The following is a 115343-nucleotide window of genomic DNA, read 5'->3' on the forward strand; positions in this document are numbered from 1 at the left end:
GCCTCGGCCGCCGTCAAGCGCGTGTAGCACAACGGGGTGCGAAACGTCGGATCTTGTTGGGACTGTGAGTCCACCAACTTCCACAACAGCGCCGCCGCCTCCGGATGCTTGTCCTCCCACAACGGTTGGCCACAGCACAACTCCTGCGCCCCCAGGCATTCGATTTCTGTGCGCTGTTCATGCAGGCCCAGTTCGACCGTCCGGCGCCCCCAACCGAACACGCGTTCGGCTTGCCGAGCCCGACCAGCGCAGTATTTCAGCGTCATCTCGGCTTGAAACGCCCGACGCTTGGCCCCCGTTAGCTTGGAACTGGCCAGCTGTAAATCTTCGATGTGCGTGGCGGTCAACGCCGGCATGCTCGGTTCGGTCAGACTCGGCATCGGGAGTCCCTCATGTGTGTCAGATCAGCCGCCTACAGCTTAGCTCAACAGGTAAACTTTTATTCGGAAATCGCCTTATACTCCCAAGCACTGTTCCTGGCTCAATCAGGTCGAGATCTGGTTCGGTATTCTCACCCGTCGGTTGCTCAAGCGCGCGCGCTTCGCCTCCACTGATGAACTCAAGCAACGCCTCCTTGAGTTCATCGATTTCTTCAACCAGACCCTCGCCAAGCCGTTTCGCTGGACCTATATCGGCAAGCCGCTGATGGCATGAAATTGTCCAGTCAATTTAGGGTGCGAGGTACTAGGCCAGGGTACGCCAGTGCCTCATCGTTCGCTAGACCATCAAGGAAAATGAGGGACACTACCAAAATCCGCTCAGGACAAGAATGCGTGTCTGCACAGCGGTCAGTGGGGTCACGCTCTGCAAACCCGTGTTGTCCAGGGCGCCGATGATCAGGCAGATTTCTGTAAAGGTGGCGAGGACCATCTCGGTGTTCAGGCGAGCGTTGGCGCGCTTGGGGTTGCCCGGATAGAGGTGATTGAGCGTTTCGCCTTGAGCGCGCAAGGCTTCGCGGACCGTGAATTCGAAAAGGCACAAAGGCACCTCATAACCCGGTGCTCTCGATACGTTCCCGGTAGCGCGCGAATTGGTCACTGGTCAGGAGCCCCTGAATGGAAACGCCCCCCGTCCAGCCGTTGGGCTGGCTATAGATGCCATCGGCCCTGGGCATGATCACCAGATCGTTCAGGATGGCGTTGACCAGCCCGCGCGGACGAATGTAACCCTCGACCAGGGCCTCAACGTAATAATTCATGATTTGCCGATCGATCTCCCAAGACCAGCCGAAGAGATTCGTGAGCACCTGGTCCACGATCGACCCGGCCGTGTAGACGTCGAGTGGCCCAGCGCCCCAGCCCATCAAATTGCTTAGATAGTGCTGTAGCCCCTCACCCATGGGTTTCCAGGCGCTGCCGTTGTTGTCCCGCAGCACAGTACCCCACCTGCTCAGCTCGTCGGATGTAGCCGATCGCCCGAAGGTGCCGTAGAAGTAGGCGTTCACCTTGCGGTAGTAGTGCTCGGCCTGGTATTGGCCGCCACCCGTACCCGTGAGGTAAAGGCTGTTCGAGGCGGCCAGACCATTGTTGCTCTCGTTGCCCTCGGAGACGTCGCTGTTCTTGTCGGCATAGGCGCCCAGATAGTAGTTACCCGTGGTCAGGGTGTCGGGGAGTGGGAGATCCCCGTGACAGGTGAAGCTCGCCTCCGGCGCCAGCGACGAGACCTCACAGCCCCAGTAAAGATAGGTATCACTGGCGGTGATGGTGCGGTCGGTAGAGAGGTAATAGACGAACAGAAAGTCTCCCGCCGTGGTATAGCCCTGGTTCACAACCGTGGCCGAAGTTGCGATACGACCGCCGGCCATGCCCGTCGCCGGACTGCTGACGGTGCTGACGACCAGATCGGGTCCGCGGCTCACGACGGCCGTGAAGCCGGCCATGACGCTCTTGTGGGCGTTCATGGTGACCTGACAGCTTCCCGTACCACTGCATGCCCCGCCCCAACCGGTAAAGCTGTAGCCAAGGCTCGGTACGGCCGTCAGCGTGACGGTCTGGTTGCTGGTGAAGCTCGCCGAACAGGTCGAACCACAGTCAATCCCAGCGGGTGAGCTGATCACGGTGCCGCTGCCGGACTTGGAGACGCTCAGGGCGTGGCTACCTCCAACGCCCGTGATATAGATGGTATTCGAGGTGGCCAGAGCATTGTTGTTTTCGTTGCTCTCGGATACCTGGCCCTTCTTGTCGGCGTAGGCGCCCAGATAGTAGGTGCCCGTCGCCAGCGTCGCGGGTATTTCGACTTCTCCGGAACAATTGTGGCTCGCGCCGAGCGCCAGTAAGTCGACGTCGCAGCCCCAGTTGGTATCGATATCGCTGGTGGTGATGGTGCGGTCGGTCGAGAGGTAATAGCCGAGGCGGAAGGCTCCGGCCGCCACCGTACCCTGATTCCTGACCGTCGACGAGGCTGTGATACGGCTACCCGCCGTGCCGCTCGTCGGGCTACTGATGGCACTGACGATCAGATCGGGCTTCAAGGTTCCGCCGCCGCCACCGCAGTCGATGGTGCTGGTGAGCCGCCGGACGGCGGCGGCGACATCGATACGCGGCTTGGTGATGCCGTTGCGCGAGTCGGTCACGGATTGACCGCTGTTCTGGAGTGCCGAAAGGATGTCGCTGGACGTGGCGGGTGAGCAGGCGCTCTTGAGCGCCGCAGCGGCGCCGGCGACATGAGGCGACGCCTGAGATGTGCCGCCCTGCTGCAGGCCGGCGGCATCGATGAGCGCGCCTGGAGCAAGAAGGCTCAGAAAACTGGCCGAATTGGAAAAACAGGTGACCTTGTCGGCGGCCGTGAAACTGTCGGTACAACTACGCCAGGAGATCGAACCGACATTGGAATCGTAGACGGCCCCCACGGAGACGGCCCCCGGAACACAGGCCGGACTCGTGATTCCATTCGTGTAACTCTCATTGCCCGAGGCCACGGCGATGAAGATGCCGGCCGAACGCAGGCTGGAAAAAGCCGTGTCATAGCTCCCGCCCCCGCAGGAACCGGTATAGCGCTGTCCGTCACCCAGACTGAGATTGACGGCGACGATATTGTAGGTACTGCGGTTGGCGACCGACCAGTTGAGCGCCGCGATGATGTCGCTATCCGAGGCACGCCCATCCGCCCTGAAGACATCCAGCGCCGCGATCCTCGCCTGGGGCGCCACGCCCAGCACGATGCCGGCGACATTGGTGCCATGTCCATCGTCGTCCCGACTGCCGTCGTCGGCCGGGAAGTCCCGGGCATAGACCACCTTGCAGGAACCGCCCGGCGTGCTGCAGGAGCCGAAGGCGGACCGGCTGTAGTCCACGCCGGTATCGAGCACCGCCACCGTGGTGCCACTGCCGGTGGCACCCAGTCCATAGGCGGCGGGCTGATCGATCAGCGGCAGACTCTGGTTGAGCTGGAGAGACTTGAAGCCGACTTCGTGCACGGACTTGACGCGGGGATCGTGGCGCAGAGCCTCGATGGCCTCGAGCGAACGGACCCGCAGCACATTCATGGGCATGTGGCTGTAGTCCTGGACCTCTTCGACATCGAAGACCTGCATCTCATGGAGGACATCCGCTTTGTTGAGACGCTGGCCACGACGAATCGTCGTGGCGTCGGCGTTGGCCGGCAGGTTCGGCGAGACGTATTCGACGATCAGCTCGATGTCGCGACCGGCACGCAGTCGCTCCAGTGTCGCTGGATGCAGACCCACGCCGGGCGCCGTGAAGGTGTCGACCCGACCGGGTTCCTTGATCGGGCGCTGGTCCGGCCATGAGGGCTCGTCCCAATCCCTGTCCTGATCGCTCGCTCCGCCCTCCCAAGTGCCCGGTGGCTCCACGAACGGCGATTCCTGATTGGTGGTACTGACGAATGTTCCGGTCGCCGGCACGACCAACGGCCAACCGAGGACGAGTAGCAGCACGACGCCCCAATACCATGGACGCCGGCAGGATCGCGTTAGAAATGCGAAATTGGAGATATTCAAAAGACTGACTCTTTTCCGTTGACGCCTGCACGACACGCCAGTGCCGGATGAGGCTCCGGAGCCTGGAGAGCCCGTGCGGGCGGAACACGGAAGCTGGACGAGCGATGCGTCCAACTCCATGAATCAGTCTAGATCATAATCCCGCTTGAGCCTGAGGATCCGGTCACAAGCGCTCTGGTGCCACTCCAGAAGCAGCACGAGGGCGAAGACCAGTCGCTCGCTCGGAAATCCGCGCGTTCGCTCGTCGTCGAGCCTCTGGACGAGCGTCGCTCTGCACAGCCCCGGCAGTTCGCGGCCATCGAGATAGCTCGACAGACTGGGATACGGGTCGAACCATTGACCCAGCCACTGGCGCATGGGCAGCACGAACCCCTGCTTGCGGCGTTCGAGGATCTCGGGCGGCAGCCAGCGACGCGCGACGCGGCGTAGCGCGACCTTGCTCTCGGCGCCGGTCTGGCGCCGGCGGGCGGGCAGATGGAGCGCCGCGTCGACGAGCGCCGGGGCGAGGAAGGGCGCCCGACCTTCAAGACTATGGGCCATGGACATGCGGTCGAACTTGACCAGCAGGTCGTCCGGCAGCCAGGTCGCCAGATCGGCGGCGGTTGCACGCTGGAGCGGATCCCGGGCCGTTTCCAGCCAGACCAGGAACTCTGACTCCCAATCGTCCAGGGCCTGATCCCGGAACTCGGGTTCCAGGAGTGCCCGACGTCCCGCCATGTCGGTCAGCAGCGGAAATCCGGACGGCGTAGCCGGATAGGGATTGCGGACGAGCCGCTCCGGATCCGAGCGCTGGGTGCGGCGCGACAGGAGACGGCGCAGGGTTCCACCGAACCCAGGTTCGGGAGCGAAGGGTTGGTAGTAACCATAGCCGGCGAAGATCTCATCGGCGCCCTCGCCCGCCAGCACCACGCTGACATGACCGGCCGCCTCGCGGCAGAGCCAGTAGAGCGGCAGCAGAGCCTGATCGCCGACGGGTTCGTCGAGCGCACACGCGACCTGGGGCAGTAGCTCGATGAAGTCGTCGCCGCGAAACTCGAAGTGATGGTGTCTGGAGCCGACATGCTCGGCCACCGCATGTGCAAAGGGACTCTCGTCGTGCCGGGCGCTGGTGAAGCCCATCGAGAAGGTGTCGATGGCCGGCTTGGCGCGTGCGGCGACGGCGGCGACGATCGAGCTGTCGAGTCCACCCGAGAGGAAGACACCGACCGGGACGTCAGCGACCAGACGGCTGGTCACGGCCTGTTCAATGAATTCAGCCAGGGCCTCGTCCGTGACGCTGTGCGACGGTCCGAGCGGCTGGACGAAATAACGTCGACGTTCGAGGATGGCCGGAGCGTCGAGCCGGATGCGCAACAGCTCACCGGGCAGAACGCGCTCGATGGCACTGAAGATCGTTCGCCGGCCAGGCGTGAAATGCAGGGCCAGATAGCGCTCCAGCGCCAGCGGATCCAGGGTCTGATCCTGTCCGGGCAGGGCGGCCAGTGTGAGCAGGTCGGAACTGTAGGCGAAGACGGCGCCGATCTGAGTGAAGAAGAGCGGTTTCTCGCCGAAGCGGTCGCGCGCCAGGATCAGCTCGCGCCGATCGCGGTCGAGGATCGCGATGGCATACATGCCGTCGAGACGTGCGAGCAGTCCGTCGAGTCCCCAGTGCGCATAGCCATGCGCCAGCACCTCGGTGTCGCTGGCCGTCTCGAAGTGCGCACCCATGGCCTGGAGTTCGCGCCTGAGTTCGCGATGATTGTAGATCTCACCATTCTGGAAACAGACCACCTGTCCGTCTCGGGCCTTGAGCGGCTGCCAGCCATGCTCGAGATCGATGATGGAGAGCCGGCGCATGCCGAGGGCGATGCCTGGTTCGAGATGACGCCCCTCGCCATGCGGCCCGCGTGGACGCATGTAGGTGCCGATGACGTCGAGGAGGCGCCCGGCGCGGGTGTCTGGATAGCCGATCAGGCCGTAGATACCGCACATTTCAACCTCTTTTAAATTCGGAAAAATGCAGAACGCCCCTATCACAGCGGCTTACTACTTTTCTGACAGCTCAGCGGCTTCTACGAACAAACGCGCATAAGCGGCGACCATTTCGTCGAACTGGGTCAGCGAGCGCAGCACCAGAGGCGCATTGCGCCGGTAACGCGCCAGACGTTCGGGTTCGTGCATCAGCGCCTGGAGACGCTCGGCCAGGACGCTCGGCTGTCCGGCCGGATAGAAATCAGCGTTGATGCCCTCGCGCACCTGTTCGACGACACCATAGGTCGGGGCCGAGATGATCGGCAGCTCGAAGGCCATGGCTTCGAGGATGACACGCGGGTAGCTCTCGATGCGTGAGGTACAGACGAAACAATCGGCAGCGGCATAATAGACTGCGGGCTGGCCGACCTCAGAGACGATATGGATGCGCTCGCGCAACGCTGGCGCCAGCGCCTCACGGGCGCGATGCAGTCTGAGACTGTAGTCGCTCGGCCGGTCGCCGACGATGAACACCCGCAACCGTGATCCGGATTCGGGTGGCAGATGGGCGCAGGCCTGGACCAGATCGAGCTGGCCCTTGCGCTCGCAGACCGTGCCAAGCAGCAGAACAACGAAGTCCTGGTCGGAAACCTCAAGCTGACGACGCGCCTCCTGTCTTGATCCCTCCTGGAGAACACCCTGGAAGCGCGTCATGTTGAGTCCGTTGTGGATCACCGAGAAGTTGTTGCGGCTGTTGAGCGGCTCGAATTGGTGTCGCGTGGTCTCGGCGACGAAGATGATCCGATAGGGATCAGTGAAGCATTCGAGCGCCTTGACGGCGATCGGCGGCGCGAGGAAATCGAAATAGGTCTGCCAGGGTTCGCTTTCGCGCACGTTCCAGAGGCAGGGCTTGCCCAGACGCCGGGCGGCGGCGATGGCATAAAAGGTCTGGAGCGTGTTGGCATAGATGAGATCGACCCCAAGCGAGTCGGCCAGCTCGGCGAAGCGGTCGATGGCCGCTTCATAGGCCTGGAGATCGAAGACGCCCAGCAGCGGATGAGGTGCGACCCGGACCTGGATTCCAGCCTGCTCGTAGAGCGCGCGCAGCGGTCCCTCGTAAGGCGAGTAGACGATCGGATCCAGGATGCCCGCGTCCTTGAGTGCACATGTGAGTTCGTATTGACTGTAGGGCGCGCCCTCGTGGTTGAGCGTGAAGGCACACATGAGCGCACGGATTGGTCGACGTAACGACCCACGCGGCAGGCGGCGCGAGGCGATCTGGAAGCCCTCGTCATCGAACGACAGATGCGGGTTGTAATAGGGATCACGATAGTCGCGATAGCGGGCGCGAAAATTCAGCACCTCGGCGGGGTCGTCCAGACCCAGTCCGCGCGAGTAGCCTTCGTGATGATAGAGCTCGGCGCCGGGCGCATAGACGCAGCGATAGCCGGCGGCGATCAGCCGATAGCCATAATCCACGTCGTTGTAGGCCACGGCAAACTGTGACTCGTCGAAGCCGCCAAGCTGCTCGAAGAGCACGCGCGGCGTGAGTAGACAGGCTGCAGTCACAGCCGAGTAGTTGCGACCGACCATGGCATAGGAGAGATAGCCGTGATGCCAGCGCGGTTGCCCCTTGAAGGCTGGTCCCGCCAGGCCGTCATAGTAACCATGAACGACACCGGCATGCTGAAGCGTCTCGTTGGGAAAGAGCAGACGCGCGCCGACCGCCCCGACGCCTTCCAGACGGGCATAGCCTAGCATCTGACTGAGCCAGTAGGGCGCGATCACCTCGGTGTCGTCGTTGAGGAACAACACATAATCGCTCGTGACCTGGTGCACGGCGCGATTATTGATGGCTGCAAAGCTGAAGCCCTCAGGACCGTTCGGGATCGAAATCACGCGCTGGTCGAGTTCGGCGAGATAGCGCTGGGTCTCGGGGTCGTCGCTCGCGTTATCGATGATCAGGATCTGATAGTTGCGGTAGCTGGTACGCGCGAGTGAGTCTATACAACGCTTGAGGATGCGCCAGTTGTTGCGGCTGGGAATGAGGACGGCGACGCTGGGGCCATCGTCTGGAAAACGATGCCAGTAGATCCCCAAACCGCCACGCTTCGCCCAGAGCGGACGATAGGCCTCGGCCGTGACTCCGCGCCGACTGAAGGCCTCGTTGAGCGCGCGCTCGCCGGCATCGAAACTGGCCGGCTTGGCATTGCCGCTGGTGGCGGTGGAGCCGGGCAGCGCGCGCCAATGATAAAGGATGCGCGGGATGTGGCGCACCGCACGGGCCTGCTCGCTGGCGCGCAGCGCAAGATCATAGTCCTGAGCACCCTCGAACCCGACACGCAGTCCACCGAGTGAAGCGAAGAGTTCGCGACGGATGACGAAGAGGTGGCTGAAGTACATGTAGGAGAGCAGCAGCTCGGGACTCCAGTCCGGCTTGAACTGCGGATCGTAGCGCCGGCCCTCGACGTCGATCTTGTCGTCGTCTGAATAAAGCAGATCAGTGTCGGGCTGGTCGAGCAGCGCGAGCGCGACCTCCATGAGTGCCTCGGGCGCGAGCAGGTCGTCCTGATCGAGCAGACAGAGGTGCGAGCCGCTTGCCAGTTCGGTCGCGCTGTTGGTGCAGCGGCTGATGTGACCATTGGTGGGTCTCAGCACGACCCGGATGCGCGGATCGTCCGCCGCCAGCTCGAGCAGGCGCTCGCGCACCCAGGGCTGGGGGCTGGCGTCGTCGGCGATGCACAGCTCCCAATGCGGATAGATCTGGGTCCGCACCGAGTCGACAGCGGCTTCGAACAGCTCGCGCGGCGGGTCGTAGACGGGCATGACCACGGATAGCCGTGGCCAGTGTGAGTCGGCGTGCTCGGTGAACTCGCTCATCGCGCGCTGGTAGCCTGCCCGGTCGGCTTCGGTGAGCCGGTTGACCTGGATCCAGGCCAGATAGGGGTCGACAGTGGACGGAAGACTGAAACCGGCGGGCGGTGCGAGATCCTGAGCACTTGAACGCTGCTGAGCGTGCACATTGAGCGCGAGCCGGATCAGTTGCGGCAGTTCGGCTGGATGCGGAAGGCGCCGATGATTGCGGTACCAGGTCCGCGCAGCACTCAAGGCAAAACCGAGGAAACTCGCGACCCGGTGCAGATTCGGCATAAGCGAGGACTTGACGCCGAGATCAGGCAGGATGCGCAGGATTCGCATCGACTCGACTGATTCGGTGCGGCCATTGGTTAACGCAGCCGAGACGCGCAGTCGATAGCGGCCAGGCTTCAATCTGGCATTGGCGCAGAAGCCGCTATTCAAGCCATGTTCGATATGGGCGTGGACGTCGTGCACGTCCGGGCGTGCATGTCCATATTCACAGGGAAGCGTGCAGCCATCGACTTCGAGTTGAAGTGACTCGATTTCATACTGTGGATGCAGACACCAGCCGGACAGGCGTATGGAACCGGCAAAGCCGAGCCCATGACGCGGGGTTTCGAGGAAGAAGCGCAAGCGGGCCGGTATCGACTCAGACAGTGCAACGACCTGCTGGCGAGCGGACTCGAGCTCCTGATTTAAGTGCTGATGCGATTCTCTAGCCGCGGCGAGTTGCTCTACGAGGTCGTCAATAGTGTGTCGAGCTGTTTCGATCTCCTGACCGCGCTGTTCCAGTCCTACGCGCAGACGATCCGCATCGTGCTCAACCAGGGCGAGCAGGCGCGGCAGATCCTGGCTTCGATCCAGGGCGAGCTGACGCGCGATCTTCGGCAGATATTCGGACAGCCGGGCGAGTCCATCCGGCGCACACAACTCCCGATAGAGTTCGGTCACGAAGGCCGGCCTGTCATGATGGGCCTCAGGTATGCGAGCGTCGAGATCACCAGCGCGCGACAGGCTCGGATCGATCACAGCGCTCGACTTTAAGTCGACCTGGATGTCATCAATCCATCCTTGAGACCTGAGCCAGGCAATCAGGCGACCAGACTCCTGATCTGGAGCGGTGATGAGATCCTCATAGTGCACCAGAATAGATTTAGCTGGATCAATGGCGCCAAGCGCTTCGAACAGATGCAGACCCCACAGCCACAGTGACTTGAGTGGCGCGAAACCATCGCGACGCGCCAGCGAGTCGGCACAGGCAAGCGGATCGCGCACCATGACCAGATAGCCGACGCGATAGCCGGCCTCCTGAAGCAACGTCCGCCAGACCGGCAGCAGCTGGCACAGACGCGGATCCTTGATCGCAATCGCGTCGGCTGTACCAAACACCTGCGACACGAGCGTCTGAACATCGGGGCGTGCGCGCTCGATCAGCGCCCCGGTTGCAGGCAGATCGTGAAACAGGGTATGCCAGTGCGCAGCTCCGCTGGCCAGCAGTGCGTCATTCAGGCGGATGACAGCCTGCGACTCAAAGTAACCATGCGGATTCCAGGCATTGGCGGCGAGCAGATCCTGACCAAAGTCGAAGCCGTGTTCTTGCAGCAGCTCGGCAACGGCACTGGTGCCTGTGCGGTGCATACCAATCACAAATAGACAGGATTTCTTTTTTTCATTCGAGGGCGTCATCTTTTTCATCAAAGCGTCTGAATCGGTCATAGAACGTCCGCAAAGCCACCGCGTGTGAACTGAAACCACCAATGACCGAGCCAGAAAATGACGAGCGCAACACCGCAATAGAGTAGCCAGCCGGTGATATCAGGCAGCAGACCGAGCACGAGCAATTTACGACTCTCCTCGATCATGAACGAGAGTGGATTGAGCGTCATCCAGAATTGAAACACCGCTGGAAGTCGCGAAATCGGATAGAAAACAGGCGACAGAAACAGCAGAATTGTAGTCAAAACACCGATGGCTTGACCGACGTCTCTGACAAAGGTGCCGATGGAGGCCAGTATCAGAGACAACCCGGCGGTCAAGAGCACGAACGGCAAAACGACGATCGGCAGCAGAAGGGCCGTTGCGGGCAGTGAACCCTTGAGCAACAGTTGCACGAGCAGCAAGGCGATCACACTGATCAGCGCATGAAAGACGGCCGCCAGAACGATGATCCAGGGCAGAATTTCGAGTGGAAAGATGACCTTCTTGACGTAATTGGGATTGTGAAGAATGACGTTCGGTGCACGATTGAGGCATTCGGCAAAAAAGCCGTGAACGATCATACCAACGAAGAGCATGATCGCGAAATCGGCGCGCGACTCGTTCGGTAGTCCCCAACGTGATTCGAAGACATAGGAGAAGACGAAGGTATAAACCATCAGCATCAACAAGGGGTGCAGCAACGACCAGGCGATTCCCATGAACGAACCTCGATAACGCCCGAGCACTTCACGCTGGGTCATCTCGATGATCAGTTGACGATGCGTCACGAGCGGAGAGAAACAGGCTGACAGCGAGTTGAGCAGACGAACTAAGCTTGAGGTCATTCGTGAATGGCCTTGGTTGGATTTAAGACTGGCGCCGATACAACGCGCCGAGTTGACGGAGCGCGAGTCTGAAATAGCCGGGTTGATAAAAGCGTCTGCTCATCCTGTCGGCGAGCAGGCGCGCACCCTGCTGCACGAGCGCGGAGTGCGCACGACGCTCGGCGATGAAGGCTGGAAGCTCGCGATAGGCATCGCGATAGACGCGATACACGATGCTTGGATGCCCGGCTAGCAAATGGCGCCCGCTAGCCAATACATGTGCGAGCAGCAGCCAGCCGGCCTGGCGCAGCAGCAGGCGAGCGGAAAACCATTTGGTGTGCATCCAAATGACATTCCGCAGCCCATGATAGGCGATGAAGGGATTATACCCTTTCCCTGTGCTGCCCTGCCCTTGGTGCAGGGCTACCAGCTCATCGACATAGACCGGTCGATAGCCTTTGAGCGTGGCGCGCACGGCCAGGTCGGTATCCTCGCCGTAACAGAAGAATCTGGGGTCCAGCACATAGCCGAAGGACGTTTGCATGTCGCGAATAAAAGTGCGTTCGAGCAGGCAGCAGCCCCCGGTCGGCCCCAGAAAAGGCTCCTGGACATCGAGCCGGTTTGCGGGCATCAGACTGGCATGAAGCGCAATACCCAAAGTATCGACTTTGTGTGAATTCTGTAGCTCATGCATACGTCCACCTAGCATGCCAGCCTCAGGTGAGGCGGCAAGCGCGCTAAGCAGCGCACGCATCAGTGGGGGCAAAGCAATGGTGTCGTTGTTCAGGAGCAGGATGGCACTGCACGACTCGTCTTCGAGCAGGAAATCAATGGCAAAATTACAGCCGGCGGCAAAGCCCAGATTGACGCTGGAAACACAGAGACGCAGTGAGGTGCGCTGAAGATGCTCAAGGGTGTCGGAGCCGATGATCGGCTCCTGATCCTCGGGCGCATTGTCCAGCACGACAATCCAGGATGGGGCCGGATCCAAAACACCCAACGACTCGATACAGCGCCGGGTCGACAGTGGTGTCCGATAATTGATGAGGACAACCCCCACACCGGAATCACTGCCACACGGCGCCTGCCAGACGAAATGTTCCTCAACCGCCGCCAGCGCTGAACCGAACGATCGACTCATTCCTCGCGGAAGGCCTGGGACACGCGGTCGGTGAGCGGGCGCACGAGATAGTCGAAAAAGGTCCGCTCGCCGGTCTTGATCATGGCCTCGACCGGCATGCCGGCCTGGAGCGTAAGGCCTTTGAGCTTGGCCTGGCCCTTGGGCGTGACCTCGATGCGGGCGAGATAATAGGGCAGGTTGGTTGCCTGATCGACGAGCCGATCGGCCGAGACCGTCAATACCCGCCCCTCGATGACCGGCGTGGTACGCGTGTTGAAAGCACTCATGCGCAGGTCGGCCTCCATGCCGGGCGAGACACGGTCGATGTCGATCGGCTGGACGCGGGCCTCGATGATGAGCGATTCGCCCTCGGGTACGATGTCGAGGATGTGATCGCCCGGGCGGATAACACCGCCGACCGTGTGCACACTGGAGCCGACCACGGCACCGGCGGCCGGCGAGCGCACGACCGTGCGTTCGAGCTGATTGCTGAGCGCGCGCATGCGCTCGCGCAGGTCGGCGAGATTGGTTTCGACATCACGCAATTCGGTGACGACCTCGCTGGTAAACTTGCGCTTGAGCTGGGCGATCTGGATCTCGGTCTCGCCGATCTGGATGCGCGCGGCGGCGATGTCGGACTTGTGCTGGGCGCGCTCGCCTTCCAGCTCGGCGGCCAGGCGCTCGTATTCACGCAAGGTACGCTTATCGCCGAGTCCCTTGTCAAAGAGCGTGTGCAGACCGTCGATTTCTTCCTGGTAGAGACCAATACGCTTGGTTTTGGTCAGAATCAGTGCTTCGAGGCCGCGAATCTGCTCCTGGAGCTGGTCGCGACGCTGTTCGAGCACCTGCCGCTCGCCATTCAAAGATTTGCGGCGAGCCTGGAAGACGCGCTGCTCGCCGATGATGGCCTCGGCGATACGCGGGTCATCCTCGGCGGCGAGGAGTTCCTCGGCAAAGGCGATCTCGGCAAGATCGTCACGCTCGGCGATCAGGCGGGCTTCCTGGGCGCGTAGTGACAGGAACTGGCCGCGGGCGATCTCAAGCTGGGCGCTGGCCTCGGTGTCGTCGAGCCGCACCAGGACGTCGCCCTCGGCCACGCGATCGCCCTCGCGCACCAGGATCTCGCTGACGATGCCGCCTTCGAGATGACGCACGGTCTTGCGCGCCGATTCGACGGCGACCACGCCGGGAGCCACGGCGGCACCGTCGATGGGCGCGAGCAGTGCCCAGGCCGTGAAGCCGCCGAGTGCAATCAGCAGGATGAGCAGGCCGACGAGGCGCTCGGGCTTGTCGCTGGTTGGGATGGGAGCTGGCGCATCGCCGCTGCCGACCTGATTGGGAGTGACAGTAATATCCATTGATGTATCAACCAGCGGCCTGGGCGGCAGGGAGCGTGCCCGTGGTGGGACGCGGAACAGCGGTCGGACGGGCAAACTGGGCCAGTACCTGATCGCGCGGGCCGAACATCTCGACCTGGCCCTCGCGCATCACCAGAATCTTGTCGACCGAGCCGAGGATGCTGGGGCGATGAGTGATGATGACAACAGTCGTACCCTCGGCCTTGAGCTGGGCAATGGCTCTGACCAGCGCGGATTCGCCCTGGTCATCGAGATTGGAGTTGGGTTCGTCGAGCACGACCAGGACCGGATCGCCGTACATGGCGCGCGCCAGACCGATACGCTGGCGCTGGCCGCCCGAGAGCACGGCACCGGCATCGCCGATGGGCGTGTCATAGCCTTTGGGCAGGCGCAGGATCATTTCATGGACCTGGGCGCGCTGAGCGGCAGCCACGACGCGCTCGGGGTCGATCTCGCCGAAGCGGGCGATGTTCTCGCTCACCGTACCGTCGAAGAGTTCAATGTCCTGGGGCAGATAGCCGATATGGGGTCCGAGTTCGTCGCGGTTCCAATGATTGATATCGGCGCCGCTGAGACGCACCTTGCCGGCGGCCACGGGCCAGACACCGAGCAGGACGCGGGCGAGACTCGATTTACCGGCGGCGCTCGGTCCGATGACGCCGACGATTTCGCCGGGGGCGATCTCGAATTGCACGCCGCGCAGCACCGGCAGATTCGATCCGGGCGGGGCGGCCAGCACGCCTTCGAGCGTGATCCGGCCATCGGGCGCGGGCAGACTCATGTAACGCGGGCGTTCCGGGATGGAAAGCAGCAGATCGTGCAGACGCTTGTAGGCCGAACGCGCAGCAAGAAAGCCTTTCCAACCGCCGATGAGCTGGTCGATCGGTGCCAGGGCGCGTCCCATGATGATAGAGCCGGCGATCATGGTGCCGGCGGTGAACTGCTGCTGGATGACCAGATAGGCGCCCAGGCCCAGGATCAGCGACTGAAGCGTAATGCGCAGCACCTTACTGGCGTTGGACAGAAAGGCGGCACGGTCGCTGGCCAGGGCCTGGAGCCGGAGCACCTCGCGATGGCGCTCGAACCAGCGCTGGTGCACGCGCGGCAGCATCCCCATAGCCTCCAGGGCCTCGGCGTTGCGCAGGTTGCCGCTGAGATAACCGCGCGCGCCGATGGCCAGGCCATTGGCCTTGCCGAGCGGCTGACGTGTAATCAGTTCGTTGGCGAGCGCGAGCGCGAAGAGGATGATGGCACCGACGATGGCGAACCAGCCGAGCCAGGGGTGCATGAAAAAGAGCACGGCGATGTAGACCGGCATCCAGGGCACATCGAAGAAGGCAAAGAGTCCGTTTCCGGTCAGGAACTGACGCAGATTGGTGAGATCCTCGATCGGCTGGGCGCCGGCGCCGCGTCCGTCGCGCAGCTTGGCGTCGAACATGGCCCCGAACAGACGCGGATTGAGTTGCAGATCCAGACGCGCGCTGGTGCGCACCAGGATGCGCGAGCGCATGACTTCCAGCAGGCCCATGACCGCAAACAGTCCGATCACGAGGAGCGTCAACATGATCAGGGTCGACTCACTGCTGCTGGCCAGCACGCGGTCATAGACCTGGAGCATGTAGATGGCCGGCGTTAGCATCAACAGGTTAATGAAAAGACTGAAGAAGCCGGCAAAGAGAAAGGAATCGCGATTGGCCTTGAGGGCCGAACGCAATTCGTCGTCGGGGCGATGGTTGGGTTTCACGGGTGGCCTGCCGGTGTGATCAGTGGTCAGTACCAGGCGATGTGACGGGTTGGGCGGGGGCGGAGGGCCTAGCTTAAATCGTTGGAACCGCCCTCATCACGCGAACGTGTGCGTCTTTTGGTACCAGAGGAGGCCAGCGATTATAGCGCAGCGCGTGGTCGATATGCCAACGGCATACAGGAATTTCGGTCAAATCAACGGCTGTCCCAATCGAATTTCAGGACATCTTGATCCTCCAGTGAAAAGGGCGCCGATGCCTTGGAAGTGGTTCGACTGGTATTCGCTCTGAGATCGACCAAGCGACCCAGTAGGGTGATGTGCTGCATCGCGAGCAACTGGCAGTACGCCATGGGCAAAGCACCCGCACGGCGCAATTCAAGGAAGTGCTCATCGGACAACTGATTGAGCGCGGCCTCGTCGATTCTGGACAGTCCCTCAATCTGGCGTTCTTTCTCCCCCGTCTTGAGCTGGATCGGCCAGGGTTGGATCAGATCCAGTCGCGCCAGCGCGTCGCAGACCAGCGCGGTCTGTTCACGGTTGCGCTCGACCTGCTGCAGAAAGTCCAGTACCTGTTTCAGTCCCTCGGCCGGCTCGCCCGAATCGGCGAAGAAGGGTTCGCCCTGCCCCGCCTCGGTCAGCAGACCACTATCCTCGTCCATGCACAGCACCCTGTTTTCGCCCTCGGTCCTGGCCAACATGAAGGGATGGCCGCGCAGGGCTGATGGGATGTAGGCGCCCAACCAGCGGCCATCGGGTGCGACGAAGAGGTTGCTGGTCGGCTCGATGCCGAGGACGGCTACCGGGATGTAGCGCTCATCCTGCTGGACGAAGGCGATCGGCAGCGACATGGCGGCCTTGGGCAGTTCAGCGCCGACGAGCGGCACCAGCGCGGTGCGCGCGGCGAAGGCATAGGAGTCGAAGCGTTTCCAGCCTTTGTCAGCATGACGTTCACGGGAAATGGGCACGAAGTTTGGCATGGTGTCGATCGCTACTGTTGGGTTCGAGTTTTGAAGAATTGGCGCCTATCAGCGCATTCTCGCACCAGAGGCGTGAGGACGACGGCCATCGTTTAGGGTGGCGTCTTGGGTCGATGATGGGACATGATGACCGGGGTATTCTACGCGCAAATTTCAAGCAAAACAGCATGGTATGCACTCATGCCGCATGCCGCCTGACTGAACTGTTGGATGTGGACAGTTGGCGGGATCATAGCCGCCGAGGCACGGTCCCTCATCGCCGACGCGCCTGAGACTTGCCTGCTCTGGAGGCATTGAGCCGCGGCCCGGCGATCGGCGCGCGCCGCCCTTCAGGCACCCCGCCGGTCCCCGGCGGCTGAAAGCTCGGCACCAGATGGCGCTTGCCGTTGCCGATCAGATCGGCGCGGCCCAGGTCTTTCAGCGCCTGACGCAGCAGCGGCCAGTTTTCGGGATCGTGATAGCGCAGAAAGGCTTTCTGCAGCCGGCGCTGACGCATCCCGCGCACCACGGGTACCGACTCGCACTGGCGCGTCACCCGCTTCAGCGGATTGCGCCCGGTGTGATACATGGCGGTGGCGATCGCCAGCGGCGTGGGCAGGAACGACTGGACCTGATCGAGCCGCAATTTATGGCGCTTGAGCCAGACGGCCAGATTGAGCATGTCGACGTCGGTCGTCCCCGGATGGCCGGCGATGAAATAGGGGATCAGATACTGCTCTTTTCCGGCTTCGCGCGAATAGCGGTCGAAGAGTTCCTTGAAGCGGTCGAAGATGCCGATGCCGGGCTTCATCATCTTACTGAGCGGCCCGGACTCGGTGTGCTCGGGCGCGATCTTGAGATAGCCGCCGACATGGTGCGTGACCAGCTCGCGGATATAGGCCGGCGAGCGCATCGCCAGGTCGTAGCGCAGTCCCGAGGCGATGAGTACGCGCTTGATGCCGGGCACGGCGCGCGCCTTGCGATAGAGCTGGATCAGCGGGCCGTGATCGGTGTTGAGATTGCGGCAGATCTCGGGATAGACGCAGGAGAGCTTGCGACAGGCCGCCTCGATGTGCGGATCGCGACAACCCAGACGCCACATGTTGGCGGAAGGCCCCCCGAGATCCGAGATGGTGCCGGTGAAACCGGGCGCCCGGTCGCGGACCTCCTCGATCTCGCGCAGGATCGAGTCCTCGGAGCGGTTCTGGATGATGCGTCCCTCGTGCTCGGTGATCGAGCAGAAGGTACAGCCGCCGAAACAGCCGCGCAGGATGATCACCGAGTGACGGATCATCTCCCAGGCCGGCAGCCGCGCTTCGCCATAGCTCGAATGCGGGCGGCGGGTGAAGGGCAGCTCGTGCAGCCGGTCGAGTTCCGAGCTGGTGAGCGGGATCGGCGGCGGATTGAGCCAGACGGCGCGCTGGCCATGGGCCTGGACCAGCGCGCGCGCGTTGCCGGGATTGGTCTCCAGATGGAAGACGCGCGAGGCATGCGCATAGAGCACCGGGTCGTCGCGCACCTGCTCGAAGGACGGCAACCGGATCACGGTTTTATCACGCTCAGCGCGCGGCGTCGGCGCGACCACGGGCACGCCCTCGGCACGGTTCTCGCAGCGCGGATCATCTTCGTAGGGATCGTTGTGGACCTTGAGCGGTCCGGGGGTGTCGAGCTGGGTCGAGTCGAGCACCGTCCAGCCGTCTGGCCAGTCGCGACGCATGAAGGCGGTGCCGCGCAGATCGCGGATGGTCTCGATCGGCTCGCCGCGCGCCAGACGGTGCGACAGTTCCACCAGCGCCCGCTCGGCATTACCATAGATGAGCAGGTCCGCCTTGGCATCGACCAGCACCGAGCGACGCACCGTCTCCGACCAGTAATCGAAGTGCGCGATGCGGCGCAGACTGGCCTCGATCCCGCCAATGACGATCGGCACGCCCTTGTAGGCTTCGCGTGTGCGCTGTGCATAGACGGTCACCGAGCGATCCGGGCGACGTCCAGGGGCGGCATCCGGGGTATAGGCGTCGTCGGAGCGCGCGCGCCGGTCGGCGGTGTAGCGGTTGACCATGGAGTCCATGTTGCCGGCCGTGATGCCGAAGAACAGATTTGGCTGACCCAGACGCTGGAAATCAGCCGCCGAGGTCCAGTCCGGCTGCACGATGAGTCCGACCCGAAAGCCCTGTGCCTCCAGCAGACGCCCGATGATGGCCATGCCAAACGAGGGATGGTCGACATAGGCGTCACCCGTGACGATGACGATGTCGCAACTGTCCCAGCCGAGCAGATCCATCTCGGCGCGCGACATCGGCAGCTCGGGGGCGGTGCCGAATTTGTGGGCCCAGTGCCGGCGGTAGGAAAAGAGATCGGGGGCGGATTGCATCATGGTCGGGGCCGTCGAACGGAGATCGGAAGCGCATTGTAGCGCCAAGACAACGGCTGGACCCGTCGGGCGCAATCATCGAGAATGCGCCGTTCGGATGTTTCATTCAGCGCGTCGGACGATCCGGCCATCGTTGTAATCGAGGGTAATGACGTGGATTTGGCAACCCTATTGGGATTCATTGGCGCCATTGGCGTCATGATCGGCGCCGTTGTGCTCGGTGGTGATATCAGCACCTTCATCGACGTCCCATCGATCGTGATCGTCTTTGCCGGCACCACGTTCGTGGTGCTCTTTCGCACCACATTGAGCCAGTTCCTGGCCAGTTTCAAGGTCGCTATGGGCGCCTTCTTCGCTAAGCCCATCCCGCCGCAGTCGCTGATCGAAGAGGCCGTGGCCCTGGCCAACATCGCACGCCGCGAGGGCCTGCTGGCTCTTGAGGGTAAGGAAATCTCGCACCCCTTTCTCCAAACCGGGATCGGTTTGTGCATCGACGGTCATCCGCCCGAGGTCGTCCAGAAAGTGCTAAGCAAGGACATCAATCTAGCCATTCAGCGTCAAGAAGCCGGTTATGGCGTCTTCAAGGCCACGGGCGAGGTCGCGCCGGCCATGGGCATGATCGGGACGCTGATTGGTCTGGTGCAGATGCTGGCCAACATGTCAGACCCCAAGAGTATCGGTCCGGCCATGGCCGTGGCACTCCTGACCACGCTCTATGGCGCCTTTCTCGCCAACGCCGTGGCCATCCCGATCGCCGAGAAACTCAAGCTGCGCGCCAACGAGGAGAAGCTCAACAAGAGCCTGATTCTGGAATCGATCTCGGGCATTCAGGAAGGGCTGAATCCGCGCGTGCTCGAACAGTTGCTCATGACCTATCTTCCGGAAAACAAGCGTCAGAGCAGCGGTAAGGACTGATGATTCATACGCCAGCCAAGGGGGGATGACGCCGTGGAAGAGTGCGAATGCGACGAGCAGGAATGTCCACCAGCCGGTGCGCCCGAATGGATGGCCACCTTCGCCGACCTCATGTCTCTGATGATGTGCTTCTTCGTGCTGCTGCTGTCGTTCTCGGAGATGGACGTCATCAAGTACAAGCAGGTCGCCGGTTCGATGAAGGCGGCCTTTGGCGTGCAGCGCGACATCCCGGCCACGGAAGACCCCATGGGTACCAGCATCATCATGCAGGAGTTCTCGCCGGCCCAGCCGCAGCCGACCGTGATCAACGAGGTCCGGCAGCAGACCACCGATGAGATGAAGCGTATCCTGGAGATCCTCGACCCGGCCGTCGAGGACGCCCAGGACAAGGCCGAGGATCTCAAGCAGGAACTCAAGACCGAGATCGAAGCCGGTCTGATCGAGATCAATACCATCGATGATCAGGTCATCATCCGGATCCGCGAAAAGGGCTCCTTCCCCTCGGCCTCGGCGCGGATCGATGCGCCCTTCAAGGCGGTGCTGATGAAGATTGCCGATGCGCTCAATCAGGTCGAGGGTCGCATCCTGATCGCCGGACACACCGACGATGTTCCGATCGAGACGCTCGAATTCCCCTCGAACTGGGTGCTATCGGCGGCGCGCGCGGCCTCCGTGGCCCATACCATGACCCAGGTGGGCGGCATTGCACCGGAGCGCGTCGAGATCCGTGCCTATGGCGATAACCGCCCACTGGAGTCCAATGAGACTCCCGAGGGTCGGGCCGACAACAGGCGAGTGGAGATCATCGTACTCGGTGAGCGCAGCGCCAAGACCCTGCTCGAGAATATCGACGACACCGGCGACGGTGAACGTCCCTAGGTGGAGAGAGCGATGACGAAAGATCAACCCATCCAGCCGAGCACGCTGGACGAACAGAATGAGCGTGATCGTCGGCGCTATTTTCGCATTGAGGATCGCGTAGGGCTGCTGATCGTTCAGCTCGACGCAGCGGCGGAGGCGCGTTTGGTCGAGAGTCTGGAGACCCCGAGTTCGCGCGAGGGTCTGCTGAACGATCTGCACGCCATCCGTGAACTCCATTTACCCGAGCGGCGCGCACTGGAATACAAGTTCCCGACCGTCGCCACCTATATCAAGGTGATCGAGAGTCAGATCGAGGCGCTGGCCCAGGCGATCGGTGATGGCGAGAACTTTCCGAACTCGGCCGACACCTCAGCCTGCCTCAGCGCCCAGGGACTGGCGCTGGATTGGCCGGAGGCCCTGGCCCTCGATAGCCGGGTCGAGCTACGTCTGACGCTCTTTCCTGATCGAGTGCATATCCGTTCGCTGGCACGGGTGGTGCGGTGCGACAAAGCCGATGACCAGCCGGGCTATCGGATCGCGGTCGACTTCGTGCATCTGCGTGAGGCCGACCGCGAGGCCGTCATCCGGCATGTCTACCGCTTGCAGCGTCTCCAGCTCCAGGCGCATGCCGAGGAAGCGTTCGAAGCGAGATACGCCGCGAAGACCCTCCCTGACAAGCCCAAGCCTAAGGCATGAGACGCTGCGGCGCCGTTAACCAACCTTGTCGGCCCTGAGTTCAGACTCGGCCCGACGCATCCGCCCACGGATCAGCACGAAAAACAGCGGTACGAACAACACCCCGATCAGGGTGGCGGCGACCACGCCACCGAGCACCCCGGTGCCGATGGCGTTCTGTCCACCGGAACCGGCGCCCGTGCCGAGCGCCAGCGGCAGCACACCGAAGCCGAAGGCCAGCGAGGTCATAACGATCGGCCGGATACGCATCCGCGCCGCCTCCAGCGCCGCGCTCATGGCATCGCGCCCTTCTTCCTGGAGCGTCTTGGCGAACTCGACGATGAGGATGGCGTTTTTGGCCGAAAGTCCGATCGTCGCCAGCAAGCCGACCTGGAAATAGATGTCGCTCGGCAGTCCGCGTCCGAGTGCAGCGACCACCGCGCCGAGCACGCCGATCGGCACCACCAGCATGACCGCGAAGGGCACCGACCAGCTCTCGTAGAGCGCGGCCAGCGCCAGGAAGACCACCAGCGCCGAGAGTGCATAGAGCGCCGGGGCCTGAGCGCCGGCGGCGCGTTCCTCGTAGGAGAGACCGGTCCATTCCAGACCGATACCGGGCGGCAGTGTTCGGGCCAGCTCCTCGACGGCGAGCATGGCCTCGCCGGTGCTCAGACCGGGCGCAGCCTGCCCCAGGATCTCAGCGGAGGGAAGACCGTTGTAGCGCTCCAGACGCGGTGAACCATAGGTCCATTCACCTGTGGCGAAGGCCGAAAAGGGCACCATGTCGCCACCGGCGTTGCGCACATACCAGGCATCCAGATCCTCCGGGAGCATTCGATAGGGCGCGTCGGCCTGGACATAGACCTTCTTCACCCGCCCTTCATGGACGAAGTCGTCGATATAGGCGCTGCCCCAGGCCATCGAGAGCGTGCGGTTGATGTCGGCCAGCGACAGCCCGAGCGCGCCGGCCTTGGTGCGATCGACCTCGACCTGATACTGCGCCTCGTCCTCGCGTCCATTGGGACGCACAGCGATGAAGCGTGGATCCTGCATCGCCATACCGAGGAACTGACCGCGCGCAGCGGCCAGTGCCTCGCGTCCGACGCCAGCCTTGTCCTGCAACTGCACGTCCCAGCCCGAGGCCGTGCCCAGCTCGATGACCGCCGGCGGCGGAAAGGCGAACACGCGCGCGTCGCGGATGCGTGAAAAGGCCATCATGGCGCGCCCGGCCACTGCCTTTACATGCAGATCGGGCCGCTGACGCTCGGACCAGTCACGCAGCTTGACGAAGCCGAGCGCCATGTTCTGGCCCTGACCGGCAAAGCTGAAGCCTGAAACTGTGATGAGCTCCTTGACCGCCTCCTTCTCGTTTTCAAGAAAATGTGTCTCGATCTGCTTGAGTACCTCGCGCGTGCGTTCGAGCGTGGCGCCGGAGGGCAGCGTGGCCTGCATGATGAGGATGCCCTGGTCTTCGTCGGGCAGAAAAGCCGTCGTCATGCGTTCGTGCAGCACGACCAGCGCACCGACCAGTCCCAGATAGACCGCCAGAAAGAGCCAGCGCCGGCGGGTGATCGCCGAGACGCTGTTGCCGTAGAGATCGACACTGCGCTCGAAGGTGCGGTTGAACCAGCCGAAGAAGCCGCGTCGCGGTCCGTGCGGCATCGGCTTGAGCAGCGAAGCGGCCAGGGCCGGACTCAGCGTGAGCGCCACCACCACCGACAGCAGCATGGCCGAGACGATCGTGATCGAGAACTGACGATAGATGACCCCGGTCGAGCCGCCGAAAAAGGCCATGGGTACGAACACGGCCGAGAGCACCAGGGCGATGCCGACGAGCGCGCTGGTGATCTGATCCATGGACTTGCGTGTCGCCTCCTTGGGCGGCAGGCCGTCCTCGTGCATCACGCGCTCGACGTTCTCGACCACCACGATGGCGTCGTCGACCAGCAAGCCGATTGCCAGCACCATGGCGAACAGCGTCAAGGTATTGATGGTGAAACCGAAGGCCGCGAGGATCCCGAAGGTGCCGAGCAGCACCACGGGCACGGCAATGGTCGGGATGAGCGTGGCGCGGAAGTTCTGCAAAAACAGATACATGACCACGAACACCAGGATCACGGCCTCGAAGATGGTCTTGACCACCTCGCCGATGGAGATGCGCACGAAGGGCGTGGTGTCATAGGGGTAGACCGCTTCCATCCCCGGCGGGAAGAAGGCCGAGAGTTCGGTGATCTTGGCCTTGACCGCATCGGAGGTTTCCAGCGCATTGGCCCCTGTGGCCAGCCGGATCGCCATGCCAGCGGCGGGACTGCCGTTGTGACGCGCCATCTTGCCGTAGCTCTCGCTGCCCAACTCGATGCGGGCCACATCGCGCAGATGCACGGTCGAGCCGTCGGCCTGGGTGCGCAACCGGATGGCCCCGAACTCGTCCGGGGTGTTGAGCCGGCTCTGGACATTAACGGTGACGTTGAGTTGCTGACCGGCAGGCGACGGGATGGCGCCCAACTGACCGGCTGAGACCTGAGCGTTCTCAGCCTCGATCGCCGCGACCACATCGGCCGGACTCAGGCTGTATTGGTTGAGCCGGTTGGGATCGAGCCAGATACGCATCGCGTACTGGGACTCGAACAGCGTGATTTCGCCGACGCCCGCGACACGGCTGATCGGATCCTTGACCAGACTGGCGGCATAGTCGCCCAGATCGGCATTGTTCAGACGCCCGTCGCGCGAGACGAAGGCCACCACCAGCAAAAAGTTACGCACCGACTTGGCGACCTGGATGCCCTGACGAACCACCGCCTCGGGCAGGAGCGCGTTGGCCAGTTGCAGCTTGTTCTGCACCTGCATCTGAGCCACGTCGGGATCGACGCCGTTCTCGAAGGTCAGGGTGAGGGTCGAGAGTCCGTTCGACTCGCTGGTCGAGGACATGTACCGCAGACCATCGAGACCGTTCATCTGCTGCTCGATGACCTGGGTCACCGAGTCCTCGACCGTCTTGGCCGAGGCACCCGGATAGCTGGCGCTGATGGCAATTGCCGGCGGGGCGATGCCCGGATACTGCGAGACCGGCAGGAGGCGGATCGACAGCACCCCGGCCAGCATGATGACGATGGCGATGACCCAGGCGAAGACGGGTCGGTCGATGAAGAAACGGGCCATGGTTGGGTGCTCGGAGTGATCGGTTAATGAGTCGTGCCGGAACCGGACGCGGCCTCGGGCGGCTGATCATCGAGCACCACGGGCTGGGCCTTGTCGCCCGGACGGACCTTCTGCAGACCGTCGATGATGAGCCGGTCGCCGGGCGCCAGTCCGTCATCGATCAGCCAGTCGCTGCCCAGCGTGCGGTCGGTCTTGAGCATCCGCTGCTCGACCACGCCCTCGGCATTCAGCACCAGGGCATAGGGCTGACCACGCCGGTCGCGCTGCACGCCGCGCTGGGGCGCGAGGACCGCTTCGGGGCGCGTGCCCTCCTCCACCCGGGCGCGCACGAACATACCAGGCAGCAGGACGTGATCGGGATTGGGGAAGGTCGCGCGCAGCGTGACCGCGCCGGTCCCCGGATCGACGCTGACTTCTGAGAACTCCAGCCGTCCGGCGAGCGGATAGTCACTGCCATCTTCCAGCACCAGGGTCACGCGCGGCTGATCGCCGTCCGGACGCTGGAGACGTCCATCCTCCAGCGCACGGCGCAGACCCAGCATCTGGGCACTCGACTGGGTGAGATCGACATAGATGGGATCGAGCTGCTGGAGGGTGGCCAGGGCCAGTTCCTGATTGGCCGTGACCAGCGCGCCCTGGGTCACGACCGAGCGGCCGATGCGCCCGCCGATCGGCGCCGTCACCCGTGTGTATTCCAGATCGATGCGCGCGCGCGCCAGCTCGGCCTCATCGACCGCGACGCTGGCGGCGGCTTCCTTGAGCGCGGCCTCGGCGTCGTCGAAGTCCTCCTGACTGACCGCCTTGGCCTTGACCAGATTGGCATAGCGCTCGGCCTTGAGCCGGGCGCGCTCGAAGGTCGCGCGCGAGCGATTGAGCGCCGCCTGAGCACTGTCATAGGTCGACTGATAGACCGCCGGATCGATCTGATAGAGCACCTGACCGGAGCGGATCAGCGCGCCTTCCTTGAACAGCCGCTCCTTGATGAGGCCGCCGACCTGGGGCCGCACCTCGGCGACCCGGTAGGAGGTCGTGCGCCCCGGAAGCTCGGTGGTCAGGGCCGCTTCGCGTGTCTGGAGCGTGATCACCCCGACCTCAGGCGGCGGTCCACCATGACCACCAGGTCCGCCCGCTCCGCCACCCGGCGGAGTCGAGCGCTCACAGCCGACGACAGCGAATGCCGCCATGAGCACACCTAGCCAGGCACCGGCCCACGGCCAACGGATCAGGGGGTTCATGTGTACCTCAGAGAAAAACTAGGATATATAGAACGTTCGTTCTAGAATGAGCGTTCAATCTAGGCATTCGGGGCAGCTTCGTCAAGTACGAATGCACCACTCCACTTCAGAACAACGAGGAGCGACCACCCCATGGCCCTGTCGACCCGACCCGAACGAGAACAGCCACGCGGCCAGGCACGCCGGTGCCAGATCCTGGACGCCGCCGCCATCTGTTTCGCACGCGAGGGCTTTCACGGCACCAGCATCGCCGCCCTTTCCAAGGCGGCCGGGATGAGTCCGGGGCACATCTATCACTTCTTCGAGAACAAGGAGGCCATCATCGCGGCCTTGGTCGAGCGCAAGCTGGAGCAGTCACTGGAAATGGTGCGGCAGTTCGAAAACGCCGAGGACGTCTTCCAGGCGCTGATCGACCGTGTCGACCTTGGCCTGAACGAGAAGACGGATCTGGACAACGCCGCCCTGGAGCTGGAGATCCTGGCCGAAGCGGCGCGCAATCCCAGGGTCGCGGCCAGCGTGCGCGAAGCCGATCGCATCAAGCGTGAGCGCTTGATGGGTGTGCTACGAAGCGCACGGCGCGCACGCGGGCTGACACACGACAGCGATGGCGCCGCCGTGACCGAGATTCTGATGGCGCTGTTCGATGGACTCGCAGCCCGGGTCATCAATCATCCAGACCTGGACCGGGCAGCCCTGGTGCCCCTGCTCCGCACCGCACTGCGAACTTTCATCGAGGGTGATTAGACCACCGGCCGGCCGGACTCAGTCGTTCCAATAGAAGGATTGCTCGATGGCGCCCGTAGCCGGCACCGTGATCTCGCGCGTCTGGACCTGACCGGCATTATCGACGTGCAGGATATAGCGCCCCGGAACCAGACTGGCATAAAACCACGGGCCTTGCGAGACGGCTTCGAGCAACGTCGGGCCGACGGCATCGTCGATACGCACCCGAACATCGGCCAGATAGGAACCAGAGCCGGCGACAGCAAAGAGCAGACGCAGATTGAATTTGGATTTGACTTCGAGCATCTCCTCGCGACCCGAGACGCCGATACCGCCGCTGAGATAGGGCACGCCGCTGACGACATCGGCGCGCGGTGCCGGGGTTGGTGCTGGCGTCGGGATCTGAGCCGGAGCCGGTGGCGCCTGAACCTGAGCCGCCGGCTCAGCGGGCAGAATAGCTCCGCCCGGCAGCACGGTTCCGGGCGGCAGCAACATCCCCTCCTGGAGCACCGTTCCCTCTGGAAGCTGGACCGCCGCGGGTGGTTGCCCGCCCTCGGGCGCGATGACCCATTCGGTTCTCAGTTCCTGCTCGATGGGCGCGGGCGGTGCCGGCTCGTCCTGAGCCAGGACAATGCCAGTCGCTAGTGTCAAAGCCAGCAACAGCCCAACCCCAGAGATCGTATCGATTCGTGTCATAAAGCACCTCAGATTCAACGCCGATGATTTGCAACCGTGCATCAGGGATCCGGTCTTTGTCTTCACTCGACCCCCAAGGTCCGACCACTCCAGCGGCTCGGGAACTGGCTCTCGATGACGCCCGAGCGGTGCAGGATGGCGATGCCGAGCACATGGCCCTGATAGCTCACGATGACCTGCCCCGGCGGATTGGCCGCCAGTTGCTCGGGCGTGGGTGCAAAGATCTCGCGACGCAGATAGGCATCACGCTGCTCGCGGCTGAGTTCGAGCCGGAAGCGCGTCACGTCCGGCCCGATGAGCAGCGCCCCGCTGGTCGTCGGCTTGGGCGGGCGGACGTTGGTGCGATGAAAAAAGATCCCGCGCCCTTCAGCCGGCGGCACGGCCGGCGGTGCGTGATCGGCGGCCAGCAGATGCAGACCGCGCTTGGTCTGACGGTTGATGCGGTAGCGACTCCAGTAGTCCGCAGGCAGGCCGTATTTGGACAGCAGACCGTCGAGCCATTCGTCGTGCTCGCTTTCGACCAGAATCGCGCGTTCGGGTTCCGGCTCAGCGGGCAGACTCGCCTCATTCTCGATCAGCGCCATAAAGAAGCCGCCCGTATCGTTGCGATGGGGCCAGAAACGACGGCACCGCGCCAGCTCGGACGGCAGCGTGCGGCCCTCCCACTCGGTCACGCCGGGCGCAGTATTGAAGCCCGGGATGTCGATGGTCCGCAGCCGGATTCGGCCCTCGCATTCGGCCAGGATGTCGGCCACTACCAGCTCGTTTTCCTCGGGCGCGAAGGTGCAGGTCGAATAGAGGATCAGACCGCCCGGACGGCAGCGCTGCACGGCCTTGCGCAACAGGGCGCGCTGGCGCGGCCCGAGCCGCTCGGCGCTGACCGGATCATGCCGCTGCAACAGCGACGGATTGCGCCGGATCGTGCCCTCGCTCGAACAGGGCGCGTCGAGCAGGATGCGGTCGAACTGACCGCCGGCGGTCGGCCAGTTGCTGGCGTCGCTCTGGGTGGTGGTCACATTGAGCACGCCGAGCCGGTCCAGGTTGCCCTGGAGCGCCTTGATGCGACCATAGGAAATGTCGTTGGCGATGACCGTGCCCCGGTTGTCGAGCGCAAAGGCGATCTGGGCGGTCTTGCCACCGGGCGCGGCGCACATGTCGAGCACGCGCTGACCGGGCTTGAGATCCATAAGCGTCACCGGCACTTGCGAGACGACCTCCTGCGCATGGGCCAGCCCCACGCAGTACCACCATTGCTGACCGGCCCGGAACTCGGGCGGCAGGCTCAGAGCATTGGGCAGCCCCTGAATCGGCTGCGGCGACAGTCCCTGCTCGACGAGCAGCTCGGCCAACGCGGCGACCGAAAGCCGTGCCGGATTGGCCCAGAGCGCGACCGGCAGCGGTCGACCCAGCGCGGCCGCGAAGGACTCCCAGTCGTCGACTAGATCACGATAGCGTGCGAGCCAGGAGTCGGCGATCTGGTCCGGCGTGGGGAGCGAGGCCGCACGGGTGCGGGCGGTGCGTTGGTTCATCTGAAGCGTTCCTGAAACATCGAGCCTGTCTATTTGTCCGCTTTGGCCGTGCGCCGCCGGTCGAGCCGCTGGACGAATTCAGCAATCACCCGTGCATAGAGTGCATCACCGAGCACCTGATCCTCGACTCCGGCATCCAGACTGGGATTGTCATTGACCTCGATGACCACCGGACCTGCGGGCGTCTCTTTGAGATCGACGCCATACAGCCCATCGCCGATCAAATCAGCCGCCTTGAGCGCGATGCGGATGACGGCGGGCGGAACGTCGGCAACGGCAAAGGTCTCATAGCCGCCCTCGACGTGACGCCCGTCGCTCTCGTGCTTGACGATCTGCCAGTGATCGCGGCTCATCAGATACTTGCAGGCATAGAAGGGCTGGCGCCCGAGAATGCCGATGCGCCAATCGAAGGGGGTATAGAGAAATTCCTGGGCCAGGATCAGATCGGACTCCTTGAACAGTCGAGCGGCGATGCGGGTCAGACTCGCTCGGTCCTCGGCCTTGTGGACACCGCGCGAGAAGGAACCCTCGGGGATCTTGAGGACCACCGGATAGCCGATCCGCTCCTCGGCCTCCAACAGATTCTCTTTGCGTAGCACCAGGGTCTTGGGTCGCGGGATGCGATGCGCGGCCAGGAGTTCGGCCAGATAGACCTTGTTGGTGCAGCGCAGGATGGAATCCGGGTCATCGATCACCACCATGCCCTCGCTATCGGCCTTCTTGGCGAAGCGGAAGGTGTGGTGCCCGATACGGGTGGTCTCGCGGATGAAGAGGGCGTCGTATTCGGCCAGGCGGCTGTAATCCTTGCGCTGGATCAGCTCGACATTCACGCCCTGGCTCTTGCCGGCCTTGACGAAGCGGGTGAGTGCCTTGGCGTCCGAGGGCGGCAGCTCCTCAGCCGGATCGTGCAGGATCGCCAGATCATAGCGATAGGACAGCCGCGCGCGCGGCTGACGCCAGCGCTTGGAGAGATAGCCTTCGAGTGCCGTGAACAGCGGACTCTCGGTGTCGCCTGCGATGGCCGTGATCGGCAACGCCTTGATCGCGCCGATGCGCCAGGTGCCGTGTAACCGTAACTCGACCTTGAGAATGGGACAGCGGAAGGTCTCGAAAATGAGACGCGCGAGCGGCTGCAACTCTTTCACGTCGCACTGACCGAAGCAGATGGTCAGCTCATAGGCGGTCGGGATGAGCGCGCTGGTCTTGCGTCGCCCGAGCAGACGCTGCGCCAGAATGTTGAGTTCCTCGGTCGCCAGATCGTAGATCTCGCGGCTGGACAGCTCCTGGATGGTGCGCACCGTCGGGATGACCTTATGACCACGCGCCTCGGCCAGCAGCGAGCAGTAATAGCCGAGCGAGAGATAGCGATAACTGCGACAGAGATTGATGACGCGCAGATCGCGTTTGGCCGCCAGCTCGCCGCCGGCCAGATAGTCGCGCGCCGTAACCACCGGCAGACGCGGGAAACCGGGCTTCCAGTCGCCCGGCTGCTCCACCAACAGGAGATGTTCAGCCATATGGATCGCGTTCGTTCAGGGGCTGGAGACGAGCACGACGGCTTGCAGCCCGACGCGGCCATAGCGGGCCATGCGGGTGAATTCATCGCGCTGGATGGGCATGTCGATGGAATCGAGCGTGCTTTCGCCGTTGGCGTAGTCGACATAGGGGTCGTGGACATAGACGAAGTGCTCGTCGAAGCCGGTGATCACGACCCAGTGCGGAAACTTCTCGCCATAGATCCGGTAGGAGCTGATGAGCACCAGAGGCACGGCACCCGCGTCCCAGCGCAGCTGGATGTCCTGGATGCCGAGCGTCTGGTAGTGGATCGGGATGCCACGCTGTTCGGCCTCGGCGAGCATGTCCTCCTGGACCAGACGCATGACCTCTTTCTTCTCGGGACTGCGCACCGAATCGACCAGCAGCACGCCGGTGTCGTTGACATGGACCTCGACGACGAAGCCACGCGCATGGGCGGCGAGCGCCAGACCAAGCGGGCCACAGCCGCCGTGTCCTGAGGTCATGAAGATGGTGGTCGACTCGCGCCAGATGCGCAGTTCCAGGGTGCGGTTCAGCTCCAGACTCGGACGCAGCGCCTGCATGGCCATCATCAGCGACGAGGGGCCGCAGGTGAAGTCCAGTGTCTGTTCGTAGAAGGGCACGCGCTTGAGTTCGGGCTTGAGACCGGGCGCCATCGCTTTTTCGTAGCGCAGCGCCTCCATGTGGTCTTCATAATAGTCGGAGAGTATGCCGAAACGCCGGTAGCCGGCACGCTCGAAGAGCTGTTGCGAGGCCAGGTTGTCGCGCCGGATCTCCAGACGCATATAGGCGCGATCCTGCGCCCAGGCGGCCTGCTCGGCGGCCGCTACCAGCGCGCGCCCGATCCCGCGTCCGCGCGCCCGTGCATCGATGGCGATGGAATAGAGCCGGGCGACCGAGGTGGCGCGACTGAAGAGCACCAGCACATAGCCCAGTAAGTCGCCGCCGTCTTCCGCCACCAGGGTACTGGCGCGACCGCGCGTGAGCAGATAGCGGAACTGGCGCCGGCTGATGCGGTCGCTCTCGAAACAGGCGTTCTCCAGACGCAGCAGGGCGCTCAGATCGCTGAGGACAGCGGGGCGGATGGCGAAGGACTGGGTGTCGGAGGACGTTGACACGAGAGATGCGCTTGGGCGATTTCCGTGAAGCTGGGCAGGGACGACAATCTACAGTGCCGTCCGGAAAACGCAAGATCGTTCGCTATTGCAGTCGGGCTTAACCTTGGGGCGCGAGCGGCTTGCCATGCTACCGCCGGTTGTTGAGAGGACTCGAATTTCAATCATCCTTCAGGTTCGAAGAAAGCTCGGCCTCGAGATCCTCGATACTCGGCAAGCTACTCGCCAATGTCGCCGGCAGCGCCCGAGTCAGCTCATAGTCCGCCACACCGATCGGCTTGTTGATGTCGCGCAAGGCATATTCGGCGAGGATGCGATCCTTCGTCTGGCACAGGATGAGGCCGATGGTCGGCGCATCCTGCGGATGGCGGAGCTGGTCGTCGACGACCGAGCAGTAGAAATTCATCTTGCCGGCATATTCGGGCTTGAAGTCGCCGATCTTGAGATCGACCACGACGAAACAGCGCAGATGGAGATGGTAGAACAACAGGTCGAGGTAGAAATCGCGGTCGCTGACCGCCAGCCGATACTGGCGCCCGACGAAGGCGAAGCCGCGCCCCAGCTCGATCAGAAACCGCTGGAGGTGCTCAAGCAGTCCGGTTTCGAGTTCGCGCTCGCGGAAGGGCTCGTCCAGCGTCAGGAAGTCGAAGACATAGGGATCTTTCAGCAGTCCCTGAGCCAACGCGGCGTGGGCCTCCGGCAGTGTGGTCGAGAAATTCGTGACGGCGCTGCCCTGACGTTCATGAACGCGGTTCTTGATTTGCACCGCAAGCGTGTCCCGGCTCCAGCCCTGTTCGAGCACCTGCTGTGCATACCAAAGGCGGGTTGGCAGATCCTTGATTTTTTCAATCAGTATGATGTGATGAAACCAGGGGATGCCAAAGGCGAGTGCGGCAGACATGGTGCCAGCGTCCCCGGATGCCAATTGTGCCGCCGGCTGCGGCACAATTACGGGTGCTTGCTGTTCGAGCGTCTGCGAAAGCTCCACAGGCGGCATCGGCTCGGCAGCAGGAGGCTGCAATCTGGGGTACTCGCGAAAAAATCGCAGCATCCGCTTGATGTTGCGTTCGGAGAATCCCTTCTGTTCAGGCAGTTCATTCCTCAGATCCAGCGCCAGTCGTGGAATGACGCCCGCGCCCCAACCTTCCCGCTCCTGCCGCGCCGCGATCAGACGACCGATGTCCCAGTAGAGACGGATCAGCTCAGCGTTGGCGGACAACGCCGCACGGTGCTGGGCCTGGCGGACACGAGTCTTGATGTCGCCGAGTAGGTCGCGATAGGCGATGAGTTCCGCTGTCTTCATCCGTCGTCCAAAGCTCCGCTTCGTTGAGGGATGGTCCATTAGAATGGATACAATCGCGTTGGGGCAAGGTTCGGTCGCGATGAAACCAGCGTAACCCGTTTGCCTGGACCGACGATCCGGTTATCCAAGCACCATCGTCCCCATATTCACTGCCGCCAACCACCGCAGAGAGCTTCCAAACCATGACCATCCAGGCCCCACCGCTCAAAACCATGCTCGAAGGGTTGATCGGCACGCTCTCGGTGAGCAGCGTCACGCCCGCTTTCGATCACAGCAACGAACCTCTGGTCATGCTGCTGGCCGGCTGGCTGGAGAGCGCCGGATTTCGCGCCGAGATCCTCCCGATCCCCGGACATCCGGGCAAGTTCAACCTGCTCGGCACGCTCGGTTCCGGCCCCGGCGGTCTGGTGCTGTCGGGCCATACGGATACCGTCCCCTTCGACGCCCCACTCTGGACCCATGACCCGCTCAAGCTGACCGAGGTCGATGGGCGTTATTACGGGCTGGGCACATCGGACATGAAGTCCTTCTTCGCGCTGGCACTGGAGGCGGCGCGCTCATTCCGCGCATCGGATCTCAAGTGCCCGCTGATGATCCTGGCCACCGCTGACGAGGAATCGGCCATGCACGGTGCGCGCGCCCTGGTCGAGGCCGGACGACCACTCGGACGTCACGCCGTCATCGGCGAACCGACCAATCTGCGGCCGGTGCGTCTGCACAAGGGGGTGATGGGCGAAGCGGTGCGGCTGATCGGGCGCAGCGGCCATGCCAGTGATCCGAGCCTGGGCAACAATGCGCTCGATGGGATGCACGAGGTCATGTCGGTCATCCTCGACTGGCGCGCCGAGTTACAGCTCGCGCATCGGCATCCGGCCTTCCCGGTGCCCTACCCCACCGTCAACCTGGGCCATATCCACGGCGGCGACAATCCCAACCGCATCTGCGGCGAGTGCGAGCTGCATCTGGATCTGCGCGTCCTGCCCGGCATGGATCCGGCGGATCTGCGCGCCGCGCTGGCGGAGCGCGTCGCCGGGGTTGGGCAGCGACGCGGACTTCAGTGGTCGGTTGAACCGCTGTTTGCGCCGATTCCGCCCGCCGAGACGCCGGCGACCGCCGCCATCGTGCGAGCCTGCGAATCACTCACCGGACACGCCGCCGAGGCGGTCAGCTTCGGCACCGAGATGCCGTTCTTGAACCAGCTCGGGATGGAGACGCTGATTCTTGGACCGGGCGATATCGCCCAGGCCCATCAGCCCGATGAGTTCTTAGCCCTCGATCGCATCCCGCCGACGCTGGAGCTACTGCGCGCCCTCATTCAGCGTTTCTGCGTTGAGGGCCAGGACGCGGCGAGCTGAATCGCGCCTCAAGCACGCTCACGACGCTGCCAGCAACGACTCCAGAGCCGTCACCAGGACGGCGTTCTCTTCAGGCGCACCAACGGTCAGGCGCAGACAGTCCTTAAGCAGCGAATGCGCGCCATCGAGATTCTTGATCAGGATGCCCGCCTGCCTGAGTCCATCGAAGAGCGCCCCGGCACGCCCCTCGGGGACGCGCGTGAGGATGAAGTTGGCCTCGCTCGGATAGGGATGCAGACCCGAAATCCGGCTCAGCGCCTCCTGGAGCCGGGCGCGTTCAGCGCGGATAGTCCGCGTCTGTGCATCGAACACCGCTTTGTGCTTGAGCGCGAAAGCGGCCGAAACCTGGGTCAGTACATTGACGTTGTAGGGCAACCGGACCTTGTCGATCTCAGCGAGCCAGTCGGGCGGTCCGACCAGATACCCGAGCCGCAGCCCAGCCAATCCCATCTTGGAGACGGTGCGCATCACCAGCAGATTGTCCCAGTCGCCGACCAATCCCATGAAGCTCGAATCGGTGAAGGGCGCATAGGCCTCGTCGACGATGACCAGACCGGGCACGGCTTCGATGAGGCGCACCATGTCGTCGGCGTCAAAGCGGTTGCCAGTCGGATTGTTGGGATAGGCCAGATAGACCAGCGCCGGCTGCTCGCGTTCAATGGCCTCCAGCACCGCCGGCAGATCAATCGAGAAGTCTTCGGCCTGGAGCGGCACCCCGACATACTCCATGCCGGCGAACAGTCCGATCAGGCGGTACATGACGAACCCAGGCTCGATCGAAAGGATCTTGCGTCCAGGCGCGGCGACCGTGAGCGCCAGCATCTGGATCAGCTCATCGGAGCCATTGCCGAGCAGCAACCCCATGTCCTCGGGGATCTCCATCGCCTCGCGCAAGGCGGCCTGGAGCGCAAGTCCCTGTGGATCGGGATAGCGGTTGAGTTCCAGACCGCGCAGTGTCTCCAGCCATTCGGCCTGGAGCGATTCCGGCCAGGTGTAGGGATTCTCCATGGCATCCAGCTTGATCAGTCCACTCGACTCAGGGACATGATACGCCTTGAGTGCGCGGATCTCGGGGCGCACCAGAGTCTCGATACGCGCACTCATGCCTCGAAATCTCCGCGATACTCCGCCGAACGGGCATGAGCGGTCAGTCCCTCGCCACGCGCCAGCACCGAGGCGGTGCGGGCCAACTGGGCTGAGCCTTCCGCCGAGGCCATGATCAGACTGGAGCGTTTCTGGAAGTCATAGACCCCGAGCGGCGAGGAAAAACGCGCCGTGCGCGAGGTCGGCAGGACGTGATTGGGTCCGGCGCAGTAGTCGCCGAGCGCTTCGGCGGTATAGCGGCCCATGAAGATGGCGCCAGCGTGCCGGATGCGCCCGACGATCGACTCGGGATCGGCGACCGAGAGTTCCAGATGCTCGGGCGCAATGTGGTTGGCGACCGCAATGGCGTCGTCCAGATCGCGTACCAGGATCAGTGCTCCACGCGCCCGGAGCGCGGACTCGATGATCGGCGCGCGCTCCATGGTCGGCAGCAGCCGATCAATGCTCGCGGCGACACGATCGAGGAATTCCGCATCCCAGCTCACCAGGATCGATTGCGCATCCTCGTCGTGCTCGGCCTGCGAGAACAGGTCCATGGCGATCCAGTCCGGATCCGTGCCGCCATCGCAGATGACCAGAATCTCGGATGGACCCGCGACCATGTCGATACCGACCTGACCAAAGACGGCGCGCTTGGCGGTGGCGACATAGATGTTGCCCGGACCGACGATCTTGTCGACGCCGGGGATGGTCTCGGTACCATAAGCGAGCGCGGCCACCGCCTGTGCTCCGCCAACGGCAAAGGCGCGGTCGACGCCGGCGACATGGGCGGCGGCCAGCACCAGCTCGTTCAATTCACCGTCCGGCGTCGGTACCACCATGATGAGTTCGGAGACGCCCGCGACCTTGGCCGGGATGGCGTTCATCAGCACTGAGGACGGATAGGCCGCTTTGCCGCCGGGGACATAGAGCCCGGCGCGATCGAGCGGCGTGACCTGCTGACCGAGCAAAGTGCCGTCCGGATCGCGATAGCGAAAGCCGCTGAGCTTCTGATGCTCGGCATAGGCGCGGATACGCTCGGCTGAGACTTCGAGTGCCTGACGCTGCTCGGCGGGGATGCTGTTCCAGGCCTGTTCCAGACGCGCGCGCGGCAGTTCCAGGTCAGCGGGCTGAGCCGGCGTCCAGCGGTCGAAGCGGGTGGTGTATTCGAGCAGGGCCGCATCGCCCCGCGCCCGGATCTCGCGGAGGATCTCGGCGACGATCTGCTGGACTCGATCATCGGAGACCGACTCCCAGGCCAGCAGCCCATCGAGACGGGTGTCGAAATCGGGGTCCAAGGTGGAAAGACGTTGGATGTCGGTCACGGCGGTATGATCCTAACTCTAGTAAAAAGCGCTTGGAGCCAGCGCGAACAGACCTGGCTGATAGGCATCGCGGGCGAGCGCGCTCAGCGGCTGGTTACGGCCTCACGCAGCAACGCCAGCAACGCCGTCACGGCCTCGTGCTTCATCTTCCAGGCGGCCTTGTTGACCACCAGGCGCGAGCTGATGTCGGCGATATGTTCCAGCGGCACCAGACCATTGGCCTTGAGCGTGTTGCCGCTTTCGACCAGGTCGACGATGAGATCGGCTAGCCCGACCAGCGGCGCCAGTTCCATCGAGCCATAGAGCTTGATGATCTCGACCTGCTGGCCCTTGGCGGCGAAATAGCGCTCGGCTGAGTGGACGTACTTGGTGGCGATGCGCAGTCGGCGCGTGCCGGGTTCCGGGGTCGCGGGCCGGCCGGCGACCATCAGACGACAGCGGGCGATCCCCAGATCCAGCGGCTCATAGAGTCCCTCTCCGCCATGCTCCAGGAGCACATCCTTGCCCGCTACGCCCAGATCCGCCGCGCCGTACTGGACATAGGTGGGGACGTCGCTGGCGCGGATGATGACGAATTTCACCAGCGGGTTGGAGGTCTCCAGAATCAGCTTGCGGCTGGTCTCCGGATCGTCGAGCGGTTCGATGCCGGCATGGGCCAGCAGCGGCAGGGTTTGATCGAAGATGCGGCCCTTGGAGAGCGCGATGGTCAGGGGAGCAGTGAGATTCATAGCGATGGTGTAATCCTGTCAGCCCCGGCGATGCGCTGGATGTTGGCGCCCAGGGTCGAGAGTTTGGTTTCCATGGTCTCATAGCCGCGATCCAGGTGATAGATGCGGTCGACCAGAGTCTCGCCGCGCGCGACCAGTCCGGCCAGCACCAGTCCGGCCGAGGCACGCAGGTCTGTGGCCATCACCGGCGCGGCCGTCAGACACTCAACACCGTGACAGACGGCGACATGACCGTCGATGCGGATGTCGGCGCCCATGCGCTGGAGTTCCGGCACATGCATGAAACGGTTCTCGAAGATGGTCTCGGCCACCGTGCCCACGCCCTCGGCGATGGCGTTGAGCGCGCAGAACTGAGCCTGCATGTCGGTCGGAAAGGCCGGGTGCGGCGCGGTGTGGATGTCGACTGACTGCGGACGCCGTCCGCCCATGTCAACGTCGATCCAGTCCAGCCCGGTGCTGACCTCGGCACCGGCCTCGCGCAGCTTCTGAATCACGGCGTCGAGACAGTCGGGCCGGGTGTCCGTGACCCGCACCCGACCGCCGGTCATGGCCGCGCCGACCAGGAAGGTGCCGGTCTCGATGCGGTCGGGCATAACGCGGTAGTCACCACCGCCGAGTCGCTCGACGCCCTGGACGCGGATCAGATCCGTACCTGCGCCCTCGATGCGCGCACCGAGCGCGTTGAGGAACTCGGCCAGATCGACGACTTCCGGCTCGCGCGCCGCATTCTCGATCAGGGTTTCGCCGGAGGCTAAGGCGGCGGCCATCATCAGGTTCTCGGTGCCCGTGACCGAGACCAGTTCCATGACGATGCGTGCCCCGCGCAGGCGCTGGGCGCGGGCGCGGATATAGCCGCCCTCGACCGTGACCTCGGCACCCATGGCACGCAGTCCGTCGATGTGCAGATTGACCGGTCGCGCGCCGATGGCGCAGCCGCCGGGGAGCGAGACATCGGCCTGGCCATAGCGCGCGACCAGTGGCCCGAGCACCAGGATCGAGGCGCGCATGGTCTTCACCAGTTCATAGGGCGCGACGCAGCTGGTCAGCTCGGCAGGCTCGACGCGAATGCCGTCGGCGGCGTCCTGGGTCAGACGCGCGCCCATCCGCCCCAGCAGATCGAGCGTGGTGCGGATATCGCGCAGACGCGGCACATTGGTCAGATGTACCGGACCCTCGGCGAGCAGGGTCGCCGCCAGGATCGGGAGCGCCGCGTTCTTGGCGCCGGAAGCACGCACCTCGCCATGCAAGGGAGTTCCGCCGGTGATGAGGAGTTTGTCCATGGGAAAAATCGAGTTCGAAGGCTTAACAGCACGGAGGCGCGCAAGACCGGGGGATACAGGAATCCTGGAGACGTTCGACCGGGCTGAATGCCGATCGACGGATCATCTCGCGCGCACCGCGTGCCTGACGGTTGGGATTGTTCAGGTTCGTGGTTCGGGCGACGTCAGCAGATCACCCAGGTTCGAGACCGCCGCGAGCCGGGTGAGCGATTCAGGCAGGCCGGCATAGCTCAGGTGCAATCCACGCGCACGCGCCATCTCCAGCCATTCCAGCAGCAACGCCAGCCCGGCGCTGTTGGCCCGCTCGACCGCGCTGAGATCGAGCATCAGCCGCTCCTGGCCGCGCGCGGCCGCGGCACGCAGCAGCACATCGCCCTCGACGGCAAGCCGACCGACGGTGTCGAAGTCGAGCACGCCGGCGAGGAGCAGACGCTCCGGGTCCGGGGCGGTCAGACGGGCGGGCGGGTTCACTCCTGGCCCTTGGTATTCATATCGCCGAGCCGGGCGATGAGTCCATCGATGCCGCTCTGACGGATCTCGGTGGCGAAGCTGCTGCGATAGTTGCCGACCAGGCTGGCGTTGTTGATGACCACGTCATAGACCTTCCAGCCGGCGCCGGCATTATGCATCCGATACTCGACCGGAATGGGGGTCGATCCAGACTCACGGACTTCGGTCGAGACTGTCACCATCGTCGGACGGTTGCCCGGCTTGAGCGGCAGATAGCGGATATCCTGTCCCGAATAACTCAGGAGCGAGCGCGCATAGGTGCGGATGAGCACCTGCTTGAAACCATCGATCAGTTGACGCTGCTGGGCCGGTGTCGCCTGACGCCAGTACTGACCGACCGCGCCCTGAGTGATGCGCACGAAGTCGAAGTGCGGCAGGACGGTCGACTCGACCAGGGCATAGATCATGGCCGGATTGCGCTCGATCTCGGCACGGCGCGCTTCGAGCGTGTTGAGCATGCGCTCGGTCGTGCGCTTGACCAGCGCGGTTGCCTCGTCCTGGGCGGCCAGCAGCGAACCGCTCCACACCAGCGATACCAGCACCAGGAGTCGAAGTAGAAAATGACGTCGTTGAAGCATTAGCCGCTCTCACCTGCTTTCTGGAAAAGAAACTGTCCGATCATCTGTTCGAGTACCAGCGCCGATTGCGTATGGACGATCTCGTCGCCATCGCGCAGCATCTCGGTGCTGCCGCCGGGTTCCAGACCGATGTACTGCTCGCCGAGCAGACCGGACGTGAAGATGTTGGCGAAGGTATCGTCCGGGATCGAATCGATCGTCGCGTCGATCCGTAGCGAGACCACCGCCTCGTAGGTGTCCTTGTCGAACCGTACCGAGTCGACGCGCCCGATGCGCACCCCGGCCATGGTCACGGGCGCGCGCACCTTGAGACTACCGACATTGGCAAAGCGCGCCTGAAGCAGATAGCCTTCACCAGACGTGTTCAGGCTGAGATTGCTCACATGCATGGCCAGAAAAAAAAGCGCGACCAAGCCCAGCGCCACGAAGGTGCCGACCATCAGTTCGAGGTTACGTCGTTTAGCCATCCTTTAATCTCCGAACATCAGCGCCGTCAAGACGAAATCCAGCCCCAGCACCACCAGTGCCGCCTGCACCACCGAGCGCGTGGTCGAGCGGCTCACGCCCTCGGAGGTCGGCACCGTATCATAGCCCTGGAAGAGCGCGATCCAGGTCACGACCACACCGAAAGCCAGGCTCTTGAGCATGCCGTTGACCAGATCCTCGTCGAAATCGATCTTGGCCTGCATCTGGCTCCAGTACGCGCCTTCGTCGACGCCGAGCAGGCCCACGCCGACAAAATAGCCGCCCAGCACGCCGACGGCGCTGAAGATGGCCGCCAGCAGGGGCATGGACAGCACCCCGCCGAGAAAACGCGGCACCAGGATACGTCGCACCGGATCGACCGCCATCATCTCCAGCCCCGAGAGCTGTTCTGTGGCCTTCATGAGTCCGATCTCAGCGGTGAGCGCCGAACCGGCACGTCCGGCCACCAGCAGCGCCGTGACCACGGGTCCAAGTTCGCGCACCAGCGAGGCGGTGACCATGACCCCCAGACTCTCGGCAGCGCCGAACTGCGACAGCACATAATAGCCCTGAAGTGCCAGTACCATGCCGACGAACAGACCTGAGACGCCGACGATCAGCAGCGAGAGCACGCCGATATTGAACATCTGCTCCCAGAGCAGACGCGGACGACGCAGCACCTCGCCCAGACCGAGCAGGATCGCCAGCAGCAGCAGATGCCCGCGCCCGAGACGCTCCAGGGCTTCGAGCACACGGCGACCGAGCCGCGCCAGAGGGTCCAGCATCAGCGCGCCCTCCGTGTCAGCAGATCCTCGGCCAGAGCAGGCGCCGGATAGTGAAAATGTACAGGTCCGTCCGGCAGACCGTCCATGAACTGACGCACCCACGCGGACTGATCGGCGGCCAGTGCGTCCGGCGTACCCCGGGCCACCACGCGGCCTTCGAAGATCACATAGAGATAATCGGCGATGCTCGCTGTTTCGCGCACATCGTGCGAGACCAGGATACTGGTCAGACCCGAGGCGTCGTTGAGCTGGCGGATGAGCGCCATCAGCATCCCCATCGAGATCGGATCCTGGCCGGTGAAGGGTTCATCATAGAGGATCATCATGGGATCGAGCGCGATCGCCCGCGCCAGGGCCACCCGGCGCGCCATGCCACCGGATAGCTCAGCCGGCATCAGATCGCGCGCTCCGCGCAGACCGACGGCTTCGAGCTTGAGCAGCACCAGCTTGCGCACCATCGACGCACTGAGATTGGTGTGCTCACGCAGTGGATAAGCGACATTGTCGAAGACGCTCAGATCGGTCAGGAGCGCGCCCGACTGAAAGAGCATCCCCATGCGCTGGCGCAGCCGGAAGAGTGCGGCCGTGTTGAGCCGCGTTACTTCCTGACCCGCGACGCGGATGGTTCCGGCGTCCGGGTGCAACTGCCCGGTGATGAGCTTGAGCAGGGTCGTCTTGCCGGTCCCGCTCGGCCCCATCACCGCCGTCACTGTGCCACGCCGGATGTCGAGATCGAGATCCTCGAAGATGACGCGCTCGCCACGGCGAAAACACAGACCACGGATCTCGACGAGCACCTCCGGGCGTGCGTCGACGGCATCGCTCGACACCGGCCGGCGCTCCAAGACGCGATCTGACTCAAGTCCTTGTCCGGCCATGGTCTCCAGCGTTTTGATTTAAAAAATCAATTTTCATCTCCTAAGGAGGCAGGCGTCAAGAAATGTCGACGAGATCCGCCGCCATCAAATGAGAGCGGCGGCCTTCAGATTTGCCCGATGTCCTCGGCAATCCTGTTAATCTTGACGCCTCCTGTCGATGCGTGCGGCGTCTTGAAACTGCGCAATCGGCGCTCGCCCGTTAGACACCAAGTCACACTGAACCCAGCTGGATACCGCTCCGCATGACTGAACGACGACAACTCGGCACGTCTCCGCCCGCGCTCACACCCGAGCAGGCCGCTCAGATCAAGCAACTCGGGCGTGCTGTGATCGAGACCGAGGCGAACGCGGTCGCGGCACTCGCGGCGCGGATGGATGAGACCTTCGTGGCCGCCTGTCGCTACATGCTCGCCTGCGACGGGCGCATCGTGGTGCTCGGCATGGGCAAGTCCGGTCATATCGGCGGCAAGATCGCCGCCACCCTGGCCAGCACCGGCAGCCCGGCGTTCTTCGTCCATCCGGGCGAGGCCAGCCACGGTGATCTGGGCATGATCACCCCGCGCGACGTGGTGCTGGCCATTTCGAACTCGGGCGAGACCGATGAGCTGCTGACCATCCTGCCGCTCATCAAGCGCCTCGGCGTGCCCCTGATCGCCATGACCGGCCGGCGCGGTTCCACATTGGCGCGCGAGGCCGATGTCGATCTCGACATCAGCGTCGCCATGGAAGCCTGTCCACTGGGTCTGGCACCGACCTCCAGCACCACGGCGGCGCTGGCCATGGGCGATGCGCTGGCCATCGCGCTGCTCGAAAGTCGCGGCTTCACTGCCGAGGACTTCGCCCGCTCCCATCCGGCCGGCAGTCTCGGACGGCGTCTGTTGCTGCATGTCGACGACGTGATGCACCAGGGTGTCCGCCTGCCCTGGGTCGCGCTCGGCACCTCGCTGCTCGATACGCTGGAGGAGATCTCGCGCAAGGGGCTGGGCATGAGTGCCGTGGTAAACCCGGATGGCACCCTGGCCGGGGTCTTCACCGATGGCGATCTGCGCCGCACCCTCGATCGCGGCATCGATGTCCACCAGACCCTGGTCGACACGGTCATGACGCGCCAGTGCGCGACCATCGAATCAGGCGCTCTGGCTGTCGAGGCGGTGCGGCTCATGGAGTCGCGCGCCATCAATGGACTGCTGGTGGTCGATGCCAAGAGGCGTCTGATCGGGGCGCTCAACATGCACGACCTGCTGCGCGCCGGGGTCGTCTGAGACCGTGCGCGGGGTCGAATGTACACCGACGGCGAGCGCGCGTGTATTGACCAGGCTCCCCGAAGCGGCTACAAGGGCACGCATTTCAACCCAGGACGCGATTCAATGACAGAGATTCGAGAACGCGCCTCGCGCATCCGGCTGGTCATCTTCGACGTCGATGGCGTACTCACCGACGGCAGTCTGTTCCTCGGCGACGACGGCCAGGAATACAAGGCGTTCAACTCACGCGACGGTCACGGCATGGTCCTGCTCCAGGAGAGTGGGATACGACTGGCCGTGATTACCGGACGCACCTCCAATGTCGTACAGATGCGCATGGAGAGCCTGGGCGTCTCGGACATTTTCCAAGGCTATCGTCACAAGCTCCCGGCCTATGAACAGCTCAAACAGCGCCATGGATTCGACGACGCGCAGGTCGCCTATGTCGGCGACGATGTCATCGACCTGCCGGTGATGCGTCAGGTCGGACTGGCGATCGCGGTCGCCGACGCCGATCCCAGGGTGCGCGAGCTGGCCCACTGGCGCACCACGGCGCCCGGCGGACGTGGCGCGGCACGCGAGGTCTGTGAACTCATCCTCGACGCCCAGGGACATCTCGAACCGCTGCTGGCCGCATATTCATGACCCGTTTCGCCGAGCGTCAGGACGGAGCGCGCCGTCAATGGCTGCTCGGGATCGGCTTTGCGCTCGTCGGTCTCGGCGCCTGGTGGCAGCTGCACAGGCTCCCTGACGACGAGGCCGTTCAAGCGCCCCGCGAGCGACGGCCCGATTATATCGTCCAAGGACTGTCGGCCCTGGAAACCGACGCCACCGGCGAACCGAGTCGTCGCCTGAAGGCCGAGCGATTGCGTCACTATGCCGACGAGGATCTCTCCGAACTCGACGAGCCGCGCCTGGTACTCTATCGCCCTGACGGCCCGCCGTGGTTCGCGCAGGCGCGGCTCGGGACGGTACAGGCCGAAGGCGATCAGGTGCAACTGAGCGGCGCCGTGCGGCTCGATCGCGAGGCTGACGCCAGCAACCGCCCGATGCACCTGGAAACCGAGCGCCTGGACATCTGGCGTCAGACGGGACTGGCCGAGACCGATCTGCCGGTGCGTATCGACAGTGACGGTGACTGGGTGACCGCCAATGGGATGCGACTGTGGTATCTGCAGGATGCCGCGCGCACCAGTTTTTACGGACGCGCCCGTATCCGCATTTCACCCGAACACGAACGCACTCCCGACCGATGAGGCGTCCCATGCTTTCAAGTGCATCCAAGCGGCGACGCGGCTGGACCGGTTCGGCGCAATGGTCGATCCTCGGTCTCCTGCTCAGCCTTGGCGCCGGTTTCGGCGCGAGCGTCTGGGCGCTCGAAGAAGACGCCCGGCAGCCGATCTATATCGAGGCCGATGAGGTCGAGGTGCGCGAGTCTGACAGCACCAGCATCTATGTCGGCAACGTCCAGGTCGACCAGGGCAGCATGCAACTGCTCGCCGAGCATGTGACCGTCTATCATCGCCAGGACCGCCAGCCACGTCTGATCATCGCGCTCGGCCAGCCGGCCAGCTACAAGCAGTTGCTCGATGACGATCAGGGCGAGGTCCAAGCTTTCGCCAAGCGCATGGAATACGATGCCGACAAGGACGAACTGGTGCTGATCGGCGAGGGGCTGCTGATCCAGGGCGAGGATCGACTCACGGGCGAGCGCATTCTCTATGATCGCGCGAAGGCCCGCTTTCGCGCCGGCGGTGCGGGCCGGGTCAAGATCAGCATCACCCCGGACTCACAATGAGCGGTCTGCGTGCCGAACACTTGATGAAGCACTACGGCAGCCGCCAGGTACTCCAGGACGTCAGCGTTCAGGTCGAGCCGGGCGAGGTCGTGGGCCTGCTCGGACCCAATGGTGCGGGCAAGACGACCTGCTTTTATCTGATCGTCGGTCTGATCCATGCCGATCAGGGCCGCATCCTGCTCGACGAGCGCGATCTCACGCGCCTGCCCATGCATGCTCGGGCGCGCGCCGGGCTGAGCTATCTGGCCCAGGAGCCGTCAGTCTTCCGCAAGCTGAGCGCGCGTGAGAACATTCTGGCCATCCTGGAGACGCGACGCGATCTCAAACGCGGTGAGCGCGAAGCGCGCAGTGAGCGCCTGCTGGAGGAACTGGGCATCGCGCATGTCGCCGATTCACTCGCGCTCAGTCTCTCGGGCGGTGAGCGCCGGCGGCTGGAGATCGCACGCGCCCTGGCGGTCGAGCCAAGCGTGATGCTGCTCGATGAGCCATTCGCCGGTGTCGACCCAATCGCCGTCGGCGATATCAAAGCCATCGTCACGCATCTGCGCGACCGCTCCATCGGCGTACTCATCACTGACCATAATGTGCGCGAAACGCTCGATATCTGCGACCGCGGCTACATTCTCGGCGCCGGCACCGTGATCGCTGCCGGCGCGCCGGCTGAGCTGCTGGCCAACCAGCGGGTGCGCGATGTCTATCTAGGCGCCGATTTTTCCATGTAGACTAGACTCAGTAGACAGGCACCCTTATTGCTAAATCACGCTAAACGGACCACGATCAGACGCCCACTCGATCCATGAAGCCATCCATTCAGCTTCGTCTCAGTCAGCAACTCACCATGACGCCCCAGTTGCAGCAAGCCATCAAGCTGCTGCAACTGTCGACGCTTGAGTTGCAACATGAGATCCAGGAGGCGCTCGAAAGCAACCTCATGCTGGAGGACGGCGAGGAATCCGAACGCTTCAAGTCCAGCGAAACCGAGGAGACTCGCCTGTCGCAACGTGATGGCGAGGACCAGCGCGCGCCTGAGTCCGAAGCGAGCGTTGATCGCGAGGTGCGGGCCGAATCCAACGACATGCCCGATGAACTGCCGGTCGACACCCAATGGAGTGACGTCTTCGACAGCTATCTGCCGCCCTCGTCGCACGGCGCGGACGACGGCTCGGACTATGATCCGCTGCTCCACCGCTCGCGTCCGCAGACGCTGTGGGACCATCTGACCTGGCAGTTGAACCTCAGCCGGCTGAGCGAGCGCGATTTCATGATCGCCCAGACCGTCATCGATGCCATCGACGCCGATGGCTATCTGCGCGCGGATACTGAAGAATTGCTGGCCACCATCGATAATCCCACGATCGACATCGATGAGATCGAGGCCCAGATCCATCGCGTCCAGTCGCTCGATCCGGCCGGCGTCGGCGCACGCGACCTGCGCGAGTGTCTGCTGATCCAGTTGCGCCAGCTACCCGCCGGAACACCCTGGCGCGATCTGGCCATCGCTGTCTGCGATCAGGGCTTCGAGCACCTGCCGCGCGGCGACCTCAACGCCCTCTCGCGCTTGCTCAAGGACTCCGAGCGCGATCTGGGCGGCGCGCTCGATCTCATCCGCAGTCTCAATCCGAAGCCGGGACGCTTGATCGAGGAGGCCCCATCGGAGTACGTTGTACCCGACATCTTCGTGCGCAAGACAGAGGGCCGCTGGCAGGTCGAGTTGAACCCCGATATCACACCCAGACTCAGGGTCAATGCCGACTATGCGCGCCTGATCCGCCGCGCCGATCAGAGCGCCGACGGTCAGACGCTCAAAAGTCATCTCCAGGAGGCGCGCTGGTTCATCAAGAGCCTGGCGAGCCGCAACGACACGGTACTGCGCGTGGGAGCCAAGATCGTCGAGATGCAACAGGATTTTCTCGAACATGGCGACGAGGGGATGCGCCCCATGGTGCTGCGCGACATCGCCGAGGCCCTGGAGCTGCATGAGTCGACCATCTCGCGCGTGACCACGCAGAAGTACATGCATACGCCACGAGGCACCTTCGAACTCAAATATTTCTTTTCATCCCACGTCAACACCACCTCTGGCGGCGAATGCTCGTCGACGGCGATTCGCGCCCTGATCCGCAAGCTGATCGCGGGAGAATCCCCGCGCAAGCCACTCAGCGACAACAAAATTGCCGAGGAACTGGCGGACCAGGGCATCAACGTCGCGCGCCGAACAGTCGCCAAATACCGCGAGGCTATGGGTATCCCAGCCTCGAGTGAGCGCAAACGCCTGGCTTGACAGGCCGTTTGAACCTTATGAAGGAGTCCAATGATGCAAATCAACCTGACGGGTCACCACATCGACGTCACCGATGCGCTGAAGTCCTATGTCGACAGCAAATTCGAGCGTCTTGCACGCCATTTCGACCACGTCATCAATGCCCATGTCGTCCTAACCGTGGAGAAGCTCCAGCAAAAGGCCGAGGCCACGCTCCATGTCAATGGCGGCAAGGTGTTCGCCGACTCCGTCCACGAGGACATGTATGCCGCCATCGATGGTCTGATCGACAAGCTCGATCGTCAGGTCATCCGCTATAAGGAAAAGCGCAGTAGCCATCGCGGTGGCGCCGTCAAGATCACTGAGCCTGAGGCCGAGTGAGATCAGCCGGTTCATCGCCCTGAAAGCGGCGTATCCTTGTAGCTAGGGCACAGGCCACACCTCGGACGCATGCGTCGCTGACGTCCGGGGTGTTTTTCATTCTGAGGACCAAACACCCATGACCAGCATCGAATGCCGGCGCTATCCTGGCTGGATCAGTCATCGACCCCTGAGCGCCCGCCGGCGCTTCAGTGGCTAGCGGGAGCTGGAGCCATGTTAGGCCCTGACCTGATCAACGAAGCCCGTATCGGATGCGGCCTCGAGATTGCCAGCAAGAAACGGCTACTCGAGACACTGGCCGAGCTGCTCGCCAGCGATCATCCCCGGCTTCAGACCGAAGCCATCTTCGAGCGCCTGCTCGAACGCGAACGCCTTGGCAGCACCGGACTCGGTCACGGCATCGCCCTGCCCCACGCACGGGTGAAGGATGTCGGCGCAGTGATCGGCGCCTTCGTGCAGACCGTTCAGGGCGTCGATTACGATGCCGCCGACGGCGAACCCGTCGACCTGGCGTTCGCGCTGCTCGTGCCCGAGGAGGCCAATGAGGAACATCTGCGCCTGCTCGCGCATCTGGCCAGTCTGTTCAGCGACCCGAACGTGCGAGCCGGTTTGCGCGAGTCCAGCACTCGGGACGAGATCCTGCGAATTCTACGCGCCGTCTAGGCCAGCCAGTTCGCCTCTATGATCGACAGCCTCCAGAGCGTCGTCGCCCAAGCCGGCTCTCAGCTCAAGCTGCACTGGCTGACTCCGGAACCCGAGACACTGCGCCCCGTGCTCGGGGAGGATCCCGGGCAGTCGCTCATCGGCTCGCTGAACCTCATCCATCCCAATCGCCTGCAGGTCGTCGGCCTGCCCGAACAGCGCTATCTCGCGGGGCTTGGCGCGACCGCCTACGGCGAGACACTCGACACGCTCTTCGCCGACCAGCCAGCGGCGGTGATCTTCAGCAACGGCCTCACTCCGCCACCCGACTTCCGGGAACGCGCCTGCGCGACCCGGACCCCGCTCCTGGGGTCTGCGCTCAGCGATCAGGAACTGATCAATCATCTGCGCTATTTTTTCACGCAGGCACTGGCCGAACGCCAGACCATCCACGGCGTCTTCATCGAGGTGCTGGGCATGGGCGTACTCCTGACCGGAGCGCCAGCCGTCGGCAAGAGCGAGCTGGCGCTCGATCTCATCACGCGCGGCCATCGGCTCATCGCCGACGACGCACCGCGTTTCGCGCGCATCGCGCCCGAAGTCATCGAGGGTCGCTGTCCGGAGATGCTCAGAGACTTCCTGGAAGTGCGCGGTCTCGGCATCCTCAATATCCGGGCCATGTTCGGCGAGAGCGCGGTACTGCGCGACAAGACGCTCAATCTCGTCATCGACTTGCAACCCCTGGCTCGACCTCAGCTCGAATGCATCGACCGGCTCGCCGGCAGTCTGTCGACGCTGAATGTGCTGGGAGTGGCGATTCCCAGGATCATCATGCCGGTGGCGCCCGGCCGCAATCTGGCGATCCTGGTGGAGGCGGCCGTCAGACAGCAGATTTTGCGCTTTCGCGGCTATGACGCCGGCCTGGACTTCATCAACCGCCAGGCGTGCGCCATCAGTCAGGATCAACCCGATCCGCCAAGCACCGGAGACTGATCCCATGTCAACAGCGCCAGAGGAGACCTAATTCCATGCAGCTGATTATCCTCAGTGGCTTGTCCGGAGCCGGCAAGAGCATCGCGCTCCATACGCTTGAAGACATGGGGTTCTACTGTATCGACAACCTGCCCTTCTTCCTGCTCCAGGATCTGGTGCTCGGGCTGCACGAGACGCTCGACGAGGCCTTTGGCAAGACGGCGGTCGGCATCGACGCCCGCGGCAACCCCGAAGCCCTGCGACGCCTGCCCGACCTGGCCCTTGCCGCTCAGGAACGCGGGATCGACTGTCGCGTGCTCTTTCTGGAGACCCAGCTTGAGACCCTGATTCGACGCTATAGCGAAACACGCCGCCGTCATCCGCTCACCCAGGCCGACCGCTCGCTGCGCGAAGCCATCCAGCTCGAACAGGAGTTTCTGGAGCCGGTCCGCAAACGCGCCGATCTGGTGATCGACACCACCCAGACCAATGTGCATGAGCTGCGCGATCGGGTGCGCGGCTGGCTGCTGGGTGGCGAGTCGCCCAAGATCTCGATTCTGCTCAAATCCTTCGGCTTCAAGCACGGCGTTCCACCTGACGTCGATTTCGTGCTCGATGTACGCTGTCTGCCCAATCCGCATTGGGAAGCCGAACTGCGCATGCTCACCGGACGTGATCCCGAGGTCGCCCGCTTCCTGGAATCCAGCGCCGAGGTGACGCGCATGCGCGAGGATATTCTCGCCTTCTTCGAGCGCTGGATCCCTCGCTTCGAGACCGACGGGCGCAGCTATCTGACCATCGCCATCGGCTGCACCGGCGGCCAGCATCGCTCGGTCTACATGACCGAGCGCCTCGGCGAGCGTTTCGAGTCACTCGGTCACACAGTCATCGTGCGCCACCGGGAACTGTCGTGAGCGTCGGTGTCCTGCTCGTCACCCATCGACCGCTGGCCGGTGATCTGTTGCGCATCGCCACCGATATCCTCGGCCGGTCGCCGCTCGGCGTCGCCTGCTGCGAGGTGATCAACGACACACCGATCGATGAAATCCTCACGCGCTGCACGCATCTGGCCGCAACCATCGACCAGGGCGAGGGCGTGCTGGTGCTGACCGATCTCTATGGGGCCACACCGGCCAATGTCGCGCGGGCGTTCGCCGATTCATGCGCGCGGGCGCGGGTGGTCAGCGGACTGAACCTGCCGATGCTGCTGCGGACCCTGAACTACGCGACCCTGGATCTGGACAGCCTGGCCGAGAAGGCGCTCAGCGGCGGTCGCGATGGCGTCCGCCAGGACACCTGAAGCCCGTCAGCGGCACGCCGCCCGCACGGATTCGATCCAAACGCGATTTAGGTACTACCCTTACCGAGAAGGACCAAGCCCGGATGATTCGCCAAGAACTCGAGATTTGTAACAAGCTCGGCCTGCACGCACGGGCGGCCGCCAAGCTGGTGCAATGCGCCAACCGCTTCGAGAGCGAGATCACAGTCGAGCGGCGCGGCCAGAGCGTCAATGGCAAGAGCATCATGGGCGTCATGATGCTGGCCGCCAGCCAAGGCACCACGGTCATGGTGGAAGCGGCAGGCGCCGATGAGCAGGAGGCCATGGCGGCCATCGAACAACTCATACAGGACCGCTTCGGAGAACCAGAGTGACTCTCGCCTTCCAGGGCATCGGAATCGGTTCGTCGAACGCGATTGCACTGGGTCCGGCCTTCGTCGACATCCGTGGACAGGGGGGCGTGACTCACGCGCCGATCGATGTCGACGACATTCAACGGGAAATTGAGCGTTTCGACCTCGCAGTCGAGGCCGCGCGTCAGGCGCTCAAACAGGTGCGCGCCCAGATCCCGCGCGAGACGCCGGTCGCAATCGCCGAGTTCATCGACGCCCATCTCTTGATGCTGGAAGACACGGCACTCATCGACGGTGTGCGTCAGATCGTCGCCGATCAACTCTGCTCGGCCGAATGGGCGCTGCAACGTCATCGCGATGCCCTGATCGCGGTCTTCGAACAGATGGATGATCCCTATCTGCGCACGCGCCGCGATGACATCGAGCATGTCGTGGGACAGATTCAGGGGTTTCTGCGCGGCGAGGCGCACAGATCGACCTTGACCGAACGGGATCTCGCCGGCTATGTGGTGGTCGCCCGCGATCTGGCGCCGGCCGATGCCATCCTGCTGCGTCATCGCGGCGCCGTGGCCTTTGTGACCGAGTATGGCGGACCCATGTCGCATACCGCGATCCTGGCACGCAGCCTCGGGGTGCCGGCGGTCATGGGTCTGCACGACATCACCCGCTATCTGCGCGCCGAAGAGCTGCTGATCGTCGATGGTGCGAGCGGGACGGTCATCGCCAACGCCGACGCGCGACTCGTCGATGACTATCGCCAGCGACTGCGAGCCATCCAGGCGCGTCAGACGGGTTTACGCGCCCTGGCCGGACGCCCGGCCCGCACCCGCGATGGGATCGAGATCCGTCTTCAGGCCAATCTGGAACTGCCCGAGGACATCGAGCTGGCCAAGGCCAATGGCGCACTTGGAGTCGGTCTCTATCGCACCGAGTTCCTCTACATGAACCGCGCCGATCTGCCGGACGAAGAGGAACACCTGGCCAACTACAGCGCCATGCTGGCCGATCTCGACGGGCGTCCCATCACCATTCGCACGCTCGACCTGGGGGTCGACAAACACAGCGAGGCCCTGGCCACAGCCCACTCGAACGTGAGCAATCCAGCGCTCGGACTGCGCGCGATCAGACTGTGTCTGAAGGAGCCGGCGCTCTTCGAGCCGCAACTGCGCGCCATCCTGCGCGCCTCGGCACTCGGGCCGGTCCGGCTGATGCTGCCGCTCGTGACCAGCGTCCACGAACTCGACCGCGCCCTGGCGATCATCGCCGATCTCAAGCGCCAGCTCGACCGCGAGGGACTCGACTACGACGACGACCTGCCGATTGGTGCCATGATCGAGGTACCGGCCGCCGCGCTGACTGCGCGCGCCATCGCGCAACGGATGGATTTTCTCTCCATCGGCACCAATGACCTCATCCAATACACCCTGGCCATCGACCGGCTCGACGATGCGGTCAACGATCTCTTCGATCCGGCGCATCCGGCCATTCTGCGCCTGATCCGGCTCACCATCGAGGCCGGGCGCGCCTTCGATATCCCGGTCGGGATGTGCGGTGAGATGGCCGGCGATCCGCGCTTCACCCGGCTGCTGCTCGGGATGGGACTGCGCGAATTCAGCATGCAGCCCGGCGCTCTGCTCGACATCAAAGAAATTCTGCTGGAATCCGATGCCGGCGAACTCGCACGCCATGTCGACCAGCTCTTCGATCAACTCGACGTGGCCAACCCCAACGCGCTGCTTGAAGTGCTGAACGCTGTGCCATCCTCCCTTCCGGCCCGCTAACTGGTAGCATAACCGGTTCACGGCTCGCGCTCGATCGTTCGCCACGGTGTGGGCCGTCAATTCCAGCGACAGCCAACTCCCTTGACTCAGCGACCGAGCCAGCAGGTGACCATGAGCCTTCCCGCGACTCTCAACTCCGACAGCACGCGCCTCGAGGATCTGCGCCGCGTCCTCGAACAGGGCGCCGTCCGGCAAGCGGCGCGCATGCTCAACGCCCTGCAGCCGGCTGAGATCGCGCATCTGCTCGAATCGCTCCCGCACAAGGAGCGCGAGCTGTTGTGGAACCTGGTCGATGCCGAGTACGACGGCGAGGTGCTGACCTATCTGCACGACGACGTGCGCGAGCAGCTCATCGCGCTGATGGATGCCGGCGAGCTGGTGGCGGCGATCGGCACACTCGACACCGACGACCTGGCTGATCTCATCCAGGATCTACCGCTCGCCATCACGCACGAGGTGGTCAAGTCGCTCGATCAGCAGCGGCGCGACCGGCTCGAAAAGGCGCTGTCCTACCCCGAGGACACGGCCGGCGGTCTCATGAACAGCGACACCGTAACCGTGCGTCCCGAGATGACGCTCGATGTGGTGATGCGCTATCTGCGCCGGCTCAAGGACGGGCTGCCGGACATCACTGACAATCTGATCGTGGTCGACCGCAAGGGGCGCTATCTGGGCGTGCTCTATCTGACCGATCTGCTGACCCATGACCCGGAGGACTCAGTCGCCGAGGCCATGACGCTCGACGTGCAGGCCATCCCGGCGACCTGGAGTGCGCGCGAGGTGTCGACCCGCTTTGAGCAGCATGATCTGGTCACGGCGCCTGTGGTCGACGAGGACGGTAATCTGCTCGGACGCATCACGGTCGACGATGTCATGGATGTCATCCGCGAGGAGGCCGATCATCAGTTTCTCGGCCAAGCCGGCCTGTCGGAAACCGAGGACATGTTCGCGCCCGTGCTGCTGAGTGCGCGTCGGCGCGCGCTGTGGCTCGGGATCAATCTGCTGACGGCCTTTCTCGCCGCCTGGGTCATCGGACGCTTCGAGGACACCATCCAGCAGATCGTGGCGCTGGCGGTGCTGATGCCGGTGGTCGCCAGCATGGGCGGCATCGCCGGCACCCAGACGCTCACGCTTGCCATCCGCGGGCTGGCGCTCGGTCAGCTCACCTCCAACAACAGCCGCTGGCTACTGATGAAAGAAATGGCCGTAGCGGCCATCAACAGCGTCATCTGGGCGCTGGTGGTGGCCCTGATCGCCTGGATCTGGTTCCGCGACCCCGAGATCGCGCTGGTCATCGGCGTGGCGATCAGTATCAATCTGCTGGCGGCGGCACTGGCCGGCGCGCTGCTGCCGCTGGCCCTGGAACGCTTCGGCATCGACCCCGCCCTGGCCGGCGGGGTCATCCTGACGACGGTCACCGATGTGGTCGGCTTCCTGGCCTTCCTGGGGCTGGCGACCGTCTTTTTGCTCTGAGTCGCGCGTTTACTCGCACCCGACCGGTGCCGACTGGTGCCAGTGCGTCACATGCTGATAGCGGTGCGCGACATTGAGCAGACGTGCTTCCTCAAAGTAGTTGCCGATGATCTGGAGCCCCACCGGCAGGCCGTCGACCGGCGCGACCGGGATCGACATCCCCGGCAGTCCGGCGAGATTGGTGGCGATGGTGTAGATGTCGTTGAGATACATGGACACCGGATCGTCCATCTTCGAGCCAAGCGCAAACGCCGTGCCCGGACTGGTCGGCCCCATGATGACATCGACCTGCTCGAAGGCACGCTTGAAGTCGTCAGCGATCAGCTGCCGGATCTTCTGCGCCTTGAGATAGTAGGCGTCGTAATAGCCCGCCGAGAGCACATAGGTGCCGATCATGATCCGGCGCTGGACCTCGGGACCGAAGCCCTCGGCACGGCTGCGCTCATAGAGGTCTTGCAGATCCTGCGGGTTCTCGCAGCGATGCCCGTAGCGTACCCCATCGAAGCGCGCCAGATTGGACGAGCACTCAGCCGGGGCGACCACATAGTAGACCGGCACCGAGAGCGGACTGTTGGGTAGACTGATCTCGACGATCTCGGCACCGAGCGCCTCGTATTCCTTGATCGCGGCCATGACGGCCTCGCCGATGCGTGCATCGAGTCCGGCCCCAAAGTATTCCTTGGGCAGTCCGATGCGCAGACCATGCAGATCATCGTCGAGCGCGTCGACATAGTCTGGAACCTGGACATCAGCGCTGGTCGAGTCGCGCGTATCGAAGCCGGCCATCTCATCGAGAATGAAGGCTGCGTCGGCGGCCGAGCGGGCCATGACCCCGGCCTGATCGAGCGAGGACGCAAAGGCGATCATGCCCCAGCGCGAGCAGCGCCCATAGGTCGGCTTGAGGCCGGTGATGCCGCACAGCGCCGCCGGCTGGCGGATCGAGCCGCCGGTGTCGCTGGCGGTCGCGGCCGCGCACAACCGCGCGGCGACAGCGGCCGCTGAGCCGCCGGACGAGCCGCCCGGAACGCGCGTCTTGTCCCAGGGATTCTTGACCGGGCCATACCAGCTCGTCTCGTTGCTCGACCCCATGGCGAACTCGTCCATGTTGGTCTTGCCCAACACCACGGCGCCGGCCGCGGCGAGCCGCTCGACGATGGTGGCATCATAGGGGGCGACGAAATTATCGAGCATGCGCGAGCCGCAGCTGGTCTTGATCCCCTGGGTGCAGAAGATGTCCTTGTGGGCGATGGGAATGCCGGTGAGCGGCCCGGCCTCGCCCGATTTGAGCGCCTGATCGGCGCGCTCAGCCGCCGCGAGCGCCGGCTCGGCGGCGACCGTGATGAAGCTGTTCAGGTGCGGATCGAGCCGTTCGATGCGCTCCAGATAGTGCCGCGTCAGCTCGACGCTGGAATAGGTGCGCAGCCGCAGATCAGCGGCCATTTGAGCGATCGATTTGTTCTGCATTATTCGATGACCTTCGGAACCAGATAGAGTCCGCCCTCGGTCAGGGGGGCGATGGACTGGAAGTGTTCGCGCTGGTTCGGCTCAGCGGGGATGTCCGGGCGCAGACGCTGCGCCATGTGCAGCGGATGGGCCATGGGTTCGACGCCCGAGGTGTCGATCGCGTCCATCTGGGCGACCAGATCGAGGATATTGCTGAGATCCGTGGCATAGCGCGCGCGCTGCTCAGGAGCGACGGCCAGCCGCGCCAGATGCGCGATCTTGTCGATGTCGGAGGAATCCAGTGACATGTTGAATCAGCCGTTAGCGGTAAAATGGGCGAAAATAGCACAAATGGCCGTCCGGGCGGATGGTTCGAGCGCGCCCGTACCTTGCCGATCCAGGCCCGCATTGCTAGATTAGCGCCCCAATCATCCAGGGATCCCGTATCGGAACCGAGACCCGGGCCACTTCTCTTCTGCGACGCCTCGTCCATCATGGCGTTCCTTACCACCCGGAAGGTATCTTTACCGATGTTCTTCAGAAACATTCGCGGAATGTTCTCCAATGATCTCTCGATTGATCTGGGGACCGCCAATACGCTGATTTATGCGCGCGGACGCGGCATCGTGCTTAACGAACCCTCGGTCGTCGCCATCAGGCACGAGCGTCAGGGCGGTACCAAAACGGTGGTCGCCGTCGGCGAGGAGGCCAAGCAGATGCTCGGGCGCACGCCGCAGAACGTCACCGCGATCCGGCCGATGAAGGATGGCGTCATCGCTGACTTCACAGTCACCGAAAAGATGCTTCAATATTTCATCCATAAGGTGCATGAATCGAGCATGCTGCGACCCAGCCCGCGCGTGCTCATCTGCGTGCCCTGTGGATCGACCCAGGTCGAGCGGCGCGCCATCAAGGAGTCGGCGGCCGGTGCCGGCGCGCGCGAGGTCTACTTGATCGAGGAGCCGATTTCAGCGGCCATCGGTGCGGGTCTGTCCGTCCATGAGCCGCGCGGCTGCATGGTCATCGACATCGGCGGCGGAACGGCTGAGGTGGCCGTGATCTCGCTCAGCGGCATCGTCTATGCTGAATCAGTACGGGTTGGTGGCGACACCTTCGACGATGCCATCATCAACTATGTGCGCCGCAACTACGGCACCCAGATCGGCGAGGCCACGGCTGAGCGCATCAAGCACAGCATCGGCTCGGCCTTTCCCGGCAACGAGGTGCTGGAGATCGACGTCAAGGGCCGCAGTCTGGCCGAGGGCGTGCCGCGCAGCTTCACGCTCAACAGCAACGAGATCCTGGAGGCGCTCCAGGAGCCGCTGTCGATGGTGGTGCAGGCCGTCAAGATGGCGCTCGAAAAGACCCCGCCCGAACTGGGTGCCGATGTCGCCGAACGCGGCATCGTGCTGACCGGCGGCGGTTCGCTGCTGCGCGGCTTCGATCGTCTGATCGAGGAAGAGACCGGATTGCCGGTGATCGTGGCCGAGGATCCACTGACCTGTGTCGCCCGCGGCGGCGGGACGGTGCTGGAAATGCTCGATACGCAGGAGAGCGCTTTGTTTGCAACCGAGTAACAGGATTCAGGAGACCGCCTACGGGATCTCTCGCCGAGGACTGCCGTTATCAAACCTCTGTTCAACCCAGGCCCATCGCCCAATGTTCGCGTCATCCTGGCCGTGCTGATGGCGCTCGGGTTGCTCGTGGCCGATCACCATCAGCATCACCTGGAGCTGCTGCGCACGGCACTCTCGCTCGTCACCTATCCGCTGCAACTGGCCGCCGACCGGCCCAGCCAGCTCTTCCGCGAGGCGCGTGAACGGCTCGCCGGACAGGATGTGCTGCGCGATGAGAACACCGGACTGCATCGCGAGAACCTGCTGCTCAAGGCGCGACTCCAGCAATTCGAGTCGATGGAAGCTGAAAACGCGCGTCTGCGCGACCTGCTCGGCTCCTCGCTCGACGTCGGCGAGCGGGTGCTGATCGCCGAGATCATGGCCGTCGAACTCGCGCCCTATCGTCAACAGGTGATGCTCAACAAGGGCACCAATGCCGGGGTCTTCGTCGGTCAGCCGGTGCTCGATGCCAACGCCGTGATGGGCCAGATCATTCGCGCCAATCCGTTCTCATCGGTCGTACTCCTGATCACCGACTCCGATCATGCGCTGCCGGTCGAGGTCAACCGCAATGGTCTGCGCACCATCGCCGCCGGCACCGGGCCGAATCATGATCTCGAACTGCTCTACATCCCCAAAAACGCCGACATTCAGGTCGGCGACCTGCTCGTAACCTCGGGCATGGATGGACGCTTTCCCTCTGGCTATCCGGTAGCGCGCGTCAAGACCGTGCGCCAGGACCCGGACAACCCCTTCACCACCGTCATCGCTGAACCCACGGCGCGGCTCGACCGCAGTCGCGAAGTGCTGCTGGTCTGGAACCTGAACGAGACCTCGCGCTTGCAGGCCCTGACCGCCGAGGCTGCCAAGCCCAGGGACATGCCGCAGTGAAGACGGCCAAGAAGCGCGCGGCCAAGCCGTCCTACAAGCCCCGGCAGCCATTCTGGCCGGTCGCGCTGACGCTCACAGCGGCGATGTATCTGACCATCCTGCCGATGTCGGACTGGCCCTGGGACTACCGTCCGCCCTGGACTGTGCTCGCGCTGCTCTTCTGGTGCTTCGCCACTCCGCGCCGGGTCGGCATCTTCACCGGTTTCGTCGTCGGTCTGATGCTCGACGTGCTCACGGGCGCCCTGCTCGGACAGCATGCGCTGGCGCTCTCGGTCACAGCCTATCTGGCGCTCGTACTGCGTCCGCGCATTCGCATCTTTCCGCAGTGGCAGCAGACCTTCTTCGTGGCCCTGATCCTGCTCGCCGAACGCTTGCTGACACTTTGGATCATCGGCGCGACCGGGCAGCCGATGCCGGCTCTGACCTACTGGGTCTCAGCACTGGTCGGTCTGGCCTTCTGGCCGCTCATGGCCTGGCTGCTGGTTCCGTTCGAGCGGCGCGTCGGGGCAGGTTGAACACCATGCTCGAAAGCAGCCTGGAGGATCGCCAGCGCGAACAGCGCCTGGTCAGAACACGCGCCATTGTCGCCATCGTGTTCGTGATCCTGGGGTTGGGCGTGATTCTGGCGCGTCTGTACCATCTGCAACTGGAGCGTCACGACCACTTCACGGTCCTCTCGACTGAAAATCGAGTCAAGGTCCAGCCGGTGCCGCCCAACCGCGGGCTGATCTTCGATACCAAGGGCGTGCTGCTTGCTGAGAATCATCCGTCTTTTTCGCTGGTGATCACGATCGAGAAGGTTTCGAACCTGAGCGAAACCATCGCCGAGCTCAAGCATCTGGTCCCGATCGAGGAAAACGATCTGGCCCGTTTCGAGCGACTCAAGCGCCAGCGCATGCGTTTTCAGCCCGTCCCGATTCGTTTGAATCTGACGCCCGAGGAAGTGGCGCGCTTCGCCGTCGATGGCTACCGCTTTCCAGGCGTCGAGGTCCATGCCGAGCTGATTCGCACCTATCCCAAGCGCGAGCTCACCGCCCATGTGCTCGGCTATGTCGGACGCATCAACGAAAAAGAACTGACACGCATCGACAAGGGCAACTATGCCGGAACCAATTTCATCGGCAAGGGCGGAGTCGAGATGGCCCACGAGGACGTGCTGCATGGCAAGGTGGGCTACCAGCAGGTCGAGGTGAATGCACGCGGGCGCATCCTGCGCACCCTGGAGAGTACCCCGCCCGCTCCCGGACAGGATCTCTATCTCTATCTCGACATCGCCCTCCAGCAGGCCGCGACCGAGGCACTCGGCGACTATCGCGGCTCGATCGTGGCCATCGATCCGCGCAACGGCGGCGTGCTGGCCATGGTGAGCAATCCGAGCTTCGATCCCAACCTGTTCGTCGAAGGCATCAGCCAGGCCAACTACGACGCCCTGCTCCACTCGCCCGACAAGCCGCTCTACAACCGCTCCATCCGCGGTCAGTATCCGCCCGGCTCGACGATCAAACCCTTCGTCGGACTCGCCGGACTGTCGCTGGGCTTCGTCACGCCGCGCAAGACGACCTATTGTCCGGGCTTCTTCTCGCTGCCTGGGCAAAAGCACCGCTTCCGCTGCTGGCGGCGCGGTGGCCATGGCACCGTTGATCTGGAGCTGGGCATCGTGCAATCCTGCGACGTCTATTTCTACTGGCTCGCCAATCAGATGGGCGTCGATAAGATGCACGGCTTTCTCTCGAAGTTCGGCTTCGGCGAGAAAACCGGGGTCGATGTCTCGGGTGAGTTGAGCGGGCTGCTGCCCTCGCGTGAATGGAAGGAGCGTGCGCGCAAACAGCCCTGGTATCCAGGCGAGACGCTGATCATGGGCATCGGTCAGGGCTATTTTCTGGCGACACCCATCCAGTTAGCCGCCGCCACGGCCGCCCTGGCCAACAAGGGACGCTTCATTCAGCCGCGGCTCGCCCATGCACGGCGCGTCCCAGGCGCGGATACAGCGACGGTCTTCCCCATGGTCAGCCATCAGATCGAGATCAGTAATCCGAGCGACTGGGACATCGCCATCGAGGACATGGCCAAGGTCGTCGAGAGCCAGCGCGGAACGGCTCGGCGTATCCAGTCCAACGACTACCGGATCGCCGGCAAGACCGGAACCTCGCAGGTCTTCAGCATCGGTCAGAAAGAGCGCTATGACGCCTCCAAGATCGCCAAGCGTCTGCACGACCACGCACTCTTCGTCGCGTTCGCGCCGGTGGAGGATCCGCGTATCGCCGTAGCCGTGCTGGTGGAGAATGGCGGTTCCGGCGGTGGAGTCGCCGCTCCGATCGCGCGCCGCGTCATCGACGCCTATCTCGGCGGGACGCCACTACCGATACCGGAAGACGCGGAGACGAGCGGTGGCGATTGATCCTCTGTCCTCGCGGGTGAATTGGGAGGTCGATGCGCCGGACGACGGCTGGTTGCGCCGTCTGCGCATCGACGCTCCGCTCATGACCGGGCTGCTGGCGTTGTGCGGATTCGGACTCGTGGTGCTCTACAGCGCCGGCGACCAGGAGCTGGCGACCATCGAGCGCCAGCTCGTCCGGCTGGGTCTGGCCTTTACGTTCATGCTGGCCATCGCGCAGGTGCCGTCGAGCCAGTTCAAGCGCTGGTCACTGGGACTCTATACCCTGGGCGTGCTGATGCTGGTGGCCGTGCTGCTGGTCGGCGACGTCGGCAAGGGCGCACAGCGCTGGCTCGATTTCGGCGTGGTCCGCTTCCAGCCCTCGGAGCTGCTCAAGCTCGCCGTCCCCATGACCGTGGCCTGGGTGCTGGCCTTGCGCCCGCTACCGCCGCGTCTGCCGGGTGTGCTGCTGGCGGCCATTCTGACCATGATTCCGGTCGGTCTGATCGCCAAGCAACCCGACCTGGGCACCTCGCTGCTGGTGGTCAGTTCCGGCATCATGGTGCTGTTCATCGCCGGACTGAGCTGGCGGATGATCACTGGACTGATCGCCATCGCCGCGGCCGTGGCGCCGCTGGTCTGGATGCACATGCGCGAGTATCAGCGCGAGCGCGTCATGACGCTGCTCGACCCGCAGTCCGACCCGCTAGGCAGCGGCTACCACATCATTCAGTCGCAGATCGCCATCGGTTCGGGTGGTCTCTCGGGTAAGGGCTGGCTCAACGGCACTCAGTCGCACCTGGAGTTCCTGCCCGAGCGTCATACCGATTTCATCTTCGCCGTGATCGGCGAGGAGTTCGGCTTCACCGGCATCATCGCCCTGCTGGCCCTCTATCTGTTCATCATCGGGCGCGGACTCATGATCGCCGCGCGCGCCCAGGACAACTATGACCGCCTGCTCGCCGGCGGGTTGACGCTGGTGTTCTTTATCTATCTGTTCGTCAATACCGGCATGGTGAGCGGCTTGCTGCCGGTGGTGGGCGTACCACTGCCCTTGGTCAGCTATGGCGGGACCTCCATGGTGACGCTCATGGCCGGTTTCGGGATACTGATGTCGATCGAGACGCACCGTGCCAAGAAATGAGGTGAATCATGCGCGATACAGCTCTACGACCGTTCATCGTCACCGTTGTACTACTCGTGCTCGCCGGCTGTGCCAGCCATGGCGAACTCGACGATGAGGCGATTGCCCGTATCCCGGATGCCGTGCCCAAGATCGAGCCGCTGGCCAAATCCGGCAATCCCAAATCCTATGTGGTCTTCGGCCAGCGCTATTACACCAAGAAGTCGGCGCGCGGCCATATCGAGCGCGGCCGCGCCTCCTGGTATGGTCGTCCGTTCCACGGGCGTCAGACCAGCTCGGGTGAGGTCTATGACATGTACGCCATGAGCGCCGCGCACAAGACGCTGCCGCTGCCGACCTATGCACGGGTCACCAATATCGAGAACGGTCGTAGCGTCGTGGTGCGCATCAACGATCGCGGTCCCTTTCACGAGGATCGCGTCATCGATCTGTCCTATACCGCGGCCGTCAAGCTTGGAATGAAGCGCCAGGGTACGGCCAGGGTCGAGGTGCGGGCGATCGAACCCAAGCGTCGTTTCTGGGGATTGCTGCCCACCCTGTCCGATCACTCCGGGCACAATGCCGCCCGCCGCGCGACCCAGGCTTCGGCTTCGCTACAAAACTGAAACACTGTGCCATTTTTGCGATTTGAGGGGTAAAATGCACCACAATATCTCTCCCGCTACCCCCGAGTTTCCGGACCATCCATGAAATCAGCCATCAAGCGCGTGCTCCCGTGGTTTCTGCTGCTGCTCCCGCTCGGCCTGCCCGTCAGCGCGCAAACGACGACGCCTGCGCCACCCGAACTGGATGCCAAAGGCTATCTGCTAGTCGACTTCCATACGGGCAAGACCCTGGCCGAACTCAATGCCGACGAGCGACTGGAGCCGGCAAGCCTGACCAAGATCATGACCGCCTATGTGGTGTTTCGTGAACTGGCCTCAGAGCGCATCAAGCTCACCGATCAGGTGCTCGTCAGCGAGAAGGCCTGGCGCACCGGCGGCTCGAAAATGTTCATCGAGGTCGGCAAGCAGGTCAGTCTGGAGGATCTGCTCAAGGGCATGATCATCCAGTCGGGCAATGATGCCAGCGTGGCTCTGGCCGAGTATGTCTCGGGCAATGTCGAGTCTTTTGCCAATCTCATGAATGCCCATGCCAAGCGGCTCGGCATGACCAACAGCCATTTCACCAACCCCAATGGCCTGCCTGATCCCGAGCTCTATACTACGGCGCGCGACATGGCGCGGGTCGCCGAGGCCCTGATCCGCGAGTTTCCCGAATACTACACCTGGTACTCCAACCTGGAGTTCACCTACAACGGCATCACTCAAAAAAATCGCAATCCACTGCTCAAGCGCGATCCCTCGGCCGATGGCATCAAGACCGGCTACACCAAAGCCGCCGGCTATTGTCTGGTCGGCTCGGCCAAGCGCGACGACATGCGCCTGATCTCGGTCGTCATGGGGTCATCGACACCCAGGGCGCGCGCCGAAGCCAGTCTGGCGCTGCTCAACTATGGTTTCCGTTCCTACGAGAGCCACATGCTCTATCCCGCCGGACAGCCGATCGAGATGCTGCGCGTCTGGCATGGCGAACAGGAGACACTGCCGGCCGGTCCGGAGCGTGACGTGGTCGCCACCATTCCGCGCGGCCAGTACGACAAACTCAGTGCGCGGCTGGAGAAGACCTCGGATCTGAATGCACCCATCGCCCAGGGTCAGCAACTCGGCGACGTGGTGGTCTCGATGGGCGACGAGGAGGTCACGCGCGTTCCACTGGTTGCGCTCCAGGATCTGCCCAAGGGCGGTCTCTGGCGTCAGACCAAGGACAGCGTGTTGCGGATGTTCTAACCGGCGAACGCGCATGACTGAACTCTATCTCAACGGCGCCTTCGTGCCGCCCGAGTCCGCGCACATCCCGGTCATGGACCGGGGCTTTCTCTTCGGCGATGGCGTCTATGAAGTCATCCCGAGCTATGGCGGATATTTCCTGGGCCTGGAGCCGCACCTCGATCGGCTGGAGGCGAGCCTCACAGCCATGCGTCTGGACAATCCGCTCACGCGCGATGAATGGCGCGCGGTGCTACAGCGGCTGATCGGCGAACCGCCGGCGCCGGATCAGTCTGTCTATCTCCAGGTGACGCGCGGCGTGGCGCCCGAGCGCGATCATCTCTGTCCCGAGGGCGTGCGACCGACCGTGCTGGCTTTTGCCAAGCCGATCAAGCCGCGTGCCGCCGCCATCGCCGAGCAGGGCGTCGCCTGCATCACCCGCCCCGACATCCGCTGGCTGCGCGGCGAGATCAAATCGATCTCGCTGGCCGCCGCCGTCCTGATGCGCCGCGAGGCCGCCGATGAAGACGCGCTGGAGACCATCATGCACCGCGATGGCTGGGTGACCGAGGGCGCGGTCTCCAACGTGTTCGTCGTCGCCGCTGAGGCACTCATGACGCCACCCAAGAGCCAGCTGCTGCTCTCAGGCATCACGCGCGAGCTGGCGTTGATCCTGGCACGCGAGCACGGGCTGGACTTCGTGGAGCAGCCGGTCGCGCTCGACACCCTGCGTGCCGCCGATGAAATCTGGCTCAGCAGTTCGACGCGCGAGGTGCTGCCGGTGACGCAGCTCGACGGCGCGCCGGTGGGCGATGGGCATCCGGGGCCGCTCTGGCAGCGGATGAATGCGATCTATCAGGACTACAAGGCGCGTGTGCGCGAAGGCCATGTCTGAACACCCGGAGACCCTGCTGACCTTTCCCTGCCGCTTCCCGATCAAGGTCATGGGACCGGCCGGACGCGGGCTGGAGTCGGTCGTGGTCGAGATCGTCAGCCGTCATGTCGCGGATGTCGACGAGACGGCGGTCTCGGTACGCGAGAGCCGGGGCGGCAAATGGATCGCCGTCACCCTGACCATCGAGGCCCAGAGCAAGCCGCAGCTCGACGCCATCTATCAGGAACTCAGCGCCCACGAGCTGGTCGCCTGGGCGCTGTGAGCGCGTCGCCTCCCCCGCTGCGCCTCACACATCTGGACGGACTCCAGGACTATACAGCGACCTGGGCGGCGATGCGCACCTTCACCGACGCGCGTGAGGCCTCCACGCCCGATGAGCTCTGGCTGCTCGAACATCCGCCGGTCTTCACGCTCGGTCAGGCCGGGCGTCCCGAACATCTGCTTGCCCCCGGCACCATTCCGGTGATCCAGACCGATCGCGGCGGCCAGGTTACCTATCACGGCCCCGGTCAGCTCATCGCCTATCTCCTGCTCGATCTGCGTCGCGCCGGCATCGGGGTCAAACGCCTGGTTGAGCGGCTGGAACAGTCGGTCATCGACCTGCTGGCCGAACAGGGCGTCGAGGCCGAGCGGCGCGCCGACGCGCCCGGCGTCTATGTCGCCGGGGCCAAGATCGCCTCGCTCGGTCTGCGCGTGCGCAACGGGTGCAGCTATCACGGTCTGGCGCTCAATGTCGACATGGACCTGGAGCCGTTCAGCCGTATCAATCCCTGTGGCTATGCCGGGCTGGCCGTCACCCAGCTCGTCGATCACGTCCCTGGAATCAGGCTCGCCGAGACGCGCCAGGCGCTGGCTGGAATCCTGACGAAGCACCTGAGCCGGCAGGCGTGAGAGTGACTCAGCAGCACTCGTCTTCGATCTGGTCGAGCAGATCCAGGCCGGCGCGATGTCCGTGGTGCTCGAACAGCTCGCGGATGTAGTTGACCTGACTGCCGACGAAGAACAGCTCGTCCTGTCCCATCCGCGCGATCTCGACGAGCTTGCGCTCAAAGTAGGACGTCCAGGATGAAGACGGCCCATCCTGGGGCGCTTCGGTGCAGTCGCGGATACAGTGCAGGACACGCTGAGCCTGCTCATCGCACTCGATGCCCTCGAAACTGATATAGCGATCGGTCTTCTCGGCGGCCTGGGACACGGTTTTCGACACCTCGTTGTCTTGATTGCGACAAGACGGCACCGGATCCGAGCGTTGGTCCGGCGGTCTAGGTCATTGATGTGTGGTTCGTTGCGCGGATTGGCCGCAACGGATCACGCTGGGTAGCGACGTTGCAAATACAAAAAGCGTGCCATCAATGACTCAGACCACCGGCAACCGCGATCAGGGCACCCGCGCTACCGGCCGCATCTCTTTGTCGCAGACGCCACCGACGCTCACCGAGCGCTTCGAACCCGACCCTTTGCAGGTCTCACCGCGATCAGCGATCCGGCAATGGATTTCAACCGGGTCACCGGCGCTCAGCCAACTCGGCACCTTGCGATAGCGCCCGGTTCCAGCCGAACGGCAGCCGCCCGGGATGCCATAGGCGGGACAGGAGCCAGGCCGCTTCAGCGAGACCTTGCGCGCATCGACCAGGAAGCCCGGATAGGTGTCGCGAATCTTGATGACATCCCGATCCGGTTCCTGGGTGACCAGAAATTGCTTGAAGGCATAGCCGGAACCGGACTTGCTCCCGACCTCGATGCGGGTGTTGGCGATGAGCGCGAAGTCGCGGCCATTGCGCGCCACGGCACCGCTCATGTATTCGACCCGGTCGTGGTTGGGGAAGCACTGGCCCATGGCCGGGGCGTGATAGTAATGGCGTGTGGTGGTGAGATCGCTGAGACGGTTGTCGGGAAAGACCGCGCGCAGACCTGCATCACCGCCATAGAGAATCTGCTCGGCGTCCGGCACGGTCTGGGCATACATGGCCTGGAGCTTGGCGTAGTTGTCACGATCGGCCAGATCCGGGCGCAGATAGCAGGCGGTCAGGCCCGAGATCTGAGTGAGATACTCGTCCCAGATGTTGTACTGCGCCGGTGCCGAGGATACGCCCTGGAAGTCGCCGGGAAAGGTGCAGCCCTGTCCGCGCTGGCACTGACCCACGGCGCGGTTGCGGATCGAGAGCACCACGATATTGCGCTCGCAGGCGCCATAGGCGTTGCAGCCACGTCCCAGATGGCCCTCGTAGAGCGCGGTGCGCAGTGCGTAGTCGAGATGTTTAGCGCGCGCCAGCGTGGTCGGCGAGCCGAGATCCGAGCGTCGCGCGCTGAAGTCGTTCCAGGCGCGCTCCAGGGACTGGCGGCGGCGCGTCAGACGCGCATTGACCGCGGCGCACTCGCTGGAGTCGTGGAAGGCGCGCACGATGCGGTCGAGCTCGCTGGTGCCGCCCGCCGAGCCGCTGCGCCGGCCCGAGCGCGGTGGATCGAAAAAGGGCGCTTTCTCCAGCGCATAGAGTTCACGCACGTTGATGACGTTGCGCACGCTCGCCGGGCAGTGATGATTGCGTACCTGGAGTTCCTTGCGCTCGGCCACAGCGCGCTTGAAGACCTCGGTCGAGGCCTGGGTCGCCGAGCGCGGATCGACCACCACCTCGAAACCGACATAGGGCGTGCCCGAACCGTCGGTCAGCGGCTCGCCGTTGCGGATCACCAGACAGGGGATGACCGAGGTGCCCTGCACCAGCGTCCCGGCACGCCCGGCAGCGGTGCCGGCGCGGGCGAAGCGGTCGGCATCGTAATAGGGAACCTCCATTGGACCGTTGAACTTGTAGACCGTCATCACGGGCGTGGCCGGAATCGCGGCCAGGAGATCGAACGAGACGAGAAGCGCGAGCGCGCCGAACCAGATACGCATGAGACTGAACCTTCCTCGATGATGGGTGGACGAGTACGCGCTAGGCTAGGCCAAGCCGGATCGCGAATCCACTCCCATCGGCGCTCAACGTGCACAGCCCCGCGTGTAGAATGACGCTTCGATAGGCCGTAATGCCGGCTCGGATCCAGACTGGCTGTGAGGACCATATCACCATGTCAAACCTGCTCAAGCTGTTGGCCGGCTCGCTGCTGATCGTCGCGCACGGTCTCGCCATGGCCGACGAGGATCGTCTCCAGCGTATCCTCGCGACCCAGACGCTGCGGGTCTGTATCTGGCCGGATTACTACGGCATCTCGTTTCGCAATCCCAAGACGCTCCAGCTCTCGGGAATCGACATCGATCTGGCGCGCGAACTGGCCCGTGAACTCGGAGTCGAGGTCACCTTCGTCGACAGCGCCTTTGCCACGCTGATCGACGACGTGCTGAGCGACCGCTGCGACATCGCCATGTTCGCCATCGGCATCACCCCGAAACGCCGGCACTCTCTGCGCTTCACACAGCCGCATCTGGCCAGCGATATCTATGCCATCACCACCCGCGCCAATCGGCGCATCCGCGACTGGTCGGACATCGATCAGCCCGGCACCGTCGTCGCCGTGGCCAAGGGCACGTTGCACGAGCCGATCATGCGCGAGAAGCTCCAGCACGCCGAGCTGCGTGTGCTCGACACGTCCCATGCCCGCGAGCAGGAAGTCCAGTCGGGACGGGCCGATGTCTTCATGACTGACTATCCGTACAGCCGGCGCATGCTCAACAATCACGACTGGGCGCGTCTCATCTCGCCACGCGAGCGCTATCACGTCACCCCCTATGGCTGGGCGATGGCGCCGGGGAACGACGCCTTCCACGCGCGGGTCGAGCGTTTCATCCGCGCCGTCAAGACCGATGGCCGACTCCTGGACGCGGCCCGGCGTCACGGACTCGAACCCATCGTCGTGCACTAGACGACAGCACTCAGACCTCAATGCAGCACAGCGACTCACAGCGACGCGGCCTCCTCCTGGCCGCTCTGATCCTTTTGGCAAGCGGTTGGCTGGCGGCCTTCGGCATCACGCTCTGGCGTCTGCACGACAAGGCCGTACAGGATGGTTTCGCAGCGGCACGGATGCATGCGCGCCATTTCGAGGACTACCTGACCAAGACGCTCCAGGTCATCGACTTGAGCGTCGGCAACCTGCCGCCGGATCAGGATCTCCAGGACAGCCAGGCACTCACGGCCCATCTGACCGGATTGCTCCGTCCCTCGCCCTTTCTGCGTTCGCTGTCGATCCTGACCCTGGATGGACAGGTGATCGCCAGCTCGGACGCGCGCAATCTTGGTCTCAGGATCGATCTGGACGGCTTCTACCCGGAGGCCGGTCTGGGCGGCACAGCGCCACGCATCGGGCGTCCCTGGGTGGGACGGGATCTGGCGAGCGCGACCCCGAGCACGGGCGAGCCACCGCCGCCGCGCGCTTCGAGCTTCGTCCCGGTCATGCATGGCTTCACGCTCGACGGTGAGCGCTACTGGTGGCTGGCCGCGCTCAATCCGGACGACTTCATCGATCATTTCAGTCAATTGCTGCCGATCGAGGAGGGTCGCGTCCAGCTCCTGCGCTACGATGGCCTGCTGCTGCTCTCATCCAGTTCCGACGACATCCCTGGACGCCGCGATCAGGCGGGTAAGGTTCCCGCGTGGCTGGAGCGACAGGAGCTTGGTGAACTTACGCAGACACTGGTGGCGGCCCGCCGCGTCCTGACGGCCTATCGCGCCTCCAGCCGCTACCCGGTCGTGATCGCCGTCCATCTCGATCAGCGCCATATCCAGGGGCGATGGCTCGACGAAGTGCTCAGGCTGTCGATGATCGTCGTCCCAATCCTCGCCGCGCTCTCGGTCGCCATCCTCCTGCTGTGGTTGCGACGCCGCCGTCTCGAACAGCAACGCGCTGAACTGGAACGCCAGCGCCGGATGACCTCCAGCGTCTTCGAAGCCAGCAGCGACGCCATCATACTGACCACGCCCTCAGGGGAGATCCTGTCGACCAATCCGGCCTTCGAACGCATGACGGGTTACAGCCGTGCGGAGGCCCGGGGCCGCAATCCGCGTTTTCTGTCTTCCGGGCGGCATGGCCAGATCTTCTATCGCGAACTCTGGGACGCGGTCGTCACCCAGGGGCACTGGCGCGGCGAGATCGTCAACCGGCGTCAGGACGGCGAACTCTACACCGCGCTCCTGACCATCGATGCCGTGCGTGACGAGCACGGCGAGATCCAGCACTATGTCGGCGTCACCTCGGACATCACCGAGCGCAAGCGTCACGAGGCCGAACTGCTGGCCGCCAAGGAGCGCGCCGAAAGTGCCGCGCGCGCCAAGACGACCTTCCTCTCGACCATGAGTCATGAGCTGCGCACGCCCATGCACGGCATTCTGGGCATGACCCAACTGCTGCTGGAGTCCGATCTAAGCGAGCGCCAGCGCCGTCAGCTCGAGACCGTCAAGCGCTCGGCCGATGCCTTGCTCGCCATCCTGGCCGATATCCTGGACTACACGCGCATGGATGCTGAAGATATCCCGCTGCAAACGAGCCCCGTCGATCCGCTCCAGGTCGTGCGTGAGGTCGTGGCGTTGCTCAGGTCTCAGGCCGACAAAAAGGGTCTGCGGCTCGATCTGGAGTCCGAGGCGACGGCATTCGATCCGGTCCTCATCGATGCGCCGCACTTGCGCCAGCTTCTGACCAAGCTCACAGCCAACGCCATTAAGTTCACCCATGAGGGCGAGATCATCCTGTCGGTCCGGATCGAGCCTGAATCAACGGACGCACGGACACTGGTGATCGTGGTTGCGGATACGGGCATCGGCATTCCCGACGCGCTGCATGAACGCATCTTCGAGCCTTTCATCCAGGCCGATGGCTCGGATACGCGGCGCTATGGCGGCACCGGGCTGGGTCTGGCCATCGCGCGCCGTCTGGCCGAAGCCATGGGCGGGACGCTGACGGTGGAGAGTGCGCCCGATCAAGTCAGTCGTTTCACGCTGCGGATTCCGGTGCAGCCGCTCGCGAATCGTCTCGATCCGTCCTCTGAATCCCTGCCAGGCTGATTGATATGCCATCGTTCATCATGCGCTCGACCCGTCTGAACCGCTCGCTCTGGATCGGCTTCGGCGTCTTCGCCGTGCTGATCTGGGCGTTTCCGAACCTGGACCTGGCCGTCTCCAGGCTGTTTTTCACGCCTGGGGCCGGATTCACGCTCAAAGGTGAACCCTGGGAGCGCGCGCTCTATGAGTCGGTGCCGGTGCTGATGGTAGGGGTGAATCTGGCCCTGATCGCGCTCTGGTGGTTCAACCGGCGCACGGGGCGGCGCTGGCTGAACTTCGACGGACGCAAGCTGGCGTTCCTGCTCTGTCTGCTGCTCCTGATGCCGGGTCTGATCGTCAACCTGGGTCTCAAGGAGCATTGGGGACGGGCACGGCCGGTGACAGTGATTGAGTTCGGCGGCGACAAGACTTTCACGCCGGCCTTCGTGCTATCGGATCAGGAGGGCGGTTCATTCAGCTCGGGACATGCCGCCGCCGCCGCCTATGTGGTGGCGGCGGCGGCGATCCTGGCCGGGCGCGGCTCGCTCTGGGTGTGGCTGGCGCTGGTGTATGCGCTGGCGGTCGGACTGGCGCGCCTCGTTTCGGGCGGGCACTTTCTCAGCGACGTACTGACATCGCTGTTTCTGATGTGGATCGGCTATCGGCTGCTGAGCTGGGTGTTCTTTCCAGACACGCGAGCGACGCCGACCAGTGCTCGAACTCAGTCGAAGGACACATCCTCGTAGACAGCGTCCTGGTCGCAGGCGAACTCCAGGGATTCGAGCACGAGCGCCTCGTCTGGAGCCACGGGCCACAACAGCCAACCCTGGTCGCGACGACGGAAGACTTCGATCGAGCGGCGACGCGAATCGATCAGGACATATTCGCGCAGCGTCTCCAACTGACGGTAGTGGGCGAACTTGGCGCCGCGATCATAGGCTTCAGTCGACTCCGACAGGACTTCGATGATGAGGGTCGGCTCGCGCTTGAGCTGACGCTCGCTTGCGTCAGACGACGAGCAGGTGACGAAGACGTCGGGATAGAACACATTTTCGGCCGTCTGAGTCGCAACGTGCAACTTCATATCGGCCATATAGACCCGGCAGGGCGTGCCGCGCACATGGGAACGCAGCATCGCGAACACATTGCCAGAGATGGTGACATGCTCCTCGGTCGCACCGGCCATGGCAAAGACCTCGCCGGCGATGTATTCGTGCTTGACGTCGGCGATTTCCTCGCCAGCCAGATATTCTTCCAGACTCAGGCGCTGTAATTCGGCCAGGTTCGACATCATCGTCACTCCATCAATCGTGGTTGAATCCCGTCTAGGCTATCAGGATCGGCGTCGTTTGGCTGTCGCTGACCTCGACGTCGAGGCTCTCGGCATAGCGCGCCTTGATCTCCAGCACCTTGGGCAGAATCTCCAGGAAGGAGGGAATCAGCCGTGGATCGAAGTGCGAGCCAGCGCCATCGCGCAGCAGGGCGACGGCCTCCTCCACCGGCCAGGCTTTTTTGTAGGGACGCACCGAGGTCAGGGCGTCGAAGACGTCGGCAATGGCAACGATACGCCCCACGCGCGGGATGTCCTCGCCGACCAGGCCGTTGGGATAACCTGAGCCGTCCCATTTTTCGTGATGGGTCAGAGCAACGATACGCGCCATCTCCAGCAGATTCGAGTCACCCGCATCGCCGAGGATATCGGCGCCGATCTGGCTGTGGGTCTGCATGATGGTCCATTCCTCAGCGTCGAGCTTGCCGGGCTTCTGCAGGATGCGGTCAGGGATGCCGATCTTGCCGATGTCGTGCATGGGCGCCGCATTCAGCAACTGATCAGACTCCGACTCGCTCATGCCGATCGCCTCGCCGAGCAGACGCGAATAATGGCTCATGCGGATGACGTGCAGCCCGGTCTCGTTGTCCTTGTACTCGGCCGCCCGCCCGAGGCGCTGGATGATACGCAGGCGGGTCTCGTGCAACTGAGCCGTCTGCTTTTTGACACGGCGGTCGAGTTCTCGGTTCTGATCATAGAGCGCCAGATGGGTGTGCACGCGCGCCTGGACCACGGGTGGACTGATGGGCTTGGCGATGTAATCGACCGCGCCGAGATCCAGACCACGGATCTCATCCTCAATGCCGATCTTGGCGGTGATGAAGATCACTGGGATGTGACGGGTGGTGAAATCTTCCTTGAGCTGACGGCAGACCTCGAAGCCGTCCATGCCGGGCATCATGATGTCGAGCAGGATCATATCGGGCGGATCCCCCGAGCGCACGATCTGCAGGGCGCGTTCGCCACGGGTGGCAGCCTTGACGTTGTAGTCAGCCTTGAGCGTACTGACGAGCAGGTCGATATTGGCCGGTGCGTCGTCGACCACCAGGATCGTTTGTCTATGAGCCTCTATCATCTCAACCTCCATGATCTTGCTGCTCAACCGTTCAGGTCCGCCATCGAACGGTGGCGGCCCAAATGGACGTTGGCCTGAATTGGAGATTTAGCACAACAGCTGGATTCAGTCCTTTAACCAAGTCTCGTTTAGACAACAGGCCGCTCGGTGCGATGCGCCTCAACGCGATTGCGTCCGAGTTCCTTGGCGCGATAGAGCGCCTCGTCGGCGCGTCGGATCAGTGATTCGTGATCCAGATCCGAGGTACTGCCGGGTTCCTCAGCCACGCCGATGCTGATGGTCACGATGCCGCACGAGGAAGCCGGATGCCATATGCCAAGACCGGACACAGCCTCGCGAATCCGCTCGGCCACCCGGAGCGCGCCATCCAGGGTCGTGTTGGGCAAGACCACGACGAACTCCTCGCCGCCATAGCGGGCGCAGAAATCCGAGCCGCGTTGCAGGCTCTCGCGCAAGAGATCCGCCACCGCGCACAAACAGTGATCGCCGGCCTGATGACCAAAGGTGTCGTTGTAGCCTTTAAAGTTGTCGATGTCGCAGATCAGCAGCCCCAAGGGCACCTGCTCGCGCCGGCCGCGCCGCAGCTCGTGCACCAGATGTTCAATGAAGAAGCGCCGGTTGGGAATGCTGGTCAGGGCATCGAAGACGGCTTGACGGCGCAATCGCTCATACGCGCGCGCCAGCATCCAGCCCAGAACCAGGATGACCGCCGCGCCGGCCAGACCAACGAGTCCATGACTGATGACCAGACCCCGCCAGGGAATGGGCGCAAGCACCGGCAGGGTGATGCTGATGCCGCCGCGCACATCACCAAGCTCGTAGCCCTGCTCGGCATGACACTTGAGACAGGGCTTCTCCGCGATCAACGGCGCCATGTAGCGATAGCCTTGCTGATCTCCATGCTGGTAGGTCTCGGCCCATTCCTTGGCTCCTTGCTCGAAGGCCCGCAGTGCAGCGGCTTCCCAGGGATAGGCCAGATTCTGCGGACGAATGGGCTTGAGACTGGTGATGTGGAACTGTACGCCCGAGCGCTCGGCGGCCAGCTCGGACAGGGTGCGCGTCATATAGGCGGGATTGACCTTGGTCAGCGTCAGGGTGTCGGTGACCTGGATCTCGCGGCGCGGATCCTTGAGATAGGGGTTGGGCGGGGTCTGGGGTGTGGCCGGCACATAAACGCCCTCATGCCGGGCGTTCCAGCGACGCGTGATCAGCAGCAGATCGAAGAATGAACGCGCCGACTCACGGGCCAGCTCATCGCGATGACGTTCGGCCTGATGCAGATTCCAGCCGAGCGAAGCGGCGACGATCAGCAGCCAGAGCAGTACCACTGAGAACAGGTTGAAACGGGCGCGAACAGTGGCGTGAAAATGGCTGAACTGATTATAGGCGCTCGCCTTATCGGACGTGCCGGGCAGAGCCTCAAAGATGCGATTGGACATGCTCTGGCATCAGGCCGATTGTGATGGGTCGTGAGGGCCCATGAAACGTGCCTTTTTACTCCGAAAACGCATCGAAAGATTCGCCAGTTTGCGCAGCTCATCGCGTGGATGCTCGAACTCCAGCTCCAGGGTGACCAGATGCGGTCGGTCGCTGTCGCACTTATCATCGATGGATTGCGATTTGACTCGGGCGCGCAGACGCAGACCCGGAAAATCATCCGTGTGCTCAATCAGCAGCAACAGACTCTGGCCGACCCGATAGTCACCGAACGCACTGATGAACAGATATCCCTCAGCGACCTGGGACAACTTTTCGCGCATCTCCTCCTTGTCGTGAAGTACGAGTTCCAGCATGGGCCGGGTGGGCGTGGCTATCGCCTGTGCCGCTTGGTGTGCATTGGGCGAGAGCAATTCGATCAGTTTTTCGAGCCGCCGATCATCCTGATAACCGACCGTGGCGAATCGCACGCCTACCTGCTGAGATCCGGATTCCAGCGGCTGACAGCGTACAACGTCAGCTTCGATCAGAAAGCATTGCCCATTGGTCCAGGGAAAATGCAGGGTCAGTCGCTGACCGTCCTGAATGTCGAGATCGCTGGTGATGAAACTGGCCCCGCCCCAGGAAAGATCCTGATAGCGTGCTGTAATAGGCGTATCCGAACCGGGCCGGCTGACCCGGATGGGCACCTCGACACCGACCCGCCGCTGTAAGCGCTTTTCTTGCATGGCTGTATCGCTATGAATAGAAAATCACATGGACTTGATGCGCCTCGGCCAGACAGGCTATAACGACCTCGCACAGCGCATCCCCTGATCAGCGCCGCTCCATATCCAGACTCGATATCATGCAGAGACTCAAAAACGCGGCCTTGAACATGAAGCGCCTGCCGATCATCAGCCGCCTGTTGATACTGGCCGTGGTCATCGTCGTATCAATCGGCGTGTTGCTCCACTGGACGCGGGTTCAAGCGCCTGACTCCAGCCACGCACCACTGGAGTTGGCCGCACCGCCGACAGGCGGTGATTTTACACTGGATTCAGCGGCCGGCCCCGTGCGTTTGAGCGATCTGCGCGGACAGGTGGTGCTGATTTATTTTGGTTACACGTCCTGTCCCGACATCTGCCCGACCAATCTGGTCTATATCGCCAACGCCTTGCGTGCCTTGCAACCCGCCGAGCTGGAACGCACGCGCGTGCTCTTCATCAGTGTCGACCCGGAGCGTGACGATCCGTCGCGTCTGGCGAGCTATGTCGGTTATTTCCATCCCAATATCCTGGGACTCACCGGAACGCCCGCGCAGGTGGCCGAGGTCGCCAAACACTATGGCGCGGCCTATCGGCGCGTCGATGACACCGGCTCGGCCATGGTCTATCTGATCGATCATTCGGCCTTCACCTATGTGGTCGACCCCAGCGGGCGTCTGGTCCAGACACTCGGTCACGCCAGTCCGCCGGAGACGATCCTGGCCGCCATTCGCACGGCGTTCGGCGCCGAACCCTGATCCTCGACCGACGTCCGGATCGTTTCAACTATAGGAGAAATTCGAGCATGCACGCTATCCGCACCCTGTTCGCCGGCGCACTCTTGTCAAGCGCCAGTCTGACCCTCAGCGCCGCCGGACTGGACGTCGGCGACCCCTATGTCCGCGCCGTGCCGCCCGGACAGCCGAACAGCGCCGCCTTCATGTCGCTGCACAACGCCGGCGCCGAGGATCGCGCCCTGATCGGCGCTGAGAGTCCAGCCGCCGAGGTCGTCGAGCTGCACACCCATGTCGAGGAGGACGGAATGATGCGCATGCGCCGCATCGAACAGATCGCGGTGCCGGCCGGCGAAACCACGACGCTGGCCCCCGGCGGACTCCATATCATGCTGATCGGTCTCAAGTCCGATCTGCAACCGGGCCAGACCGTCGAGCTGACCCTGATCCAGGACGACGGCGAGCGCCTCGCGATTCAGGCGCCGGTGCGCCGTATCGAGCCAATGCACTCGTCCATGAACCATTGAGTCCCCGGCGAGCGTTCGATCCAAACGCCCTGCGGCTGAGATCGAACTCTCTGCGCCATCGGTGGTCTATCCGCACGCGCAATCCAGCCGTTCGCCCTCCTGAAGCGTCACGGATCCATGCATCCGGTTTGACCCGAGGGTCGAGCGTCTGATATACATTGCCGGATTTTCCCACCCCAAATCCACAAGTCGTCGGTCGCTGACTCGATGTGACCGCGAACACGAACAGAATTAGGCACTCGCATGAAGAAGACTTGGCTGACAACGGTTTCAGTGGCGGCAGTTTTGGCGAGCGGTCTGGCGCAGGCTGCTGAAGAACTCCAACCGGCGGATCCGGCGCGGGGCGAGACGAAGGCCAACACCATCTGCATGGCGTGCCATGGCCCGCAGGGCAACAGCGTCGTGCCGCTCTGGCCGAAGCTGGCCGGCCAGCATCCCGAGTACATCATGAAGCAGCTGATGGACTTCAAGGCCGGCAACCGCTACAACGTCCAGATGACGCCCATGGCGATGCCCTTGACCGAGCAGGAAGTGCTCGACGTGGCCGCCTATTTCTCGACCCAGACCCAGAGTGGCGGCCTGGCTGATCGTGAGCTGGCCGCAAAAGGCGAGGCGCTCTATCGCGCCGGCAACCCGGCGACCGGCGTGCCGGCGTGCAGCGCCTGCCACGGTCCGGCCGGCATGGGCCAGGGTCTGTCGAAGTTCCCGCGCATCTCCGGTCAGCATGCCGACTATGCCAAGCAAACGCTGGAGTACTTCCGCAAGGGTGAGCGCGCCAACGATCCCAATGGCATGATGCGCGGTATCGCCGCGCGCATGAGCGATCAGGAGATCGCGGCCGTGTCGCAGTACATCCAGGGTCTCTCGAATTAAGGGGGCGCTTCGCCCTCGACCGGATGGATCCAAAAGGCCGCGTATCGCGGCCTTTTTCACGAAGAGCCGGAGTGCATCCCCTCCGGCCTCCCGATCATAACCGCTCCAGGATTCGCCATGACCCTCGACCCCGCCGTGGTCAGTCGCTTCGTGCGTCTGCGCTGGACCATCTATGTCATTCTCGCCCTGGCCTATATGACGGCCTTCTTCCATCGCATGGCCCCGGGCGTGGTCTCGGCGGAACTGATGGCGGCTTTCCAGACCAGCGGCGTGGCGCTCGGCTCGCTGGCGGCGATGTATTACTACATCTATACCGCGATGCAGATCCCGGCCGGGGTGCTGGCCGATACCCTGGGTCCGCGCGTCGGGGTCACGCTCGGCTGTCTGGTGGCCGGGGCCGGTTCGGTACTGTTCGGACTGGCTGAGACCTTCGAGGCGGCCTCGGTCGGGCGACTGCTGGTCGGACTCGGAGTCTCAGTGATCTTTGTCGGACTGATGCGCTCCAATACCTTCTGGTTCAGCGAGCGTGTCTATGGCGCCATCAGCGGCCTGACGCTGCTGCTCGGCAATCTGGGGGCGATCCTGGCCGCCGGTCCGCTGGCGCTGGCGCTCCAGGCGACCTCCTGGCGCACTGTCTTCATCGGCATCGGGCTGTTCTCGGTGTTGATCGCACTCCTGACCCTGATCTTCGTGCGCAGCCGGCCCGAGGACGCGGGTCTGCCTTCGGTTCAGGAGCTGGATGGGTTGACGCCGCATCCGCCGCGCGAACGCCACTGGCTGCTCGATCTGCGCGGCGTGCTGACGACGGGCGCGGTCTGGCCGAGTTTCTTCGTCATGTTCGGCGTGACCGGCAGTCTGCTGGCCTTTGCCGGACTCTGGGGTGTGCCGCTGATGCGCGATGGCTTCGGACTGGATCGCACCACCGCTTCGCTCTATACCACGGTCGCCCTGAGCGGATTCGCGCTCGGCTGTCTGGCCATGGGCGCGCTCTCGGATCGTCTGGGACGGCGCAAGCCGGTCATCCTCGGCGCCAGCGCCTTGTCGCTGCTGCTGTGGCTGGCCTTGATCCTGCTGCCCTGGGGGCCGGGCTGGAGCGGGCTGCTGCTCTATGGTCTGCTCGGGTTGGTGGCGGGCGGCTTCGTCGTCGGCTATGCGGTGGCCAAGGAAGTCGTCGCGCCCGGTGTCGCCGGCATGGCGATCGCGCTGGTCAACACAGGGCTGTTTCTGGGCGCGGCCATCATGCAGCCGGCCTTTGGCTGGACCATGGATCTGACCTGGGATGGCACACTCGTCGATGGGGTGCGGGTCTATGCGTTTGCCGACTACCGCAACGGACTCTGGCTCTCGGCCGGATTTGCCGGCATCGGTCTGATCGCCGCGCTCTTCGTGCGTGAGACAGGCTGCCGGAACCTCACGCTGAGCGAGCGGCCCGCCTGAGTCACGTTCGGGGGTCTAAACGCTCATTCCGAGGCTTTCAGCCAATGTGCCGCCAGTTCATCAGGCATCAATGGACGGTCGTAGAGATAGCCCTGCCCCTCGACACAGCCCTCACGAAACAGAAAATCGGCCTGTTCGCGCACCTCGATGCCCTCGGCCAGCACCTCCAGCCCGAGTGTATGCGCCAGGGCAATGATGGCGCGTGCGATCGAGTCGTCGTTGACGTCCTGCGTCAGCCCCTCGACGAACGAGCGATCGATCTTGAGCCGGTTCAATGGCAGACGTTTCAAATACGACAGCGACGAGTAGCCGGTCCCGAAATCGTCGATCGCCAGCGTCACGCCCAGCGTACGCATCGCATTCAAAGCGAAGATGGCCATATCGGCCTGGCGCATGAGCTTGGACTCGGTGACTTCCAGTTCCAGTCGCTTGGGGTCCAGTCCGGTGCACGCCAGGATCTCAGCGATCTGACCGGGAAGCTCAGAGCGTTCGAGTTCACGAACCGATAAATTGATGGCCAGACGCGGGACATAAAGACCGGCGGCATCCCAGGTGGCCATCTGGCGACAGCCCAGTTCGAGCACCTTGAGCCCGAGTTCATCGATCAGACCCAGCTCCTCGGCCATGGGGATGAAGAGACTCGGCAGCAGCATCCCGAGTGTCGGATGCGGCCAGCGGCAGAGCGCCTCGACGCCCATGAGTGCGCCTGTGGTCAGATCGACCTGCGGCTGATAGTGCAGAATAAATTCATCGCGCTGTAAGGCCAGGCGCAGATCGTGCTCCAGATGCAGGCGCTCGATCGCGCCCTCTGACATGGCCGGCTCGAAGAAGCGAAAGCCGTTGCGGCCGGATTTCTTGGTCTGGTACATGGCGACGTCGGCGTGCTGAACCAGGGATTCGCGCTCGCGACCATCGCCTGGATAGAGGCTGATGCCGATACTCAGGGTAACGAAGAACTCACGCCCGGAGATTTCGAGCGGCTGGCTGAACTCACCCATGATCCGGTCGGCAAAGTGCGCGGCAAAATGCGGCGCTGGAATATCTTCCAGGATGATCACGAACTCATCCCCCCCGAGCCGGGCGATGGTATCGACCGTGCGAATCTGCGCCGACAGGATCTCAGCAACCCGGCACAGCAACGCATCCCCGACATGATGGCCCAGCGTGTCGTTGACCTCCTTGAACCGGTCCAGGTCCAGGAACAGTAGCGCAAACTGACGCCGATAGCGCCGGGCACGCTGTAGACACTGCTCCAGCCGCGTCTGGAAATACGCGCGATTGGGCAGGCCGGTGAGCGCGTCATGATGGGCCAGATAGTCGAGCCGCTCACTGGTCTCGCGCAGACGCTGACGCTGGCGGACCTCTTCGGTGCGGTCGAGGATAGCGCAGACATAGTGCTGGGTACCCTCGCTCAGACTCGGGATCGAGGCGATATGCAGATCGCCGATGAAATCCCCTTCCACTCTGGCGCGAAAATGCACTTCGGAGAGCACGATCGAGGCCTCCGGGCGCAAGTCGCCCCAGGCATCGATGACGCTCGCGCGATCGGACTCGTTGATGAGCCGGGCGAAGAAATGCTGATGGAAATGGGTGCCGCGCAGGTTGAACAGGCGTTGCGCGGCCAGATTGGCTTCCTGGATCAGACCCTGGCGATCGATCACCAGCTCGGCGATCGGCAGCGTATTGAAGAACGAGGTGAAGCGCGCCAGCGCGTCCTGCACCTGATGCTGACTCTGCACCAGTTCCTCGTTCTGGATCTCCAGCTCGGCCTGATAGATGCGCAGATTCTCGACCAGGGCCTCCAGGCCGGGCTCTTCGTTGCTCAGCAGTTCCTCAGCCAGGTCGAAACGCTGCGCACGCAAGGCCGCCAGCGCCCGGGCGCGCAGATCGGCCGATAAGCCGCCGAACCCGTTTTCGGGCCAGTCAACGCTCTTGATGACGCCGAGCCGAGCGCGCGGCTGGTCACTCATGCCGGCCCTCTGTCCAGTGCGTGATGTCGATATAGCTGACGACGACACCCGCGCGCGCATGCCGGATCGGTGCGACATACATCAGATAATGCGGCGTCTCGTCCCCCGGTTGGCTCGGATACTCCAGACAGAAGAACGGGCGCTCGCCGGTCATGACCTGCTTGATGCCCTCCAGTACTTCGCTTGCATGGGGCGCGCTCGCCAATTGGCCGCTCTCGCAGGCGGCGAGATAATCACCGCCGACCCCGGTCTCCTTGAGTTCGGGGTCGCCGTGCTCGCACGCGAAGTCGCGCCAGGCGCTGTTGACCATGGTCACGACGCCCTTGCTGTCGAGCACCGCGACATGCTCGGGCAGCGAGTCGAGCACGGCTTGCAAGTGCTCGATGTCGCGCAGGGTGGTCACATCGACGAAGGTCGCGACCGCTCCGCGCGGCTCGCTGGTGCGCACGGCATAGGGCAGGACACGCACCAGATATTGACGGTTATTGACCGCCTTGATTTCGTGTTCGAGCATCTCACCACGGACGATGGTCTGACGCAGATCCGTGATGAATTCGGGGTACTGGAGCAGATTGGTAAAGTCGTCGATCGGGCGGCCCAGGTCGCCATCGCGGATCTTGAACAGCGTCGTGGCCTCGGGCGTGAAACGGGTCAGGCGTAACTGTGCATCGACGAAAATAGTCGCGATCGAGGCGGCCTTGGCCATGCCGTCGAGATCGGCGTTGAGGCGGTTGAGGATTTCGATTTTTTCCTGGTTCTCGGCGTTGACCGTGTAAAGCTCTTCGTTGACCGATTGCAGCTCCTCGTTGGAGCTTTGCAGCTCCTCGTTGGAGGCCATGAGTTCTTCGTTGGTGGCCTGCAACTCTTCGTTGGCCGTCTCCAGCTCCTCGATGGTGGCCTGGAGACTCTCGCGGGTGGCGGCCAGTTCGCGCTCCAGGTTCTCGATGCGCTGGCTGGTCTCGCGATCCAGACTGATGGTCTCAATCGGTTTGGCGGTTTCGCCATCGATGATACGCAGTGTACCCAGCTCGGGCGGACTCACATCATCCGGGCTATAGCTGGTCACAGGCTCGAAGGACAGCAGCAGATGCAGCTCGCCGCCCGGCGGCTCAACCGGACGCGCCACCAGACGCAGGCGCTCGTTGCGATCGTCGGCAAGCGCCAGCCCGATGATGTCCGAGCGCAGCGGCACCCGGTCGCGCGCGGCCTTGTAGAGTAGCGCCTTGGCGACAGCGACCAGAGAGGCCGGGAGGAGTTTGGACAGATCCAGACTGACGCTGCCCTCGCCGATGCGCAGATAGGAGCCGACATCCCCGAAGACATGCAGCAGATCATGGCGCTGGTTGAGCAACAGACTGGTCGGCGCATAGCCGTGCAGCAGCAGCCCCTGGGCGGTGTCGATCGCGGCGGCGTCAGTCGCTACACCCCGCGTCCGCATCCCGGATCGCGGCGGCGAAGGAACGATCGGCGACTGGCGCGCGCGCGGCGTATTGGCCGCATCCAGCGGGAGACCGACATGGCGCAGGATGCGGTAGATCTTGTGCTTGGAGCTGACCGCTGTGAAATCGGTGTGCAGGTTGGCGATGGTTTCGCTCGGACCGAGGAACATGAAACCGCCGGGAGCCAGGGCGTATTGCAGCCGGCGCAGGGCGCGTTCCTGGGCCTCAGGTCGGAAATAGATCAGCAGATTGCGGCAGGAGACCAGATCCATGCGCGTGAAGGGCGGATCGTCGAGCAGATTGTGGCGCGCGAAGACGATGCTCTGACGGATCTCGGTTTTGACCACGAAGTGGTTGCCGCGCTTGATGAAGAACTGCTCCAGACGCTCGGGCGAGATCTCGGCAGTGATGGCCTCGGTGAAGACGCCGGCACCGGCGACCTCGATGTTCTGCGGCTCGACATCGGTGGCGAACAGCTTGAAGTTCGGCCAGCGACGCGCCGTCTCGAACGCCTCGGCGAAGAGAATGGCCAGCGAATAGGCCTCCTCGCCGGTGGCCACACCCGGCACCCAGACCCGGATCGGCTGGTTGCCGTTGTGATCGCTGACGATGGTACGCACGGCGGTCTCGGCCAGCACCTCGAAGGCATCCGGATCGCGGAAAAAGCTGGTCACCGGGATCAGCAGCTCGCGCCTGAGCGTGGCCAGCTCGCCGCGGTCGGCGCTCAGGAGGCGTACATAGTTGAGCAGGTCCGGGGTCTGGCGCACTTGCATCCGGCGCTCCATGCGCCGCATCACGGTGGCCGGTTTGTACTCGCGGAAGTCGATGCCGCCCGAGTGCTGCAACAGATGCATAACCTCTTCGTGCGCGCTGTCGCGGTCGATCTCCATCGACATCGAGGGCGGGCGCACCTTGGGCTGCGGGCGCTGATGGATATGATCGAGCAGACGCGGCCCGATCTCCTCGGGCGGCAGGATGGCATCGACCAGACTGGTGGCGATGACACTGCGCGGCATCCCGTCGAACTTGGCGGTCTCGGGATCCTGGGCGACCAGAAAACCACCAGCGTCGTTGATGGCCACCGCGCCTCGGGTGCCGTCCGAGCCAGTGCCGGAGAGGATGACGCCGATGGCGTGGTTGCCGAACCCCTTGGCCATCGAGCTGAAAAACAGATCGATCGGCAGGGTCAGGCCGCGTGGATTCTTCGGACTCAGACGCAGGGTGTTGCCACTGACGGTCATCAGGCTCGCCGGCGGGATCAGATGCACCCGGTTGGCCTCGATGCGCATGTCATGCTCGACGGTCACCACGGGCATGGGCGTGTGACGCGCGAGCAGGTTGGCCATCATGCTTTTGTGATCGGGCGAAAGATGCTGGACGACGACATAGGCCGCGCCCGTATTCGCCGGCAGTCCCTGGAAGAACCGCTCCAAGGCATCGAGACCACCGGCCGAGGCGCCGATGGCTACCACATAGGCATCGAAGCGACCAGGATTTGACGCCTGATCTACCTCTCCTGTCGCTTTCGGGTCACTGGACATACCACTAGGCTCCTCTCTGCTGTTCGTGTCGAACCGCGTTCACGATGACAGCATGGTTTCGAGAGCCTGCCAGTCCGACCATCGACTCCGGCAACTGTCTTCAGCAACGCGGTTTGAATATCGGATCCATTATATTCAAACCGCGCGCGGATCAGTTCCTGATCGTCGCCGGCCTGGCCGGCGTCCAACCATCGATCATCTGCATCGTACCCATGCCGACCAGACCGCCGATCAGCATCGCCAGATAGAGCACGGCAAAGGGCTGCTCGACCAGGGCGAATCCGAGCAGGGCCAGCCCGGCACCCAGCTCCAGGATGCCACTGCGCCAGATGGGTGTTCGCGCGCTCTTGCTGTCGCGTGCCTTAGGCGTGCGCACGAACTCGGTGCGATGCCCGAGCAGAGCCTCCAGACCACCGCGCGCGTTCGACAGCAGCAATCCGCTCGTCAACGCCAGGGCGCCCAGAATCTCGGTCGCCGTCAGACGCCAGCCCTCGCGGTGTCCGGCCATGGCCAGAAACCCGATGGGCGCGGCAAAACCCAGAAAGGACGTGATGAAGGCCACCCGGCTCAGCCCCTCGCCGGCGACCACGGCACCGGCCATGAAGGGCAGCCCCATGATGAGACAGGCCACGCCCACCACGAAGGCCAGCGGCTGGCCGATCTGGAAGCTGATCATGAGCTTCTGCCAGACGGGCAGGCGCCGACTGCGCCACACCATGGGCGTCAGCTTGATGAAGCACTGCACGAAGCCCTTGGTCCAGCGGAATTGCTGCACGCGCCAGGCACGCGCCGAGGTCGGCAGCGAGCCGGGCACGACCAGATCGCCCATGAAGCCCGAGCGCCAGCCGGCGAGATTGGCGCGCAGGCTCAGATCCAAGTCCTCGGTGAGGGTGTCGCCATCCCAACCGCCGGCCTCATAGATAGCGGCACGACGCCACAGTCCGCAGGTGCCGTTGAAGGGCAGCGGCAGACCCAGACGCCAGCGCGCCTCCTGTTCGACGCCGAAGTGCGAATCGAGCAGGCGGGCCTGGATGCGGGTGAGCAGGCTCTCGTCGCGATTGAGGTGGCCCCAACGGGTCTGAACATAGGCCAGATCGGGGTTGGCGACGAGCGCGCCGACCGTCCGCTGCAGAAAATCGGACGGCGGGATGAAATCGGCATCGAAAATGGCGACGAAGGGCGCCTCGGAGCGTTCGAGTCCGGCGGCCAGTGCTCCAGCCTTGAAGGCGGTGCGCTGGACGCGGTGCAGGAGTTCAACGCGCACGCCCTGTTGTTTGAGCGCCGCGACCGCGCGCTGACTGATGGCCAGCGAGCCATCGATGCTGTCGTCGAGCACCTGGATCTCCAGACGGTCGCGTGGCCAGTCGAGCGTCATGACTGCGTCCAGGATGCGCTCGACCAGCTCGCCTTCGTTGAAGAGCGGGAGCTGCACCAGGACGTGCGGACACTCCGCCGCGGTGAGCCTGGCCTGGGTGAGCGGCCGGCTGGGCAGAAAACGACGCGCGAGGGTCAGGGCGACCAGATTGAGAGAACAGAAGGCTAGGATGACGAGGCCGAGTATCAGGTAGTACTCGACCGAAGTTTCAGCCGCAAGCATGGCTTGAATTCCGCTGGGTGAGGGATGGACTGAAGACAGAACGCGCACCGGATTCAAACCGACTGTGTGGCGTCGAGAGGCTGACGCCTCTATCCGATGTCTCTCGAATCATCGACGGAGGTCAGAACGCGCCCCCCTGGACATGAAGAAACAGGTTGCTGTAATCAAGGGTGATACAGCATAGGTCCGCCGAATGCAGACAGCAAGCCCGGCACCCAAGAAATTACAACATGATGCGGTCAATACGACGCACGGCCACCCACATGCAAACGCCCTCACGGCGGAGGGCGTTTCCAGGTGCGATCCTGACCGCCGTCAGACTCAGCCTTCCCCGGTGATGCGCTCGTACTTGGCGCGCAGCTCGTCCTCGCTCTCTTCGTGACTGGGATCCTTGATGATGCAGTCGACCGGGCAGACCTCGACGCACTGCGAGGTCTCGTAGTGCCCGACACACTCGGTGCAAAGCGCTGGATCGATCACATAGGTCTCGTCACCCTGCGAGATGGCGCCGTTGGGGCACTCAGGCTCGCACACATCGCAATTGATACACTCATCGGTAATCATCAGGGCCATCGGAATACTCCTTCTGCTTCGTTCGAAATCAGGTTGGGTGGTGTGTCGGGCGGATCTTATCCAAACCGCGCGCGCAATGCAGCCTGTACCGTCGGGGTGACGAAGGTCGAGACGTCGCCCTTGAGCCGGGCGATCTCACGCACCAGCGACGAGGAGATATAGGCGTACTGCTCGGCCGGGGTCAGAAAGAGCGTCTCGATGTCGGGCGCCATGCGCCGGTTCATCCCCGCCAACTGGAACTCGTACTCGAAGTCCGAGACGGCACGCAGCCCGCGCATGATGACCGAGACCCCGAAATCGCGCGCGAAATTCACGAGCAGACCCTCGAAGGGCAGGATCTCGACATTGGCATGATCGGCGATGCTGCTGCGTACCAGCTCCACGCGCTCCTCGGTCGAGAACAGCGGCGTCTTGCCGGTATCAGCGGCCACCGCCACCACCACCCGGTCGAACAGACGTGCTGCACGATGGATGAGATCCACGTGTCCGTTGGTGATGGGATCGAAGGTTCCTGGATAGACCACGGTGCGCAAGCATTGGCTCCTCTTTGGCGTGCCCGACGGGCGGCGGTTCGACTCGGTGGTCCGCCGCGCCACGGCCAAGACCGCCGACCAGACCACCGGCGCGCAACATAGCACAAACCGCGCGGGCTTACCGACACGCTGGATTGACGCTGGCCAAGCCATAGCGCACCTGGCCTGCTGTCTTGTCACGGATCAGCTCCCAGGACTCAGGCAGCGGCGGAAAGCCGACGTGAACCGGCGCTTCCAGATAGACCCGCGACTCGGGCACCAGCCAGCCATGACGGTCGAGCCGCTCAATGGCCGGCGCCAGCAGATCCTCGGCGAACGGCGGGTCGAGAAACACTAGATCGAAGGGTGTGCCCGGTGTTGTCTCCAGCCAGGCCAGGGCATCGGCCTGATGGACCTGGAGATTGGCGGCGCCGAGCAGCTCGGCATTGAGGCGCAACTGTCGGGCGACGGCGGCGGCACGTTCGATCAGCACCACGTCGCCCGCACCGCGCGAGAGTGCCTCGAAGCCCAGCGCCCCGCTCCCGGCAAAGAGATCCAGACAGCGCGCGCCCTCGATCAGCGGTGCCACCCAGTTGAACAGCGTCTCACGCACCCGATCCGGGGTCGGGCGCAATCCCGGCTGATCGGGAAAGCTCAGACGACGGCCACGATGGCGGCCGCCGATGAGACGCAACTGATTGGCTGGACGCGCTCTAGGGTGTGCCACGGACCGCCGGCCCCTGTTCAGAGGCTGCCGCTGATGCAGCCGCTGAAGTGTCGGACGGCGCGCCGACCGTGACGATGGCCAGCCGCTCCGGATGGACGCGCCGCGCGAAGGCGTCACGAATCTGCTCGGTCGTGACGACCTCGATACGCGCGCGGAAGCGGTCGAGATAGTCGAGCGGCAGATCATAGAAGCCGATCACGGCCAGATACTGCACGATGTTGCTGTTACTGGCGATCTTGAGCGGAAAGCCGCCGGTGATGTTTTTCTTGGCCGCCGTCAGTTCCGCCTCAGTCGGGCCCTGGTTGATGAAGCGCTTGAGTGTGTCGAGCAAGACCGCGAGTGCCTGCTTGGCCTGATCGTTGCGCGTCTGGAGCGACATGAGGAAGGGGCCGGGCTGGGCGAGCGGCAGGAAATAGCTGTAGGTGCTGTAGGACAGACCGCGCTTCTCACGGATCTCGTCCATCAGGATCGAGACCAGACCACTGCCACCCAGAATGTGGTTGCCGACATAGAGCGTGAAATAGTCCGGATCACCGCGACGCATTCCCGGCTGTCCGGCCAGCACCGTGGTCTGGCTCGACGGAAACGCGATCGTCTCCAGATTTTCGTGTGCCAGCGCCGGCACCTCGGGCAGTGGCCCGGCCGGCTCGCCGCTCGGCAGGCCGGCGACGAGTCGCTTGGCCAGGGCCTCAGCGCCGGCACGGTCGAGATCGCCGACCAGGGCCAGCACCGCGTTGGCGCCGACATAATGACGCGCGTGGAAGTCGACCAGCGCCTCGCGCGGCAGGGTCGCGATCGACTCAGGCGTGCCGGATGGATCTGTGGCATAGGGATGGGCGCCGAAGACGGCGCGATAGAGTGCTTTTTGCGCCACGCTGCGCGGTGACTCCTCGTCCTGACGCAGGGCGATGAGCCGGTTCTGGCGCACGCGCTCCAGTGCATCCGGGGCGAAGGTCGGTCGTGCGATCAGGGTCGCAAAGGTGTCGACAGCGGTGTCGAAGGCCGGCTGACGGGTCAGGGTCCGCAGCGAGATCATGGTCATGTCGCGATCGGCGCTGGCGCTCAGGATGGCGCCGACGCCATCGAGCCGATCAGCGATGACATCCGCGTTCCAATCGCCCGCGCCCTCGCTGAGCATGTCGGCGGTCATCGAGGCCAGACCTGGCTGCTGACCATCGCGGGCGCTGCCGGCCGCCAGCACCAGACGCGCATCGACCATCGGAATTTCAGGCGCGGCGACGAAGAGCACGCGCGTACCGTTCTCGGTGTTCCAGGTCTGGATATCGGGCGTGGCCTGCGCCAGCGGGCTGGCGATCAGCAGGGTTCCGGCAAGCCAGGCGCTCAGATGGCGCGTGGCGCGCTCGACCCGGTCGGACGGTCGTTCAATGCACATGGGTCTGTCCTCCGGCCTGGGGACGGGCGGCGGTTTGGGCGCTGGATTCCAGCGGTTGCGGGTCGAGGATGGCGACCGTCAGCCGCTCGGGGGTCAGATATTGGCGCGCCACGGCCTGGATCTGCTCGGGCGTGACCTTGGCGAGCTGGTCGACATAGGTGTCGGACAGACGCCAGTCGAGCCCGATGGTTTCGAGCAGCCCGATCTGCATCGCCTGATAGAAGAGCGAATCGCGCTCGAAGACCTTCGCGGCGATGACCTGATTGCGCACCCGCTCCAGCTCGGCGGCCTCGACCGGCTCGGACTGGACGCGCGCGATCTGTTCGCGCAGAGCGGCTTCGAGCGTCTCAGCGGTTTGACCCTTGGCCGGCACCCCCTCGAACAGGAACAGCCCCGGCAGACGCTCGAAGGCGCGATAACTGGCACCCGCCGAGGCAGCGATCTGACGTCCGCGCACCAGCTCGCGTGAGAGACGCGCGCTGTCGCCGCCATCGAGGATAGAGGACAACAGTTCCAGCGCATAGGGTTTCCAGGGTGCGTCGGCATCGGCCAGCGAGGGCGTCTTATAGCCCATCAGCACATAGGATTCCTTGGCCGGCGCTTTGACATGCAGACGCTTTTCGCCGAGCTGCTCCGGCTCCGCCTGGGTCTTGGGCGGGCGGACGGTCTCGGCGGCGAGCGGACCGAAGTGCTTCTCGGCCAGGGCGAAGACCTGATCCGGCTCGACATCGCCCGCAACCACCAGGATGGCATTGTTCGGCGCATACCAGAGTCGGTACCAGTCGCGCGCGTCCTCGAGACTGAGCTGCTCCAGATCACCCGGCCAGCCGATCACCGGATTGCGGTAGGGCGAGGCGTCATAGGCGGTGGCGCTGAAGCGTTCATAGGTCAGGGACTGCGGATCGTCGTCGGTGCGCATGCGCCGCTCCTCCTTGACCACTTCCAGCTCTTTCAGGAACTCCTTTTCGCTGAGCTTGAGATGACGCATCCGCTCCGCCTCCAGCTCGAAGGAGACCTCCAGCCGATCGCTGGCGAGATTCTGATAGTAGGCAGTGTAATCGCGCCCGGTGAAGGCGTTCTCCTCGCCACCGTTCTCGGCGACGATGCGCGAGAACTCGCCCGGCGCCAGATGCTCGGTGCCCTGGAACATCATGTGCTCCAGGACGTGCGAAACACCGGTGATGCCACCGTACTCATAGCTCGACCCGATGCGATACCAGACCTGTGAGGTCAGGATGGGCGCGCGATGATCGGGCTTGACCAGGATCTTGAGTCCGTTGTCGAGCTGGCGCTCGTGGACCTCGGTCGCAGCCAGGGCTGGGCCAAAAGTCAACAAAAGTAGCATGAACGCGACTAAGTGTTGCAAAATGGAAACTCCAAATATTGAACGCCATGAATTATATGAGTGTATATGGGCATCTGGGGCGAGCCTGAGTTCCCCGTACACAGCGCCTAGCCACACGCGAACAGGAGATATGATACCCGCCCAAGAGAGCCACGAGTCTGACTATGGTATCGAGTCAGTCGTTTATGAAGGCAAAAGTGTACAGGTTAGCCAGCCAGCCACTCACGCACCCACAAACCCTGAAGCCAGATCATGCATCAAGTCACTTTTTGTGCTTTCAAATGCATGGATTTCCCAGGTCACTAAAGTTGCAAGGCATGTCGCAGAATTTCGCTGCATTCCCGGATAGACTGTCAACATTGCTGCAACCTATGATGGAGCCATGTCTGCCGCCAATCACAGCCTTGGCTATACTTGAGCGTAAGATGGTTTCAGGGATTTAACTCCAATGCACAAATCGATTTCGCATCGTTGGTTTGCAATCTTTGCCACGCTACTCCTGTTGGCGCCTGGGCTATCCGCCATGCCGATCAACCTTGGTGATGCGGCTCAATTCAACGCCATCGTCCTCGGAGGCATGCGGGGCGTGCAGTCAGATGTTGAGGGGCGTCTTGCCGTTCAAGGCGATCTCTACATGCAGGATTTTTCGATCGGTCTACTGCTGGAAAATTCGTCAGGCAGCAGGAATGATCTGATCGTCGGTGGCAATGCGACGATTCGCAACACGCGCATTGAGCATGGCAATGCCGTGGTGGCCGGCGATGCAAATACTGACGAAACCGTTGGCTTTTACTCGGGGCATGATCCAAGCATTACAAATGGGGAATTACTCGAGGGCGACGCTCTTGATTTTGAAGCACTGACTGCTGACCTCTTGAATCGCTCCAGTATTTGGGGGAAGCTAGAGAGCACAGGCCAGACGCTAGAGAATCGTAACGATGAAAACGAACTCTATGATCTCCGCTTCATTGGCAATAATGATCTGAACATTTTCAATGTGAACGCCGATGCACTTTCCTCACCTGACAAGCGCATCACTTTCGACATCCCCGCTACATCTCTTGCATTGGTGAACGTCTTCGGCACAGACGTAAATCTATTCAACACAGGCTTCTTTCATACAGCATCCAGCAACGACACACAGTTGCCCGACAATGACCATAATTCTGGAATACGTCATGATGGCAGTCTAACCAATGGCATCCTGTTCAACTTCGTCGATGCAATAAACCTGAATATTCACAGCATCGGAATCAAGGGTAGTATTTTGGCTCCGCTGGCATCGACAACCTTCTACAACGGGCATATCGATGGTAACTTCATCGTCAAGGACTTGAACCAAAACACCCAAGACACGAGCCGGCTTACAGGTCAAATCAACAACTATTTCTTTAGAGGACAACCGACACCGGCTGCCGTTGATGAGCCGCCGATAGTGCTGCTTCTGCTGATAGCTATTGCATCGTTATCAAGCAGCAACTCAATTCGCAGAATGGCGATCAAGGGAAGCGCCTCGTAAGTCATGGAATCACAGTGATCCAGAACGCTTCGTAGCTACCAATGCACGAGTCCCTATTATACGAATGCTTCGTTTAGCCGCTTTTGTCATTGTCTGCGCACTCATTGCCCTAGCCGCCTTACCCGTCGACAACATTGCTCAAATCCAACTGTCCGTCGGTATCCTGCTGACACTGCTGTTGTTACGCCCACTGGCGTACCGTCGCCCGCCGTTCGATGACCTTGGTCGCTTTTTGCGCATCCTATTCATCGTGCTCGCCCTGCTGTTGAGCATCCGCTATTTCTGGTGGCGAACGTCCAGCACCCTACCGACACAGGACATAGCAAGCCTCTTGGCGGGTTTGCTGCTCTACGGCGCCGAGTTGTTCGCGTTCATCGTCATGGTGGTCGGTGCCTTCGTATCGATCCATCCGCTCAACCGTCCGATCCTGCCCATGCCTGATGACCGCTCGACCTGGCCGACGGTCGACGTCTTGGTGCCGACCTATAACGAATCCGACTCATTGCTGGAAACGACCCTACTCGGTGCACTGGGGATCGATTATCCAGCCAATAAAATCCGGATCTATCTACTCGACGACGGCTCGACTCGAGCCAAGCGAATCCAATCCGATCCAGAGCGTGCGCGTGAAGCACGCGAACGCCACAGACGGCTCAAAAAACTCTGCACAAAACTCGGCGTTCGCTATCTGACCCGTGAACGCAATGAATCGGCCAAAGCCGGAAATCTCAATCATGCTCTTGATTACATCCAGGGCGAATTCATCCTGATACTCGATGCAGATCATATTCCGACACGCGACATTCTGACCAATACCCTTGGGTGGCTGATCTGCGACCCAGGAATCTTCCTCGTCCAATCGCCACATTTCTTCGTCACGCCCGATCCCATCGAGAAAAACCTTAAAACCTTCCAGCAGATGCCAAGCGAACAGGAGATGTTCTACACCAACGTGCAGCGCGGCATGGACTTCTGGAATGCGTCATTCTTCTGTGGTGCCGCCGCCGTCTTGCGCCGCCGCCATCTCGATGAGATTGGTGGAATCAAGGGGCAAACCATCACCGAAGATGCCGAAACGGCGCTCGCGCTACATGCACGCGGTTATCGCAGTGCCTATATATGGAGGCCGATGATCGCCGGCTTACAGCCGGAGAACTTCATCAGCTTCGTCAAGCAGCGTACACGCTGGGCGCAAGGCATGACACAGATCCTGATCCTGAGCAATCCATTGCGTATCCCTGGATTGTCCTGGTGGCAGCGTCTGGCCTATCTCAATAGCATGCTGTTCTGGTTGTTTCCCTTTGCACGCATCGTTTTTCTTTGCGCACCCTTGGCGTATCTGTTTCTGGGACTGGGCATCTACAATGCTTCGATCAATGAAGTCCTGATTCTGGCGCTGCCACATGTGCTGTCAGTGGTCATGCTGTCCGATTATCTCTACGGCAATGCGCGCTGGGTCTTTGTCTCCGAGTTCTATGAACAACTGCTAGCGCTTTTTCTGATCAGGCCATTGATTCAGGTCTTACGTTCGCCACGGCATCCCCAGTTCGAGGTGACGGCCAAGGGCGAGATCCAGGATCAGGACCATATCTCACCCTTGATCCGCCCGCTCTATAGCATGATCGGACTCACGACGATCGGCCTGGCCATCGGCGTGTGGCGCTATTTCGAATCGCCCTGGGAACGCGACACGGTCATACTGACCATGACCTGGGCCTCGATCAATCTGATCATGCTGCTCGGCTCGCTAGGGGCCCTGGTCGAACGGCAACAGCGCCGGGTTGCGGTACGCATCCCCTGTCGTTATCCAGCACAGATTCAGGCAGCTGGGCGCCTCATCGAAGGCGAGACGGAGGATCTGTCAGTCACGGGTATCGGCTTGATCATCAAAGCGGAAGACGCCGAGTGGCTGCGCCGACACCCACCCGACTGGGTGCGTCTGCAAGGTACAAGCATCAAAACTGGTCGCATAGCGGTCAGACTCCAAAACATCCGCGCGCATGCCGAGACGGCGCAACTCGGATTGCTGCTGGTCGCACCCACGCTCGATGATTGCCAGGCGATCGTGTCGCTGGCCTATTCCGGCAGTGAACGCTGGCGCGACATGCTGCGTCAGCGTAATCGACGTGTTGGTGTACTCAAACCGCTCGTCTTTTTGTTTGCGCTTATGTTCCGTTATCTCGGTGACCACCTGCGCCTGAGATGGCAAGCAGTGCTGATCTGGATGCGGACACACTTCCCGTTTGGTTCGAGAGTCATTCGATGAAATATGCCAACTTCCACTCCAGGCGCGACCGCGCCCGGTCGATACCGAACCAACATGCATTTCTGAGCCTGTTACTGACGATGGTCTTGCTCACCCCGAGTCTTGGTATCGCTCAAGCCACCACCGAGGCCGTGCTCGACGAATCGACGACGGAGGCAGGCGACGGGACGAATGCCGCCAGTGCAGCAGGAACCCGTCGCATCGAGCGCTCACTGGCGAGCTTCACGGATGCCTTCAAGGATGCGCGACTGCTGGGCAGCCGCGCCCAGATCAACTTCGATATCCCATTGCCGGCACGCTGGGAACCCCGTGAACTCCGACTCGATCTGGTCTACCGCAATTCGGTGAACCTGTTGCAGGCGCACTCTCAACTGCGCGTCGAACTCAACGGCCTCATCATCGCCCAGCTGAGGTTGGATCCAGAGCGCCCGGAAGGGCGTGCCCAGATCCGTCTGCCGCTCGATTTGCTGCGAGTTGGCTACAATCAGCTCGTCTTTGCCGTCGCCCAGCATACGCTGGTCGAAGACTGCGAGGATCCGGGCGCACCCGAACTCTGGACGCAGATCGACACCCAGGGTTCACGCCTGCATCTGGACTATGAGCCTCGTTCGCTGAACACCAGCCTGTCGGCACTCGAAGAACTCTTCGATGCACGTCTCTGGAACAAGGAACCCTGGCGCATCCTGATGCCCCCGTCTCAGAATGCCGCCCTGGACGATGCACAGTTGACCTGGGGAGCCTTGGTCGCCCAAGCCATTGCGATCCATCTGGGCTTCGTGCCTCCAACCGTCGAATCCGCCCCCTTGACCCTGGGTACGGCTCAGGACGGATCTCAACGGCGTTTTGCCGCGCTGAACGCTTCCGATCTACTCGATCGTGATGCCATCCTGATCGGCACTCGCGATCAGCTGCGCCCCATATTGGGTGCCGAGTGGGCATCGAGCGTCACCGACGGTTATCTGGCGCTGTTTGCACAGCCTAACGACGACACGCGCGCCCTACTGATCGTCTCGGGACGCGATGCACAAGAGGTCGAGCGCGCCGCCACGACACTGGCATTTATGGAGACCCCATTTCCCGATCGAGCGCAGGTTTTGGTGAGCGATCTGATACCGCCGGACATCCCAGCCAACAGTGGACCCGGCCTCCTACCAGGCGGAGTCAAAGCACGTTTCATGGACTTGGGAGCATCGACCACAACGCTGGTCAGCCCGCTTGCGCCCGCGAGTTGGTTCACGGATCCCGGTTTCTCCGGCTCAGGCACTCAGGTCAGCGCTGTCCAGCGCCATCTTCGACTGGATTTTTGGATTCAACCGGACTTCCACATTATGGGTTCGGAGGACGCGATTCTCAGCCTGAACTTCAGCTATGGTGCGGCTTTCAGAGGCGACTCCGTGCTTAACCTGCTCGTCAATGGTGTCTTCGTTCGGGGCATTCCGCTCGATGATCCAGTCGGCGCGAGCCTCTACGACTACAGGCTACGCATTCCAAGCAGCCTGTTACGTGCCGGTCCAAATCGGCTCGAACTCGTCCCCATGCTGGTGCCGCTGAAGACGGATCGCTGCCAATTGCGCCAAGGCGAAAATTTGTTGATGACGGTCTATGGGGACTCGGCGCTCCAGCTTCCATTCATGACACAATTCAGTCGACTCCCCGACCTGGCGCTACTGGTACAGTCGGGTTTCCCCTGGATACGTGATCTACAAGGCCGTGACCTGGCCGTACAGGTCGTCAGTGGCTCTCGGGAGGCCGCTGGTGCGGCCTGGACGTTGCTGGCGCGACTCGCTCAGATCAATGGCGTGCCCCTGCATCGGGCGCGACTTGGAACCGCTCCCGATACCGAGGGTCGCGAATCGATCGTGGTCGGTGTATTGAACGATCTGGACCCAGTCTTGAGAGACGCCGCCCCCCTGTACTTGGGGGAGAAAACCAGCCGGATCGACTACACGACCTTACGGGTACTCACCGAACCCGAGACTGCGCTCGCCTGGTGGGAAAGCCCCCTGGCGATCCTACAGGGATGGTTCACAGCACGACCGGCTGAACCAAGGGAGTTCGAAAGCCATGTGACCTATGCGGGCCACCCCTTGGGGCGCCTGGGATTACTCATGGCCTTCGAGTCTCCGACCCAGACAGGACGCTCGGTACTCCTGTTATCGGCGACTGAACCGCAGCGGCTTCTGGAGCGGGCGACTCAGATCGTCCAACCCGAGTACTGGTTCAATGTGCGCGGATCACTCGTTCTATGGAATGACAAACCCGACGAGCTACGCTGGCAACCGGCACGCCAAACGTTCATTATCGGAGAGGGACCAACCGAAGCGCGATTGTCTTATCTGTTCGGCCACTATCCACAGGCTCTGCAGGCACTTCTGTTGGGTCTGGCCGCCTTACTGGCCTTGCTGTTGCTGATACTCATGCGTCGATTCAGACGCCGTCATCATCCACTGATCCATCATGAAGACAACTAATCGTCTCCTGACCGCCCTGATCATTCTGGTCTGCATGGCCACGACAGCCATGGCCGCGCCCGGTTGCCTCTGGCAATCGCGAGCAGACGACAACTGGCGTCTGTTCAAGGAGCGTTTCATCGAACCGGATGGCCGCGTCATCGATACGGGAAATGGCGGAATCACGCACTCTGAGGGTCAGGGATTCGGCCTGCGTCTGGCCGTTTACCATGACGATCGCGAGACATTCGAGCGTCTCTGGAGATGGACACGCCATCATCTCTATGTCCGTGGCGACTGGCTGGCGGCCTGGCGCTGGCGGCCGGGCGCCGAGCCACCGATCGAGGATCGCAACAACGCCACAGATGGCGATCTCTTCATCGCTTGGTCACTGAGCCTAGCCGCCGAACGCTGGAACGAGCCGAGCTATCGGGAGAGCGCCCAAGCCATTGCCACCGAGATTCGCTCCCAACTGCTGCGCGAGAGTTCCTTGGGTCCACTCCTCTTGCCTGGCGCGGTGGGCTTCGAGCGCGACGATGGCCTGATCCTGAACCCTTCCTATTGGGTGTTTCCCGCCCTGCAAGAGCTCGCGCGGCTCGAACCGGATCAACCCGTCTGGTCGAGGCTGATCGAGAGTGGCCGGAATCTACTGGATCAGGCCCGTTTCGGGCGTTGGGGTTTGCCGCCAGACTGGATCGCACTCAAGGACGACACCCTGACCTTCCCACAGGATTTCGCGCCCCGTTTTGGCTATGACGCGATTCGTGTGCCGCTGTATCTGGTCTGGGGTGGCCTGGATGACAACGAACGCCTCGCGCCCTTCATCCAGTATTGGCGGCACTTCGGTTATACATCCAAGCAGCCCGACTGGGTCGATCTCACCAATAATGCACCCAGTCCGCATGCTGCCCCTCAGGGTATCCGTTCGCTGATGGCATTGACTGAGTTCGTCGGTTCCGATGACGCCGCCCATGTGCTGCGCCTGCCCGACCTCCAGGGCGAGCACGACTACTATGGCGCCGTACTCGCGCTGCTGTTGGAGGTCGCGCTCGATACCTGGTGTCGAACCTCCGAATCCTGATCCTCGCCAAATGAGCGGTTCGATCCCATGCCAAACGCTGTCTCACCGATTCGCCTGATTCCACTAGGCGGGCTGTTGCTGGGGATTGCCTCGGTACAGGCCGCTCAGGAAACGCTGCTGGAGGATCAGCGTCAGACTCAGGGAGAGATCATCGAGAGCCAGAAACGCCCGGCGCAGGTGGTCCCTGAAACCTCGGTTCAACGAACGACGTCGTCACCCCAGCTCATTGATGCCCCGGAACCATCGGACTCCGACTCGCCGCCCATCGTCTGGCCGGCTGCCGAGAGGCTTCCACAAGAGCGGTTCTATTCAGCGGGCCGACGTGCGGAACCCTATCTGTGGGCACTGCTCAATGAAGCTCGCTACGCTGAACTGAATCGCGAGATCGAGCGCTTGCGTCGCGAAGATCCCGTCTGGGAGCCGCCGACCGATCTGCTGCACTGGCTGCGACATCATTTGCAACTCGCGGCCCGGCCGCAACCGTCACAGCGCACAGCGGCGCCCGTCTCCAAGCCTGCACTGACACCGCGACAACGCCGTACACTGGCCTATGAACGAGACGTCGCCGCGGCGGCCCGTCTGCAGCGCCAAGGCCGCAGTGAGTCCGCGCTAGAACGCCTGGCACCTTGGGAAGCGCGCATCCAGAAAACGCGCGATGTCGATCGCTTGATGCTACTGGCTTGGATTCGGCTCGGAGCCGGCCAAGTCGAGCAAGCACTTGCCGACTTCCGCCGATCCTCGACCTGGCGCCCAAATGCGGAGGCGGCGCGAGGAGAATTATTGGCCCTGGGACAGCTGGGGCGTGACGACGAACTGATAGCGATCGCTGCACCCCTGGTCGCGCGCTGGCCAAGTCTCCGCCAAACGGCGATGGATGTTCTGCGAGCGACCGCTGCGGATCGGCATGAACAGGGTGACTATGAAACCACCGGCCGTCTCCTGGACGTCGCGCTCGCTCTTGATGCGACCGATCGAGCCACCCAACAGTTGATGGCGTGGAACGACTTTAAGCGCGAGCACTGGCGCGAGGCGGCCAGTCGTTTCCAATCCCTGTATCGCGAGCAACGGGATGAAAACAACGCGCGCGGCCTGACCTTGAGTCTGGGACGATTAGGTGCTCAGTCTGAATTGGCGGACCTGGCCAAGCAGGATGACGGGCCTTTGAACCGGCTCTGGCGTCAAGGACGCGCGCGCGAAGACTATGATACCAAGCGCTTCGTCAATGCCTGGCATCAAGCCCCGGAATCCTTCACCGACCTGACCGGGATCGACAGTCATAGCTTGCTGACCGGCATGAGCCTGAGCTGGCGTTCGGGCGAATCCGGCATGGCGCGGCTGAGAGACTGGCGTTTGCCAATCCTGATCCAAGAGTATCGCCATGGCGCGGTCAGCGTTCAGGCTCGGATCGAGCGTGTGAATCTGGACGCCGGCACGCTGGCGCCCGGACGCCTTGTCGGTTCGCCCACAGCGGATCTAGCAGCGCCTTATCCGTTTGCACCCACGACGACACTAGATAACGGATTGAGACCGGAAATCCAGATAGGCCGCGAAGACCGACTCAGCTGGACGGCCGTGCTGGGCTTGACGCCGACTCAAGGCGAGCTGCCCCCTAGCCCCAATGGATCACTGACCCTATCCCAGGCCGGCAGAGGTGGCTCCTGGTCGGCCAAGCTCGAACAGAGTCCCGTGCGTGAAAGTCTGCTGTCCTACACTGGACTGCGCGATCCCTACACTGGAGACACTTGGGGCCAGGTCCATCGTCGCGGCGTCTCGCTCCAAGGCTGGCGTATCCTGACACCAACCTGGGTGATCGCCGGGTCGCTGCAAGCCCACGCCTACACTGGGCATGAAGTCGCCAACAACCATGGCTTCGCGAGCCGTGTCTCGCTCGGATACGACCTGGCGCAACCAGGTTTCGACTACATCAACCTGGGGCCTTTTATCGACTATCGTCACTTCGATCGTAACCTCAGCCACTTCACCTATGGTCATGGCGGTTACTACAGTCCACAGCGCGATATAGGGGTTGGATTGTCGTTGAACTTTCAGACCGAGGAAGCGCGTCCTTGGCTACTTAGAGGCACCCTGCACACTGGTTGGCGCCGCCAAGAGCAGGACTCCAGCCCCTGGTTCCCACTCTCTCCGGATGGGCGATACTACCCGAGCCAAGATAACAGCGGCCTGGCCGCTGGGTTCGTACTCGAGGGCGCCTGGCGCCTGAGTCCACACTGGCAGTTGAGCGGGAGCGCTTTCATCGATCATAGCCCCGATTTCGAACAAGGCGGAATCATGCTCTTATTGCGTTATCAGTTCGAGCCGCGCCGAGCCTTGTTCAGCGACGATCTGCGCGCATCTGTGTCCTTCGATTGATCCTGCTCGATCAAGGCTGATCCGACAGCGATCCGGGGGGTGATCTGTTAGCATTACCGCTCCCGATCACCCTCAATCGCGAAAACCTGCCTTATGTTCGGTTTCGGAAAGAAACACCAACCCACAGCCCCTTCCGAACCTCGTTCGATCGACAACCGCGAACCGTCGATGCCGCCGGCCGATCCGAGCGAAAGCACGGCACAACAGCCGGATTCCAGTAGTGCTGAAGCCCCCAAGAAGCCCTGGTTCGGCAAGCTCTTTCGCTCGAACAAGCCGGCAGTCGCTGAGCCTGAGCCGGCATCGGCCTCTGTCGCAGCCGAACCCGCGCGCGAACCGTCGCCGCCGAAGACTCGACCGGCATCGTCTGAGCCTGTGGCGGCCAAGGAACCTGCCCAGACTCCCGAGCCGGTTGCGCCGTCGACCGTCGTCAGTCCCCCACCCAAGGTCGAGTCCAGCCCCGAAGCGGAGATCGCCTCCAAACGCAGCGCACTTGCACGTCTGCGCGATCGCCTCGCCAAATCGCGCACCCAGCTCGGCGGCGGACTCGGGAGCCTGCTGCGCGGGCGCCAGCGCATCGACGATGAGCTGCTCGAAGAACTCGAAACCCTGCTCATCACCGCCGACGTCGGTATCGAGACCAGCACGCGACTCATCGCGGACCTCACCGAGCGGGTGAAGCGCAAGAAACTCACCGACCCCGAAGCACTGCTCGCGGCACTCAAGGAGGATCTGCGTGAAATCCTGCGCGCTGTCGACGGGCCGGTCAGGCAACCTGCGCCCGGTAAGCCGCAGGTCGTCCTCATGGTCGGCGTCAACGGCGCCGGCAAGACCACCACCATCGGCAAGCTCGCCCGTCGCCTGCAAGACGAAGGCAACAGCGTCATGCTCGCCGCCGGCGACACCTTTCGCGCCGCGGCTGTCGAGCAACTGGAGACCTGGGGCGAGCGCAACGGCGTGCCGGTCGTCGCTCAGCACACGGGGGCGGACTCAGCCTCGGTGATCTTCGACGCCCTGCAAGCCGCCATGGCGCGCGGGGCTGATGTGCTGATCGCCGACACCGCCGGGCGCCTGCACACCAAGAGCAATCTCATGGATGAGCTGTCCAAGGTCGCGCGTGTGCTCAAGAAGCTCGACCCCGAAGCCCCGCACGAGGTGATGCTGGTGGTCGACGCCACCACGGGCCAGAACGCGCTCAATCAGGCCGAGCACTTCCATCGCGCCGTGGGCCTGACCGGCATCACGCTCACCAAGCTCGACGGTACGGCCAAGGGCGGTATCCTGTTCGCCATCGCCGAGCGGCTGCGCGTGCCGATCCGCTTCATCGGCGTGGGCGAGTCGATCGAGGATCTGCGGCCCTTCGACCCCGACGAGTTCGTCGAGGCCCTGCTCGGCTAGACGGGCGGTACGCGCCATCTCCGGCTTCAGCCGGGATCGGCGGCCAACCCTGCGAGGAGTTGTAAGCAACGGTGATCCGCTTTCAAAACGTCTTCAAGCGTTATCCCGAACGTGGCGACGCACTGTCCGCCATCGACTTCGAAATCCAAACCGGCGAGATGGTCTTTCTGACCGGACACTCGGGCGCCGGCAAGAGCACGCTGTTGCGCCTGATCGGTCTGCTCGAACGCCCCTCGCGCGGACAGGTGCTGGTCAACGGACGCAATCTCGGCACCCTGCCGCGCCGTGACATCCCGCATCATCGCCGTCAGGTCGGCATGATCTTCCAGGATCATCGCCTGCTGTCAGACCGCACCGTCTTCGACAATGTCGCCCTGCCGCTGGTCGTCACCGGCATCCACTCCAAGGAGATCGAGCGCCGGGTACGCGCGGCACTCGATCAGGTCGGACTGCTGGCGCGCGCGCGCGCCACACCGCTCGCCCTCTCGGGCGGTGAGCAGCAGCGTGTCGGCATTGCGCGCGCTCTGGTCGGGCGTCCGCCTGTGCTGCTGGCCGACGAACCGACCGGAAACCTCGACCCGGATCTCTCGCGCGAGATCTTTGAGCTGTTCGAGCGTTTCAAATATGTCGGCGTGACACTGCTGATCGCCACCCATGATTTCGAGCTGGTCAACAGCCGCCAACACCGCACGCTCACCCTGGACGCGGGGCGACTCGTCAGCGATACGGGAGCCTGGTAAGCATGAGTCGAAGACGCCTCCAACGTTCTGTTCGCGCGCCCCGCCCGCCGCGCGCCCGAGGCCCCAAGTTCCTTGAGCGCCCCGGAATCTGGTTCAACCAGCATCTACAGACACTCATCGAAACACTCGGTCGTCTGCGCGCCAACCCCCTGCCCTCCATCATGACCGTGGCCGTGATCGGCATCTCGCTCGCCCTGCCGGCCGCGCTCTATGTGCTGAGCGAGAATCTGCGCGCCATGGCCGGCGGCTGGGATCAGACGGCGGCGATTTCGCTCTTCCTCGACCTCAAGGTCGCCGACCAGCAGGCCACCAACCTGGCCGATCAGCTCAAAAGCTGGGAGGAGATTGCGAACATCAGTCTGATCACGCCCGATCAGGCACTGGCCGAGTTTCGCGATCTGGGCGGCTTCGAGGACGCGCTCGACCGGATCACCGAGAATCCGCTGCCGAACGTGCTGGCCATCTATCCCGTCCCCGAGTACGCCAGCCCGGATCATCTGCAAGCCTTGCAAGAGCGTCTGCTGGATCTGCCTGAGGCGGATTTCGCGCGCATGGATACGCTCTGGCTACAGCGCTTGCAGGCGATCCTGGATCTGGTGCAAATCATCGCGCTGCTGCTCGGGGCGCTGCTTGGCATCGGCGTCTTGCTGATCGTGGGCAACACGATCCGGCTCGAAATCCTCAACCGGCGCATCGAAATCGAAATCATGGAGCTGGTCGGCGCTACGGCGGCGTTCATCCGCCGCCCCTTTCTCTATACGGGCGCCTGGTACGGACTGCTGGGAGGACTGTCGGCCTGGCTGCTGGTGAGCCTGTCGATTCTGGTGCTCCAGGGTTCAGTTTCACGACTGGCTTCGCTGTATCACAGCGAATTCAGACTCTCGGGGCTGGGGTTTGCCGATACCGGCTCCATGCTCGGCGCCAGTATTCTGCTCGGATTCATCGGCAGCTGGCTGGCGGTCAATCATCATCTGCGCGGGGCCAAGCCCATTTGAGACCGCGCTAACGACTCGCCGCTGTGGCAGAGACCGGGGATTCGGCCAAGCACACGCCCTCGGGCAATTCGATGCACATGCTGATGGGCAGATGATCCGAGAGCGCATAGTCGACCACGCGCGCCGAGACGACGGTGATCGGGCTTGAGACCAGGATGTGGTCGAGATTGTGGCGCGGGCGCCAGCTCGGGAAGGTCTTGAGCTCGCAGTCCAGTCCGCTCATTCCGGAACGACTGACCATGTTGCGCAGTTGCCTGGAGTCACAGCCGCAGTTGAAGTCACCCATCAGCACCAGATAGGGATAGGTGTGCGCGAGCTGGCTCAGATAATCCAGTTGACGCCGGCGCGCATTCCAGCCGAGCGCCAGATGGACGATACCGATGGCCAGGACCTCGCCGTCATCGAGCACGAACTCCGCCACCACCACGCCACGCCCCGGCAGCCCCGGCAGACGATGCTCAGTGATACAGGTCGGGCGCGGACGCGCGAGCAGTCCGTTGCTGTGCTGAGCAAAGGGGGCCAGATTGCGGTTGATCTGGCGATACCAGTGCGGAAACGCGCCCTGAGCGGCCAGATACTGGGTCTGATCGATATAGGAACTGCGCAGACTGCCGGCATCGACCTCTTGCAGCCCGACGACATCGAACTGACGCAGCAATGGCGCGATGCGCGCCAGGTTGATCAGGCGCTCGGGATGGGGCAGCAGATGTTTCCAGCTATGGACGAAATAGTCGCTGTATTGACGCGACTCGATACCGGCCTGGACGTTATAGCTGAGCAGATTCAGTTGGCGCATGTCGGGGTTCCGACCGGCAGCGGTAGCAGGCGCGGGCGCTGGATACGCAGTCGCTTGTAGCGTGCCTGCTCGCCGCTCAGGATCTCGACCTTGGACAGCGAGACCCCGAAGGCATCGGCGATGAAGCGTCGCAGGGCCTGATTGCCCTTGCCCTCGACCGGCGGTGCCTTGAGCCGTACCCGGTAGTAGTCGCCGCCGGGGTCGGGTTCGAGGAAGGCGTCCTTGGGTGCGCGCGGCTGCACGCGCAGCCGCAGTTCCAGATCCTCGCCGTCCCAGCGGTACCAGCTCATCGTGACCGTCGACCGCTCAGAAAGGGCTGGCGACCAGCCATTTGAGCGGCGGGATCAGCAGCATGTTGAGCAGCACCAGACCCATCATGACCAGCATCGGCGAAAGATCGATACCACCGATGGGACGAATGACCCGCTGCGCCGGTCGCATCACGGGCGCGGTCAGTCGATCCAGCAGGGCGGTCGCCGGATTGTAGGGATCGGGATTGACCCAGCTCAGGATGACCCGGATCAGCACCGAGAACAGCAGGATGTTGATGAAGAGTTCGACCATGCTCGGAATGGCCCAGGCGAAGGCACCGAACAGCGAGCGATCCAGCCCCACGACCAGCGCCATCAGCCCCAGCTCGACCGCCGACAGCAGCCAGATCAGCACCAGCGCCGCCAGATCCAATCCGCCATAGCCGGGAATGACCCGACGCAGCGGACGCAGCACCGGCGTGGTGATCCGCACCACGAACTGCGAGAGCGGATTGTAGAAATCGGCCCGCACCCATTGCAGCAGAAAGCGGATCGCGACCACGGCGATATAGAGTCCGAACAGGGTCTGGATCAGAAAGACCAGCGGATCGAGCAGATAAGAACCGGTCATGGCGCCTCCGAGAGTGTTTTCGACAGCTCGACCGCTCGATCACGCGCGGCGCGCGCGGCCCGCTCGACCAGGGCGCGCAGATCGGCCTCGTCGAAGACGGCCAGCGCGCGTTCGGTGGTCCCACCGGGCGAGGTGACCTGCTCGCGCAGACGCGACGGCGGGGCGTCGCTCTCCATGGCCATCTTGGCCGCACCGAGCGCGGTCTGGATGGTCAGCAGGCGCGCCGTCTCGCCGTCGAGGCCCAGCTCGATCGCCGCCTGCTCCAGCGCCTCCATGAACAGGAAGAAATAGGCCGGCCCGCTGCCCGAGATAGCCGTGACCGCGTCGATCTGCGCTTCCTCATCGACCCAGCGCACCAGTCCAACCGCGCGCAGGATGGTCTCGGCGCGGTTGCGGCCTTCGGTGTCGACCTCGGGACTGGCGTGCAGTCCAATGGCACCGGTCTGCACCATCGCCGGGGTGTTGGGCATGGCGCGCACGATCGGCAGGGGCGCGCCGAGCCAGCGCTGAATGGTCTGCTCGGGCACGCCGGCCATCACTGAGACGATCAGCGGCCGGTGATTGGCCAGTAGCGGCGCAAGCTCGGCGCAGACCGCAGCGGCCAGTTGCGGCTTGATGCAGAGCACCAGGGTCTCGGCCTCGGCAAGCGCCTCGGCGTTACTGGCAAGCGCGCGCACGCCGAGACTGGCTTGCAGGGATTGACGCCGTTCGGGACTTGGGTCAGAAACCTGGATGGCGTGCGGCGCATAGCCATCGGCGATCAGACCGGCGATCAGACTGGTGGCCATGTTGCCGCCACCGATGAAGCGAATGTTGGCTGTAGTCATTGCAATCGCGATAGATTCAGTGTGACGAGCGATGGGGCATTGTACGGCAATTCTTGCCCCTCATCAGTTGGTGGGACGTGCGCCGAAGACCGCTGTGCCGATGCGCACCTGGGTCGCGCCTTCCAGGATCGCCGCTTCCAGGTCGTCGGACATGCCCATCGAAAGCACGTCGAGCGGACATTCAGGCGTCGCGAGCCGGTCGCGCCATTCGCGGAGTTCACGGAACGGTCGGCGCTGTTCGGCTTCGTCCTCGGACGGCGCGGGCAACGTCATGAGTCCGCGCACGCGCAGGCCCGGAAGCTCGGCGCACTGAGCGAGCAACGCACTGACGTCCTCGGGCGCGACACCGCCTTTACTCGACTCGCCGCTCAGATTGAGCTGAAGACAGACGTTCAGGGGCCGACGACTCGCCGGGCGCTGTTCGCTCAGACGCCGGGCATGGGTGGCATCGGCCAGACCATGCACCCAGTCGAAATGCGCCGCGATTTGGCGTGTCTTATTGGACTGGAGGCGGCCGATGAAATGCCACTCGATGTCGTCGAGATCCGCCAGCAGCGCCTGTTTGTCGAGCGCCTCCTGCAAATAGCTCTCACCGAAGGCGCGTTGACCGGCGGCATGAGCGGCGCGGATGGCCGCGGGCGGTTGTTTCTTGCTCACCGCGATCAGAGCGACTGAGCCTGCTGGCCGGCCCGCGCGCTCAGTCGCCGCCTGGATGCGTGCGAGCACCTGATGGCGATGCCGGGCGATCTGCTCAGGGATCATGATGCAAACATCTCCTGGACGCGTCGTAACGCCTGACCGCGATGACTGAGCTGATTCTTGGTGTCAGGGTCGAGCTCCGCTGAGCTGCATCCCTGGCTCGGAACCAGAAAGATTGGATCATAGCCGAAGCCATTGCTCCCGCGCGGCTCGAACAGGATACGCCCTTCCCAGGTGCCCTGACAGATCAGCGGCGTCGGATCCTCGGCATGGCGCAGATAGACCAGCACACATTGGAAGCGCGCCGTGCGCTCGGTCTCGGGCACGTCCGTGAGATCCACGAGCAGTTTGCGCAGATTGGCCGCGTCCGTGGCACCCGGACCGGCATAGCGTGCCGAGTAGATCCCAGGCGCGCCACGCAGTGCGTCGACTTCCAGCCCCGAGTCATCGGCGATGGCCGGCAAGCCGCTGTGATGCGCGGCATGGCGCGCTTTGAGGATAGCGTTCTCGACGAAGGTCAGGCCGGTCTCTTCGACCTCGGGGACGCCGTATTCGCTCTGAGGGCGAATATGGATTCGAGCCTCGGCCAGCACGCGTTCGATTTCGCGAACCTTGCCGGCGTTATTGCTGGCCAGGACGATGGTCGCATTGAGATGGGATTGCGTCATCGAAGTGCCTCAGGACTCCAGGGCGGCGCGTTGTGCGACCTGGATGGCGCCGATACCCGTCGCGCCCAGTTCCAGCAGCGCATCGAGTTCGGCGCGGGTGAAGGGATGCCCCTCGGCAGTGCCCTGGACCTCGATGAAACGCCCCTCGCCATCCATCACCAGATTCATATCGGTCTCAGCGACTGAATCCTCGGCATAGTCGAGATCGAGCACAGGCACGCCTTGATAGACGCCCACCGAAACAGCGGCGATCTGGGTCGTGATCGGATCGCGTTTGAGTTCGCCGCTGGCGAGCAGACGGTCGATGGCTTCGCGCAGTGCGACCCAGGCACCGGTGATGGCCGCGGTACGGGTGCCGCCATCCGCCTGAAGCACATCGCAATCGAACGTAATGGTGCGCTCGCCGAGTGCCTTCAGATCGACAGCCGCCCGCAGGGCACGGCCGATCAGGCGCTGGATCTCCAGAGTCCGTCCACCCTGCTTGCCACGCGCGGCCTCACGCGGCATACGCTCGCCGGTCGCGCGCGGCAGCATTCCATATTCGGCGGTGATCCAGCCCTGGCCCTTGCCTTTCAGAAAGGGCGGCACGCGCGGCTCGACGCTGGCGGTGCAGAGTACGCGCGTGTCGCCGAACTCGACGAGGACCGAGCCCTCGGCATGACGGGTGAAACCGCGCGTGAAGCGAATCGGACGCGCCTCGTCGGGGCGACGTTGGGAAGGTCTCATCAGTTCCTCCGCGAGAAACCCCGTCCTTCAGGGCGGGGAGGGATAGCGGCTACGACTGTGCAGCCACCGGAAACAGGTGCAGGCTTTCCACCTGCCGGGCCGTGAGGCTCTGCCCGTAAGGGCCTGGTGACGGTGCGGCGTCTCACGACGCCACACGCTCCCCTCGCCAATGTGTGCAACCGGCTCCCGCTGGCGCGGCGATCAAAACCTTCGGCGCTTTACCTTTCGCCTGCATGATCTCGACCTTTCAGAGCGGCGGACTGAGGAAGCATCCGCCGGTGAGTCTTAGCGACCTGTTGCATACGTAGCCCCTTTCGACCCTCCTGGTCAGGCGGACTGAGGCTGGTCAACCCAGCTTGCTCTCACAAGCTCCGCCCTTCAGGGCGGGGTAGTTGACGATATCTAGCGGCTCCGATACGGAATGGTGGATTTGGACGGTGAATATCAAGGCTCGGGATTGAGCGCAATCTGTGCGTCCCATACAACAGACACGAGATCCCAGAACAGCCAATGGGACGCGGGTCATTGGCATCCAAACCTGCCCTGGCGATCGCCGTCACCCGTCATGTCTAACCGCTGCCTGGTGACGTCGAACCTGTCTTTGTGGCATCTTGAGCGCCTTGGCGCTAAGATGCTCCTGATTCACTATAAGCGCCCACCGCACGATTTTGAAGCCTAGTTGCGGATACGGATCAAATGGATGTGAAAGCGCCCGACTGGACTCGATGCATCCCCGGCTCGACCAAGTCCAAAGAGTGCTGCAAAAAAGAGACATCTGTTGTCAGTGTGTCTTTTTTCGCCCAATCTGTTGCAAAACGCCATTTCGTACTCTATAGTTCACAGCGCAAAGCATGATTGCGCTCGATTTCTGCAGTCAAACTGACAAATTCACAACAGCGGAGAACAGCATGAACAAGAAACTTCTGAGCATGGCGGTTGCCGCCGCGATGGTTGCTCCGACCGCCGCGATGGCTGAAGCCATTCTGTACGGCAAGCTGCACATGTCGATCGACTGGGCGGATGTCGAGGAAGGCTTCCAGGGTTGGGGCCTCAACGGTGGCGCCGCCATCCCCGGTGAAGGCACTGCAAACCGTATCGGCCTCAAGGGTTCCGAGGATCTGGGCAATGGCATGAAGGCCATCTATCAGGTCGAGTTCGGCATCAAGATGACTGAGGAAAGCGTGCGCGGTAACGCGGCCTCCGGTGGCGACGACTTCATCACCATGCGTAACAGCTTCGTCGGTCTGACCGGCGGCTGGGGTACCTTCGTTGTTGGCCGTAACGACACCCCGTACAAGACCTCGACCGCCAAGCTCGATCTGTTCGCCGACACCATGGCTGACTACAACGGCACCGTTCGCTTCGACGACGTCCGTGCCGACAACGCCATCGCCTATGTCAGCCCGAGCCTGAGCGGCTTCCAGCTCGCCGCCGCGATTCACTCCGGTGGCGGCTCGACCGTAATCGATGAGCTGAACCTCAACTCCGACAGTATCGCCGACGCCTTCTCCATCGCTGGTATCTACAGCAATGGTCCGTTCTACGCCTCGCTGGCCTATGAATCGCTCAGCAATGAGCTGTACATGAATACGCAGACCAGCAACGACGATTTTTCGCCGCTGTATGTCAATGACGACTACACCAAGTGGCGTCTCGGCCTGGGCCTGATGGACTGGAATGGCTTCACGCTGACCGGTATCTATGAGGAACAGTCCAACCGCGTCGAGGGCCAGCTCAGCGCGTTGGGTACCGAGAAGCTGAAACTGTGGCAGATCCAGGCCGGCTACTCCTTCGGCAACAACATGGTCAAGGCCATGTACGGCAGTGGCGATCGTGATGGCCGCTTTGAAGAAATCAACTCCGCCAACGATCTCCGCGACAGCCTTGAGGGTGATTACTACACCTGGGCCATCGCCTTCGATCACAACCTGAGCAAGCGCACCAAGGCCTATATGGTCTACACCCAGGTCGACGACGATCGTTCGTTCTCGGATTGGGACGGCTTCTCGGTGGGCATGATCCACAACTTCTAAGCCTCGGCTCGAAGTGGCGTGAAGCAAAAACGGGATCCCTAGGGATCCCGTTTTCTTTTGGACGTCATCGGCCGCAAAACACGCTTACGACGCCCCTCCCCCGCGCGCTCAGGGCTTGATCGTCCTCGGACCCTGCGCCGACCCCAGAATCAGCACATCCGCCGGACGCCAGGCAAAGATGCCGACCGTGACCACGCCAGCGATAGTGTTGATCCGCTGTTCCAGCCCCTTGGGATCCGTGATCTCCAGGTTCTGGACATCCAGAATGAGATTGCCGTTGTCGGTCACGAAGCCCTCGCGCCAGACCGGTGTACCGCCGAGTTGGACCAGTTCGCGCGCCACATAGCTACGCGCCATCGGAATGACCTCGACCGGCAGCGGGAAACCACCGAGCACCTCGACCAGCTTGCTCTCATCGGCGATACAGACGAACGTCCGACTGGCCGCCGCGACGATCTTCTCGCGCGTCAGCGCTCCGCCACCGCCCTTGATGAGCTCAAGCTGTCCATTGGACTCGTCGGCCCCGTCGACATAGAGCGCCAGCTCGCCCACGGCATTGAGATCGAAGACCTGGATACCGTGGCGCTTAAGACGCTCGCTTGAGACCTCGGAGCTGGAAACAGCGCCCTCGATCCGATGCTTGACGCTCGCCAGGGCATCGATGAAATGATTCACGGTCGAGCCGGTACCAACGCCGATCACACCACTCTCGACATAGTCGAGCGCGGCCTCAGCGGCTTGTTTTTTCAGATCGTCTTGATTCACGGATTGTCCTCCGGTTTTTCGTTGTAGAGACGGGATTCGGTGAGGATGGCATCGAGCGGGATGTCCCAGGGGCGAGGTTCGATCTGATCGAGCCGCTGACAGTCATGCGCCACACCGATCAGTCGCGGCCGACGCCACTGGCTGTGCCGCTGCCGATAGGCCAATGTCCGATCGTAGAAGCCGCCGCCCATGCCGAGACGATGCCCCTGGGCATCGAATCCGACCAAGGGCAAAATCATGAGGTCGAGCCGGCGTGGCTGGATCAGATGACGACCACGGCCGATCGGCTCAGGGATACCAAAGCGATTGGGTCGCAGTCGATCGCCAATGCGATAGCGCGCGAACCAGAGCTGGCCGCCTGTCTTGCGTTTCTTCAATGGACTCAGGACCGGCAGATAGAAGCGCTTTGTGCGCGTTAGCGCGCGTCGCATCAGCAGGCGCGGGTCGATCTCACCATCCGTCGGCCAATAGAGCGCGATGCGTCGGGCGCGTAGCACATCGGCGCGCCGAGTCAAACGGCGGGCCAGACGCTCGGCATGCCGACGCTGCGCACGCGCATCGAGCGCACCGCGAGCGGCCCGCAGGCGTTTTCTGAGGGGAGCGAGTGAAGACATTCAGGCGAAGATGGAGGGACACCCCCCGTGCATGCCGTTGCAGGCCTTTGTTCTTGAACCATAGGGTTCAAGTGGGGACAGTCGGCACTGCTTCAGGCTTTCCGCTCGGTGGCGGACATGCACAACCGCTTTGCCGTCATATCCCCGGGGTAGCGATTAGGCTCAAGAAAATACCCAGGCCGCTCTCGAACACTACAGGGGGTGTCTTGAGTTACAGGCTATACCCTTTCGCGCGAGGCGTCCAGACTTGACTGTGACGGAGTTTCCGACTCGGCCTGGGGCGCCTCCTCCTCATCGTCTGGATCGGCCAGCGCCAGATTGACGCGCTCCTGCAATTGATGCAGCCGCCGGTTCAGCTCGCCGTCGGGACCAGAGCGCGCACGCTGAAGCTGGATGAGATCGTGCGCGATGTTGAGCGCGGCGATGACCGCGATGCGGTCGGTGCCGATCACACGTCCGGTCTGGCGGATCTCGCGCATGCGCCCATCGAGCAGGCGCGCCGAGGCCTTCAGGTCGTCCTGCTCATGGAACTCACAGGCGATGCGGTATTCCTTCTCCAGGATCTTGATACTCAGTTGCAACGGCTCTTCGATCACAGATTCTCCTCCATCGCACGCAGTCGGGATAACATGGCTTCAACGCGACTTCGTGCCTGCTCGGTCTTTTCGATCAATTCACTACGCTCGGCGACGAGCAGATCTTGACGCGCACGCAGCGAAGCGTTCTCGTCCCTGAGCCTCTCGTTCAGGCGGATCAAGGCATTTAACCGAAGCTCAAATTGATCGAGGTCAAACTTGGCCAAAGTCCGCGACTCCATTGGAATTCCGCGCACTATAGAAGGGGCTTCGCGGACGGTCAATCGGGCAGGGGTGCGTGCTATGATCTTATGATCTTCCAAACGGCTAAGCATACCCTCAATGACGGGAGGTCGCTACGGACATCATCACCCCTGACATCGCCCGCTATCTCGACGCCGGGCCGCTGAATCCAACGCCGAGCGAGGCGCATGGAATCCTCTGCGGCCTGATCTGCGGCGGTGACGCGCACGCCCTGGAGTCCTGGCTCGGGCAGGTCGCCCCTACAGCCGACGCGGGGGAGACGCTCATCGCCGAGGCGCGTGCGGCCCTGCGCGCCTGGGGTCTGGCCATCGAACGTGACTTTCAAACCTCCGAGCCGCTCGTCCAGCTCCCCTCCCCCGACGAATCGGCCCCGCTTGGCGAGCGCGCGCTCTGGCTCTATGACTGGGTACGCGGTTTTCTGTACGCGCTCGGTCTGCTGTCGCTCTCCAAGTCCGATCTCTCTGCACAGGGACGTGAGATCCTGCACGATCTCGCCGCCATCACCCAGATCGATCTCGATGCGCTGGAGGATAGCGAAGAGAACGAGCAGGCGCTCGCCGAGGTGAGTGAATTCATCCGCGTGGCGGCCATGCTGATCCACCACGAGCGCGCCGTCGTTCGCGCGCCGACACACAGCGGCCCGCCGATTGCTGCCGGCCAAGAGACGGACCCCGTATGACCCGTTCCGAATACAGACGCCGACGTCGGGCACTGGCCAAGTCGATCGGTCGCGACAGCCTCGTCATCCTGCCGGCGGCCAGCGAGGTGACGCGCAATCGCGACGTCCACTATCCCTTTCGTCAGAGCAGCGACTTCAGCTATCTGAGCGGCTTCCCCGAGCCGGACGCCTGGCTGGTGATCGCCCCCAAGCGCAAGGCGGGCGAGTTCATCCTCTTTTGCCGGCCGCGCGATCCGGAGCGCGAGCAGTGGGATGGCGCGCGCCTCGGTATCGAGGGCGCGGTCGAGCACTTTGGCGCCGACGAGGCGCATCCCTTGAGCGAGCTCGACACGGTCATGCCGAGGCTCATCGACGGATGCCGCCGACTCTACTATCCGGTTGGGACGGATTCGGCGCTGGACGCCCGGATCATGGGTTGGGTCAGGCAGGTGCGTGCCAACGCACGCACCGGCGCCACAGCCCCTGAGACCTTCGTCACCATCGAATCGGTCCTGCACGAGCAGCGCCTGTTCAAAAGCCCCGCCGAGATCGCCGTGATGCGCCGTGCAGCCCGGATCTCGGCACAGGCGCACAGCCATCTGATGCGTCTGTGCCGCCCTGGGCTGAACGAAGCGCGCCTGGAGGCCGAATTCCAGCATCAGTGCGCCATGGCCGGCGCGCGTCATCTGGCCTACCCAAGCATCGTCGCCGGCGGTGAGCACGCCTGTGTGCTGCACTATGTCGAAAATTCAGCACCACTGCGCGACGGTGATCTGGTGCTGATCGATGCCGGCTGCGAGCTCGACGGCTATGCTTCGGACATCACCCGCACCTTTCCGGTCAACGGGCGCTTCAGTCCGGCGCAGCGGACCATCTACACGCTGGTGCTCAGGGCGCAACAGGCCGCCATCGAGCGCGCGCGTCCGGGACGGCACTGGAACGAACCGCACGAGGCGGCGGTCAAGGTGTTGATCAAGGGGCTGGTGGAGCTGGGTATCCTGAGCGGCAAGACCCGGGATCTCATCAAGGACGAAGCACATAAGCCCTATTACATGCATCGCACCGGCCACTGGCTGGGGATGGACGTGCATGACGTTGGCGCCTACAAGCGCGACGGTGACTGGCGCACGCTGGAGCCGGGCATGGTGCTGACCGTGGAACCGGGACTCTATCTGTCGCACGACGCGGCGGTGCCCGAACCCTATCGCGGCATCGGCGTGCGTATCGAGGACGATGTGCTCATCACTGAGCAGGATCCCGAGATCCTGTCGGAGGCGGCGCCCAAGGATCCCGAGGCAATCGAGACACTGATGCAGTACAGGGGTTGATGATGGCTGAGTTCGATGTGGTGATCGTGGGCGGTGGTCTGGTCGGCAGCAGTCTGGCCAGCGCGCTGCGTGGCCTGCCGCTGCGGGTGGCGCTGATCGAGTCCGCGCCGCCCTGTGCGCCGAACCAACCGGGTCCGGACGAGCGCGTGATCGCGCTGTCGCTCGGCAGCCGGCGGATCTTCGGTGGCCTGGGCCTCTGGCCGGCCATGGCGCCCGTGGCTGAACCCATACAGCGCGTACATATCTCGGATCGCGGGCATTGCGGCTTCAGCCGGCTCGACCGCCGTGAGGAAGCCGTCGAGGCGCTCGGCTATGTGACACCGGCGCGCGCCATCGATTGCGCGATCCAGGCCGCGCTCGAACGGGCACCGACTCTCCAGATCCTGCGTCCGGCCCGCTTGCTCGATCATCAGGTCCGCGCCGAACACGTCGAGCTCGACCTCCAGCTCGGGGACGAACGGCGGCGCGTCGAGACCCGTCTGCTGGTGGCCGCCGATGGCGGCGACTCCAGCGTGCGCGAGCGGCTGGGACTTCAGGTCGATGGACACGACTATGGACAGGACGCCGTCATCACCACCGTGACCGCAGACCGCCCGCGCCCCGGTCAGGCCTTCGAGCGTTTCACTGACACCGGCCCCTTAGCCATGCTGCCCATGCCCGGCGGGCGCTATTCGGTGGTCTGGTCCTGTCGTCCGGCACAGACGACCGAATTGCTCTCGCTCACTGATGACGATTTCATCGCGCGCTTGCAGGCGCGCTTTGGCCAGCGGCTCGGTCGGTTGAGCGCGCCCTCGCCGCGTCAAGCCTATCCGCTCAAGCTCAAGCTGGTGCGCGAGACCATCCACGAGCGTCTGGTGCTCATCGGCAACGCGGCCCATACGCTGCATCCGGTCGCCGGTCAGGGCTTCAACCTGGGTCTGCGCGATGTGGCGGCCCTGGCCGAAGCCCTGGCCGAAGCCGCGCGGCATGGCGGCGATCCTGGCGCGAGCGGCACGCTGGCCGAATACCGACGTTGGCGCGGTCGCGATCAGGCCGATACCGCGCGCCTGACTGATGCGCTGGCGCGGCTATTCGTCGTGCCCTGGCGTCCGGTGCGGATCGCGCGCAATCTGGGACTGCTGGGGCTGGATCTTGTGCCGGCGGCACGCCATCGGCTGGCGCGACGCTTCATGGGACTGGAAGGCTCGCTGCCGCGTCTGGCACGCGGACTGCCACTGGAGGCTCGCCATGTCTGAGATCCAAATGTCCTTCGATGTCGTCGTGGTCGGCGGCGGTATGGTCGGCGCCGCGCTCGCGGCCAACCTGTCAGGCCGCGGGCTGTCGATCGCCCTCATCGAGTCGCATGAACCCGAAAAACACTGGCCCGTCGGCGAGATCGACCCCAGGGTCTCGGCGCTGAGCCGCGCCAGCCAATATCTGCTCGAACGCCTCAGCGTGTGGGACCGCATCCAGGAACTCGGTGTGAGTTCCTACCGCGAGATGCATGTCTGGGACGCGCTCGGTGGCGGACACATCCATTTCGACAGCCAGGCACTCGGCGAGCGCGACCTGGGCCATATCGTCGAGAACCGCGTGGTTCGACTCGCGCTCTGGGAGCTGCTCGAAAACGCCGATGACGTCCAGCTCCTGTGCCCGGCGGCCATCGTCGACCTGGAGCGCGATATCGCCGGCTCCCGGCTCATCCTCACCAACGGGCAGATCATCAATGCCCGGCTGGTGGTCGGCGCCGATGGACGCGATTCGCTGGTACGCGCATTGTGCGGGATCGAGACCGAGGGTTGGGACTATGGCCAGCGCGCCATCGTCGCCCATGTCCGGCCGACTGAGTGGCATCGTGAGACGGCCTGGCAGCGCTTTCTGCCGACCGGTCCGCTGGCGCTGCTGCCGTTGGCCGACGGGCGCTGCTCGATCGTCTGGTCGGCTGACGACGCGCGCGCGGCTGAACTCATGGCGCTCGATGACGCGGCGTTCTCGGCGGCACTGAGCGAGGCCTCCGAGCTTCGGCTCGGCCCCCTGACGCTTGACAGCCCGCGCGTCGCCATCCCGCTACGGCTGCAACATGCCAAGACCTATGTACGTCCGGGCGTCGCGCTCATCGGCGATGCGGCCCACGCCATCCACCCGCTCGCCGGTCAGGGCGTCAATCTCGGCTTCATGGACGCGGCCGCGCTGACCTCGGCCCTGGAGACCGGACTGGCGCACGACCGCAACATCGCCGGACTCTGGACCCTGCGCCGCTACGAACGCGCGCGGCGCGGTGAGAACCAGCTCATGCTCCAGGCCATGGATCTCTTCAAGCAGCTCTTCGGCAGCGAGGAGCCGGCCGTCGTTCGCGCGCGCGGACTGGGTCTGAGCGCCACTGATCGTCTTGAGCCGCTCAAGCGGCTGTTCATGACCCAGGCGCTGGGACTCGGACGCGAGCCGGGCGCGTGAAGCGTGCCGGCTGTGCAACCGAACCGTCATAGGGAATCGGTATAAAATCGACGACGCCAGCGCCCCATTGATCCTGATCTACTGCAACGAACCGCGAGGGAATCA

General features: G+C 63.2%; 102 protein-coding genes, 1 other RNA gene and 3 pseudogenes. 51 read left to right on the forward strand and 55 right to left on the reverse strand.

The window, feature by feature from the left end:
• A pseudogene (locus GJ668_RS03710) lies at nucleotides 1–380 on the reverse strand (hypothetical protein); the annotation flags it as partial.
• Between the two features lie 61 nt (nucleotides 381–441).
• On the opposite strand from GJ668_RS03710, the gene GJ668_RS21190 reads away from it, so the two are divergent.
• Nucleotides 442–654 (forward strand): transposase, encoded by a 213-nt coding sequence (locus GJ668_RS21190; protein WP_425482474.1) that lies wholly within the window; start codon nucleotides 442–444, stop codon nucleotides 652–654.
• 90 nt (nucleotides 655–744) lie between these two features.
• On the opposite strand, the gene GJ668_RS03720 is transcribed toward GJ668_RS21190, so the two are convergent.
• The 10 genes from GJ668_RS03720 to GJ668_RS03765 form a co-directional block, all read right to left on the reverse strand.
• A complete protein-coding gene (locus tag GJ668_RS03720) occupies nucleotides 745–981 on the reverse strand; it encodes a hypothetical protein (RefSeq protein WP_155448781.1) in 237 nt (78 codons plus the stop codon).
• A gap of 7 nt (nucleotides 982–988) precedes the next feature.
• Entirely contained in the window at nucleotides 989–3895 is a 2907-nt protein-coding gene (locus tag GJ668_RS03725; protein ID WP_186342864.1) for a CARDB domain-containing protein, read from the reverse strand.
• Nucleotides 3896–4081: 186 nt separating this feature from the next.
• Nucleotides 4082–5929 carry an asparagine synthase (glutamine-hydrolyzing) gene (asnB, locus tag GJ668_RS03730; protein ID WP_155448783.1) on the reverse strand — a complete coding sequence of 616 codons (1848 nt, stop codon included), beginning with the start codon at nucleotides 5927–5929 and terminating at the stop codon, nucleotides 4082–4084.
• Nucleotides 5930–5983: 54 nt separating this feature from the next.
• Nucleotides 5984–10453 (reverse strand): glycosyltransferase, encoded by a 4470-nt coding sequence (locus GJ668_RS03735; RefSeq protein WP_186342865.1) that lies wholly within the window; start codon nucleotides 10451–10453, stop codon nucleotides 5984–5986.
• 26 nt (nucleotides 10454–10479) lie between these two features.
• Nucleotides 10480–11226, reverse strand: coding sequence for an ABC transporter permease (locus GJ668_RS03740; RefSeq protein WP_222930750.1), 747 nt, complete (start codon nucleotides 11224–11226; stop codon nucleotides 10480–10482).
• A 106-nt stretch (nucleotides 11227–11332) separates the two neighbouring features.
• Entirely contained in the window at nucleotides 11333–12430 is a 1098-nt protein-coding gene (locus GJ668_RS03745; RefSeq protein WP_155448786.1) for a glycosyltransferase, read from the reverse strand.
• A complete protein-coding gene (locus tag GJ668_RS03750) occupies nucleotides 12427–13767 on the reverse strand; it encodes an HlyD family type I secretion periplasmic adaptor subunit (protein WP_155448787.1) in 1341 nt (446 codons plus the stop codon). The genes GJ668_RS03745 and GJ668_RS03750 overlap by 4 nt, the downstream gene beginning before the upstream one ends.
• A gap of 7 nt (nucleotides 13768–13774) precedes the next feature.
• Nucleotides 13775–15511, reverse strand: a complete 1737-nt coding sequence (locus GJ668_RS03755; protein ID WP_186342866.1) for a type I secretion system permease/ATPase — start codon at nucleotides 15509–15511, stop codon at nucleotides 13775–13777.
• A 194-nt stretch (nucleotides 15512–15705) separates the two neighbouring features.
• Nucleotides 15706–16488 carry a SapC family protein gene (locus GJ668_RS03760; protein WP_155448789.1) on the reverse strand — a complete coding sequence of 261 codons (783 nt, stop codon included), beginning with the start codon at nucleotides 16486–16488 and terminating at the stop codon, nucleotides 15706–15708.
• 253 nt (nucleotides 16489–16741) lie between these two features.
• Nucleotides 16742–18841, reverse strand: coding sequence for a YgiQ family radical SAM protein (locus tag GJ668_RS03765; protein ID WP_155448892.1), 2100 nt, complete (start codon nucleotides 18839–18841; stop codon nucleotides 16742–16744).
• Between the two features lie 153 nt (nucleotides 18842–18994).
• Here GJ668_RS03765 and pomA point away from each other — a divergent pair, with 153 nt between their 5' ends.
• From pomA to GJ668_RS03780, 3 genes are read left to right on the forward strand one after another with little or no spacing between them, the layout of a single operon-like run.
• On the forward strand, nucleotides 18995–19756 hold the full coding sequence (pomA, locus tag GJ668_RS03770; protein WP_186342867.1) for a flagellar motor protein PomA: 762 nt from the start codon (nucleotides 18995–18997) through the stop codon (nucleotides 19754–19756).
• Nucleotides 19757–19789: 33 nt separating this feature from the next.
• Complete coding sequence (tssL, locus tag GJ668_RS03775; protein WP_343032171.1) at nucleotides 19790–20635, forward strand: type VI secretion system protein TssL, long form; 846 nt, start codon at nucleotides 19790–19792, stop codon at nucleotides 20633–20635.
• A 12-nt stretch (nucleotides 20636–20647) separates the two neighbouring features.
• Nucleotides 20648–21313, forward strand: coding sequence for a PilZ domain-containing protein (locus GJ668_RS03780; protein WP_155448791.1), 666 nt, complete (start codon nucleotides 20648–20650; stop codon nucleotides 21311–21313).
• A 15-nt stretch (nucleotides 21314–21328) separates the two neighbouring features.
• Here the strand turns inward: GJ668_RS03780 and GJ668_RS03785 are convergent, their stop codons facing one another.
• Nucleotides 21329–24451: an efflux RND transporter permease subunit gene (locus tag GJ668_RS03785; RefSeq protein ID WP_155448792.1), complete on the reverse strand. Its 3123-nt coding sequence runs from the start codon at nucleotides 24449–24451 to the stop codon at nucleotides 21329–21331.
• 23 nt (nucleotides 24452–24474) lie between these two features.
• Nucleotides 24475–25686, reverse strand: a complete 1212-nt coding sequence (locus GJ668_RS03790; protein WP_155448793.1) for an efflux RND transporter periplasmic adaptor subunit — start codon at nucleotides 25684–25686, stop codon at nucleotides 24475–24477.
• A 132-nt stretch (nucleotides 25687–25818) separates the two neighbouring features.
• On the opposite strand from GJ668_RS03790, the gene GJ668_RS03795 reads away from it, so the two are divergent.
• Nucleotides 25819–26430, forward strand: coding sequence for a TetR/AcrR family transcriptional regulator (locus GJ668_RS03795; protein ID WP_155448794.1), 612 nt, complete (start codon nucleotides 25819–25821; stop codon nucleotides 26428–26430).
• A gap of 18 nt (nucleotides 26431–26448) precedes the next feature.
• Here GJ668_RS03795 and GJ668_RS03800 read toward each other — a convergent pair whose 3' ends face one another.
• The 5 genes from GJ668_RS03800 to GJ668_RS03820 all read right to left on the reverse strand — a co-directional run bounded on the left by GJ668_RS03800 (nucleotide 26449) and on the right by GJ668_RS03820 (nucleotide 32588).
• Nucleotides 26449–27105, reverse strand: a complete 657-nt coding sequence (locus tag GJ668_RS03800; protein ID WP_155448795.1) for a carboxypeptidase regulatory-like domain-containing protein — start codon at nucleotides 27103–27105, stop codon at nucleotides 26449–26451.
• Nucleotides 27106–27167: 62 nt separating this feature from the next.
• A complete protein-coding gene (locus GJ668_RS03805) occupies nucleotides 27168–28634 on the reverse strand; it encodes an RsmB/NOP family class I SAM-dependent RNA methyltransferase (protein ID WP_155448796.1) in 1467 nt (488 codons plus the stop codon).
• A 29-nt stretch (nucleotides 28635–28663) separates the two neighbouring features.
• A complete protein-coding gene (locus GJ668_RS03810) occupies nucleotides 28664–30151 on the reverse strand; it encodes a RimK family protein (RefSeq protein ID WP_155448797.1) in 1488 nt (495 codons plus the stop codon).
• 15 nt (nucleotides 30152–30166) lie between these two features.
• Entirely contained in the window at nucleotides 30167–31288 is a 1122-nt protein-coding gene (locus GJ668_RS03815; RefSeq protein ID WP_343032172.1) for a peptidase C39 family protein, read from the reverse strand.
• Nucleotides 31289–31445: 157 nt separating this feature from the next.
• Nucleotides 31446–32588, reverse strand: coding sequence for a PDDEXK nuclease domain-containing protein (locus GJ668_RS03820; RefSeq protein ID WP_155448798.1), 1143 nt, complete (start codon nucleotides 32586–32588; stop codon nucleotides 31446–31448).
• A 182-nt stretch (nucleotides 32589–32770) separates the two neighbouring features.
• Here GJ668_RS03820 and argE point away from each other — a divergent pair, with 182 nt between their 5' ends.
• Complete coding sequence (argE, locus tag GJ668_RS03825; protein WP_155448799.1) at nucleotides 32771–33943, forward strand: acetylornithine deacetylase; 1173 nt, start codon at nucleotides 32771–32773, stop codon at nucleotides 33941–33943.
• A gap of 18 nt (nucleotides 33944–33961) precedes the next feature.
• Here the strand turns inward: argE and hisC are convergent, their stop codons facing one another.
• From hisC to GJ668_RS03870, 9 genes are all read right to left on the reverse strand, one after another.
• Nucleotides 33962–35047: a histidinol-phosphate transaminase gene (gene hisC, locus GJ668_RS03830; protein ID WP_155448800.1), complete on the reverse strand. Its 1086-nt coding sequence runs from the start codon at nucleotides 35045–35047 to the stop codon at nucleotides 33962–33964.
• Nucleotides 35044–36351: a histidinol dehydrogenase gene (gene hisD / locus GJ668_RS03835; protein WP_186342868.1), complete on the reverse strand. Its 1308-nt coding sequence runs from the start codon at nucleotides 36349–36351 to the stop codon at nucleotides 35044–35046. The genes hisC and hisD overlap by 4 nt, the downstream gene beginning before the upstream one ends.
• An 83-nt stretch (nucleotides 36352–36434) precedes the next feature.
• Entirely contained in the window at nucleotides 36435–37079 is a 645-nt protein-coding gene (hisG, locus tag GJ668_RS03840) for an ATP phosphoribosyltransferase (RefSeq protein WP_155448801.1), read from the reverse strand.
• Nucleotides 37076–38359: a UDP-N-acetylglucosamine 1-carboxyvinyltransferase gene (gene murA, locus GJ668_RS03845; protein WP_155448802.1), complete on the reverse strand. Its 1284-nt coding sequence runs from the start codon at nucleotides 38357–38359 to the stop codon at nucleotides 37076–37078. Before murA ends, hisG begins: the two co-directional genes overlap by 4 nt.
• 141 nt (nucleotides 38360–38500) lie before the next feature.
• Entirely contained in the window at nucleotides 38501–38830 is a 330-nt protein-coding gene (locus GJ668_RS03850) for an STAS domain-containing protein (RefSeq protein ID WP_186342869.1), read from the reverse strand.
• On the reverse strand, nucleotides 38827–39447 hold the full coding sequence (locus GJ668_RS03855) for an MlaC/ttg2D family ABC transporter substrate-binding protein (RefSeq protein WP_155448803.1): 621 nt from the start codon (nucleotides 39445–39447) through the stop codon (nucleotides 38827–38829). Before GJ668_RS03855 ends, GJ668_RS03850 begins: the two co-directional genes overlap by 4 nt.
• On the reverse strand, nucleotides 39447–39914 hold the full coding sequence (gene mlaD / locus GJ668_RS03860) for an outer membrane lipid asymmetry maintenance protein MlaD (RefSeq protein ID WP_155448804.1): 468 nt from the start codon (nucleotides 39912–39914) through the stop codon (nucleotides 39447–39449). The genes GJ668_RS03855 and mlaD overlap by 1 nt, the downstream gene beginning before the upstream one ends.
• A 3-nt stretch (nucleotides 39915–39917) precedes the next feature.
• The gene (gene mlaE / locus GJ668_RS03865) at nucleotides 39918–40697 is read right to left on the reverse strand and encodes a lipid asymmetry maintenance ABC transporter permease subunit MlaE (RefSeq protein ID WP_186342870.1); all 780 of its coding nucleotides are present in this window, start codon (nucleotides 40695–40697) and stop codon (nucleotides 39918–39920) included.
• Nucleotides 40697–41575, reverse strand: coding sequence for an ABC transporter ATP-binding protein (locus GJ668_RS03870; RefSeq protein ID WP_155448805.1), 879 nt, complete (start codon nucleotides 41573–41575; stop codon nucleotides 40697–40699). Before GJ668_RS03870 ends, mlaE begins: the two co-directional genes overlap by 1 nt.
• A gap of 242 nt (nucleotides 41576–41817) precedes the next feature.
• Here GJ668_RS03870 and GJ668_RS03875 point away from each other — a divergent pair, with 242 nt between their 5' ends.
• The 14 genes from GJ668_RS03875 (at nucleotide 41818) to mgtE (ending at nucleotide 53758) form a co-directional block, all read left to right on the forward strand.
• Nucleotides 41818–42837, forward strand: a complete 1020-nt coding sequence (locus GJ668_RS03875) for a KpsF/GutQ family sugar-phosphate isomerase (protein ID WP_155448806.1) — start codon at nucleotides 41818–41820, stop codon at nucleotides 42835–42837.
• A gap of 105 nt (nucleotides 42838–42942) precedes the next feature.
• On the forward strand, nucleotides 42943–43464 hold the full coding sequence (locus GJ668_RS03880) for a KdsC family phosphatase (RefSeq protein ID WP_155448807.1): 522 nt from the start codon (nucleotides 42943–42945) through the stop codon (nucleotides 43462–43464).
• Nucleotides 43461–44075 (forward strand): LPS export ABC transporter periplasmic protein LptC, encoded by a 615-nt coding sequence (lptC, locus tag GJ668_RS03885; RefSeq protein ID WP_155448808.1) that lies wholly within the window; start codon nucleotides 43461–43463, stop codon nucleotides 44073–44075. Before GJ668_RS03880 ends, lptC begins: the two co-directional genes overlap by 4 nt.
• An 8-nt stretch (nucleotides 44076–44083) precedes the next feature.
• Nucleotides 44084–44617 (forward strand): lipopolysaccharide transport periplasmic protein LptA, encoded by a 534-nt coding sequence (gene lptA / locus GJ668_RS03890; protein ID WP_155448809.1) that lies wholly within the window; start codon nucleotides 44084–44086, stop codon nucleotides 44615–44617.
• Nucleotides 44614–45339: an LPS export ABC transporter ATP-binding protein gene (lptB, locus tag GJ668_RS03895; protein ID WP_155448810.1), complete on the forward strand. Its 726-nt coding sequence runs from the start codon at nucleotides 44614–44616 to the stop codon at nucleotides 45337–45339. The genes lptA and lptB overlap by 4 nt, the downstream gene beginning before the upstream one ends.
• Before the next feature lie 74 nt (nucleotides 45340–45413).
• The gene (locus tag GJ668_RS03900; protein WP_155448811.1) at nucleotides 45414–46898 is read left to right on the forward strand and encodes an RNA polymerase factor sigma-54; all 1485 of its coding nucleotides are present in this window, start codon (nucleotides 45414–45416) and stop codon (nucleotides 46896–46898) included.
• A 33-nt stretch (nucleotides 46899–46931) separates the two neighbouring features.
• Nucleotides 46932–47258, forward strand: coding sequence for a ribosome hibernation-promoting factor, HPF/YfiA family (gene hpf, locus GJ668_RS03905; RefSeq protein WP_155448812.1), 327 nt, complete (start codon nucleotides 46932–46934; stop codon nucleotides 47256–47258).
• A 213-nt stretch (nucleotides 47259–47471) separates the two neighbouring features.
• Complete coding sequence (locus GJ668_RS03910) at nucleotides 47472–47921, forward strand: PTS sugar transporter subunit IIA (RefSeq protein WP_155448813.1); 450 nt, start codon at nucleotides 47472–47474, stop codon at nucleotides 47919–47921.
• Between the two features lie 18 nt (nucleotides 47922–47939).
• Nucleotides 47940–48893, forward strand: a complete 954-nt coding sequence (hprK, locus tag GJ668_RS03915) for an HPr(Ser) kinase/phosphatase (RefSeq protein ID WP_155448814.1) — start codon at nucleotides 47940–47942, stop codon at nucleotides 48891–48893.
• Between the two features lie 35 nt (nucleotides 48894–48928).
• Nucleotides 48929–49786 (forward strand): RNase adapter RapZ, encoded by an 858-nt coding sequence (gene rapZ, locus GJ668_RS03920; protein ID WP_155448815.1) that lies wholly within the window; start codon nucleotides 48929–48931, stop codon nucleotides 49784–49786.
• Nucleotides 49783–50172, forward strand: coding sequence for a PTS sugar transporter subunit IIA domain-containing protein (locus GJ668_RS03925; RefSeq protein ID WP_186342871.1), 390 nt, complete (start codon nucleotides 49783–49785; stop codon nucleotides 50170–50172). Before rapZ ends, GJ668_RS03925 begins: the two co-directional genes overlap by 4 nt.
• A gap of 83 nt (nucleotides 50173–50255) precedes the next feature.
• Nucleotides 50256–50525, forward strand: a complete 270-nt coding sequence (locus GJ668_RS03930) for an HPr family phosphocarrier protein (RefSeq protein WP_155448817.1) — start codon at nucleotides 50256–50258, stop codon at nucleotides 50523–50525.
• Nucleotides 50522–52285: a phosphoenolpyruvate--protein phosphotransferase gene (gene ptsP, locus GJ668_RS03935; protein WP_186342872.1), complete on the forward strand. Its 1764-nt coding sequence runs from the start codon at nucleotides 50522–50524 to the stop codon at nucleotides 52283–52285. Before GJ668_RS03930 ends, ptsP begins: the two co-directional genes overlap by 4 nt.
• Before the next feature lie 111 nt (nucleotides 52286–52396).
• A complete protein-coding gene (gene mgtE / locus GJ668_RS03940; RefSeq protein WP_155448818.1) occupies nucleotides 52397–53758 on the forward strand; it encodes a magnesium transporter in 1362 nt (453 codons plus the stop codon).
• A gap of 9 nt (nucleotides 53759–53767) precedes the next feature.
• Here mgtE and gatA read toward each other — a convergent pair whose 3' ends face one another.
• The gene (gene gatA / locus GJ668_RS03945) at nucleotides 53768–55222 is read right to left on the reverse strand and encodes an Asp-tRNA(Asn)/Glu-tRNA(Gln) amidotransferase subunit GatA (protein ID WP_155448819.1); all 1455 of its coding nucleotides are present in this window, start codon (nucleotides 55220–55222) and stop codon (nucleotides 53768–53770) included.
• The gene (gatC, locus tag GJ668_RS03950) at nucleotides 55222–55509 is read right to left on the reverse strand and encodes an Asp-tRNA(Asn)/Glu-tRNA(Gln) amidotransferase subunit GatC (protein WP_155448820.1); all 288 of its coding nucleotides are present in this window, start codon (nucleotides 55507–55509) and stop codon (nucleotides 55222–55224) included. Before gatC ends, gatA begins: the two co-directional genes overlap by 1 nt.
• Nucleotides 55510–55731: 222 nt before the next feature.
• Between gatC and GJ668_RS03955 the strand changes: the two genes are divergently transcribed.
• The 10 genes from GJ668_RS03955 (at nucleotide 55732) to lipB (ending at nucleotide 64820) form a co-directional block, all read left to right on the forward strand.
• Nucleotides 55732–56778, forward strand: a complete 1047-nt coding sequence (locus GJ668_RS03955; RefSeq protein ID WP_155448821.1) for a rod shape-determining protein — start codon at nucleotides 55732–55734, stop codon at nucleotides 56776–56778.
• Nucleotides 56779–56835: 57 nt separating this feature from the next.
• On the forward strand, nucleotides 56836–57708 hold the full coding sequence (gene mreC, locus GJ668_RS03960; RefSeq protein WP_155448822.1) for a rod shape-determining protein MreC: 873 nt from the start codon (nucleotides 56836–56838) through the stop codon (nucleotides 57706–57708).
• Complete coding sequence (mreD, locus tag GJ668_RS03965) at nucleotides 57705–58223, forward strand: rod shape-determining protein MreD (RefSeq protein ID WP_186342873.1); 519 nt, start codon at nucleotides 57705–57707, stop codon at nucleotides 58221–58223. The genes mreC and mreD overlap by 4 nt, the downstream gene beginning before the upstream one ends.
• A 5-nt stretch (nucleotides 58224–58228) precedes the next feature.
• Nucleotides 58229–60106, forward strand: coding sequence for a penicillin-binding protein 2 (gene mrdA, locus GJ668_RS03970; RefSeq protein ID WP_155448823.1), 1878 nt, complete (start codon nucleotides 58229–58231; stop codon nucleotides 60104–60106).
• A complete protein-coding gene (gene rodA, locus GJ668_RS03975) occupies nucleotides 60096–61226 on the forward strand; it encodes a rod shape-determining protein RodA (protein WP_186342874.1) in 1131 nt (376 codons plus the stop codon). Before mrdA ends, rodA begins: the two co-directional genes overlap by 11 nt.
• A gap of 8 nt (nucleotides 61227–61234) precedes the next feature.
• Nucleotides 61235–61831 (forward strand): septal ring lytic transglycosylase RlpA family protein, encoded by a 597-nt coding sequence (locus GJ668_RS03980; RefSeq protein ID WP_425482471.1) that lies wholly within the window; start codon nucleotides 61235–61237, stop codon nucleotides 61829–61831.
• Between the two features lie 81 nt (nucleotides 61832–61912).
• Entirely contained in the window at nucleotides 61913–63055 is a 1143-nt protein-coding gene (locus GJ668_RS03985) for a D-alanyl-D-alanine carboxypeptidase family protein (RefSeq protein WP_155448825.1), read from the forward strand.
• Nucleotides 63056–63068: 13 nt separating this feature from the next.
• Nucleotides 63069–63929, forward strand: a complete 861-nt coding sequence (locus tag GJ668_RS03990; RefSeq protein WP_155448826.1) for a D-amino acid aminotransferase — start codon at nucleotides 63069–63071, stop codon at nucleotides 63927–63929.
• Nucleotides 63922–64191: a YbeD family protein gene (locus tag GJ668_RS03995; RefSeq protein WP_155448827.1), complete on the forward strand. Its 270-nt coding sequence runs from the start codon at nucleotides 63922–63924 to the stop codon at nucleotides 64189–64191. The genes GJ668_RS03990 and GJ668_RS03995 overlap by 8 nt, the downstream gene beginning before the upstream one ends.
• Nucleotides 64188–64820 (forward strand): lipoyl(octanoyl) transferase LipB, encoded by a 633-nt coding sequence (gene lipB, locus GJ668_RS04000; RefSeq protein WP_343032173.1) that lies wholly within the window; start codon nucleotides 64188–64190, stop codon nucleotides 64818–64820. Before GJ668_RS03995 ends, lipB begins: the two co-directional genes overlap by 4 nt.
• A gap of 7 nt (nucleotides 64821–64827) precedes the next feature.
• Here the strand turns inward: lipB and cowN are convergent, their stop codons facing one another.
• Both cowN and GJ668_RS04010 read right to left on the reverse strand, forming a co-directional pair.
• Complete coding sequence (gene cowN, locus GJ668_RS04005) at nucleotides 64828–65124, reverse strand: N(2)-fixation sustaining protein CowN (protein WP_186342875.1); 297 nt, start codon at nucleotides 65122–65124, stop codon at nucleotides 64828–64830.
• Between the two features lie 183 nt (nucleotides 65125–65307).
• Entirely contained in the window at nucleotides 65308–66822 is a 1515-nt protein-coding gene (locus GJ668_RS04010; protein ID WP_155448829.1) for a hypothetical protein, read from the reverse strand.
• 173 nt (nucleotides 66823–66995) lie between these two features.
• On the opposite strand from GJ668_RS04010, the gene GJ668_RS04015 reads away from it, so the two are divergent.
• From GJ668_RS04015 to GJ668_RS04025, 4 genes and pseudogenes are all read left to right on the forward strand, one after another.
• The gene (locus GJ668_RS04015) at nucleotides 66996–67787 is read left to right on the forward strand and encodes an ABC transporter substrate-binding protein (protein WP_155448830.1); all 792 of its coding nucleotides are present in this window, start codon (nucleotides 66996–66998) and stop codon (nucleotides 67785–67787) included.
• 1004 nt (nucleotides 67788–68791) lie between these two features.
• Nucleotides 68792–69376 (forward strand): annotated as a pseudogene (locus tag GJ668_RS21195) (PAS domain-containing protein); the annotation flags it as partial.
• A gap of 165 nt (nucleotides 69377–69541) precedes the next feature.
• Nucleotides 69542–69922: pseudogene (locus GJ668_RS21200) on the forward strand (ATP-binding protein); the annotation flags it as partial.
• 5 nt (nucleotides 69923–69927) lie between these two features.
• Entirely contained in the window at nucleotides 69928–70644 is a 717-nt protein-coding gene (locus GJ668_RS04025; protein WP_155448832.1) for a phosphatase PAP2 family protein, read from the forward strand.
• Here GJ668_RS04025 and GJ668_RS04030 read toward each other — a convergent pair.
• From GJ668_RS04030 to GJ668_RS04045, 4 genes are all read right to left on the reverse strand, one after another.
• Nucleotides 70620–71192, reverse strand: a complete 573-nt coding sequence (locus GJ668_RS04030; protein WP_246194619.1) for a Uma2 family endonuclease — start codon at nucleotides 71190–71192, stop codon at nucleotides 70620–70622. The genes GJ668_RS04025 and GJ668_RS04030 overlap by 25 nt on opposite strands.
• A gap of 31 nt (nucleotides 71193–71223) precedes the next feature.
• On the reverse strand, nucleotides 71224–72303 hold the full coding sequence (locus tag GJ668_RS04035; protein ID WP_222930751.1) for a response regulator: 1080 nt from the start codon (nucleotides 72301–72303) through the stop codon (nucleotides 71224–71226).
• 128 nt (nucleotides 72304–72431) lie between these two features.
• Nucleotides 72432–73742 carry a diguanylate cyclase gene (locus GJ668_RS04040; protein WP_155448834.1) on the reverse strand — a complete coding sequence of 437 codons (1311 nt, stop codon included), beginning with the start codon at nucleotides 73740–73742 and terminating at the stop codon, nucleotides 72432–72434.
• 9 nt (nucleotides 73743–73751) lie between these two features.
• Nucleotides 73752–74468 (reverse strand): PilZ domain-containing protein, encoded by a 717-nt coding sequence (locus GJ668_RS04045; RefSeq protein ID WP_155448835.1) that lies wholly within the window; start codon nucleotides 74466–74468, stop codon nucleotides 73752–73754.
• A 119-nt stretch (nucleotides 74469–74587) separates the two neighbouring features.
• On the opposite strand from GJ668_RS04045, the gene GJ668_RS04050 reads away from it, so the two are divergent.
• The 4 genes from GJ668_RS04050 (at nucleotide 74588) to GJ668_RS04065 (ending at nucleotide 78057) form a co-directional block, all read left to right on the forward strand.
• Nucleotides 74588–75244: an SCO family protein gene (locus GJ668_RS04050; RefSeq protein WP_246194620.1), complete on the forward strand. Its 657-nt coding sequence runs from the start codon at nucleotides 74588–74590 to the stop codon at nucleotides 75242–75244.
• Nucleotides 75245–75291: 47 nt separating this feature from the next.
• Nucleotides 75292–75747, forward strand: a complete 456-nt coding sequence (locus tag GJ668_RS04055) for a copper chaperone PCu(A)C (RefSeq protein WP_155448836.1) — start codon at nucleotides 75292–75294, stop codon at nucleotides 75745–75747.
• A gap of 243 nt (nucleotides 75748–75990) precedes the next feature.
• Nucleotides 75991–76620 carry a c-type cytochrome gene (locus GJ668_RS04060; protein ID WP_155448837.1) on the forward strand — a complete coding sequence of 210 codons (630 nt, stop codon included), beginning with the start codon at nucleotides 75991–75993 and terminating at the stop codon, nucleotides 76618–76620.
• A gap of 117 nt (nucleotides 76621–76737) precedes the next feature.
• Entirely contained in the window at nucleotides 76738–78057 is a 1320-nt protein-coding gene (locus GJ668_RS04065; RefSeq protein ID WP_155448838.1) for an MFS transporter, read from the forward strand.
• 23 nt (nucleotides 78058–78080) lie between these two features.
• Here GJ668_RS04065 and GJ668_RS04070 read toward each other — a convergent pair whose 3' ends face one another.
• From GJ668_RS04070 to GJ668_RS04105, 8 genes are all read right to left on the reverse strand, one after another.
• On the reverse strand, nucleotides 78081–80027 hold the full coding sequence (locus GJ668_RS04070) for a putative bifunctional diguanylate cyclase/phosphodiesterase (RefSeq protein WP_155448839.1): 1947 nt from the start codon (nucleotides 80025–80027) through the stop codon (nucleotides 78081–78083).
• Nucleotides 80020–83007: a chemotaxis protein CheB gene (locus tag GJ668_RS04075; RefSeq protein WP_155448840.1), complete on the reverse strand. Its 2988-nt coding sequence runs from the start codon at nucleotides 83005–83007 to the stop codon at nucleotides 80020–80022. The genes GJ668_RS04070 and GJ668_RS04075 overlap by 8 nt, the downstream gene beginning before the upstream one ends.
• A gap of 151 nt (nucleotides 83008–83158) precedes the next feature.
• Complete coding sequence (locus GJ668_RS04080) at nucleotides 83159–84604, reverse strand: glycosyltransferase family 2 protein (RefSeq protein ID WP_155448841.1); 1446 nt, start codon at nucleotides 84602–84604, stop codon at nucleotides 83159–83161.
• 321 nt (nucleotides 84605–84925) lie between these two features.
• The gene (locus tag GJ668_RS04085) at nucleotides 84926–85177 is read right to left on the reverse strand and encodes a YfhL family 4Fe-4S dicluster ferredoxin (protein WP_155448842.1); all 252 of its coding nucleotides are present in this window, start codon (nucleotides 85175–85177) and stop codon (nucleotides 84926–84928) included.
• A gap of 56 nt (nucleotides 85178–85233) precedes the next feature.
• Nucleotides 85234–85710, reverse strand: a complete 477-nt coding sequence (gene coaD / locus GJ668_RS04090; RefSeq protein ID WP_155448843.1) for a pantetheine-phosphate adenylyltransferase — start codon at nucleotides 85708–85710, stop codon at nucleotides 85234–85236.
• Nucleotides 85711–85828: 118 nt separating this feature from the next.
• Entirely contained in the window at nucleotides 85829–86416 is a 588-nt protein-coding gene (gene rsmD / locus GJ668_RS04095; protein ID WP_186342876.1) for a 16S rRNA (guanine(966)-N(2))-methyltransferase RsmD, read from the reverse strand.
• Nucleotides 86403–87809, reverse strand: coding sequence for a M16 family metallopeptidase (locus GJ668_RS04100; protein WP_155448844.1), 1407 nt, complete (start codon nucleotides 87807–87809; stop codon nucleotides 86403–86405). The genes rsmD and GJ668_RS04100 overlap by 14 nt, the downstream gene beginning before the upstream one ends.
• Nucleotides 87799–89154: a M16 family metallopeptidase gene (locus GJ668_RS04105; protein WP_155448845.1), complete on the reverse strand. Its 1356-nt coding sequence runs from the start codon at nucleotides 89152–89154 to the stop codon at nucleotides 87799–87801. The genes GJ668_RS04100 and GJ668_RS04105 overlap by 11 nt, the downstream gene beginning before the upstream one ends.
• 448 nt (nucleotides 89155–89602) lie before the next feature.
• Between GJ668_RS04105 and GJ668_RS04110 the strand changes: the two genes are divergently transcribed.
• From GJ668_RS04110 to ftsX, 8 genes are all read left to right on the forward strand, one after another.
• Nucleotides 89603–90673, forward strand: coding sequence for a choice-of-anchor A family protein (locus GJ668_RS04110; protein WP_155448846.1), 1071 nt, complete (start codon nucleotides 89603–89605; stop codon nucleotides 90671–90673).
• A 64-nt stretch (nucleotides 90674–90737) separates the two neighbouring features.
• Nucleotides 90738–92939, forward strand: coding sequence for a UDP-forming cellulose synthase catalytic subunit (gene bcsA, locus GJ668_RS04115; protein ID WP_155448847.1), 2202 nt, complete (start codon nucleotides 90738–90740; stop codon nucleotides 92937–92939).
• The gene (locus GJ668_RS04120) at nucleotides 92936–95410 is read left to right on the forward strand and encodes a cellulose biosynthesis cyclic di-GMP-binding regulatory protein BcsB (RefSeq protein WP_186342877.1); all 2475 of its coding nucleotides are present in this window, start codon (nucleotides 92936–92938) and stop codon (nucleotides 95408–95410) included. The genes bcsA and GJ668_RS04120 overlap by 4 nt, the downstream gene beginning before the upstream one ends.
• Entirely contained in the window at nucleotides 95397–96470 is a 1074-nt protein-coding gene (locus GJ668_RS04125; RefSeq protein WP_155448849.1) for a family 8 glycosyl hydrolase, read from the forward strand. Before GJ668_RS04120 ends, GJ668_RS04125 begins: the two co-directional genes overlap by 14 nt.
• A gap of 27 nt (nucleotides 96471–96497) precedes the next feature.
• Nucleotides 96498–98840, forward strand: a complete 2343-nt coding sequence (locus GJ668_RS04130) for a cellulose synthase subunit BcsC-related outer membrane protein (protein ID WP_155448850.1) — start codon at nucleotides 96498–96500, stop codon at nucleotides 98838–98840.
• A 93-nt stretch (nucleotides 98841–98933) separates the two neighbouring features.
• Entirely contained in the window at nucleotides 98934–100235 is a 1302-nt protein-coding gene (gene ftsY, locus GJ668_RS04135; RefSeq protein WP_155448851.1) for a signal recognition particle-docking protein FtsY, read from the forward strand.
• Between the two features lie 71 nt (nucleotides 100236–100306).
• Complete coding sequence (gene ftsE / locus GJ668_RS04140) at nucleotides 100307–100975, forward strand: cell division ATP-binding protein FtsE (protein WP_186342878.1); 669 nt, start codon at nucleotides 100307–100309, stop codon at nucleotides 100973–100975.
• Between the two features lie 2 nt (nucleotides 100976–100977).
• Nucleotides 100978–101970, forward strand: a complete 993-nt coding sequence (gene ftsX, locus GJ668_RS04145) for a permease-like cell division protein FtsX (RefSeq protein WP_155448852.1) — start codon at nucleotides 100978–100980, stop codon at nucleotides 101968–101970.
• 7 nt (nucleotides 101971–101977) lie between these two features.
• On the opposite strand, the gene GJ668_RS04150 is transcribed toward ftsX, so the two are convergent.
• The 7 genes from GJ668_RS04150 to rph form a co-directional block, all read right to left on the reverse strand.
• Nucleotides 101978–102766, reverse strand: coding sequence for an endonuclease/exonuclease/phosphatase family protein (locus GJ668_RS04150; RefSeq protein WP_155448853.1), 789 nt, complete (start codon nucleotides 102764–102766; stop codon nucleotides 101978–101980).
• Nucleotides 102754–103056 (reverse strand): DUF167 domain-containing protein, encoded by a 303-nt coding sequence (locus GJ668_RS04155; RefSeq protein WP_155448854.1) that lies wholly within the window; start codon nucleotides 103054–103056, stop codon nucleotides 102754–102756. Before GJ668_RS04155 ends, GJ668_RS04150 begins: the two co-directional genes overlap by 13 nt.
• A 16-nt stretch (nucleotides 103057–103072) precedes the next feature.
• Complete coding sequence (locus GJ668_RS04160; protein ID WP_155448855.1) at nucleotides 103073–103648, reverse strand: YggT family protein; 576 nt, start codon at nucleotides 103646–103648, stop codon at nucleotides 103073–103075.
• Nucleotides 103645–104475: a pyrroline-5-carboxylate reductase gene (gene proC / locus GJ668_RS04165; RefSeq protein WP_155448856.1), complete on the reverse strand. Its 831-nt coding sequence runs from the start codon at nucleotides 104473–104475 to the stop codon at nucleotides 103645–103647. Before proC ends, GJ668_RS04160 begins: the two co-directional genes overlap by 4 nt.
• Before the next feature lie 63 nt (nucleotides 104476–104538).
• Nucleotides 104539–105237, reverse strand: coding sequence for a YggS family pyridoxal phosphate-dependent enzyme (locus GJ668_RS04170; protein ID WP_155448857.1), 699 nt, complete (start codon nucleotides 105235–105237; stop codon nucleotides 104539–104541).
• Nucleotides 105234–105842 carry an XTP/dITP diphosphatase gene (locus tag GJ668_RS04175; protein ID WP_155448858.1) on the reverse strand — a complete coding sequence of 203 codons (609 nt, stop codon included), beginning with the start codon at nucleotides 105840–105842 and terminating at the stop codon, nucleotides 105234–105236. The genes GJ668_RS04170 and GJ668_RS04175 overlap by 4 nt, the downstream gene beginning before the upstream one ends.
• Nucleotides 105843–105851: 9 nt before the next feature.
• On the reverse strand, nucleotides 105852–106568 hold the full coding sequence (gene rph / locus GJ668_RS04180; protein ID WP_155448859.1) for a ribonuclease PH: 717 nt from the start codon (nucleotides 106566–106568) through the stop codon (nucleotides 105852–105854).
• Nucleotides 106569–107476: 908 nt separating this feature from the next.
• Here rph and GJ668_RS04185 point away from each other — a divergent pair.
• Nucleotides 107477–108601, forward strand: a complete 1125-nt coding sequence (locus GJ668_RS04185) for a porin (protein ID WP_155448860.1) — start codon at nucleotides 107477–107479, stop codon at nucleotides 108599–108601.
• A 108-nt stretch (nucleotides 108602–108709) separates the two neighbouring features.
• Here GJ668_RS04185 and rpiA read toward each other — a convergent pair whose 3' ends face one another.
• The 5 genes from rpiA to GJ668_RS04210 all read right to left on the reverse strand — a co-directional run bounded on the left by rpiA (nucleotide 108710) and on the right by GJ668_RS04210 (nucleotide 110782).
• Complete coding sequence (gene rpiA / locus GJ668_RS04190; protein ID WP_186342879.1) at nucleotides 108710–109366, reverse strand: ribose-5-phosphate isomerase RpiA; 657 nt, start codon at nucleotides 109364–109366, stop codon at nucleotides 108710–108712.
• A complete protein-coding gene (locus GJ668_RS04195; RefSeq protein ID WP_155448861.1) occupies nucleotides 109363–109980 on the reverse strand; it encodes a 5-formyltetrahydrofolate cyclo-ligase in 618 nt (205 codons plus the stop codon). Before GJ668_RS04195 ends, rpiA begins: the two co-directional genes overlap by 4 nt.
• An 18-nt stretch (nucleotides 109981–109998) precedes the next feature.
• A non-coding RNA gene (gene ssrS, locus GJ668_RS04200) (6S RNA) lies at nucleotides 109999–110184 on the reverse strand.
• 14 nt (nucleotides 110185–110198) lie between these two features.
• Nucleotides 110199–110576, reverse strand: coding sequence for a cell division protein ZapA (locus GJ668_RS04205; protein ID WP_186342880.1), 378 nt, complete (start codon nucleotides 110574–110576; stop codon nucleotides 110199–110201).
• Nucleotides 110573–110782 carry a TIGR02449 family protein gene (locus GJ668_RS04210; RefSeq protein WP_222930752.1) on the reverse strand — a complete coding sequence of 70 codons (210 nt, stop codon included), beginning with the start codon at nucleotides 110780–110782 and terminating at the stop codon, nucleotides 110573–110575. Before GJ668_RS04210 ends, GJ668_RS04205 begins: the two co-directional genes overlap by 4 nt.
• A gap of 209 nt (nucleotides 110783–110991) precedes the next feature.
• Here GJ668_RS04210 and GJ668_RS04215 point away from each other — a divergent pair, with 209 nt between their 5' ends.
• The 4 genes from GJ668_RS04215 to GJ668_RS04230 are packed head-to-tail and all read left to right on the forward strand — an operon-like array spanning nucleotide 110992 to nucleotide 115238.
• A complete protein-coding gene (locus GJ668_RS04215; RefSeq protein WP_343032174.1) occupies nucleotides 110992–111498 on the forward strand; it encodes a UPF0149 family protein in 507 nt (168 codons plus the stop codon).
• Entirely contained in the window at nucleotides 111495–112805 is a 1311-nt protein-coding gene (gene pepP, locus GJ668_RS04220; protein WP_155448863.1) for a Xaa-Pro aminopeptidase, read from the forward strand. Before GJ668_RS04215 ends, pepP begins: the two co-directional genes overlap by 4 nt.
• Nucleotides 112806–112807: 2 nt before the next feature.
• Nucleotides 112808–114040, forward strand: coding sequence for a 2-octaprenyl-6-methoxyphenyl hydroxylase (gene ubiH / locus GJ668_RS04225; protein ID WP_155448864.1), 1233 nt, complete (start codon nucleotides 112808–112810; stop codon nucleotides 114038–114040).
• Nucleotides 114033–115238: a UbiH/UbiF/VisC/COQ6 family ubiquinone biosynthesis hydroxylase gene (locus tag GJ668_RS04230; protein WP_155448865.1), complete on the forward strand. Its 1206-nt coding sequence runs from the start codon at nucleotides 114033–114035 to the stop codon at nucleotides 115236–115238. Before ubiH ends, GJ668_RS04230 begins: the two co-directional genes overlap by 8 nt.
• The last annotated feature ends 105 nt before the right edge of the window (nucleotides 115239–115343 follow it).

This window comes from Allochromatium palmeri (genome assembly GCF_009720725.1).
GTDB lineage: Bacteria > Pseudomonadota > Gammaproteobacteria > Chromatiales > Chromatiaceae > Thermochromatium > Thermochromatium palmeri.

Bases quoted from the DNA above. Each gene is read 5' to 3' on its own strand.
- asnB (WP_155448783.1), bottom strand. From the start codon at position 5,929: ATGTGCGGTATCTACGGCCTGATCGGCTATCCAGACACCCGCGCCGGG.
- GJ668_RS03735 (WP_186342865.1), bottom strand. From the start codon at position 10,453: ATGACGCCCTCGAATGAAAAAAAGAAATCCTGTCTATTTGTGATTGGT.
- GJ668_RS03740 (WP_222930750.1), bottom strand. From the start codon at position 11,226: ATGACCCAGCGTGAAGTGCTCGGGCGTTATCGAGGTTCGTTCATGGGA.
- GJ668_RS03745 (WP_155448786.1), bottom strand. From the start codon at position 12,430: ATGAGTCGATCGTTCGGTTCAGCGCTGGCGGCGGTTGAGGAACATTTC.
- GJ668_RS03750 (WP_155448787.1), bottom strand. From the start codon at position 13,767: ATGGATATTACTGTCACTCCCAATCAGGTCGGCAGCGGCGATGCGCCA.
- GJ668_RS03760 (WP_155448789.1), bottom strand. From the start codon at position 16,488: ATGCCAAACTTCGTGCCCATTTCCCGTGAACGTCATGCTGACAAAGGC.
- GJ668_RS03765 (WP_155448892.1), bottom strand. From the start codon at position 18,841: ATGCAATCCGCCCCCGATCTCTTTTCCTACCGCCGGCACTGGGCCCAC.
- GJ668_RS03780 (WP_155448791.1), top strand. From the start codon at position 20,648: ATGACGAAAGATCAACCCATCCAGCCGAGCACGCTGGACGAACAGAAT.
- GJ668_RS03785 (WP_155448792.1), bottom strand. From the start codon at position 24,451: ATGGCCCGTTTCTTCATCGACCGACCCGTCTTCGCCTGGGTCATCGCC.
- GJ668_RS03790 (WP_155448793.1), bottom strand. From the start codon at position 25,686: ATGAACCCCCTGATCCGTTGGCCGTGGGCCGGTGCCTGGCTAGGTGTG.
- GJ668_RS03795 (WP_155448794.1), top strand. From the start codon at position 25,819: ATGGCCCTGTCGACCCGACCCGAACGAGAACAGCCACGCGGCCAGGCA.
- GJ668_RS03800 (WP_155448795.1), bottom strand. From the start codon at position 27,105: ATGACACGAATCGATACGATCTCTGGGGTTGGGCTGTTGCTGGCTTTG.
- GJ668_RS03805 (WP_155448796.1), bottom strand. From the start codon at position 28,634: ATGAACCAACGCACCGCCCGCACCCGTGCGGCCTCGCTCCCCACGCCG.
- GJ668_RS03810 (WP_155448797.1), bottom strand. From the start codon at position 30,151: ATGGCTGAACATCTCCTGTTGGTGGAGCAGCCGGGCGACTGGAAGCCC.
- GJ668_RS03820 (WP_155448798.1), bottom strand. From the start codon at position 32,588: ATGAAGACAGCGGAACTCATCGCCTATCGCGACCTACTCGGCGACATC.
- argE (WP_155448799.1), top strand. From the start codon at position 32,771: ATGACCATCCAGGCCCCACCGCTCAAAACCATGCTCGAAGGGTTGATC.
- hisC (WP_155448800.1), bottom strand. From the start codon at position 35,047: ATGAGTGCGCGTATCGAGACTCTGGTGCGCCCCGAGATCCGCGCACTC.
- hisG (WP_155448801.1), bottom strand. From the start codon at position 37,079: ATGAATCTCACTGCTCCCCTGACCATCGCGCTCTCCAAGGGCCGCATC.
- murA (WP_155448802.1), bottom strand. From the start codon at position 38,359: ATGGACAAACTCCTCATCACCGGCGGAACTCCCTTGCATGGCGAGGTG.
- GJ668_RS03855 (WP_155448803.1), bottom strand. From the start codon at position 39,447: ATGCTTCAACGACGTCATTTTCTACTTCGACTCCTGGTGCTGGTATCG.
- mlaD (WP_155448804.1), bottom strand. From the start codon at position 39,914: ATGGCTAAACGACGTAACCTCGAACTGATGGTCGGCACCTTCGTGGCG.
- mlaE (WP_186342870.1), bottom strand. From the start codon at position 40,697: ATGCTGGACCCTCTGGCGCGGCTCGGTCGCCGTGTGCTCGAAGCCCTG.
- GJ668_RS03870 (WP_155448805.1), bottom strand. From the start codon at position 41,575: ATGGCCGGACAAGGACTTGAGTCAGATCGCGTCTTGGAGCGCCGGCCG.
- GJ668_RS03875 (WP_155448806.1), top strand. From the start codon at position 41,818: ATGACTGAACGACGACAACTCGGCACGTCTCCGCCCGCGCTCACACCC.
- GJ668_RS03880 (WP_155448807.1), top strand. From the start codon at position 42,943: ATGACAGAGATTCGAGAACGCGCCTCGCGCATCCGGCTGGTCATCTTC.
- lptC (WP_155448808.1), top strand. From the start codon at position 43,461: ATGACCCGTTTCGCCGAGCGTCAGGACGGAGCGCGCCGTCAATGGCTG.
- lptA (WP_155448809.1), top strand. From the start codon at position 44,084: ATGCTTTCAAGTGCATCCAAGCGGCGACGCGGCTGGACCGGTTCGGCG.
- lptB (WP_155448810.1), top strand. From the start codon at position 44,614: ATGAGCGGTCTGCGTGCCGAACACTTGATGAAGCACTACGGCAGCCGC.
- GJ668_RS03900 (WP_155448811.1), top strand. From the start codon at position 45,414: ATGAAGCCATCCATTCAGCTTCGTCTCAGTCAGCAACTCACCATGACG.
- hpf (WP_155448812.1), top strand. From the start codon at position 46,932: ATGCAAATCAACCTGACGGGTCACCACATCGACGTCACCGATGCGCTG.
- GJ668_RS03910 (WP_155448813.1), top strand. From the start codon at position 47,472: ATGTTAGGCCCTGACCTGATCAACGAAGCCCGTATCGGATGCGGCCTC.
- hprK (WP_155448814.1), top strand. From the start codon at position 47,940: ATGATCGACAGCCTCCAGAGCGTCGTCGCCCAAGCCGGCTCTCAGCTC.
- rapZ (WP_155448815.1), top strand. From the start codon at position 48,929: ATGCAGCTGATTATCCTCAGTGGCTTGTCCGGAGCCGGCAAGAGCATC.
- GJ668_RS03930 (WP_155448817.1), top strand. From the start codon at position 50,256: ATGATTCGCCAAGAACTCGAGATTTGTAACAAGCTCGGCCTGCACGCA.
- mgtE (WP_155448818.1), top strand. From the start codon at position 52,397: ATGAGCCTTCCCGCGACTCTCAACTCCGACAGCACGCGCCTCGAGGAT.
- gatA (WP_155448819.1), bottom strand. From the start codon at position 55,222: ATGCAGAACAAATCGATCGCTCAAATGGCCGCTGATCTGCGGCTGCGC.
- gatC (WP_155448820.1), bottom strand. From the start codon at position 55,509: ATGTCACTGGATTCCTCCGACATCGACAAGATCGCGCATCTGGCGCGG.
- GJ668_RS03955 (WP_155448821.1), top strand. From the start codon at position 55,732: ATGTTCTTCAGAAACATTCGCGGAATGTTCTCCAATGATCTCTCGATT.
- mrdA (WP_155448823.1), top strand. From the start codon at position 58,229: ATGCTCGAAAGCAGCCTGGAGGATCGCCAGCGCGAACAGCGCCTGGTC.
- GJ668_RS03980 (WP_425482471.1), top strand. From the start codon at position 61,235: ATGCGCGATACAGCTCTACGACCGTTCATCGTCACCGTTGTACTACTC.
- GJ668_RS03985 (WP_155448825.1), top strand. From the start codon at position 61,913: ATGAAATCAGCCATCAAGCGCGTGCTCCCGTGGTTTCTGCTGCTGCTC.
- GJ668_RS03990 (WP_155448826.1), top strand. From the start codon at position 63,069: ATGACTGAACTCTATCTCAACGGCGCCTTCGTGCCGCCCGAGTCCGCG.
- GJ668_RS03995 (WP_155448827.1), top strand. From the start codon at position 63,922: ATGTCTGAACACCCGGAGACCCTGCTGACCTTTCCCTGCCGCTTCCCG.
- GJ668_RS04010 (WP_155448829.1), bottom strand. From the start codon at position 66,822: ATGCGTATCTGGTTCGGCGCGCTCGCGCTTCTCGTCTCGTTCGATCTC.
- GJ668_RS04015 (WP_155448830.1), top strand. From the start codon at position 66,996: ATGTCAAACCTGCTCAAGCTGTTGGCCGGCTCGCTGCTGATCGTCGCG.
- GJ668_RS04025 (WP_155448832.1), top strand. From the start codon at position 69,928: ATGCCATCGTTCATCATGCGCTCGACCCGTCTGAACCGCTCGCTCTGG.
- GJ668_RS04030 (WP_246194619.1), bottom strand. From the start codon at position 71,192: ATGATGTCGAACCTGGCCGAATTACAGCGCCTGAGTCTGGAAGAATAT.
- GJ668_RS04035 (WP_222930751.1), bottom strand. From the start codon at position 72,303: ATGATAGAGGCTCATAGACAAACGATCCTGGTGGTCGACGACGCACCG.
- GJ668_RS04040 (WP_155448834.1), bottom strand. From the start codon at position 73,742: ATGTCCAATCGCATCTTTGAGGCTCTGCCCGGCACGTCCGATAAGGCG.
- GJ668_RS04045 (WP_155448835.1), bottom strand. From the start codon at position 74,468: ATGCAAGAAAAGCGCTTACAGCGGCGGGTCGGTGTCGAGGTGCCCATC.
- GJ668_RS04050 (WP_246194620.1), top strand. From the start codon at position 74,588: ATGCAGAGACTCAAAAACGCGGCCTTGAACATGAAGCGCCTGCCGATC.
- GJ668_RS04055 (WP_155448836.1), top strand. From the start codon at position 75,292: ATGCACGCTATCCGCACCCTGTTCGCCGGCGCACTCTTGTCAAGCGCC.
- GJ668_RS04060 (WP_155448837.1), top strand. From the start codon at position 75,991: ATGAAGAAGACTTGGCTGACAACGGTTTCAGTGGCGGCAGTTTTGGCG.
- GJ668_RS04065 (WP_155448838.1), top strand. From the start codon at position 76,738: ATGACCCTCGACCCCGCCGTGGTCAGTCGCTTCGTGCGTCTGCGCTGG.
- GJ668_RS04070 (WP_155448839.1), bottom strand. From the start codon at position 80,027: ATGAGTGACCAGCCGCGCGCTCGGCTCGGCGTCATCAAGAGCGTTGAC.
- GJ668_RS04075 (WP_155448840.1), bottom strand. From the start codon at position 83,007: ATGTCCAGTGACCCGAAAGCGACAGGAGAGGTAGATCAGGCGTCAAAT.
- GJ668_RS04080 (WP_155448841.1), bottom strand. From the start codon at position 84,604: ATGCTTGCGGCTGAAACTTCGGTCGAGTACTACCTGATACTCGGCCTC.
- GJ668_RS04085 (WP_155448842.1), bottom strand. From the start codon at position 85,177: ATGGCCCTGATGATTACCGATGAGTGTATCAATTGCGATGTGTGCGAG.
- GJ668_RS04100 (WP_155448844.1), bottom strand. From the start codon at position 87,809: ATGTGCATTGAACGACCGTCCGACCGGGTCGAGCGCGCCACGCGCCAT.
- GJ668_RS04105 (WP_155448845.1), bottom strand. From the start codon at position 89,154: ATGCTACTTTTGTTGACTTTTGGCCCAGCCCTGGCTGCGACCGAGGTC.
- GJ668_RS04110 (WP_155448846.1), top strand. From the start codon at position 89,603: ATGCACAAATCGATTTCGCATCGTTGGTTTGCAATCTTTGCCACGCTA.
- bcsA (WP_155448847.1), top strand. From the start codon at position 90,738: ATGCTTCGTTTAGCCGCTTTTGTCATTGTCTGCGCACTCATTGCCCTA.
- GJ668_RS04120 (WP_186342877.1), top strand. From the start codon at position 92,936: ATGAAATATGCCAACTTCCACTCCAGGCGCGACCGCGCCCGGTCGATA.
- GJ668_RS04125 (WP_155448849.1), top strand. From the start codon at position 95,397: ATGAAGACAACTAATCGTCTCCTGACCGCCCTGATCATTCTGGTCTGC.
- GJ668_RS04130 (WP_155448850.1), top strand. From the start codon at position 96,498: ATGCCAAACGCTGTCTCACCGATTCGCCTGATTCCACTAGGCGGGCTG.
- ftsY (WP_155448851.1), top strand. From the start codon at position 98,934: ATGTTCGGTTTCGGAAAGAAACACCAACCCACAGCCCCTTCCGAACCT.
- ftsX (WP_155448852.1), top strand. From the start codon at position 100,978: ATGAGTCGAAGACGCCTCCAACGTTCTGTTCGCGCGCCCCGCCCGCCG.
- GJ668_RS04150 (WP_155448853.1), bottom strand. From the start codon at position 102,766: ATGCGCCAACTGAATCTGCTCAGCTATAACGTCCAGGCCGGTATCGAG.
- GJ668_RS04155 (WP_155448854.1), bottom strand. From the start codon at position 103,056: ATGAGCTGGTACCGCTGGGACGGCGAGGATCTGGAACTGCGGCTGCGC.
- GJ668_RS04160 (WP_155448855.1), bottom strand. From the start codon at position 103,648: ATGACCGGTTCTTATCTGCTCGATCCGCTGGTCTTTCTGATCCAGACC.
- proC (WP_155448856.1), bottom strand. From the start codon at position 104,475: ATGACTACAGCCAACATTCGCTTCATCGGTGGCGGCAACATGGCCACC.
- GJ668_RS04170 (WP_155448857.1), bottom strand. From the start codon at position 105,237: ATGATCCCTGAGCAGATCGCCCGGCATCGCCATCAGGTGCTCGCACGC.
- GJ668_RS04175 (WP_155448858.1), bottom strand. From the start codon at position 105,842: ATGACGCAATCCCATCTCAATGCGACCATCGTCCTGGCCAGCAATAAC.
- rph (WP_155448859.1), bottom strand. From the start codon at position 106,568: ATGAGACCTTCCCAACGTCGCCCCGACGAGGCGCGTCCGATTCGCTTC.
- GJ668_RS04185 (WP_155448860.1), top strand. From the start codon at position 107,477: ATGAACAAGAAACTTCTGAGCATGGCGGTTGCCGCCGCGATGGTTGCT.
- GJ668_RS04195 (WP_155448861.1), bottom strand. From the start codon at position 109,980: ATGTCTTCACTCGCTCCCCTCAGAAAACGCCTGCGGGCCGCTCGCGGT.
- pepP (WP_155448863.1), top strand. From the start codon at position 111,495: ATGACCCGTTCCGAATACAGACGCCGACGTCGGGCACTGGCCAAGTCG.
- ubiH (WP_155448864.1), top strand. From the start codon at position 112,808: ATGGCTGAGTTCGATGTGGTGATCGTGGGCGGTGGTCTGGTCGGCAGC.
- GJ668_RS04230 (WP_155448865.1), top strand. From the start codon at position 114,033: ATGTCTGAGATCCAAATGTCCTTCGATGTCGTCGTGGTCGGCGGCGGT.